A 112,455-nucleotide genomic window follows, 5' to 3' on the forward strand; every position below is an offset into this window, starting at 1 on the left:
CCAACCCGTCAGCACCGCCTCAGCAGCGCCGGTGAAGGGGGTTCTAAGTATAACCAGCACTAGCCGCAAGCAGAAAATCACATCCTGCGCAATTTTTTTGCCATTTTATTATTATTGATTTATTTTCAATAGCTTATGGAACCTTCCGGCTGGGCGATCCCTGCCAACACACCCCAAAGCCGGTGATCCACCACAAAGCCATGACCCGGCCGCGTCCACGCCCACTCTATATATAGTGAGTCCGCCTTCCGCACCTACAAGGCCAGCCCGACTCGGTCACCCAGAATTCGGCCAGTTTTCCCGACTCGACTCGCATTTTAGACTTAGAAAGCCGCTCGGGTCCAAGCCCGGGGCTTGCGCATTGGCCCGGGATAAGATCACCTCGCCGCAAAGAAACGTTCGAACGCATTATGAGATGACACCCAAGCAGGTAGCCCCTTTCCCACGCATCCAAACCATTGGTCTGGACGGTCTGCTGATTTCGTTTGGCGATACGATGTCGGAATCTTCTAATCGTGCCGCCCTAGCGTTCCGCAACGCTGTCGACTCTCTGAATTGGGAAGGTGTGGCCGAGACATCGGCCTCGCTTGCTTCGGCCTATATCCGGTTCGATCCAATTCGATTGCCACACTCTGAAATCGAGGCGCGTCTGGCGCAGATGTTGGAGCGACAGGATTGGTATCAGGCGCCGCTACCGGCCGGGCGTCGTCTGTGGAAGGTGCCGACCGTTTACGGCGGCGAGCTTGCGCCGCAACTGGATGAGGCCGCAGCCGCCGCGGGGCTGTCATCCAACGAAGCCATCAATCGCCTCGGCAATACCCGCGTTCGCGTGCTCACCATCGGCTTTGCGCCCGGTCAGCCCTATCTCGGCCCGCTGGGGCCCGAGTTCAACATTCCGCGCCTCCCGGAATTGACGCCGATGGTCCCCGAGGGGGCTCTGGTGTTGGCGATTTCCCAATTTGTGCTGTTTTCGGGGCCAACCCCCACCGGATGGCGGCATGTAGGCCAGACCGCGTTCCGGTGTTTCCGCCCCGAAGCCGAGCAGAGCTTTGCCCTGCGCCCCGGTGATGAGATGCAATTTCTTCCGGTCAGCCGGGACGAACTGGAGGCCATCCGCGCGACCAATGATGGCACGGGCGGCGCGTCCTGCACGGAGATCTCCGCATGAGCCTGCTAGTGCATCAGATCGGACCTGCCTGCACAGTGCAGGATCAGGGGCGCACAGGATATCTGGATCAGGGTCTGTCGCGGTCTGGCGCGGCGGATCAGTTGGCCCTTCATGAAGGCGCAGCGCTGTTGGGGCAAAGCCCGGATAGCGCCGCATTGGAAATGGCAGGCATGGGCGGCACGTTCGAGGCCACTGAGCCAGTCAACATCGCTCTGTCCGGTGCGCCGATGCAGGCAAACATCGATGGCACGCCGATCCTCTGGAACGCCTCTCATGCCTTGCAGGCCGGGCAGAAGCTGACAATCGGTGCGGTCACACAAGGAACATACGGCTATCTGCATGTCGGAGGCGGGATTGATGCGCCACGGTTTCTGGGGTCGCGCTCGGCCCATTTGACCGCGAAGGTCGGGCGCGCGGTGCAGAAGGGTGACATGCTGCCGGCCGGTCCGCACGCGGGCAACGCTGGAATGAAGCTGCGTCCGGAGGATCGGTTCGCCGGTGGCACCCTGCGCGTAGTTGCCAGCTTTCAAACCGCCTTGTTCGAGCAAGACACACTGAACCGATTTACCCGGACGGTATTTCGGCGCGGGACACGGGCGAACCGGATGGGTATGCAACTGAACAGCGAGGGTGAGGGCTTCGCTGCCCAAGGTCAGCTGAACATATTGTCTGAGGTAATCACCCCCGGTGACATCCAGATGACCGGCACCGGTAACCCCTTTATCCTTCTGCCCGAATGCCAGACCACCGGAGGGTATCCCCGGATTGCCACCGTCCTGCCCTGTGACCTGCCCCAAGCAGCGCAGACCCCCTCGGGTGGGCAGATACAGTTCCAATTCGTGACAATGGAGGAAGCTGTCGCCCTGCACGCAACCTATCTGTCCGACTTGTCACGACTGCGGGCGCGGGTCGAACCTCTGGTCCGGAACCCACATGACATACCAGACCTGTTGTCCTACCAATTGATCGGCGGAATGATCTCTGCCACCGAGTAAGGAGTGTTGCCGATGCCCAGCGTCGATCTGAATGCAGATATGGGGGAAAGCTATGGCCCTTGGAAAATGGGCGATGATGACAGCCTGCTGAAGATCATCACATCGGCCAATATAGCTTGCGGCTTTCACGCGGGCGATCCGGATGTGATGGCAAAGACGATGACACTGGCGGCTGAGAACGGAGTGGGCATCGGTGCGCATCCCGGCTTTCCCGACCTGCAGGGGTTTGGTCGCCGCAACATGAAGGTGCCCCATGACAGCTTGCGCAATCTGGTGCGTTATCAACTGGGTGCGGCGATAGGGATGGCCAAGGCAGTTGGCACCAAAGTCCGACACCTGAAACTGCACGGAGCGCTGGCCAATATGTGCTCGGTCGATATCGACATGGCGCGGGCCTGTTATCTGGGCGCGCTGGACGTGGACCCGGATATCATCATCATGGTTTTGGCCGTCACCAAACAAGAAGAGGCCGTGCGTGAGATTGGCTGCAAATGGGTCGGCGAGATTTTTGCCGACCGCGCCTACAATGATGACGGCACTCTGGTGGATCGCGGCTTGCCCGGCGCGGTCATCCATGACTCAGAGCTTGCCGGGCCGCGTATCCTGAACATGGTCCGCGCAAGCGCCATCATCACCGAATCCGGCAAACAACTTGAAACCTCGATCGATACGATCTGCCTTCATGGCGACGGGCCGACCGCAGTGCAAATCGCCCGGTCGGTGCGCGAAAACCTGATCGCAGGCGGGGTCGAGGTGACACAATTCACCTAATAGCCATGCGAAAGTAAGAACATCGCCATACCTTCTTACTGTTGCCCGCTTGGAATTCTGACCCTAGCATGACCGCAAGTGCATGTTCTGATTGTTGGAAATCCAAGCAAGGCCGCGCCCGACTGCCACCGGGTATGCGCAAGGAGGTTTATCAATGTCTTTCGATTTGATGTCTTACCAACCCCGCGGGGACAAGAAGAACTCGGACTTCTTCAACGAATACCTGCCAATGATCTACGAACGGCGCACCAGCTCGGGCGTAGCCGATCAGGTTGGGCCAATGCGGGCAATTGTCCTGCAGGTAGAAACCACGGCACTGTTCGAAACGCTGATCGAGCTTTATGTGATGACCCCGTATCGCCACACGGCCACCTATATGGGTCAGACCCACAAGTTCTCGATCCTGCATTCGCATCCCGACTACCCTGCCATGATCGTGATGGCCCCGCTGAACCCCAGCTTTGAGGACTTCATCCCACGCATCAACCGGATGTATCCGCTTGCACGTAACACGCCGCAGACCCGCTACGTCGGAGAAATCTATGGTGCGACTGACCTGAAAACCCTCAGCAAAACGCTCGAAGATCAGAACATCCGCATTGAATACAGCGGCGATACAGAAAACCCGTTCTACACGCAGGATGGGTTCTGCTTCACCACCCCGTCCGATTTTACCTGCAACCGGGTCGGCTATTCCACGCTGGACTTCAACGACACCGACAGTTTGCGGCTGGGGGATCGCGTGCTGTTGAGCGATGCAGAACAAGCGCAACTGGATCAGGTCGCTGCGTTTGGGGCGGACAGCAAGATCTCACCTTTGATGCTGGGGATCGATCACCTCGCCACCCGCATTCTGGCCGGTGAGCGTGAGGACGCGATCCTCGAGTTCCTGACTGTGGTGCCCTATTATTTCTGGGGGGCGTACAACATCTTTGACATGAATTCGTCGACCAATGTGAATCGGAATGCCAATGTGGATGATGACAAGAAATCACCCGCCAAGGTTTTCACGGCTAACAACACACCCTCTTTTGTCAATTCCTTCGAGCAACTACCCATGCCAACCGAGGATTTTGTCCGCAATTATGGTCGCCGCCTGCATCACATGGCGGTTGAGATTCAGGATGGTGATCACAACGCGGGTGAAAAGAACGTCGATTTCGTGGTCAACACGCTGAAGGACAAGGGCGTACCGTTCCTGGCGCATGTGGTGGGTGAATGCAAAGATGACCCGAACCTGAAACAGATTTTCTCGAAACACTCGAAGAACACGCTGCTGATCACCGAGTATATCGAGCGCTGCCATCACTATGACGGGTTCTTTACCAAGGACAATGTGGCCGCTTTGACCGCCGCTGCCGGGCAGGATGAGCAATATCAGCACGGCCACGTGTTCGACTAAGGCGTTCTGTAAAAAAGAGGCTGCGAGGATACTCGCAGCCAGACCCATTCAGGAGAGTATATGTCGGATCTTATGACGGCCCGATCATGAAACATGTGACATTCCGGGCCTGAAGCCTGCGGCAGGCCAGATCAGCCTGTTCGCGGGTCATGCCCTGGAACGTTGCCTCGAACCCGCGCGAGTTTTGGTTCACCTTGCGCAAGGTCCCTTCCAGAGTGGTCATTTCCGACAGGGCGGTTTTCAGCAAAACCTTTTCCGCCTCGTATCGGGTAGTATAGCGGCCCACATTGACGCCCCATAAATGCCCGCCAGAGGTGGACAGTCGGGTAACGATTTCCTGTTCAGGCTCGGGCTGCACGGTCAGGTCGGTCGACGCCAGAACCAGACCCTCAGGCCGCGCAGCGGGGCGCGCCGTTCCGTCTGTTGCTGGCTGGACATCCGCCGCGGCGATGGCTGCGGCGATACCGTTCTGAATGCGCGCACCGTTCTTGGCAGCGGTCGCTGCAACGGTGCCAGCCACCTGTACGGCGGCACCTGGCCCCGGACGTAGCACCGGCCGCAGGCTGGTTTTCGGTGCTCCGGTCAGAGCCGCGACAGTCGCGCCCAACCCGACATTCCCGGCATAGGTCGGACGGGCCGGTTTGCGGATCGGTGCCCGCGACGGTGCGCGACGGAAACCCATATCCAGCAGCTCGGCCACTTTGGCATTGCGCGATGCGCCGGATTTGCCGCCGAACACGGTGGCGATGATCCGTTCATCCTTGCGCTTGGCAGAAGCCACAAGGTTGAAGCCCGCAGCCCGGGTGTAGCCGGTTTTGATACCGTCCGCGCCCTTGTAGGCAGCCAGAAGGCGGCGGTTCGTATTCGGAACCGTCTTGATTCCGGCATTGGTCGATTGCCGCGAGAACAGATTGTAATACTGCGGGTAATCATACAGCAGATGACGACCCAGCGTAGTCATGTCCCGTGCGGTGGACAGGTGACCTGATTCTGTCAGACCATGCGCGTTCTTGAACGTGGTGCGGCTCATCCCCATTGCCTTGGCAGTGCGGGTCATACGCCGGGCAAAGGCGGCCTCAGACCCGCTGATGGCGATACCGATGGCGGTGGCCGCGTCGTTGGCCGACTTCACTGCGGCAGCGCGGATCAGATAGCGAAAGGCAATCTTCTGTCCTGTGCGCAAACCCAGTTTCGATGGCGGTTCGGACGCGGCTTTCTTGGTGATACGCACCGGTGTGTCCAGCGTGATTTCCCCGTTCCGCACCGCTTCGAACGCGATGTAGAGCGTCATCATCTTGGTCAGTGACGCCGGATGCAACCTTGTGTCGGCATTTCGTGAATGCAGAACCTCACCGGTACGCGCGTCGATCACCATTGCCGCGTAGGGTGCGGCCACCCCTTGCAACGGCGCAAAGGAGAGCAGCCACAAGAATGCTATAAGGAATAAGCCCATTCGGGCCGGAACTGTCCGCCGAACCTGCACGATCTTTGCCTCTGTCTACCTCGGGCCGCCAGGTTTTCCCGGTCGGCATTTAATTTTTTTATTGCCGTTGAGGCTAGCACAGAGATCCAATGAAATAAACCAAAAGCTCATCAAATCGCTGTTTGGTTATCCTTTGGATGACCTACAACATATGGCCAAACACGTCCCCTGCCCCACCACATCCATGAATGTGACCGAAAAATGCCGCCGCTCTGTGTCGAATTTTCGAAACTGAGACCATTCGGCAACATCAGCCGAGCCGCTGAACAAGGTCGAAGAGCTGGCCCAAGTCCTGCAACTCGCGGTACCTGGGGTTCTCGGCTGGCGTTTCGGCCTGCTCGACCTCCCATACCAGCCCGTGCGGCACATACACGCCCCAGCACCCCGCCTGAATCGGGGCCACCACATCGGATCGCATTGAATTGCCGACCATCATGGCCGAGGCAGGTCCGCCCTCGTACTGTTCGAAAATCTGCTGATAGGTCTGCGGTGTCTTCTCAGAGACGATTTCAACTCCGTCGAACAGCTCTCCTAATCCGGACTGCGCCAGTTTCCGCTCCTGATCGATCAGGTCGCCCTTGGTGATCAGCACCACCTGATGAGTCGCCGCCGCACCCTCGATCGCCTCCCGTGCATGAGGCAGCAGCTCGATCGGATGGGCCAGCATCTCTTGCCCGGCTTCGACCAGTTGGCGGATGACCGAAGCCGGAACCCGGTCATTCGTCACCTCGATCGCGGTTTCGATCATCGACAGGGTAAAGCCTTTGATTCCGTACCCGTAGTGGCGAATGTTGCGCTTTTCGGCCGCCAGCAGACGCTCCAACAGATGATCCTTCTCGGCATGATCTGCCAGCAAATCGGTGAAATGAGCCTGTGTGAGCTGAAAAAAACGCTCGTTGTGCCACAAAGTATCATCCGCATCGAAGCCGATTGTGGTAAGGTTTTGGCCCATGTCGAATACGTCCTGCTGGCTCTTTTCTCTGGCCAGTACGACGTTATATAAGCGCACAGATAAACCGAAGCCTGAATCGGACAGTAGAACGCAATGCTTGAACACCAATGGATCATGTCTGACAAACCGGACGACGACGACCCTGACTCGTCGGTCCTGGTGCAGACGCGCCCAAAGACCAAGCGTCCGCCGCTGTACAAGGTTCTGCTGCTGAACGACGACTACACCCCGATGGAGTTCGTCGTGCATGTGCTGGAACGTTTCTTCAGCATGACCCACGCACAAGCGTTCGAGATCATGCTGACCGTCCACAAAAAAGGCGTCGCGGTCGTGGGTGTGTTCAGCCACGAGATCGCCGAGACCAAAGTAGGTCAGGTCATGGATTTTGCCCGTCGGCATCAACACCCTCTGCAATGCACCATGGAGCGGGAAGAGTAAGCCCGCGCTGCTCTTTCGAAATCGCTCATGTCTCCTCGTCTTAATCTTGCCCTGCAAAGCGGCCTTTCGCTGTCGCAACCGCTGACGGTGCTTGGACCAATCGCAAGCAGCGACCTGTCGGCCTTGCCCAGCGAGACGCAGGTGGTGCAACCGTTCAAGCCATTTCACGATCACTTCGCCAAACAGGGGTTCTCGGTCATTCCCGAAACGGATGAGCCCTGTCAGGACGCCATCGTGATCCTGCCCCGCGCCAAGGCATTGGCCCGCTCGATGGTGCATAAGGCCTGCACCCGCGCCAGCGGAGTTGTTGTCGTGGACGGCGCCAAGACCGATGGCGTGGACAGCCTGTTAAAAGACATCCGCAAACGCGTTGCTGTCGAGGGGCCATTCTCCAAAGCCCATGGCAAGATTTTTTGGTTCCGGTCGGATCGCCAAGCCTTTGCGGATTGGGCAGCGCCCGACCAAAAGACCGCGGACGGATATCAGACCGCGCCGGGGGTGTTCTCGGCGGATGGCATCGATCCGGCTTCGGCCCTGTTGCTGGCGGCGCTGCCCGACAAGCTGGGCGCTCGGGTTGCCGACCTTGGCGCGGGTTGGGGGTTCCTGTCCGCCGGGGTATTGCAGGCTCCGGGTCTTAAAGCTCTGCATCTGGTCGAGGCCGACCACACCGCCCTCACCTGCGCCCGCACCAATGTGGCTGACCCACGCGCGCAGTTTCACTGGGCCGATGCGGTGACCTGGCTTGCCCCCGAACCCATCGACACAGTGGTGATGAACCCGCCGTTCCACACCGGCCGCAGCGCCGAACCGGAGCTGGGGCAAGGCTTCATCCGGTCGGCCGCCAAGAACCTGACTCGCACCGGTGCGCTTTGGATGGTTGCAAACCGTCACCTGCCCTATGAGACCACTCTGACCGACGCTTTTGCCCGTGTCGAAGAAGTGACCGGCGACAATCGGTTCAAGGTCTTTCATGCCTCTCGCCCTCGGCGGTGATCCCGGCTAACCTGCGCCGCAACTCAGGAGTTTACGCATGTCCTTTTCCATAGCTGGCAAAACCACAATCGTGACCGGCGGGGCCAACGGCGTCGGGCTGGCCATCGGGCGTCACTTTGCGGATGCAGGCGCCAATGTGATGTTTGCCGACATGGACGAGAAACGGCTGACCGAAGAACTTGGCGAACAGGCCGACGACAGCAATATCCGTTTCTTTGCCGGGGACCTGCGGGAAAAGCTGACCATCGCCAACCTGCTGTCCGCCACAATCGACGCGTTCGATCAGGTGGACATCCTGATCAACGGCGCGCGGCAGGTGATTCCCTCCGATCCGCTGGATACCGAAGATGACTCAATGCGTACCTTGCTGAACCAGAACCTGATGCCTGCCCTGCGGCTGAGCCAGTTGGTCGCCAAACGGATGATCAAGCAAGCCGATGACGACGACGAAAACCCGGCCGGGTCGATCATCAACCTGTCCTCAATTGCCGCCCGGCGCACGCACCCTGATCTGATGGCCTATTCCGTGTCGACCGCCGCGCTGGACCAGATGACCCGCTCACTCGCAGTGGCTCTGGCCCCGAACCGTATCCGGGTTAACTCGATCGCTCTGGGCTCGGTCATGAGTGCCTCGCTGCAATCCACCCTGAAAGAAAACCGCGATTTTCGCGACGACATCGAGAAACACACCCCTTTGGCCCGGATCGCCGCGCCTACCGAGTTGACCGAGACGGCGCAATATCTGGCCTCGGACGCCGCCGGGTTCATCACCGGGCAGATCCTGACCATTGACGGCGGCCGCACCTTGCTGGATCCCGTCGCAGCCCCGGCCCATTGATCCCCATGTTCGACACTGAAAAATCAACCGCCTCTGCCTGGTTCCGCGAACTGCGCGACCAGATCGTCACCGCATTCGAAGCCCTGGAAGACAGCCACGACACCGGGCCATTCTCGGATGCAAAACCCGGCCGGTTCGAGGTCAAGGAAACCAAGCGCCAATCCGAGGACGGCTCGGACGCGGGTGGTGGGTTGATGTCTGTGATGCGCGGTGGCCGCGTTTTCGAAAAGGTCGGCGTCAACATCTCGACCGTCTACGGCACGCTGGGTGAGCGGGCACAGCAGGCCATGGCTGCCCGCAAGGGCATTCCCGGCATGGTTGATGACCCGCGTTTCTGGGCCTCGGGCATATCGCTGGTCGCACACATGCAGAACCCGCATGCTCCGGCCGTGCATATGAACACCCGTATGTTCTGGACGCCACACGCATGGTGGTTCGGAGGCGGATCAGACCTGAACCCCTGTATCGAATATGATGAAGACACCGCCCATTTCCACGCCACACAAAAGGCACATCTGGACCCGCACGGGCCGGGGCACTATCCCCGCCTCAAGGAATGGGCTGACGAATACTTCTATATCCCACACCGGAAACGCGCCCGAGGCGTTGGCGGCATCTTCATGGATGACTACTGCACCGGTGACTGGGCGGCGGATTTCGCGCTGACACAGGATATTGGCCGGGCCTTTTTGCCTGCCTTCGTGCCTCTGGTCGAAAAGCGCCGCGTGCAGGGGTTTGACGATGACGACAAGAACACCCAACTGGTGCATCGCGGTCTCTATGCCGAATACAATCTGGTTTACGACCGGGGCACCAAGTTCGGGCTGGAAACCGGCCACGACCCGGACGCAGTACTGATGAGCCTGCCCCCCTTGGCCAAGTGGGTCTGATTTCACTCAGAAGTCAAAATCCATGATGTTGTCAAAGCAATGGCTCTGTGCACCGGATGCCGACATATTCTCACCCACGCGGCTGACCGTGATCGAATAGCTTTTCGAGGTGTCGCCGCCTTCGGGCGGTGTCAGCGAAAACTGCACTGTACGCGTCTGCTTGTCATAGGCTTTGGCGACGTAAATGCGCTGGGTCGTCGGCAGCCCGAGGGTGCGGATGGCGAAATCTCCGATGCCGCACCAGTAGGCGATTGCCGCTGACGAGCCATGGGTGGCCACCTGGTAATTGCCATTGTCCAGCTGCGTGACCGTCGCACGATACCCGGGCCTGACTGCAAAACCAATTCCGACGGCTTGCGCCACCGTTGGCAGCAAAAGCAGGGCAACTGCGCCTGAAATTCTTAAAAACCGCATAGCAACAAATCCTTGGCCTGAAACATATTCGAACGTTACCATATATCATAGGAGGCACGGCTTTTGAGTAAAGTCCAAGCTCAGCGGGTGCTCAGCCGACCGCCAACATCCTGCGGCGCCAGGGCAACCGTCTTTATAACCGCATAGCAGGGCTTGCCGGCTTCCAGCCCCAGCGCCTCGACCGAGCGGCGGGTAACGCGGGCCAACACCGGGCCTGCCGGGGTTTGGACCGAAACGATAGCTCCCGGCCCTTCACCCGCGCGGATCGTATCGACCGTTCCAGCCAGCATGTTCAGGGCAGAGAGCCCCTCGGGGCGTTTGCTGGACAGGATCACCTCCTGAGCCGGAATGCGGATGCGCAGCTCTTCCCCCACCTGATGCGGAATGCGCGGCAGGAACAGGCGCGCGTCACCGGCATCCAGTTCGGTCAGCCCGTCGGCGTGATGATCCCGAACCCGCACTTTCAGCACCGCCCCCACGGCCCGCACCCCGGCCGGGGCGATCGACGGGTCGGCCATAACCTCGGAGGCCGGACCATGCCGAACCGCTTTGCCATCCTGCAAGGCAACCACTGAGGTCGCCAGCCGCGCGACCTCGGCCGCAGAATGTGTGACATAGAGAATCGGCACCGAGACCTCATCCCGCAGCCGTTCAAAATAGGGCAGGATCTCAGCCTTGCGTTCGTCGTCCAACGCAGCCAGAGGTTCATCGGCCAGGATCAGCCGCGGGCTGGCCAGCAAGGCTCGCCCAATCGCCACGCGCTGCTTTTCCCCGCCCGACAGGCCTGCAGGGCGGCGGTCCAGCAAATGTCCGATGCCCAGCATCTCGATCACTTTGTCCGGGTCCTCGCGGCGCGCTCGTTTCGGCGCAAACCAGCGGCCATAGGACAGATTCTGCCGCACCGTCAGATGTGGGAACAGACGGCCTTCCTGAAAGATATAGCCCAACCGCCTGCGATGCGGCGGCAGCCAGAGGTTCTGCTCGGTATCGAACAGCTCCCACCCGTCCACAGCGACCCGCCCGGCCTTGGGGCGCAGCAAACCGGCCACGGCGTTGACCACTGTGGTCTTGCCCGACCCGGAGCGCCCAAACAAAACGGTCACGCCCGAGGGCGCATCAAAGCTGAGATCCAGCGTGAGATCGGGCAGATCGTGCTGCAAGCGGACAGACAGGCTCATGACCCGGACACTCTGGCCGCGGCGCGGCGACCGACATATTCCGACAGCAGTAACGCCCCCATGGCGATGATGATCGACACCACGACCAGCCGCGTCGCTGCGCCCTCGCCCCCAGGTACCTGCAAAAAGGCATAGACTGCCGACGGCAGGGTTTGGGTCTGGCCGGGGATGTTGGAAACAAAGGTGATCGTGGCCCCGAACTCTCCCATCGCTTTGGCAAAGGCAAGAATGGCACCAGCGACCACGCCGGGCAGAATCATCGGCAGTGTGACGGTGGCAAATACAAAGGGCCGCGATGCACCCAGTGTCGCCCCAGCCTGCTCCAACTTGGGGTCCACCGCCTCGATCGACAGGCGAATGGCGCGCACCATCAGCGGAAATGCCATGATCCCTGCAGCCAGCGCCGCGCCGGTCCAGCGAAAGGCCACGACGATGCCGAACTCAGCCAGCAGCTTACCCAGCGGGCCCTGGATACCAAAGGTCAACAACAGCAGATACCCGGTTACCACCGGCGGCAGGATCAACGGCAAGTGCACCAGCCCGTTCAGCAATTGGCGGCCGGGAAACCGCCAGCGGGCCAATGCGTAGGCCACGAAAATGCCAAACGGCAAGGTCACCAGCGTCGCCCAGAAGGACACGCGTAACGAAAGTCTGAGCGCCTCAAGCTCTGCCGGCCCCAACCACCCCATGAGTCAGCGATCCGGCAGGGCAAAGCCCTGTGCTATAAAAACTTCCTCGGCGGCATCCGATTGCAGGTGATCCAAAAACGCCCGAGCTGCGGTTGTGCCAGACGCGGTCACCGCTGCCGGATAGATGATCGGCGGGTGTAGTTCGGGCGGGAACGATGCTACAACCTGAACCCGGTCTTCGACTTGCGCATCCGATTGGTAGACAATCCCCAGCGGCGCGGCTCCGGCCGCAACCAGCGCAAGCGCCGCGCGAACGTTGTCGGTCTGTGCGATCCGGGTCTGTACATCCTCCCACAACCCCAGGTTCTGCAGCGCCGCCTTGCCGTAAATTCCCGCTGGCACCGCATCGACCAGCGCCATCGCCAGATGCCCGTTCCCAAGCCTCGCAGGCAGATCGACATCCGGCTGCATCCGGCCGATCTGATCCTGATCTGCACCGCCGATCAGAACCAACCCATTACCCAGCAAATCCACCCGCGAGTCCGCGTCGATCAATTCCTGGTTCTGCAGAACATTCATCCAATCCACATTCGCAGAAATGAACAGCTGCGCAGGTGCGCCCAGTTGAATCTGCCGCGCCAATACGGACGAGGCTGCATAGGACACCGTGACCTCATGCCCGGTTTGCTGTTCGAAAACCGGCGCGATCTCGTCCAGTGCATTTTTTAGGCTTGCGGCGGCAAAAACTAAAACCTCCGCCGCTCCGGCCCGTATCGGGGCCAGTGTCAATGTGCCCAACACCAAGGCTGCGATTGCACATCGGCGGGCAAGGGAAAGGATCATGTGCTCTCCCGTCTGGAAGGTTGCAGTCCCTTCGGGGATATCTGAGGGCGCATATGACACGCAAGCGCCTTTCCCCGGACCGAGGGCGTGGGCTGCACAAAAAGAACGAAGTTAATCAGCATCAACGAAATCAAACTGTCCGGGCGTTACACCAAAGAAAAAATGTCTGACCCTCTTGCGCCTGCGCGCTGGCTTGGCTACATGCACCGTCACGGGTGATTAGCTCAGTTGGTAGAGCGCTTCGTTTACACCGAAGATGTCGGGAGTTCGAGTCTCTCATCACCCACCATCCTTTCCCCACAATGTATCAAGGTCTTACGCGACTAGCACCTTTTGCTGGGCCGCGCACGAAACTGTGTCCGCTGCACTTAAACGGAAAAGATGTCTCCAACACAGGAGATATGGACCATGGCACCAATCGTAAAAAAACCTAGGGGCAAGTGGCAGGCGACGGTTCAAAAGGACGGGCAATCCCGATCCAAGTCTTTTATTAAGCGTGCTGATGCGGCGAAGTGGGCACGAGAGACGGAGTTGAGCGCGGACAGAAGATTGATAACCCCACCCCCCGGTGTGAGCGCATCCGAGATGCCCCTTGGAGAAGTGCTGCGTAAGTACTCCAAGTTAGCCAGCAGAAAGGTCAGCAAGCTGCGATCCGTTGACTTTGTCCACTATCGTGACCAGCGCATTAAATCCATGAAGGCGGCGACTGTGGTGAGGGAACCGGGTTGGTTGCAGCACGCTCTTGATGTCGCCTGTGAGAATTGGGGGCAAAACGTGCCTCAAGGAAACCCGGTCAAGCTTGTCCGACGACCCAAGATCGACAACCGCCGCGAGAGGCGATTGCAGGAAGGAGAATGGCAGGCTTTGTTGGGTGCCGTGAACCAATCTCGGTCCCCGTTGACAAAGCCACTGTTGACACCGGCCTTGGCGACCGGGATGCGCCGAGGGGAATTGCTGTCGATACAATGGAAGCATGTAGACCTTGAGCGTCGAACAGTGTTCCTGCCCCAAACAAAAAATGGTCGCGCCCGTACTGTTCCACTCAGCCCAAATTCAGTTGCCGTATTGATGGACCTGCCACGCGGTGACGAGCGGTGTTTACCCCTGTCTGGCAACTCTGTGCGATTAGCCTTTGAACGCCTCAGGCAACGGGCAGGCGTGGTTGATCTTACATTTCATGACATTCGACACGAGGCGGTGTCCCGCTTTGTGGAAAGTGGGTTATCGCTTGCGCAAGTACAGATGATCAGCGGACATCGCGATTTGCGGATGTTGATGCGTTACACCCACCTGCAGACTGATCACATCGTGGCGAAGCTGGCAGCCATAGAATTTGCTTAAATCGACTTGATACAGCGCAGGGTGGTCGAACTCTCCCGAGTGCGCCATCAGGGATCACCCTCACCCTTTCCAGCGACAACAAGTGTCCCTTGTGCATTTTGGTTGTCCAGTCGCTTGCCGTTCATTTCTCAAGCATTGGGTAATGACGTTAGTCCTTCGTCTAACGAACACACGGGCGCTAAACCGATCCGGGCAAGTGCTGTTGGGTCGGGCTAAACCGTCTAACTCGGTCGGCTGTTCAAAAGACACACTAACGCGGCACATAGAGACCCAGTTCTCGGACGGCATGACTGGGATCGGTATGGCCAATGGGAAGTGAACCAAATTACCCCTCTCTCGGCCGCACTGTGTTTGGAGCACCTCATCGAACTTTGCTACTACAGCAACCTGCAACCTCTTTGGAAGCGAGACAACCTAGCAAAGTGCGGGGCGTGAGCCTCGCCCGTAAGGGTTGGCATCTATCTTCATTGGGCTAGCTCCCGAAAGTTTAACGCGAGTAGAACCCATCACGAAGTTCTTGTCTCAGGCGCAGACGCTCGGGGTATTCTTTCAGGAATTGTTCGGGTGGTTTACTTTCCCAAACTTGCGCATAAACCCGCATCTTGTTGCTGCTATAAATCTTTGCCAGGTCCTCGTTTGAATAGCCCCGCGCCCAAAGGTCATCGGTAATCGCCGCAAGGATTTTGGCAAGTTCGCCGTTACCGGTGGCTCCTTTGTTGAACGCGTCGATCATGTAGCCGCCATCGTCGTACATGCTCGCGTTTTCAGTTGCGAACTGCACGACAAGCTCGGTCGAGAACATATCGTCCGTCGCGATGCCGACATGGTCGATCCCGACAAGTTGGACATAGTAGTCGATCATATCAGCGGCCTGCTTGGGTGAGATATCCTCAGGCCAAACGCCGTCCATCATCCATTCGGTGAAGGTCGGAGAAATGTAGCCGCCCGATTTGGCCGCGCGCAGCGCCTCATCGTCGGGAATGGCCCGATAACAACCGCGTGTCGTGGCATTGGGTTCGTTCGCATAAAGCCCAGCTGGGACAGAGTGCGTATAGACATAGGGCACGCCGGGATAGGTCTCATCCATATAATCCATGGCGTCGTTGGCCGTTTTTGAACCCGTGTGGCTTAGGTCGAGCAAGATACCGAACCGCACCATTTCATCGATGACCGACTTCCCCCAAGGCGTCAGACCAATGTCGCGACCGTTGTAGGCCGCCAACTGCCCAGAACCAGTGCGGAAAATATCATTGTAAGCCAGGATCATACTTTTGATCCCCATATCCTTGAGCAACGCCATCTTCTTTAGATCGCCGTTCAGGATTGTCGCGGTTTGGCTGTTCCAGATGACGGCTGTTTTGCCTTGGATATGGGCCGCTTCGATGTCGCGGGTTTCATTCACGATGAGATAGTTTTCTGGCTGCTGGGCCATGGCAGCCCGGAAATGGTAGTGCTGGTCAAGCAAGGTTTCGAAAGACATATCCGCAGCAGCCAGCGTCATCTCGTGTCCCGTAATACCGTTGTCCCGAGCACGCGCGAAGTAGGTATGAAGCTGGTCGTAGTCGGTCCAACCAGTGCCGTAGGGGCTGGCCAACATGCCGAGGACGATGGTGTCTTGCACGAATTGCTTCGCCTCTTCTGACGCATCCCAAGTCTTGCTTTCCTCGCTGGCGTGTAGTGCGCCACCAAAAGTGATCGCAATGGCGCCTACGGCTAAAAGGGTCTTCATGACGGAACCTCGCTAACTGTTTTGATCTTAGCTGCCACTTTCGATCCACCTCAGAAAACGATCCGGGTTCTTAGGCCAAACAGCGTAATGCTATCCTGAGCGGGATTCAGCAGCGGGTCAGAAATGAACTGCAGTGATGGCGTGATCTGCAGTCCGGGTGAGATTGAAAAACGGTAGAATGCTTCGAGCGTGAACTGATCGCCGTCTATGCCTCTTGCCTCGGCCCAGTTCAGGCCCAGCCCGGCCAAATCGGTATTGCGACCATAGTAGCCGAGACCGGCAGAAACGGAACGGTCATAGAGTGCTGCCGTCCCCTTTGAAGCCCCAGCTCGGAAGAATGGCATCCACCTATTGCCGACAAACCATGCGGCTGAAAACGCAGCGCCATAATCTTCTGGACGGCTACCATCGTCAGCCGCATCCGCATGCCAGAGGGTCAGATGGATATTGTCGAAGTAGATGCGATCAAAGCCGGAGGTGTAACCAAGTTCGAGTGATTTGAAGAGATTGCCGTCGCTAAACACATCAAAGTTTGGATCGGACGGGTCGGCGTTTGCGTCTGAGACACTCGCCACAGCGTAGAAGTTTTCGCTCAGCTTTACCCCACCGGCAATACCTAGGCCCGGGTTGGGCGCGTTAAGTGTGGGGTTGGTATTGAAAGACAGGTTTTGGAATCCACTGTAGGGGCTTACCAACCCATAGATATCCACAAAGTCCGTTACATCAATCTGGCCGACTTGCAGCGTCCACGACCCGTTCTCGGCCCTTTGGGTCCAGAACAGGTTGGTCAATAGCAAACCATTATCGTTGAAGGCTGTCCCCGTGATCGAAAGGGCTCCACCATCCAGACCAAGAAACTGCGGGGCAACATCGGTATAGCTGTGCCGATCTTCAATCTTGAATGTCAGGGAACCACGTTCCGTTGCCTGCCAATTCCCATAGAAACGCGCGATTCCGCTGGCCGCTTCACCGGTTCCCAGATCAGCATTCGTGGTTTGGCCTAGCGCCAGGTAGTCAATATTGAACCGAAACCCACCCTCAGCCAGCCGGTCTTTCCACTGAAACCAACCCGGTGCGACATTGCGTGGAAAATCGGAACGATATTGTGGGTCGGTCAGCCCATCTCCGGGCTCTAGATCAGCTTCGACCGAAGAGGGCCCGGACAGACCTTGAGCCGACGCTGCGCCAGCGAAGGCAATGCTCAATGCGGCAACCAGAAGTCTTATCATTCAGACGCCTTTGCCCCGCCGGTCTTGCGATTGCCTGCCGCCCGGATGCGATCAGCGGCACGCTGCTTCCATTCCAGCCTGTCTGCTTCAGTTTCCAGAGTTTCGACACGTTCCGTCTCCAACTGGAATGTCGCATTCATTGGCATGAGGCCGTCCACAACCATCATATTCTGAACAGAAGGATCAATCGTCAGCGTGCCTGTCAGACGAACGGGTTCATGGAAATAGCTGGGCGACCAATCGTCGTTCAACCGCACACGGATCATTTGGTTGGGAGGAGGCGGAGGCATGTGACTGCACATCCCGCGTTCTGGCACCAAATACGCCACTGGCCGACCGTCCGGATCACTCGGAGCAGGAATGGCAAAGCCCGCGAGTGTGATTGTTTGACCGTCGAATTGCGGATTTCCGTTTGTTCCTGCTTTTTTTCGCCGTTCCTTCACAGCCTCTCGCTGATCGAGTAGCCAGTCGACATCAATACCATCTGCCGCCAAGGCGTCCTCGGTCTCGGTCAGAAGCTCTTGCCATTTTTGCCTTTCATCTGAGCTGCCAGCGTCCTGCTGCAACCTGCCGCGCAAGCGAACGACAAAGAGGACATCGTCAAACTGCTCGGGGCTGAGATCGCGATAGGGGTCTTCAAATACTTGCACGGATGGGTCAGGGAGATCAGCCCAGTCAAGCATAGCTCCCGGCGATGCCATGGCGGAATGACTGCACCAGACCAACCCAGCAAATACTGCAGAGCAAAACCAATGGAACATGAATACCCTCCAGCCGAGTTTTGGGGTCAGTTCAGTGTATTTTTATATATGATACCGTCTTTCATGATAACATTGATCGTTTCGATTGGCTTCCATTCCGGATCAGCGTCGAACCAAGCCGTATTGCCACCGATCACCGTGACATCTTCCAGTGGGTTACCATCTACAAGGATGATATCCGCATAAGCACCTTCCTCGATTACGCCAAGTTTGCCATCCTTGTACGGATTTCTGGGGCCAGACAACGCAAGCATTTCACCCGCTATCGATGTCATCTGTTTCAATACTTCAAAATTGCTGTCAAACGTTTGAGTGCGCCACCAAATTTCGTAACGGCGGGCACGCTCGGCATCTTCGAATTTACCTACGTAATCCGATGCAAAGACGACTTTCACACCGTTTTTGAGAAGGTTCCTTCCAAAGTCTGCATACTCCTTCCCAAGCGCACTGACTTCAGGAATCTTGTCTGGTGGCATCAATGGATTTTTGGCAAGGTCCGGAGAAATCCCCCACATTTGTGGAACTACAAAAGCGCCAGCTTCTGCGATCCGTTTCATGGTGGCCTCTGAGATAAAAAAACCATGCTCAAAAGTTTTGACGCCACAATCAAGAAGCCGGTTTACCGAGCGGTCGTTGAACGTGTGGGCGGCAATATAAGTACCCCAGTCAGCAGTGGCCTCAACTGCAGCACAGATTTCATCCTCTGAGTATTGCGTCGTATCAATAGGATCAAAACGCGACGATCCGCCGCCGCCGCCCATGATCTTGATTTGGCTGGCCCCATTGCGAAGGTTGAGGCGAACTGCCTTCAATACCTCAGGCACTCCATCTGCGACTGTGCCAATACCCATGCGTTCAAAGTTTGACAGATCGCCCGCGTCATTCGGGCTGTAGCCAGGATCAGCTCGATCGCGAAAATCTCCATGGCCAGAAGTCTGTGAAATAAATGCGCCGGAGGGATAAAGCCTTGGCCCAGAAACCGTTCCATTGTCGATAGCCCGCGCCAAACCGAAAGCTGGACCGCCCATATCCCTTACTGACGTGAACCCGTCTTGCAGAAAGCGATCCATGACTATCACCGAGTTGTAGGCGATGTCGTACGGTGTCATGTTATGTTCAACTGGGCCAAAGTCGTTATTGATCATAACGTGTGCGTGCCCATCAATCAGACCCGGCATCAATGTGCGCCCTCCGCCGTCAATTACAGCGGCGTCAGGGGCATTAATTGCATCGGTTGAGACGGCCTTAATCAGGTTGCCCTCGACCAATACGCTGGCATTCTCGATGCGCTGTTCATTCACGCCATCGAAGATATACACGTTAGTAAACAGCGTTTGGGGTTCTTCTTGATCCTGAGCCTGCGCGGACGCTGAAAAAGAAAGACCTGCAGCGACGATAACCGTCGAGCAAAGGGACATTCGTAGACCGGACATAAGTACTCCCTTCATATTCATGTTTTGCCAACTGTAGTCCGGAAAATCTTGGCTCGGTTGCCACTTTTGAATTAGGATGTTCGAATGTGAATGTAAAAATGGCCACTGAGTTAAACTAATCCAAACAAGAGTGACGAGCTTGCCTTTCAACTCCACCTCTGAAGAGCATAGCGAGGGCTTTATTCGCCTCTCCTTGGCTGCTCCGTTTCTGCAATACCTCACCGAACGTAAGATCAATCCGCAACCAGCATTGGATCAGATCGGCTTGAAAGCCGAACTGTTGTCTGACCCATCCGTGTTCGTTCACTCAGAGTTGGTCTACGGTTTGGTGAATGCCTTCGCAGAGGTGTCAGGGGATCGATACCTTGGACTGAATGTAGGGGAGACGTTTGACCTACAGGGATGGCCGCCGTTCGCTCAAGCCTTGCAATCTACAAAAACGCTATTCGAGTTTTTCACCCGCTTTGTTGGGCTTGTACCGCAGGAGTCCAATTCTGTGCGGCACAGCCTTGTCATTGAAGCAGACAAAGCGACTTATCGTGTCGAGAGGCAACAGGAACCAACTGTCCCACCCATTCAGGTGACCGGTTTTGGTGCCGCAATCTATGTACGCTTATTGCAGACCGTCGTCGGAGATGCTTGGGAGGCATCCCGTGTGCGTTGGGAAAGCCGATATATTACTGGTCTGCCTGTCGACTACCAAGGGATCGAAGTCGGCCTTGGGACTGATCCCGGAATGCAAATTAGTTTTCCTGTGGAATGGTTGTTTTTGCACCATGTCTCTGAGGGCTCTGCCAAGCCCACAACCTCACCGCGACAAGATGAAGAAGTAACCGTGGTGGCTGCTCTGCGATCTGTCTTACGCGACAAACTTGACGAAACCGATTTGGGACCAGAGGTGGTGGCTGGATTGCTGGGAATACAGCCGGAACGGTTTCTGAAAGCGCTTCAGCAACAAGGCACAACGCTACCCCGCGAAATCAAACGGCTGCGTGTCGATGTCGCCAAGGAGCACCTCAAAGAAGACCAGATGACAATTGCGGAGATTGGTCTGATGCTCGGTTATTCTGACAAGTCCCATTTCACTCGCTTTTTCCGAGGCCAGACCGGAATGACACCGACCAAGTTCCGCCTTAGTGCGTAATTGCTTTGCGAAAACTTGGACTGGTAATCTATTGCTTGAACAGTGAGGGCCAACAAGAATTTGCAACACATTTTTTGGAGCCCCTATCCAAGGATCGCATTGGGACAATTGCCCCCATAGCCCCTGTAGTGGTGCATGCAGCGCTGCGCCTCCGCTGCACCAACTCGTTGTTTTAGTTCGATCGGTAACAAACCTGTTCTCAGCGAGTCGTCATACGCTATTGAACCCACCAGAAAACTGTGTAGCCTTCAAGCCATTGACAACAATAGACATATCTCTAAGACAGCACTGGTTGCGGCAGTGGAAAACAGCTCCTTGTTGCACGTGCGAATTAGGATAGAGCGCTTCGTTACACCGAAGATGTCGGGAGCTCGAGCCTCTCAACACCCACCATTCCCTGTACAAATCGCGCAAATATCACGGACCCAGCATAATTTAGTCCTGATCTTTGCAACCGATTGCAAGTTTTAGCCTTTGGCGCGTAGTATTTCACCATGAATTCGCTTGTCAGCCTCCCCCAGATCCGCGGGCGCCAGTCATGAGTGTCACCCTTAAAGATGTCGCCGCACTGGCCGGCGTGTCCCGCTCGGCCGTTTCGCGCACCTTTACAGAGGGTGCATCGGTGTCTCCCAAGACCCGCAGCAAGGTTGAAAAAGCCGCCAAGGAACTGGGCTACAGTCCCAACGCGCTGGCCTCGTCGCTGACCACAGGACGGACCAAGCTGATCGGGTTGATCTCCAACAACTTCCACAACCCGATCTTCCTTGAGGTGTTCGACCAATTCACCCGTGCCCTGCAGGAACGTGGACTGCGGCCGCTGATCGTAAATCTGACAGACGAGACCGAGCCGGCCAATTCGGTGCAGATGCTGCGGCAATACTCCGTGGATGCCGCCATCGTCGCCTCGTCGACCCTACCGCCCAGTTTTGCCAAGGCGTTTCATGACGCGGGCGTGCCGGTGGTGCATACCTTCGGTCGATCAGCGACCTCGCCCGAGGTTCACGTCGTGGGAATCGACAACGTTGAATGCGGTCGCATGGCGGCGCGGGAACTTCTGGCGCGCGGCTATCGGCGCGTAGGGTATCTGGGAGGGCCGCAGGATGCGACATCGGCTATGGACCGGTATCGCGGCTTCATGGAAGAGGTGCAAAAACGCCCCGACCTTGAGGTGTCGCATTCCTTCGCAGGCGCCTATTCCTTTGACGCTGGTCGCGCCGAGATGCTGCGCCTGCTGGCTGGCACCCCGGCCGAAGGCTATTTCTGCGGTGACGACATCCTGTCCATCGGCGCCCTGTCGGCCCTGCGGGATCACGGGCTGAAACCTGGCGCGGATATCGGCATCATCGGCTTGAACGATATGGAAATGTCACGGTGGGAGAACGTAGACCTCACTACAATTCACCAGCCGATCAAGCAAATCATCACCTCGTCCGTTGATCTGGTCGAGGAAATGCTGAAGGACCCCAAACGCTATCCCGAAGCGCGGATTTTTCCCTGCCGGGTGATTGAGCGGGGCACGCTGCGGCCCCGCCTCTGATTATCGAAACATCGGCGGGCGCGCATCTTTCCAGACACCGTCCTCTTTGCCCGATGCCACAGCCGCGTGCACTGCAGCAATCGAGCGAACCCCGTCGGATGCACCGGGCAGACCGTCTCGGGTCTCGCCCCGGATCGCATCGGCCAGGTCGCAATAGATATTGGCGACGGCCAGCGGAAACCCTTCGGGATGCGCGATCGCCACGCGGGACAGGCGCTGCACTTCATCATGCAGGCCCCCCTCACCCTTTTCGATGATCTGGGTGCGCCCGCCAACAGGGGTATAGATCAATTGGTTGGGTTGTTCCGAAGCCCAACGCAGACCGCCGGTTTCACCGAACACCTGAATGTCGAACCCGTGTTGCCGCCCGATGGCCACGGATGAGGTCCACAGGCGGCCAACCGTTCCACCCTCCATCCGGAAATTGATCATGGCGTCGTCTTCCAGTTCGCGGCTGGATATGGTCGAGGCCATGTCTGCGGACAGGGTCTTCACCTCATCATCGCAGATGAAGCTGGCCATGTGCAGCGCGTGGATGCCGCAATCGGCGAACTGGCCGGACACACCTGCCATCGCCGGGTCGTACCGCCAGCGGACACGCGGGTTGTCGGCATCAGTGGCGTCACCATGGTGGCCGTGACTGAAATTGGTGACGACCAGACGCACCTTGCCAATGTCGCCTGTGCGCACCATCGCGCGGGCCTGGCGCACCATCGGATAGGCGGAATAGCAATAGTTCACCGCACAGATCTTGCCCGAGGCCTCAGCCACGCGCACAATCTCTTCGCCCTCTTTCACGGTCATGGTCATCGGTTTTTCACACAGAACGTTGAACCCTGCCTCAAGGAACGCTTTAGCGATCTCGAAATGGGTGGAGTTTGGCGTGGCAATCGTCACCAGATCAACCCGGTCGGCGCGACCCTTTTCGCCGGCCAACATCTCTTGCCAGCCTCCATAGGCGCGGTCCGCGGCGACACCCAGCCGTTGTGCATATTCCCGACCCACGTCGGGGCGGTGATCCAACGCTCCGGCCGCGAATTCAAACATGCCGTCGGCCTGTGCGCCCAGACGGTGTGCCGGTCCGATCTGGCTACCTTCGCCACCACCGATCATGCCCCATTTCAGCTTTGCCATGGTATTTGTCTCTCTTAAGTGTTTTGCCGTTCGCGATCAGTAATCGCGGATGTTTTGCCATTGTCGTTGCCGAGATGACACAAGCGCCGCAGCGACGACACGGTTGACCTCATGCCCGTCGTGGAAGGTTGGCCAGATGGGCTGTCCGGTATGGATCGCCTGCAGGAAATCTTTGGCTTCGATGATGATCTGGTCCTGATAGCCGGTGCCGTGTCCCGGACCTTGGCAAAAGGGTTCGTAATCCGGATGCGCCGGACCGGTCAGGATCTTGGTGAAGCCACGCTGCGCCTCGGGGCCTTTGCGGCGATAGAACCACAGGGCGTTCTGGTCCTCCTGATCAAAACGCAGCGCGCCCTTGGTGCCCGAAATCTCATAGGCGTAGCCCATCTTGCGGCCCGTCGCGACGCGGCTGACATAGATATTGCCCATCGCGCCATTTTCGAACCGGCACATGATCTGCGCGTGATCATCATTGTCTACCATGCCGCCGGGGCGGGAGTGGTGAACGGTCTCGACCTCGGCCATAACCTCGGCAATCGGCCCCATCAGCGCCAGCGCGCCATTGATCATGTGCGGCGCCAGGTCGCCCATTGTGCCGTTTGCCATACCGGTTGTGCGCCAGGTGGCCGGGGCCTCGGGGTCGGCATAAAAATCTTCAGTATGTTCGCCGCGGAACCAAGTGATGTCGCCCAGCTCACCCTCGGCAATCAGTTTTCGCGCGTATTGCGTGGCGGGGGTGCGGGCATAGTTGAAGCCGACCATGTTGGTGACACCGGCAGCCTCGGCGGCCGCTACCATGGCTGCTCCATCCTGCATCGACGCGCCAAGCGGCTTTTCGCACAGCACCGGCTTGCCCAAGGCAAAGGACGCTTCGGCGATCTGGCGGTGGGTGTTCTGGGGTGAGGCGATCACTACAGCCTCGACCGCCGGGTCATTGACCAGCACCCGCCAGTCCTCGGTCGCGCGGCGGAATCCGTACGCCGCCCGATACCGTTCAGCGCTTTCGGGGCTTGAGGCGCAGATCATCTCAAGACGCGGGCGAAGTGCTGTGTTGAACACCGCACCCACAGCCGACATGGCGACGGAATGGGCCTTGCCCATATAGCCACCGCCAACAATTCCAATTCCGATTTCAGGCATCTGTCACGGCTCCGAACATATCATTTGCAACCGGTTGCAAAATGAGTATCGTGTGAATCGATTCAACGCAAGGTCCAAACTTTGCTGACCCCAGATTGCCGGAGGAATACGACGTGAGCGCTTTGATAGACGGTATCAAAGGAAACCGGTTCGCCGTGTTCGGGCGCGCGGGCATGGACATGTTTGCCGATCCCATTGGCGTCAAAAGCGAAGATGCCGACACGTTCCACGCTGATCTGGGCGGATCGTCGGCCAATATCTGCGCGGGTCTGGTCAAGCTGGGCAGCCAGGCGTCACTGATCACCTCGGTTTCTGATGACGCAATTGGCCGGTTCTGCCTGAATCGGCTGCACCATTATGGCGTCGACACGTCGAATATCCGCGTCGTGGGCGGCGAATACCGTATGTCGCTGGCCGTGTATGAAAGCCGGATCGAGGATTTCCAGAATGTGATCTACCGCAACGGGGCTGTCGATTTCCAGGTCACCGAAGAGGACATGGACACGGTCGACTATTCCACCTTTTCCGCAGTGATCTCAGCAGGCACCGTCTTTGCAGCCGAGCCGTCGCGCAGCGCGACCTTTCGCGCCTTCGACAACGCCCGCGCAGCCGGATTGCCCGTTATCTTCGACATCGACTATCGCCCCTATAGCTGGCCCTCGACCGAAGTGGCCGCCGACGTCCTGTCGCGCGCCGGAGAGGCCAGTGACCTGATCGTCGGCAATGATGAAGAGTTTGGCTTTATGGCCGGTGGCATGGAAAACGGGTTCGCCAAGGCCAAACAACTGGCCGAAAAACCCGGCCGGATCGTCATCTACAAAATGGGCCAACAGGGTGCGGTGACCTTGGTGGACAGTCAGGAAATCCAAACCGGCATCTACCCTGTTACCGCCGTCAAACCCAACGGTGCGGGCGACAGTTTCATGGCAGGTCTGCTCGCGTCGATCGCGACAGGGCATTCGCTGAAGGACGCGGTCATGCGCGGCTCGGCCTGTGCCTCGATCGTGGTGTCGAAACCCGGTTGCGCCCGGGCCATGCCGACGACGCAGCAACTGGACGCATTCCTCGCCGATCACCCCGGCCCGACCACATAGGAGACACCCATGCATATCGCGCCCTATGACAATCAGAACAAACCCATCGTCGACGCCGATGACCCGACGGTGCCGCTGAACTATTTCAATATCGTCAAACTGAAAAAGGGCGAGGCATTTGAATATCAGGTGCCGGGGTATGAAACCTGCATCGCCCCTGCCACCGGCAGTGTGGATGTAGATGTCGAGGGCGTGCAGTTTCCCAAGCTCGGCAATCGGGGCCAAGACGTGTGGGATGGTGAGCCCGAGGGCGTCTATGTCCCCGTCGGCGCCAAGGCCCAGATGGTTTGCGTCTCGGATGAGGCCGAAGTTTTCATTGCAGGCGCCAAATACGACAAAGTGCTGGATCCCTTCGACGTGCGCCAGCATGACCTTGTGCAATACGGCAGCGACGACACCAAAACCCACCGCAAGATCAAGCACATCCTTGGCCAGAAGCAGCACGACAAGGTCGGTCGCCTGCTGGTCAGTGAGCTTTTCACCGTTGGTCAGGGCGGTTGGTCCGGCTTCCCAAGCCACAAGCACGACACCAATCGCCTGCCGGATGAGAGCCGCCACGACGAGACCTATAACTTCCGCTTCAAGCCCAACTGGGGTTCGGGTCTGCAGATGTTGCAGCGTGAGGACAACGAGCCGGGCGATGCCTATCATATCGTCGATGGCTCAACGATCTGTATCGACAAGGGTTATCATCCCTGCTGCGTATTGCCGGGGTACGAGATGTACTATTTCACCATCCTCGGCGGTCTTAGCCAACGTTCGCTGGTGCAGTATTTCCAACCAACGCATGCCTATCAGATCGAAACGATCCCGGGCATCAAAGACATGATCGCGAAGTTTAAATGACCCTTGTTACCCTGAAAGACGTCCTGACCCCCGCCTATGAACAAGGATACGCCATCGGCGGGCTGGTAACGCTGGGCTGGGAGGATATGCGCGCCTATGTGGCCGCGGCCGAGGCCGAAAACGCGCCCGTGATCCTACAGGCTGGTCCCAGTTGCCGCGAACACACGCCGCTACCCGTTCTGGGCAAGATGTTTCGCCATCTGGCCGAGAATGCCACGGTCCCCGTCGTCGCTCATCTGGACCATGGCTACACATTTGAAGAGTGCAAGATTGCCCTCGACAGCGGATTCACGTCGTTGATGTTCGACGGCTCGCGCAAGCCGCTGCGGCAGAACATCGACGAGACCGCTGCAATTGCCGAGATGGCCCACGCGGCCGGGATTTCCTGCGAGGGCGAGATCGGTTTTGTCGGCTACACCGGTGGCGAAGGGTCAAACGGCACTGACCCGGCCGAGGCCGCGCAGTTCGCGCGTGAGAGTGGCGTGGATGCGATGGCCATCTCGGTTGGAAATGTCCATCTTCAACAGCACAAGGAGGGCGGTCTGGACGAAAACCGTATTCGTCAGATCGACGCCGCAACCGATGTGCCTTTGGTGATCCACGGCGGTTCAGGCGTTCCGGTCGAGCAGCGGGCGCGACTGGCCCGGGAAACCTCGATCTGCAAGTTCAACATCGGAACCGAGTTGCGCATGGCCTTCGGTGCAGCGCTGCGCGAGGCGGTGAACCGCGATCCAGAGCGGTTCGATCGTGTGACGATCCTGAAAGAGACCCACGGCCCTGTCGAAGCCGCTGCCCGCGCCGTGATCCGTGCATTTGGCGCGCCACCGCAAAGATAGGCGCTCAGTCCCGAATTCAGACGGTAAAAGCAGCTCGGAATGCCTCCAGAGCCGCTTCCGGGTCACCGGACGCAAAGGCTTCCATACCTACCGGTCCGCGATACTCGAGTTCGTACAGTGCCTTAGCGACCATCGGATAGTTGATCTCACCTGACCCGGGCTCGCACCGGCCCGGATTGTCCGCAACCTGAATTTCTCCGATCCAGGGCAGGCACTTGTCACACCATCGGATCAAATCCCCCTCACCGATCTGCGTATGGTAAAGGTCCAAGTTGATACGCAGTTGCGGCCGATCAATCGCCGTTACCAGAGCCAACACGTCTGCGGTGGACCCGAACGGGCAGCCAGGGTGGTCCATATGGTTCAGGTTTTCAAGCGTAAACACCGCACTTTCCTGTTCGGCCAGATCGCAGATGCGGTTCAGCGTGTCCCGCGCTTTCAGCCACATCTGCCCTGTTACAACATCATGCTTCCAAATCGGAATTCCACCGTCGCCCAACCCTGTGCCGTGAAGGTTCAAGCGATCCACACCCAGCCTTTTGCCGATCTGGAGCGTTTCTCTGGCCGAGGTCAGCAGCATGTCGGCTCCCTCATCATCGGCCAACCTCCCTTCAAGATAGCCATTCATGATCGTGAAATTTGCACCGATAGCTTCCAGTTTTCCGAGATCCAGTTCAGGCCAGTTCCACAGCCCGACACCAAAGCCCATCTCGGTCAACCGCGCGACACGCCAATCCATCGGCTTGTCGAGCCACAGCATTTCGGCACAGGCCGCAAGTTGAAAGGGTGCGGACATGCCGGACCTCCTGACTTCAAGTATTTACGGGCCTCAGATCGAGCCACCCTCGACCATGAAATTCCCCGCGCTGCACATGGCGGCATCGTCCGAGGCCAGGAACACCACCATCCGTGCCACGTAGACAGGGTCAATCGGATCGGGCAGGCACTGGCGGTCGACCTGCTTGGTCAGCGCCTCGGGCGTGACCCAGAGGTCTTTCTGGCGCTCGGTCATGATCCAGCCGGGCACCACAGTGTTCACACGGATGCGGTGGTCCCCCAACTCGCGCGCCATGGTCCTGGTCAGGCCATGCACTGCGGATTTGGCAGTGGCATAGGCCGGGAAGCCCGCACCGGCCTCCCACCACGAGTTTGAGCCGAGGTTGACGATGGAGCCACCGCCCCGTTCGATCATCGCAGGGGCGACCGACTGGATGGCAAAAAACATGTGGCGGATATTGGTCGCCATACGCTCGTCCCAGTATTCCGGCGTCACCTCGCGCCAGTCATGCCGGTCGTCATGCGCAGCGTTGTTGACCAAGACATGAGCCGCACCAAGTTCGTCCGTCAGTTCAGCCAATGCGATACGCAGGGCCTCGACATCGCGCAAGTCGCATTGGGCGAAGACATGCTCGCCGTCTACCTGCGCCAACAGCGCGTGCCCCGCGTCCGCGTCAATATCCAGAAACCCGACTTTGGCCCCTTGGGCCGAGAAGGCTCGGACTGTTTCTGCACCAATGCCCCCTGCCCCGCCGGTGATGAAAACGGTCTTGTCGTTCAGACTGGGATAGGTGGCAAAGTCCCGGGTCATCCGTCACGCTCCATGATCCATTCGACCTCGGGGGCCGCAACAAAGCGCCATTTCCGCAACGGTCCGGCCATAACGTTCAGATAGTACATGTCAAACCCGTAGGGCGCACCGCAAGGGTGATGACCTCGCGGAACGGTCACAACATCGCCATCGGACACGGCCATCGTCTCGTCCAACTGGCCATCATCGGTATAAACCCGCTGGATACCAAACCCGTTGGCCGGGTTGAGGCGGTGGTAATAGGTCTCCTCGAGATAGGTGATCCGGGGGTAGTCATCCTCGTCATGACGGTGGCTGGGGTAGGACGACCAATGACCGTTCGGCGTGAAGACCTCGGTCACCAGAAGGCTGTCGGCAAAGTCCTCGGCCTCCATCGCGATGTTGTTGATATAGCGCGTGTTCACACCTTTGCCGCGCTCGGTCAGGGTGATGCCGTCGGGGCCGATCCGCCGGGCCTGATGCCCGCCTTTCCCGGGGGCTGAACAGACGGCGACGACACAATCGGTTTCGGCGACGGCCGTCCACTCGGTTCCGTTCGGTAGGTACAGGCAATGCGGCGGTGACTTTTCGAACACGCTCATCCGGTCGCCCAGAACGCCCCAATCCTGCCCGGCCCCGGTGATTTGCGCCTTGCCTTCGACCATGACCAGAATGACCTCGCGGTCGCCCGTGGCCTCGGAAGCTCTATCACCTGCACGCAGGTGATAGAGCCCGAAGCCGACATATCGCCACCCTGCGCTTGCCGGAGTGATGTCGTGAACCTTGCCGCGGGTTCCGAACGGCTTTTTCAGAAGGTCTGCCATGGTGTCGTCTCCTTGATGGGTGGTGAATGGCGCACCCGTATTTTATTTCAGGCAGCTTGCCTTGCTTGCAGGGCTGAAAGCGCGTCGGCCAATTGCGCCTCTGCCCAACCTTCAGTCACCGCGCGGCGCAGAATATCCGCCTGGCTTTCCGGCGCGTTTCCCCCGATCGGAGGGTCCGTGTCCAGATTGGTCGGGAAAGGATAGCCTTCCGCCGTTGCCGCAATCGCCGCATCCAGTTCCGACACACTCAGATCGCCGCGCTGTTTCAGTGCAATCAGGTGGGGGCACACAGCCTGTGACATGGCGCGGCGATCCACCGCTTCCATCGCACGCCCGAAGGCAGACGAGATTTGCAGCAGGTTCGCCATACGGTCGATATCGGCGCTTCTGTTTTCGCCAGCAGCATGGAATAGGGCGGGATTGAAGAACACCGCATCCCCTTTTGCCAGAGGCAGTTGGATGAAATTGTCTTCGAAATGGTCCCGATGGGCGGAGTCATGAAACGCCAGATAGCCCGACGGATAAAGCTGCGAGAACGGCAGCAGCTTGGTCGGGCCACTTTCCACCGACATGTCACAATGGGCAACAGCCCCCTGCAGGGTCAGCGCAGCGGTCAGGTGATGGGCATGGGCGGGATACCGCGCGGCGCTATCGGCGCTTTGGAAACCTAGATGGTAGTCCCTGTGCGCCTGCTGCGCTTTACCACCGGGGCGCACTTGATTGATCTGTGCGGTAACCTGATAGTTGGGCCCCAGCCACGCTTCGCAGGCAGCTGCAATCGCGGAGTTTCCGAAATACAACGCAAACCCTTCAGGATCGCGCAAACACTGCTTTTGCAGCGCATTCCAAACCCGGTCATTGGCACCTGAGGCGGCGAAGTGATCACCCTCTCCCGCCCCACTTCGGCGTTCTTCATCGATAATCTGCTGAAACACCCCGGAGGCTCGGTCGATCACAGAGGTGTCCGGATAGGCCCCTTTCAGGGCAATCACTCCGGCTGATTTACTCAATACCCAGCCCCATTCCGCCAGCAAAGCCTGACGTTCGTCGGCCTGCTCCAGCACCGGGCGCAGGGTTTGCATGTCATAGATCGGAACGTTCTTTTCAACCGATGCGGCGTGGGGCACCGCATCGGCTGAAAGGTTCTGAGAGGTCAACACCTTGAATTCATCCAGATCGCAGGATTCCCGGTCGAAATAGCCGACATATCCGAGGTCTTGATGCACCATGATAATCTCCTTTTTCATGGTTCTTGGTGTTGCGCCATTGCGCGGTGAATTACGCCGTGATTTCCAATCCCGCCTGTCCGCAGACATCAACGATGTGGTCATATCCCATCTTGGAATACTCATAGGGCGGCGCCTTTGCAGGGTCCTGTTCAGCCTCGACCACGATCCAGCCGTCGTAATCCATCGCCTTGAGCGCATTCGCGACCGCCTGGAAATCAATGCAGCCATCGCTGGGCACGGTGAAGGCACCGGCGATCACCGCATCAAGGAAGCTGCGATTGTTCTCACGCGTATCCTGCACGATGGACGGGCGGATATCCTTGAAATGCACGTGATGCACCCGGTCACCCCAGCGGTTGAGGGTTGCCATGACGTCACCGCCGCTGAACAGCAGGTGGCCGGTGTCGAAACACAGCCGCACCTCGGGGCCCGAGCCCTCCATCAACCAGTTCACGTCATCCTCGCTCTCGATGATCGTACCCATGTGATGGTGATAGGCCATCGGCATGCCCTGATCGGCCATCCATTTTGCCAGTTCGGTGAGTTTTCCGGCGTAGTCCAGAACCTCATCCCTGGACAGCTTGGGGCGGTCATTGACCGGGGTTCCGATCTGGCCCTGCACGGTGTTGGAACACTCAGCATAAACAATACAGGGGCTATTCAGGGCCACGAACTGTTCGACCTGTTCACGCACAGCTTCGCGTTCGGTTGCGCAGTTGTTGACCAGCGTGTTGCCCGAGCACCACCCCCCGCATAGCGCGATATCATTGCCGTCAAGATAGGCCCGAAGGCCGTCGGTGTCGCTGGGCATCCGCTGGCCGCGTTCCACACCGGTATAGCCGATCTCGCGCGCCTCTTTCAGCGCCTGCTCCATGGTATAGGCCGCCGTCAGATCCGGTAGGTCATCATTCTGCCACGCGATCGGAGAGATCCCGATTTTCACGCTCATTTCGTGTTTCTTTCCTTGATTGCGACTTCGTAGGCCGCGCGTTTTTCATTCACTGCGGGGCGGGTGCTGACCTCAGGAACGGCCACCTCCCACCATGTGCCGCCATATTCGGTCGAGGGGTACGGATCGGTGTCGATGACCACCACATAGGGCCCTTTGACAGCGCCCCGCTTGGCCAGCGCATCCTCAAGCTCAGCAATCGAGCTGACCTTGACCGAAGTAGCCCCCATCGCAGCCGCATGTGCGGCAAAGTCGATAGCCGATGGCGTTTCATGCACCGCATGATCCAGCAGATTGTTAAACTCGGCCCCACCGGTACCCATCTGCAGCCGGTTGATGCAACCAAACCCGCGATTGTCGGTGATCACGACGGTGAAGGAAATTCCCATCATCGCGGCCGAGGCCATTTCCGAGTTTGCCATCATGTAAGTGCCGTCGCCGGTAAAGCAGATCACGTCACGTTCAGGCTGGGCCATCTTGATGCCCATTGCCCCGGCGATTTCGTAGCCCATGCAGCTGAACCCGTATTCCATGTGATACGACCCGGGGCGCGGTGCTTTCCACAGCTTGTGCAACTCACCAGGCATGGTACCCGCCGCGCACATTACGACAGTATCGTTGTGCGAGGCGCGCTGAACCGCACCCACCACCTGCATATCGGTCGGCAGCGCGTTGCCGTCACCCGGCATATCGGTCAGCTTGTCGACCTTGCCGAACCAGTCAGCCTTCAACGTGTCGGCCACCGGGTCGGCACGATATCCCTGCAAAGCCGCGCCCAGCTCTTGCAACCCAACGCGCGCGTCGGATTGCAGCGGCATGGCGCCGTGTTTCTCGGTATCATAGGCAGCAGTGTTCAGGCAGATCATCTCACGTTCGGGGTTCGAAAACAGGCCCCACGAACCGGTGGTGAAATCCTGCAACCGTGTGCCCACGGCAAGCACCATATCGGCGGCAGAGCAGACGTCATTGGCAGGTTCACCACCGGTGACACCGATGGGTCCCAGATTCAGCGGGTGATCCCAGGCCAGGGCTGATTTACCGGCCTGCGTTTCGGCAACAGGGATATTGTGCGTCTCAGCAAAGCTTTGCAAAGCATCAGTTGCGCCCGAGTAATGTACACCGCCTCCGGCGACGATAACCGGACGCTTGGCCGCTTTGATCGCCGCGACGGCGCGGGTCAGTTCTCCCTCATCCGGGCGAATGCGGCGCTGATACCAGACGCGCGGCTCAAAGAAGCTTTCGGGGTAATCATAGGCCTCGGCCTGCACGTCCTGACAAAAGGCCAACGTCACCGGTCCGCAATCAGACGGGTCGTTCATCGTACGAAATGCACGCGGCAAAGCGGTCAACAAGTGTTCGGGTCGAGAGATGCGGTCGAAGTAGCGACTGACCGGCTTGAAACAATCATTTGCACTGATCGTACCGTCGCCAAAGCTCTCTATCTGCTGCAGCACTGGATCAGGACCGCGGGTTGCAAACACATCGCCCGGCAAAATCAGAATCGGCAGGCGGTTTACATGTGCCAAGGCCGCTGCAGTCACCATGTTCGTAGCCCCCGGCCCGATCGAGGACGTGACGGCCATGGCCCGCGTGCGGCGCATCTGCTTGGCATAGGCAATCGCGCAATGCGCCATGGTTTGTTCGTTATGACCGCGATAGGTTGGCAGGCTGTCTTTGACAGTATGCAACGCCTCGCCCAGTCCTGCCACGTTGCCATGGCCAAAAATGGCCCAGACCCCAGCGATGAACGGCTCTCCGGCCTCGTTCATCTGCGCACCCAGATAGCGCACCAAAGCTTGCGCTGCGGTCAGTCGGACTGTCTTGCCCATTGTGATCCCTTTCAACACAAGGCCATTTAGGCCAATTCCGCAATTTCGATAGATTTCGGGCCTCCGGCCCCAGAGGGGGAACGGTGTTAAACCGTTCCGCCCAGAGACCCTTCCAGCTGGGCCATTTCCTGCCCCCCTGCCATCAGGTCCTGCAATTCTTCGGGTGTGATTTCACCCCTTTTGGCCGTGCCCAGAGTTTTGCCCCGGTTCAGCACGGTAAAGCGATCACCCACCGCCAGTGCATGGCGCACGTTATGACTGATAAAGACCACGCCAATACCCTGATTGCGCACCCGGTCAATTGTGGCCAAAACGTTCGAGGTTTGACGCACGCCCAAGGCAGAGGTCGGTTCATCCAGGATCAGGATTTTCGCACCAAAGTAGACGGCTCTGGCAATGGCAACAGTCTGACGTTCACCGCCCGACAATGTGCCAACTGCCTGATCCGGTCCGCGCAAGTTGATGCCCATCTTGCGCATCTCTTCCATGCAAATGTCATTGGCAGTGTCCACATCAAAGCGTTTCAGCAGACCCTTCCCCTTGGTGGGTTCGCGACCCATGAAGAAGTTGCGCGTCACGCTCATCAGCGGGATCATAGCAAGATCCTGGAACACGGTCGCGATGCCCGCCTCCATCGCATCCCGGGGCGTATCGAAATGCAGTGGCTTGCCTTCAAAGTAAATCTCACCCTTGGTTGGTTTATGCACCCCGGACATGGTCTTGATAAAGGTAGATTTGCCCGCACCATTGTCGCCCAGAAGACAATGGCATTCGCCCGGTTTAACATCAAAACTGACACCCGCCAATGCGATGATATTGCCAAAGTGCTTTTCGATATCCTTCATCTGTACGATTGGCGCCAAATCATTGGTGGCATCGCCATGATGGAACTTGGTATCTTCAGTCATATCAGCGCTCCCCGGTTACGCGTTTGCGGATTGCGTTGTTGAACAGAACAGCGATCAGCAGCATGCCCCCCAGGAAGACCTGAAACCAATCCTGATCGAAATCTGTGTAAGTCAGGCCGATGACCACCATGCCAAATATGATCGAGCCGAAGAACGCGCCAATGGCCGAACCATAGCCACCTGTCAGCAGGCAGCCGCCGATCACCGCGGCAATGATCGCCTCGAACTCTTTCTGGAAGCCCCGGCGCGCGTCAGTCGATCCCGCATCCATCACTGTTATGATCGCTACCAGCGCGGCGCAGCATGCCGTCAGCATGAACAGCGAGACCTTGACGCGGTTCACCGGCACACCCGAATTTGACGCGGCCGTCTTGTCGCCGCCAGATGCGAAGATCCAGTTCCCCGCCGGAGTGCGTAGCAGCACGTAGGTCGCGGCCAACGCCATTACGATGAACCAAAGAATCTCAACCGGAATACCCGGAACTTTCGGCGCACCGCTTTTGAACGTGTCGACGATCCCATTAGCAGCCAGCCAGCTAAACAGGCTGCTAAACGCCTCGCCCGAGAAGAACGGCGCGAGCCAGTCATTCTCAACAGCATCCCGCACGCCGCGCAGCTGGGTCGACCCACCGGTTGCCATTTTCAAACCAACCAGAGACAGGCCCCTTAGGATAAACAAAAAAGCCAGTGTCACGATAAACGAAGGCAGGCCGGAACGGATCACGATATTACCGTTTACGGCGCCGACCATGGCCGCGAATACGAAGGTCATTGGGATTGCAACAATCAGCGGCAATTGCCAGGTTACCACGCAGACGCCGAAGAACAGACCGGAAAAGGCGACCATCGAACCGATCGACAGGTCAAATTCTCCACCGATCATCAGAAGTGCCGCACCGATGGCGAGAATACCCAGCTGCGCCGCAGGTGTCATGAAGTTCATCACCCCGGCCAGGGTGAACATCGAGCTGTCCGCGGTGATCGCGAAGAAGATGAAGACCAGAATGACACCGGCCATGGCGCCAAGCTCGGGGCGTTTCATTAACTTGGTCAGAAACGGTTCGCTTTTGACCCTTTCGTCGGCTGCAACGGGCGCTGACTGACTCATGCTCTTCTCCCATTTCGATGGAAACGGCGCAGTGGGCGCCGTTTCGTTTATCAATGCCCAAGGCGTTTAGCGAATGCCCTGCGACGACAGTTCAATCACCTGACCGGCCTTGTCCGCAGTCACCAGGTTCGGACCGGAAGGAACGTCGCCACCCGGCATCAGACCGTATTTGGCGTTCAGCCCCATGAAGTTCACCGCCAGGTAACCTTGCAGGTATTGCTGCTGGTCGATAGCAAAAGCCGCATCGCCATCAACGACTGATTGAAGGAAATTGGCCGACAGGTCGAAGGAAGCGACATTCACGTCCCGGCCCGAGGCCTTGACGGCCGCAACAGAAGGCTCACCCGCCGAGCTGGCGCCCAGAGCCATAACGGTGTCGACACTTTCATCTGCCGCCAGTGCAGCAGCCACTTTCGATTCGATCTCGGACGGATCGTTCGAGGTCGGCAGAACGGTGACGTTGCCACCAAACCCCTCGGCAAAACCTTCGCAGCGCAGGTCCAGCGACACGTTGCCCACTTCGTGGTTCACACAGATCGCGTTGCTGCCGCCCATGGACGCCAGTGCTTCGCCTGCGGCCTTGCCGGCATCGTACTCATCCTGACCGACATGCAGCAGGGCACCAAGATCCTTAGCAACTTCAGCGCCCGAGTTGATCGAGATCACCGGGATACCCGCGGCAACCGCACGTTCGATTGACGGGCCAAGCGCGTCCGCATCTGGGATCGATACGATAAGCCCGTCAGGCTCCTGGTTTACGGCAGCGTCGATCAGTTGCGACATGGCCACCATGTCGAAGGTCTCGGGTGCGCGGTATTCCACGTTGACGCCGACATCCTTGCCTGCCTGCTCAACGCCGTTTTTCACGACGTTCCAGAACGCGTCATTTGCCTGACCGTGCGACACAACTACGATTTCCTGCGCAAATGCAGGCGTGGCCAAGGCCAAAGCACCGGCAGCCAATGCGCCTTTTACGAACTTATTCATTTGGTCTCCTCCCATAAGAACAGTCTGTCTTTTGCCGGGGCTTCAGCCCCAATCATTCGGATCCACCGAATCTCCTCCGCTCCGATAACTGGCGGAGCTTGCCCCAGTTTCTAGATATCGGGTCATTTTGCAACCGGTTTCAAAACGTCGGCCAGTGTGACCGCCTGCCCAGACTTTGCGGAACGGCTCGCGGCCTCGGCCATTGCCAGGGCGGCAACGCCATCCTCCAGCGTCACCGGCATCGCCGAATCGGTCAGCACGGCCTGAACGAACGCGTCCCATTCCGCGCGATAGGCGGGCATGTAGCGTTCCAGAAAAAAATAGGTCGGCTTAGCTCCCGTGACGCCATCGGCCGTCGATTTGACCACAGCATTTTCCAGAATGTTATGGGCTTGCAGCATCCCACCCGAACCCAGCATCTCTATCCGCTGATCATAGCCGTAGACCGCCCGCCGCGAATTCTTGATCACCACGATCTTGCCATCGGCATAAGTCATTGTGACCACGGCAGTATCCACATCCCCTGCACGCCCGATCTCGGGGTCGACGATCGAGGAACCAACAGCGGTAATCCGTTCGGGCAACTGGCCCATCAGGTAATTCGCCATATCGAAATCATGAATCATCATGTCCCGGAACAGACCGCCGGAAACCTTGACATAGCTGATCGGCGGCGGGGCCGGATCGAAAGAAGTGATCGACAGCATCTCGGTCGTGCCGATTTCGCCATTGTCTGCGGCCGACTTCAGGGTCGTGAAGCTGGGGTCAAACCGGCGGTTGAACCCGACCATTACCGGCTGGCCGGTTTCCGCCGCAACCGCCTGACACGCCAGCGCCCGTTCAAGGCTAAGGTCAACGGGTTTTTCGCACAGAACCGCCTTACCGGCCTGTGTGGCGGCTTCGATCAGGTCAGAATGGGTGTCTGTCGGCGTCGCGATCAGCACTGCATCAATTGATTGGTCTGCGATGATATCCTGAGATTCGCGTGCCGTTGCCCCCTGTTCCGCAGCAAGGCTTTCAGCCGCATCGGAAATCGCGTCGGAAACCGCGCAAAGCTGACTTTGAGGATGCGCGGCAATGGCCTGCGCGTGTACCCGACCAATGCGCCCGGCGCCAAGCAGTCCGATTCTCAGCATGCGGCTCTCCCGATTCTCTTACTTGGCGTTACAATGTTTCCTTTTGCAACCGGTTGCAATATTTTTTTCGACGCAAAGAGTCCGCAACGCAAAATCACGTGGGTTCTGCGGTGATGAGGCTTGCAGCGAATAAGATGACTGGCGATCCCGGAAGGACTCGAACCCTCAACCTGCTGATTAGAAGTCAGCTGCTCTATCCAGTTGAGCTACGGGACCGCTGCGCCCTTCTTGCTGTTTTTACGGGCGGGGTTCAAGACCCAAGCGCATGAAGGCGCTGTTTGGGTCGGCCTCGTACCCGAAGATCGGACCGCAATAGGAATATCCCAACGCCTCATAGAGTTTGCGGGCCGCGTCATAATCCGCCAGATGCGCAGCACCCGTTTCTAGAACCAAGGCCGAAACACCTTCGGATCGGGCCAAATCCGCAAGATGCTCCATCATCGCACGGGCTAGTCCGCGCCCACGGGCTTGTGGCAGGATATGCACCGATTTCACCTCGGCCGTACCATCCGGCAAAGCCTTGAGCGCGCCACACCCCACCGGCTGAGCATCATCGTATAGCGCCCAGAACCGTACCCCCGGCCCGGCCAGAGCCTGGGCATCCATGGTGTGATTACTTTCCACGGGCCCAGCGGTTTCGCTATGAGCAAAATGCGCCTCTACTACCGGGCGCAACGCGTCCGAGGTCGGGTCAGCCTCACGGACGTAGATCAACTCAGTGGGTCCAGGGACCACGCCGGTCGGTGGCAAAGTTTTCGCCGTAGCCACGGGCGCGTAGATTGGGTCTACGCTTGTGAGGCTCGCTGACCTGCGCATCAATCCCGTTGTCCTTGGCGTAATCCAATGCCTCTTCCTTGGTATCGAATTTCAGGCGTACTTGGGTCTGCGTGTCGTTCGACGAGGTCCAACCCATCAGCGGATCAACCTCTCGTGAGGACGCGGGCGCATATTCCAGAACCCACTTGCGGGTCTTGGCCATCCCCGAGGTCATCGCGTTTCGCGAAGGCTGGTAAATCCGTGCGCGCATGTCGCCTCTCCGTACTCACTTGGCTGGGCATGTTTATGCGTCAGACACGCGGCGCGGACAAGTCCGCAATTGTCGCAATGTAAGGCTTTGGAAATGCCCCCTTGAACAAGAACAAAAACAGATCAAAATCAGGCGCGAAAGGAATCCCCCTTATGGCCTATGCTCATTCCGACAAGACCCAGCTGACTGCCGAAGATGTCCGCGCCCGCCTGAAGCTGGAAGGCGGCAAGGAATTTGTCATGCATACCGAGTTTGCGCCAGCCGGCGACCAGCCGACAGCGATCAAGGAACTGACCGGGGGTGTGCTGGACGGTGAACGCGATCAGGTTCTGCTGGGTGCGACCGGGACGGGCAAGACCTTCACCATGGCCAAGGTGATCGAGGAAACCCAGCGCCCCGCCATCATTCTTGCGCCGAACAAGACGCTGGCGGCGCAGTTGTACGGAGAGTTCAAAGGGTTCTTCCCCGAAAACTCGGTCGAATACTTCGTGTCCTATTACGATTACTACCAGCCCGAGGCATACGTCGCGCGGTCTGACACCTATATCGAGAAAGAATCCCAGATCAACGAACAGATCGACCGGATGCGCCACTCGGCCACGCGGGCTCTGTTGGAGCGCGATGATGTGATCATCGTGGCCTCGGTGTCGTGCATCTACGGTATCGGCTCGGTCGAAACCTATGGGGCGATGACGCAGGACCTGAAAGTCGGCAAGGAATATGACCAACGGCAAGTGATGGCTGATCTGGTGTCTCAGCAATACCGCCGCAACGATCAGGCGTTTCAGCGCGGATCGTTCCGGGTGCGCGGCGACAGCCTTGAAATCTGGCCCGCCCACCTTGAGGACCGCGCCTGGAAGTTCTCATTCTTCGGCGAGGAACTGGAAACCATCACAGAGTTTGACCCCCTGACCGGCGAACGCGCCGCGAATATGGAACAGGTCCGCGTCTACGCCAATTCCCACTACGTGACGCCGAAACCAACAATGCAGCAGGCGATCATCGGCATCAAAAAGGAACTGCGCATCCGGCTTGACCAACTGGTCGGCGAAGGCAAACTGCTGGAAGCGCAGCGTCTGGAACAGCGCACCAATTTCGATCTGGAAATGCTTGAGGCCACGGGCGTCTGCAACGGGATCGAGAACTACTCGCGCTATCTGACCGGCCGCGCGCCGGGTGAGCCGCCCCCGACCCTGTTCGAATTCATCCCCGACAACGCCATCGTGTTTGCCGACGAATCCCACGTCAGCGTCCCGCAGATCGGCGGCATGTACCGGGGCGACTATCGCCGCAAATTCACGCTGGCCGAACACGGGTTCCGCCTGCCGTCCTGCATGGACAACCGACCTTTGAAGTTCGAGGAATGGGACGCCATGCGCCCGCAATCCGTCTTCGTCTCGGCCACCCCAGCCAAGTGGGAGATCGAACAGACCGGCGGCGTCTTCACAGAACAGGTGATCCGCCCCACCGGCCTACTGGATCCCGAGGTTGAAATCCGCCCCGTGTCGATGCAGGTGGACGACCTGCTGGACGAGGTGCGCAAGGTCGCCGCCGACGGCTACCGCACGCTGGTCACCACGCTGACCAAACGCATGGCCGAGGACCTGACCGAATACCTGCACGAACAGGGCATCAAGGTCCGCTACATGCATTCCGACATCGACACGCTGGAACGTATCGAGATTCTGCGCGACCTGCGCTTGGGGGCATTTGACGTGCTGATCGGCATCAACCTGCTGCGCGAAGGCCTCGACATTCCCGAATGCGGGCTGGTCGCCATTCTGGACGCGGACAAAGAGGGCTTTTTGCGCTCTGAAACTTCTCTGGTGCAAACCATCGGCCGCGCCGCGCGCAACGCCGACGGGCGGGTGATCATGTATGCCGACAAGGTCACCGGCTCCATGGAGCGCGCGCTGAACGAAACCAACCGCCGCCGCGCCAAACAGATGGCCTATAACGAGGAACACGGTATCACGCCTGCGACGGTGAAAAAGAATGTCGAGGACGTTCTGGCCGGTCTCTACGAAGGGGACGTGGACATGAACCGCGTCACCGCCACCATCGACAAACCGATGCACGGCGCCAACCTCGAGGCCCATTTGGACGGCCTGCGCGACCAGATGCGCAAAGCCGCCGAGAACCTGGAATTCGAAGAGGCCGCCAACATCCGGGATGAGATCAAACGTCTGGAAGCGGTCGATCTGGCCATCGCCGACGACCCCATGGCGCGCCAATGGGCCGTCGAGAAAGCCTCGGAAGACGCGGTGAAATCGCGTGGGCGGTCAACGGCTGGCAGGCCGGGGCAGCGGGGCGGGAATGTGAAGCGGCGGAAGCGGTAAGGCACCGCTTCGCATTCTTAATCTATCTTTTCAATAGCTGATAAACCACTCATTGAGATCGCTTTTGACTTTGCTGAATTTCAGGTCACGACCAAGAAAATAGACCTTCGAACACCACTCCTCGCCCTTGGTCAATACCGAAGCACGGCACAGTTCGTTACCTTTGACCGCCCAAGTGCCGCTATCCTCCCAAGAGCCATCGTTTGCTGCAGAGTTCTGTTTTCCGTTCTTTTTGAACGTCCAGGTCCACCCGGGATTTTTGAGTGTACGCCCTGAGACGACTTTTTTGATCGAGGCTCCATCCATTTGCTTTGCCCCCAGAGCTTTTAGTTGTGACACCTTAGTTGCGCTCTGAAACGCCTCAGCGTTGTCCGCACGCGCTTCGAAGCCAACTGGCGCCAAAACAATGACAAATGCAGCGATTTTCACTAATTTCATCGTTAACCTCCCAGCCAAAATCAATGTGAACAACCGGATTCTGATAGCACAATTTCCCCTGTTCTTCAAAAAATCGACCTACCACGCACGAGGTCCAAAGCGCCATTCACTGGGTTCTCAGATCTTCGTGCCGGGAAAAGAGGGCGGGAAATTCCCCGCCCGGTAACTCACCCTTTGTCCCAATGTGCAATCACGTCGTACCCAAGCGGTTTCGGCGGACCTTCCATGAATTCAGCGAAATTGCCCCATAGCTCGGCCACTTTGGGTGCGTTTGCGTTCGAGGTCTCTTCACTTTCCACCACCGAGATCACATAGCCAGAACCGTCCTCGTTCATAACGTTGGTAAAGCAGTGCATACCCGGCATGCCCATAATTTCAGATTTCAATTCATTCATTTTCGCCGTCGCCGCTTCGCGCGTACCGGGTTTCATTTTAAATTGGGTAATACGTGCAAACATCATATTCCTCCGTCATTTGGCAAAACTGCCATGGGTCGCAGCCGGAACGGCCCCGCCGCGCGCACCCTAGCACGACGGCGTCGAATCTCGCATTGTTGCGCGGGTTTTAAAGACATTTTCAACTGTACGCCTCACCGTAACCGGGCAACTGACACTTCAAGGTTGCAGCCCAGCGCAGGCTGCTTCACGTTTGAGATCACACATTGTGATTCCAAACGGTGCCCATGACCAACTCCAAGAACCTGCCCAGCACGCATGAGGTCCAAAGCGCCATTCACCGGGTGCGCGGCACCCGTGTGGTGCTGGCCGAGGATCTGGCTCAGTTCTACGGAAAATCCGTCAGCGCCTTCAATCAGGCCGTGTCGCGCAACAAGGACCTGTTCGAGGGATACCGCTTTCAGCTGACCGATGCCGAGGTCGCCGATTTGCAATCACAGAATGTGATCTCAAAACCCAAAGGCCGCGGTGGGCGGCGGGTCAATCCTTGGGTCTATACGGATTACGGCGTGGCCATCGCTTCGGCCCTGTTCAAGGACCCGCGCGCCATCAAGATCACGCGGATGATCACCGAGGCTTTTGTCGACGGGGCAAATGCCCTGGTCGAGACCCCGCGCAGCGTGCCGGAAATCCTGCCGCCCGAAGACGCCCCTGCCCCGCTGCTGCCCAATGGCGAGCAGTTGCGTGATCTGGCCGAAAACATCCTCGATTCCGGCCAGCAAAGTCTGGTCGACTACATCGCCAACCCCACCACCAAACGGCAACAGGCCGTAGCGATGATTATGAAAACCCTGGCCGAAACAGCCGGGGAAGAGGTGCGCACCCAACAGGAACGCCTGCGTCTGAGCATCGCCGAGCGGTTGGCAACCGGTGACTACACCGATGATGACGACCGCAAACGACTGCTGGAATTGCTGCACGCGATGAAGGGTTAAACCCCCAGCTCGGCCCGCATCTTCTTGGTCAGCTTGGCCACGACCAGATCATAGGACGTCACGATATGCTCACACAGTGAGGCATCGCTCATGCCGCGTTCTTCATAGACCTGCAGCCATTTCATCCCGCGCGATGCCAGATAAGGCGCTGGGCGGATACCGGGTTCGTCACCCAGCACCTCAAAGGCCAGATCGGTGGCCTTGAAGGTGAAGGCGTCTTTGCCGTCGTTCCAACCGCAGATCGCAAAAACCTTGCCACCCACTTTCCACACATCCGCATTGCCCCACTGCACCACATGGCTGGTGGCTTTGAGGCTGGCGCAGAAGGCGTTGAATTCATTACGGGTCATGGCCCAACTTTGGCGACAGATCAAAATTATGCAAGCGCCGACGCAGCAATCAGCCGATCACGGCCGCACAAACTTGGCGGTTCCGACCGTTCGTGATGGGCGTGTGCCAGCCTGTCGCGGAACCGTGCCGGAAACCGGGGTCGGCGCGATGGTTTCGCAGGCAACTCCATCGCCATCGGGATCGTTGCGTGGATGATACCCTGGCCCTCCGGCCAAAAACGGTCCCGGCACAACCGATTCAACTGCATCACACCCCGCCAGGGCAATCAGATGAATCAGGGCCTCTTCGCGTTGATAGCCGGATGTGCGCAGATAAACCGCCACAACAATACTCAGGGTCGTCAAGGGCAGCATGAGTACCATGATCAGTATCCGAACCGGAGACAAAGCGCGTTTGCGCAAGGCGTCTGCACGTTTCTGGCGCCTCGATACCTTGGGAATTATCGTGTCTGTTTCTAGCTTGGGCTTGTTGACTGGCATATCCTTCCCCTAACCCGGCTTTGTGGCGAAACCGAGGCCCGGGGACAACCGGCAACAAGGCCTCGCGCCGGACAAATGAAGCAGCTAAGTTTGGCCCGTTGCAGACATTCCGGGACACAAAAGCCATGGCCGAAGCCACCCCCATTCGTCCGGCCGATGACACGGCCCGCAGTTTGGCCCGCGAGTTAGTTGACGGCGCGACCTTTGGGGCCCTTGCCACCTTGCAACCGGGCAAAGCGGCGCCCTCGGTTTCGCGTATCGCGCTGGCAACGGATAAGGGCGGTGGGCTGGTGACCCTGATCTCGACGCTGGCGGATCACACGCGCGCCCTGCACGCCAATCCGGCCTGCGCGTTGCTGATCGGAGAGCCGGGAGAGACCGGTGATCCCCTGACTCATCCGCGCTTGACCCTGCACGCCGAGGCCCGGTTCGTTGCGCGTGATAGTTCAGAGAACGGTCAACTGCGCACAAGGTATCTGACCCTGCGGCCCAAAGCGAAGCTCTATGTCGATTTCACCGATTTCGGCTTTGTGCGGTTCAACATTTCAGAGGCCGTGTTGAATGGCGGCTTTGGCAAGGCCTGGCGCCTTGCCCCGGCCGACCTTGTACCCGATCAGCGCACCACGTGAACCGCGCAGGCGGCGTGGCGGACCACATGGTTCGCGGTTGAACCCAGAAGAAGATCCTGCATACCCGGCCGATGCGAAGCCATGATGATCAGGTCTGGCTTGTGAGCATCCGCCCAATCCAGAATGGTGCGCCCGGAATGCCCTTCAATGACCACACCGGTTGCGTTAGGTAGTTTCTCCGCAAGTTCATCCAACTCAGTCTGAATCGCCTTGCGGGCTTCGTTCAGGTATTCGGGCGGCATATAGGAGATCGCATAGTTTGGGATGTGCTCGACCACATGCAACAAAGTCACCTGAGCGTCCGGCGTCGACAGAATCTCGGCCAGTTTCAGGGGGCCGGAGATATCCCGTTCGGCATCAAAAGAAATGGGAACAAGAATGTTATGATACATGACGCGCACCTCCGTTTTCCTGCACCCACCTTGGGCGAGGCCGAGTGTTAAGGCTTTGATCCAAGTCAGGAACTGCCAAAAGTTTCAGCCACGTCATACATCACCGGTTCAAAGCTTTTGCATAGCTCGTTGATCCTGCGGTTACGGTCGCGCATTTCAGGGGTGCGTAGCATGGCCAGAAAATCCTCGCGGCGTTCCCATTGTGAATAATTGGCAATCCGCGTCTGGGCATCGTTCACATGCAGTCCGGCCGAGATAAATCCCGGCTGTTTCGAGATGAACTCGGCATAGGCGTCGGTCAGCGCCTCTAACAGATCGTGGCAGGTGCCGGGCGTCATTTCAAAGGTGGTGATAACTGTCTGAACGCTCGCGCTCTTGGAAATCTTCGGCATCTGGATTCTCCTTATTGTTTCACAAGCTTAACACAGGAATTGCAAAGGTCTCGTGTTTCCTTTGCAGCCGAAGTCTCTTTGCCGGTTCTCAAAAAATGACCGAATTACTAACCATCCGTTAACCATGCTGGCGGATTCTGCGCGCATGTGCCGGATCGCCCTTCTTTTGTCTCTGCTGCTTGCCGCCGCTCCGGCATGGTCCGGGGCGTGGCTGCAGGAGAAGGGAGCGGCATTTACCGCAGCTTCGGTAACCGCCTTCAAAGACCCCGGCGGCGCTTATGATTACAAAACAGGGCTATACGCAGAGTTTGGATACAGGCCGCACCTGACAATCGGGCTGGATTTCGAGGAAAACCGCGATCTCTATGGCCACGCGCTTATGTTTGCCCGGCTTCCGGTCGCCGATTTCGATAAATGGGGACGTTTTGCAGTCGAGTTCGGGGCAGGCGCTCATCACCGGCACCGGGACGCCTGGGCCATGTACAAGCTCACAATCTCTTATGGCAAAGGGTTCCAGACCGGATGGGGGGACGGCTGGGTGGCCGTCGATACCGCTTTGGAATTGCGCACGCATGACGCCCTGTATCGCAAACTGGATATCACCGCAGGTCTGTCCGGGGATCGTCTGTTGAACCCGCTGATACAGATCGAAACAGCCTATACCTCCGACCATTCGCTGTATTGGAGAGCACGGCCCTCGGTCATGATCCGAACAAGGAATAGTTCGACAACGTGGGTGCTGGGACTCGAGCGCAATGATACACGCAGCGATACGGGGCTGAAGCTGGCGATCTGGAATGAGTTCTGAGGCAGGCGAACCGGCCGCCCCATGACAGGGCGGCCAGTCAAAGAATCAGCGCTCCATTCGCACGATCGCGGAAACCTCGCCGCTAACCGCTTCGGGCCAGCGCAGGTTGACCGCGTCATTCGTTGCGCCCTGCTCCAACTCGACATACGGGTTGGCAAAGGTCAGCGATCCGAACACGGTTCTCAGGGACCCCAGAACCGTGACCGCATCACAGCTGCGGGCAAGACCACCGAACGGCAGTTGACCCGAAGTCTGGACAGTCCAGGCTTGCGATGCGGAACCTTGTGCGTACCTGACCCGCAGGGGGTTCGAAACTTTCTGGTCCACCCCGTGGAACGTATTGTTCTCGAACGTCACAGCCCGATGCGCATATTTGTTCAGATCGGCATAGGTGGTGTCCACCCGTTCCACCCGGGTGATACTGCCGCTTGTTGAGCGGAACTTGTTCCCGGTCACGACCACACCGTTCAGGAAGTGCCCTGCACCATAAGGCCGAATGACAAGATAGGTGAACCAGGGCGCAACTTCGCTGGAGTAGAAGATATTGTCCGTAATAGCCATCGAACTGAACGAATACCCGGCAGTATAAACCGGGTTTGCGTCCCGTTCGTTGGTCCACTGGACCGAGCAGTTATCGATATAGTTCCCCGAGATGGTCGAGCTGTTATACGTACCGATCATGACAAGACCAGCGCTGCGGACGCCCTGCGGAATGCTATCGCCTTGGAAAAAGTGGTTCCCCAGGATCATGTTGTTGGTGCCGCCCAGAATGGCAAAGTGCCGGAACCGCACCGCCCGGTTGTGACGCAATTTGACGTCATTGGCGGTGGAGTTCAGCGCGATGGATTTACGATCCTGCACGTTGAAGGATTCTTCGGTGGACAGGAACTGGCAATTGTCGATCAGCATGCCCTGACATCCGGTTCCGATAGACGTGATACCCCGATCCTTGGGGCGGCTGATAAAACAGTTCGTCACGGCAAAGGTGCTGCCCGAGGGCGCCAGACGGATCGCACTGCTGCGGCCGTTGCACTGGAACTCGATCTCTTCCATCCCGAACTTGCGCAGCGTGCTGAATCCGCTGAAATCCAGCAGGTACTTGAAAGACTCGAAGGTGAAGGTCTGCGTACCGGCCGCATCATACAGCGGGGCATTCAGCGTGATCTCACCTGCGCCCTCGTTCTTGGAACGGACATAGATTTCACGCCCGACCCCGCTGCCCTGCACCAGAGCGCCGACAGGAATATTGGCCACGTTGGCAACATTTACCAAACGGGTGGGATCGTTCGGGTTGTAGGTCGCAACCGAGGTGAAAGTCTCGGTATCCCAGGCCGAGTTGTTCTGGACGTCGAACTGGCCATTACGGATTACCCGGCGTGTCGAGAACCCGCTTTGCCGGTTCGGCACCGCGGCGGCCATGTCGATGGGTTCGCTGACTGAAATCTTGCGCGCCCCCAGATCAAGCGATTCATGGTCCGAATTATTCAGAAGTGCCTGAAACGCCTTTTTGAAAGCCAGCGTTTCATTGCCAAAAGCGTTGATATAGGTCGGCAGGTCAAAATTCTTGGTCAGCAGCAGCATCTTGTCGTCGGGCATCGTTACCGTGCCTTCAAAATCCATCTCAGACGTCATCGACGTGTTCTGCGCCAACAGATAGGTGCCCTCGGGCACGAAAACCGTGCGCCCATTCGCGGCTTGATCCGCCGCCTCAAAGGCCGCCGAGTCATCCGCCACACCGTCACCGACTGCTCCGAAATCGCGCACATCGACCAGGCTGATCAGGTTCCGCAGGAACACGCTGGTGATATCCGTAATCTCGATATCGTCGACCCGGATGACGGCCCCGTTTGCACCATCGATATCCAGCCCGAAATGCCCGTACAGCGCCTGCACACCCCAAGGCATGTCCACACCGGGGCGCTGTCCGGTGCCGACAATGGCGGTAACCTCATGCACCGTGCCATAGCCTGAAAGCTGCGTGGCCGGGCCCTGCTCGACCACGCCAGTGACCTGTACGTCTCCGGCACTTCCAGCCCAGCCGGCGATGCGCACTTCGGGCAACGGGCCACTGATCGCTTTGACCCGCGCCCTGATCTGCAGATAACAGCCCGGCAGCAGCGGCGTCTGGCCCATATAGCGCAGACGTTGGGTGGCGCTGACCTTCAGGATTTCAAGACAGCCGCCGAAATCCGCATCGGCCGGAACAAACGCACCGGTGCCCGACCCGTCATAGGTCGGCGAGCCCGGCGTCCCATCGCCGCTGGACCACACATTCAGACCGTTTGCGAAAGCAGGCGGCATGAACACGATGCCGTCGGTGATTGCCTTATTCATAGAAATCCCTTTCCCAATCGCGCGAGCGGCGACCCGCCACGCGCATAAACCCAGAGCCCGGGATCGCGCGCCCCGAACGCAAAAGTCTGAGTACCGAATTGGGATTAACCGCCACTCATGCCACCGTGACGGTGGTGTTGCATCAAGTTGCAGGGTCAGAATTGCCCAGCAACTGAACACCGTTGATCTTCCAGCCGTTTTCTAGCGGCACCATCTGATAGTCCAGAATGTGCACTCGGCCCGCGCCGTCGGTGATCATGACCTTCTGCCACAGTGCTCCCGCGACTTCGCGCAACTCCAGAAAGCGCACATCCGCAGGCCGCCAAACCATCGGATAGCCACGTTTGACCATCACCCCGAAATTCTCGGGCGTTTGGAACAGCTGCTGAATAGTGGGGCTGGCGAAGGTGAAAGCAGCGGCGAAATCATCCGCTTTGAAGGCCTGTATCTGCGCCGAGATATTGGCCTCGATCTCGGCGCTTTGGGCAAATGCGCCCGACGCCAAACCGGCGCTCAGGGATACGGCAAGCAATAATCGACGCATGGGGCTACCTCCTGTTGAAAGGGTAGCCCCACGTGGTTTCAGGTCAAATCAGACCAGCTCTCCGGCCAGTGCCTTTTCGATCAGTGCGATGGTTTCGGGCACGCCGTACAACGCAATAAATCCCCCGAAACGCGGGCCTTGAGATGCCCCCAGCAGTACTTCGTACAAAGCCGTGAACCAGCCTCGCATCGGGTCAAACCGCTCACGCCCGACGGAGTAGACCACGGATTGCAACGCTTCGTCTTCTATCGGACCATCATAAGCCTCAAGCGCAGCTTTCAGCGCCTCAAGCGCCTCGCGTTCCTGATCGGTCGGCGCGCGGTGCTGGCGGGTTGGTTTAACGAAATCGTTGAAGTAACGCACGGCAAAACCCGCCGCCTGATCCAGATCGGGGTGCGTTTCGGCCGTGGCTTCGGGCGCGTAGCGGCGGATGAAGCCCCACAACGCCTCTTTGTCCTCGGCCCCGGAAACCGAAGCCAGGTTCAGCAGCATCGCAAATGGTACCATCAGCGTGGACTCGGGAACGTTGCCGCCGTGGATATGCCACACCGGGTTGTTCAATTGAGCCTTCAGGTCCTGTCCCGGATAGGCGCGCAGCTGCTGGTGATATTCGTCATATGCTTTCGGGATCACGTCGAAATGCATCCGCTTGGCCGTCTTGGGCTTCTGGTACATGAAATAGGCCAGGGACTCGGTCGGCGCATAGGTCAGCCATTCGTCAATTGACACACCATTGCCGGAAGACTTCGAGATTTTCTGACCGTTCTCATCCAGAAACAGCTCGTACGAGAAATGCTCCGGCGCGCGACCACCCAGTGCACGGCAGATCGCGTCATAGATTTTCTCGTTGGTCGCATGTTCCTTGCCGTACATCTCGAAATCGACGCCCAGCGCGGCCCAGCGTGCGCCAAAGTCCGGCTTCCACTGCAGTTTCACGTTGCCGCCAGTGACAGGAACGGTCCATTCCTTGCCAGTCTCATCGTCAAAGGTGACGGTGTATGTTTCAGCGCAGACCTTTTTCATCGGCACATACATAACCCGCCCACTTTCGGGGTGCAGCGGCAGGAAGATCGAATAGGTCTGCTGGCGCTCTTCGCGCAGGCTTTTGAGCATGATCGCCATGATCTCGTCGTAGCGCTCAACCGCGCGTTTGAGGATTTCGTCAAACTGCCCGGACTCGTAGAATTGCTTGGCTGAGTAGAACTCATACTCGAAACCAAAAGTATCGAGGAACCGCCGCAGCATCGCGTTGTTATACTCACCGAAGCTGTCGTATTCACCAAACGGATCAGGCACCGAGGTCAGCGGGCGCTGCAGATGCTGCTCTAGTATCTCTGGGTTCGGCACATTGCTGGGCACTTTGCGCATTCCGTCCAGATCGTCCGAGAAACAGATCAGCTTGGTCGGGATGTCCGACAGCGCCTCGAACGCGCGCTTGACCATCGTAGTGCGCGCGACCTCGCCAAAGGTGCCGATATGCGGCAGGCCCGAGGGGCCATAGCCGGTTTCGAACAGCACGTACCCTTTTTCCGGAGCCGCTTTCTGATAGCGTTTGAGCAACCGGCGCGCCTCTTCGAAAGGCCAGGCCTTGGACGACATCGCGGTTTCACGCAGTTCAGACATCAGATTTGCTCCATCGGGAAAAACAGCGCCGGTCGCCCGTTGCAACCGACCGGCCCCTCCTATTGTGCCGGTGCAGCATGAGTCAATAAACTGAAGGGTTTTTCCTGAATGGAAGGTCGTTTTACGCGGTCAACTGGTCCAATTTAGCGGCCCAAATGAAGTCATTCTCGCTAAGACCGCCTATTTCATGAGTGGTCAGTTTGACGTCCACATAGCCCCAGCCAAACGATACATCCGGGTGATGCCCCTGCTGATCGGCCAGCCAAGCGCAAAGATTGGCCAGATAAGTCGCCTTGGCGAACCCTTTGAACTTGTAGTGGCGGCTGAGTTCCTTTGCCTCTGTGTCCAAATTCCAGTCGGACGAAAGTTCCGCCATGTGGGTGTTTGCCTCGTCCCGGGTCAGGGCCGGGACACCTCCGGAACAGGGCACACAGGTTCGGTCCGAAAGGCTGCAGGTTTCTCCTGATGTGGTCATGATCCGTTCACTCCGCTGCGGTTGCTTTTTCCGGGAACTTGTTCGGCAGCAACCCAAGGGACTGCGCCTGCCACACATCCGCCAGCAGATCGCGCTCGGCGGCGGCGAACAGCTCCTCAGGTGAGTTTAACACGAAATAGCCCATCTGGTGCATGTCGATCCGATAGGGCGTACGCAGGATCGTCAGAACATCGAACGGATCACGGTCCGGAATGTCGCTTTCGACGGCGTAAACCAGTTCAGTCGGCGAGGACGCAAGCCCCGACCCCAGCGCCTTGATCTCTCCGTCCTGCCGTCGCAGCCCAAATTCAATCGAGAACCAATAGAGCCGGATCAGCCAGGAATAGTCCTTGTCACTAGCCTGCACCCCGGCTTTGCCGATGGCATGGCTAAAAGCCGCAAAGCGCGGATCGCTCAGCAAAGGGGTATGGCCAAAAATCTCGTGAAAGATGTCAGGCTCTTCGATGTAATCGAAATCCTCGCGCGACCGGATGAAGGATGCGGCGGGAAATACCCGATCAGCTAGCATACCAAAGAAAGTCTTGAAACCGATCAGCGCGGGCACCGGCTGCACCCGCCACCCGGTCATATCCATCAGGCGCTCCGAGATATCGGCGCAGGACGGAACATGGTTTTTCGGCAGATCCAGCCTTTCCAGCCCCGAAAGGTAATCGCGCGCCATGTAGCGCTGCACATTTTTCTCTTGCGCGGCATAGAGATCGGCCCAAACCGCGTCTTCCTCAGCCGTATAGGCGATATGGCCGCGCGTATCAGCCACTTTGGCGACGTATTTGGTCGATTTTGGCATCACTTTCTCCTCCTTGAGGAAAGTATAGCCGCGCGCGTTGATAATTCTGGTTTGTTGCAACGAGGTTTTCCTGGTAATTTGGAGAATATGTATCGCAAAGGCATCAATTGTGAAACAAACGCTTCAACCCGCTGATATTACCATCCTGCAGCAGTTGCAGACCGATGGCCGCCTGTCGATGCAGGAACTCGCCGACCGCACCGGCCTTTCGGCCTCGCAGTGCTGGCGGCGCGTACGCGACCTTGAGGCGTCGGGCGTGGTCTCGGGCTATATCGCTCAGGTGCGGGCCAAATCCGTGGGGCTAAACGCTATCGCCTATGTCCACGTCGCCTTGCGCGACCATCAAGAGGACAGCATTACCGCATTCCTGCGGCTGGTCGAGACCGAACCACAGATCGTCGAATGCGCCTCGATCACGGGCGATCACGACTTCATCCTGAAGGTCTATGCCAAAACGCCCGAAGATCTTGAGCATTTCATCATGCAACGGCTACTGAAATCCGGGCTAGTGCGCGACACGCGCAGCAATTTCGTTTTGCGCCAGACCAAAACGCGGGGGCCACTGCCCATTCTGTGACTATTGAGGTAAAACCCGTTGAACCTGCCCACCAGCCCTCCTATCGTGCGGGCGCAGAATGCCCAATCAGGACGACACCATGACCGAACAAGTACCTCACCCAATGTCCCCTCAGGATTGCCTTGTTGCGATCATGGTCGCGGTCTCTGCGTCGGATGAAACCATCCGCACGGCCGAACTGGTCAAAATCGAAGGCGCGGTAAATATGTTACCGGTGTTTGCCGAATACGATATCGACCGCACGCGCAGGGTATCGCAAACCGTGTTCGATCTGTTCGAGCAAGAGGACGGACTGGACGCACTGTTCGGCCTGATCCGTGATAACCTGCCCGAGCGGTTGCACGAAACGGCCTATGCGCTGGCCTGTGACGTGGCCGCGGCGGACGGGTCGCTTGCAGAGACCGAGCTGCGCCTGCTGGAAGAAATCAGGTACGAATTGAATATCGACCGCCTGCATGCCGCCGCGATCGAGCGCGGCGCGCGGGCGCGCCACACCACCTGATCTCAGCTGCCCGCTAGCATTCCCCAGCGCTCGATCAGCGCGCGCTGTAGTTTGCGCGACCTGTTGTTCCAGCTGCGCGCTCCGTCGGGGCGTTCGCGCAGCGCGCGGGGGATGGTGGCGCGGTGATCAACATCAGCAGTAAAGACGGCAAAGGCCAGTTCCGAGCCGTCCGGAGCGGTGATAAACCCACCCAGCCCTGACACGTAATTCAGCGTTCCGGTCTTGGCATCCACCCTGATCGGATGATCCTTGACCGGGCGCCCCTGACTGTCGGCCAGAGTGAATTTTTTCAACAACGGTCGCAGCGCCCCGTCCTTATGAGCTTGAACCAGAACTTTCACAAAATCTGTCGGCGCGACGCGTGAGGTATCGCCAAGCCCCGAATGATCCACCATTGCGATGCCGCGCGCACCGTATGCCTCAAAGGCCCAGCGGTTCATTTCCGCTGCGGAATCAGCCAGGCTTTGGATATCCGCACCACGCGCTTTCGAGGCCGCCATCCCTACCATTTCAGCCGTGATATTGGTCGAGTATTTCAGCATTCCTCGCAGGACACTCTCCAGAGGGTCGCTCTGATGCACCACCAGAACAGAGCCCTGCGGTACCTCGCGTGTGATCTGCACGCGACCCAAAACAATTCCGTTCACCCGCGCCAGCGTGCGAAACACGTCGCCCGCATAAAGCGCCGGTTTACGCACCGGCAACCAGCGCGCACCACCATTGCCCAGCGCACCTTTAGCCACCGTCCAACGATCCTGCCGGGCGCTTGGCTGATAGGTGTAGATCGGCAAGCTGCGCTTTTCGACCCGCATTGACGCCATATCCACGGACGGCCTGTAACGCGCCGTGCGGGCATCCATGGTCACATCATATCCGCTGCCGCCGCGCTTCCATTCAAAATGCACGCGGTTGAAATTCAAAGAGATGCCGCTGATAGCCGGGCTGTATCCCAGATGGTCCGGCTGCCCGGGGTCAATGCTGAAGACATAAGGCTGCGCCCCGTCATAAACCTTGAATGCGCCCTGCACCTCGGTAATTCCGGCCTCACGCAGATTGGCCGCCAATGCGGCCAGATCGTCGGTATCCAGAAGGGGGTCTCCGCCGCCTACAAGGATCAGGTCGCCCTTCAGCACGCCATTCTCGATCGGTCCATCGGCCATCAAGGTGGTTTCAAACCGGTATTCGGCCCCCAGAACATCCAGCGCATAAAGCGCCGTCAGCGCCTTCGCGACGCTGGCAGGAGGCAGGCCCTGATCGCCGCCAAATGCCTCAAGCTGAGCACCGGTCTCCACATCGGCGACGGCAAAGGCTACCTCGCCTTTCAGCTTTGCGGATTTAATGAGCCGCTCTGCTCCAGTGGGTAAACTCCCCCGAATTTGAGGCCGCAAAGATTGCGCAGGGGCATCAGCCAGAGCCGAGCCTGAAACAACCGAGGCCCCCAGACCGGCAAGAAACAAACGACGCGAAAGACGATCAACCATGGGTCAATTAAAATCCCAGAGATCACAGGCAAACAACCACTGAATGCGATTATGTGCCCATCTTAGCTATTCAGGCAACACTCCACCTTCCCACTCACCGCGCGTGCGCAGCTCGGTCGAGCTCACATCGACCATCGGCACATTGACGAAACACCACGCCGGCGCCTGTGCGCGGCCCAACAGATGCCGCGCCTGTCCGTCGATGCGATAGCGCGCATACAGCCGGGCGGCAGGCGACATCCGGGCCGAAATCCGATCCCCCGGCCGCGCAACCACACCAACCGGCACGCTATCCATGATTCGGCGCCAGTCTTTCCAGCGATGAAACTGCGCCAGATTATCCGCACCCATCAGCCAGACGAACCGCACCTGAGGGTAAAGCCGCTGCAATGCTGCCAGCGTATCAGCCGTTGCGCGCGTTCCGGTCAGCGCCTCGATATCCGTTACCTCGGCACGCGGATGTTGCATGACAGCCTGCGCCGCACTGACCCGCCGTTGCAACGGCGCGGGGCCGCGCTCTTTCAACGGGTTGCCCGGCGACACCAGCCACCAGACCCGATCCAGCCCAAATGCCTTCATCGCCTCAAGCGTCACATGCACATGCCCCTGGTGCGGAGGATCAAAAGACCCGCCGAACAGACCGATGACCTGCCCCGGTCGTGCGTATGGAATGGTGCTGCGCAACATCCTTTGCTGATGTTCAGAACTCAGTCGGCTTGTCAATCAACAGGTTGTATAGGATCACCCAGCCGGACCCGTTCGGGCTGCACAACTTCGGCACACCAACCTCCATGCCCGCGCATGGCAGAATAACCCCCTGTGCCCAGCGCCTCCTCCATCCGGCTGCACGGCGCACAGATGACAGTAAAGCGCAAAATCGCCTCCCCCACCTGCACCTCCCGCCCCTTGAGTGCCGCAAGGTTGATACCCGACACCACCAGATTGCGCCGAAGGATTTCAGGCGCAACCGCCCCCTGCCCCAGATAAGAGCCAATCGCGGCCAGATGCTCCTGCTGGATCAGAGTCACCGCCCGCTTGCCTGCAGGTGCTCGGTCGCCGTCCAGCCCACCGGCTAATATCTTGGTCACTTCTGGAACTCGCATCCCGAGACGCCGTTCTGGCCTTAACCCGATCCAATCAATTTGGCCGGACTTAGCCCAACCAGAAATCAGCTGTTTCAACGCCATTCAAGCACCGAGCTTTTCGACTACAAAGTAAATGAAGCAACAAGAAAACGTCACATCCGCCAGCATCCGCCAGCATCCGCCAGCATCCGCCAGCATCCGCCTGAATGCCTTCCACCAGTATTTTCGAAAGGCAACATCTTGAGGGGTACTTTTGTCATACGAGGCGGGTACAGGAATGCGAATATGATCCGCCGGTGAAACGGGTTCTTGATAAATCCGTGACCGCGCACCAACTACCTCAGACCAGAACTTGGCCACGCGGAACATGGCAAAAAAAGCTAGAGCGACCACAATACAATCTGCAAACAATGCCACGAATTCCTCCGTTACCTGCAATGTCTTTGTCCCTTCAATGGTCTCTACCGATACTCTTTTTTCAACCCGTTGGGAAACACTCCGGGCAATGGCTGTTTTGCGAAGCCATATCCATTGCCCCCACCCCATCCATCCGCTATCACACCGCCCAACTCAATCTCCCCGACCCAAAGGACGCGACATGGCCGCCTATCAATATGTCTACCACATGCAGGGTGTCTCCAAGACCTATCCCGGTGGCAAGAAGTGCTTTGAAAACATCCACCTGAGCTTTCTGCCCGGCGTGAAAATTGGTGTCGTCGGCGTCAACGGCGCGGGTAAGTCAACGCTGATGAAGATCATGGCGGGCCTCGACAAGGACTTCACCGGCGAAGCCTGGGCGGCCGAAGGCGCCAAGGTCGGCTATCTGCCGCAGGAACCGAAACTGGACGAGGCCCTCACCGTCCGCGAAAACGTGATGCTGGGCGTGGCCGGGAAAAAGGCGATCCTTGATCGCTATAACGAACTGGCCATGAACTACTCGGACGAAACCGCCGATGAGATGGCAAAACTTCAGGACGAGATCGACAGCCAGAACCTCTGGGATCTGGACAGCCAGATCGACGTGTCGATGGAGGCCCTGCGCTGCCCGCCGGACGACGCCAACATCGCCAACCTCTCGGGCGGTGAAAAGCGTCGCGTCGCGCTCTGCAAACTGCTGCTGGAAGCGCCCGACATGCTGCTGCTCGACGAACCGACCAACCACCTTGATGCCGAAACGATTGCCTGGCTGCAACAGCACCTGATCGACTACAAGGGCACCATCCTGATCGTCACCCACGACCGCTATTTTCTGGACAGCATCACCGGCTGGATCCTCGAACTCGATCGTGGCCGGGGCCTGCCTTACGAGGGCAACTATTCCGCGTGGCTGGAACAAAAAGCCAAGCGGCTGGAGCAGGAAGCCCGCGAGGACAAGTCCAAGCAAAAGACCCTGCAGCGCGAACTGGACTGGATGCGTCAGGGTCAGAAGGCCCGACAGGCCAAATCCAAGGCCCGGATCAACGCCTATAACGAACTGGCCGAGCAGTCTGAACGCGAAAAGCTGACCCGCGCCCAGATTGTCATCCCTAACGGCCAGCGCCTTGGCGGCAAGGTGATCGAGGTCGAGGGCCTGTCCAAACACATGGGCGACAAGCAACTGATCGAAGGGCTGGATTTCGCCCTGCCCCCCGGCGGAATTGTCGGTGTTATCGGCCCCAACGGTGCGGGTAAATCGACCCTATTCAAGATGCTCACCGGTCAGGAACAGCCCGACAGCGGCACCATCACGCTGGGCGACACGGTCGAGCTGTCCTATGTCGACCAGTCCCGCGACGACCTGAAAGACAACGACACCGTGTGGGAGGCGATCACTGGTGGTGCCGAGATCATCCAACTGGGTGACGCGCAGGTCAATTCCCGCGCCTATTGCTCGTCCTTCAACTTCAAGGGCGGCGACCAGCAGAAAAAGGTCTCACTGCTTTCAGGCGGTGAGCGCAACCGTGTTCACATGGCCCGCCTGCTGAAAGAGGGCGGCAACGTCCTGCTGCTCGACGAACCGACCAATGACCTCGACGTCGAAACCCTGCGCGCGCTGGAAGACGCGCTGGTCGATTTCGCCGGCTGCGCCGTGGTCATCTCGCACGACCGCTTCTTCCTCGACCGGATCTGCACGCATATTTTGGCGTTCGAGGGCGACGCCCATGTGGAATGGTTCGAGGGTAACTTCGAAGACTATGAAGAAGACAAGAAACGCCGACTGGGCCCTGATGCTCTGGAACCTAAGCGTTTGAAGCACAAAAAGTTTGCACGATGATCGACCTTTTTGAAAAGCGCATCGGCAAGTGGAAACGTAGTGTTCGCAAACGAGTTGCTATTCGGCGGTTGGAACGCATTCCGCAAAACGCACCTCAAAACTGTGTCATTGTGGCAAGCAATGGCCGGTCCGGCAGCACGTTGACTTTTCTGGCCCTTGCTGAAGCGTTGAAGGAGATCGATCCGAAATCGGCGAAACGGGTGGATTTTGTCGCCCGGCTGAGTGACACGGAGTATTTCACTCCCTGCGTGTACAAGACACACGACTTTCCTCAGCCGCTCTCAACATGGCCCGAAAATACCCGGGTCGTTTTTTGTTTCGGACCGACCAAGGATTCCGCGTTTTCCGTCTATTCCGCAATGGAAAGATTTGGCGCGGACTGGATAGATCAGCACTTTTATCATCTGCACGCCACCGGCACCTTTGATGAGCTGTTCGAACGCGATGTGCTGCAGCAAGCACGGCAGATCAGGGAGTGGGTAACATTTGAAGATGTTCCCGTTCTGTGCGTTCGCTATGACGCGCTTTGGGAACATCAGGATACGATTTCGCGGTTTACCGGGTTGAAGTTCGCCCCGCCCAAGCGGCGTGAGCGGACCCCGAAAGACATCCCGGATGAGTTCAAAGCCGACGCCGATCGGTTGTATGACCCTATTGATGATGTGATCGACGAGTTACCAGAGTGTTTTATTGCCTCGGCCCGATACAGCGGTGTCGTAGATAAACTGCCCGTCGCTGACTGAGTGTAGCTGATCGGTGGCCCCTTTTGATCGGCACCCGTTGGGGATTTTTCAAAACGCGCGTGACCGACGCATTCGTATGCGTCGGTGATGTGCCCACGACGCCAGACCGCGCACAAGGCGAGAATTCCACCCTAATTCGGATATCATAATCCGCTTTTCAGCGATCACATCGCAGCATCCAAAGCATCAAGCAGGACATACCAGCTTGGCATTCGGGTAAAAGTGATTCAGGTTGATTCTGTGGGCCACAACCACAACAGGCAAGTAAGATAAGGATCAAATTTGTGAGAGTGCTGTTCTCAAAAGGGCTTGTATTCATATCCAAGCCACGCTGTGGCTCCACATCAGTCCGCAGACATCTGTGGCCATACCTTTCAAAAGAAAACGGCGATTTTGCCGTCGACTACGCTCACGAATCTGAGCACTTCCACCCGCACGATACCGCGCCCTATGTCAAAGCGAAGCTGGCAGAATTGTACCCGGGTCACCCCAAGCTCACCTATTTCATGACCATCCGGAACCCTGTTGATATGCTCTGGTCATATTACCGGTATTTCAAACCCGATGCCGAGTGCCGCTATAACTTTGAACCTGAATGGGATGAAACGACGAAGATGGAGTTCGAAGACTGGGTCCAGCATGGCAAAATAGGTATGAAGGATGGATTGAAAGAACTGGCCCCCGGTTGGATTTCGACGCAGAATCTTTCTCCGCTCAGCCTTGAAGCCTTCGCCATCGACCAGGCGGGCGTCAACCATATCGATCGCCTGTTTCGGCTCGAAAACGTAAATGAGTTGAACGGCTGGCTTGCCTACAAGCTACGGAAACGCTGGTATTCGGTTTTTTCGCGGCGCAAAACCTCGGTTCCGCATATCAACCAGGCGGGTGGCCATTCTGAGGGTGGTGATAAGCCCTTCACCCTGTCCGACAAAAGCCTGAATGCTATCCGGTTGATGTTTCCTACCGAAAGCGAAATGTACAAAATTTAGGTCGGCTTTTCCTGTTCTTTGGGCGGCCTATCAACATTTCTTCGGGCGACCACCAGCAGGCCAGATTGGCCATCCACATCGGATTTCCGGTTTTTTTTGTTTCTTGTAGAACAAGACTCCTCCCTTGCCCCGCGCCGTTGCCGATGCCATATCTAGATCGCTAACGTTTTTCTATTTCGACCTACTGTCTCCTTCTACGGCGCTCAGTCTATCGATACAGACAACGACGCCGGGCTGCCGCAACTCCGTGGGCAGCACTAAACAGGAGACAACGGATATGCCCGCAGGCACCGTAAAATGGTTCAACACCACCAAAGGCTACGGCTTTATCGCACCCGATGATGGCGGCAAAGACATCTTCGTTCACATCTCGGCCGTGGAACGCTCGGGCCTGACCGGCCTGGCCGACAACCAGAAGGTCACATACGAACTGCGCGCCGGTCGTGACGGCCGCGAAAGCGCGGACAATATCGTGCTTGCGTAAGATATTGGAAGGGCAGAGTGTTCTCTGCCCTTTTTCTTTTTTCGGTGTCTGTTTGCGCTCGTGTTGCTACCTGATTGTGTGTCCCTACGACGACATCACAATAGGGTTACTTCTCTCCAGCGATTGACCAGATCGGTTATCCTTCCGAAATTAAGGTCAAGATTTGTCTGTTGTTTTAAAGAGAGCTGCCATGATCACCCGCCGTACCTTTCTGACCGCGACCGCAGCCGCCAGCCTGGTGCCTGGCGTTGCGGCGGCAAAGAATAAAGCTGTCGAATACGATCCCACGCCGCAATTTGTGCGCATAAAGAAGCAGTTTCAGCCGGGTCAGTTGCTGGTCGCGCCCCGTTCGTTCTACCTGTATTTCGTGACCGAGCCGCGCAAGGCGGTCCGCTATGGATGCGGGGTAGGCAAAGCCGGTCTGGAGTTCACTGGCACCGCCACCATCGACGTCAAGAAAGAGTGGCCAACCTGGCGCCCGACCGACGAGATGATCGAACGCGAACCCATTACTTATGCCCGATTCAAAGACAATGACTATGTCCAGCCCGGGGGCGGCGATAATCCGTTGGGCGCGCGGGCGCTGTACCTGTTCCAGAATGGCGTCGACACCTATTTCCGCATTCACGGCACAACGCAGCCGCAGACCATCGGCCATGCGGTTTCAAACGGCTGTATCCGAATGATGAACGAACACGTTGTCGATCTCTATGAGCGTGTGCCGATCGGGACCGTCGTAACCGTCGTTTGATCACTGCTGGGCCGCGGCGACAAGTTCCAGCACATAAGGGCCGAGGTTATCAACGATCAAGGCGACCCCTTCGGCGTTCGGGTGAATGCCGTCCGGCTGCATATAGAGACGGGCGGCGTCAGGATTGCCCTCGGCGGCCAATCCGGTGAAAAAGCTTGGGGCGTAGCCGATTTCATACTGTTCGGCCAGATCAGGGTAGATGGCATCAAACGCCTCTTTGTAATCGGCCCCATAATTTCCCGGCGCCTGCATCCCGATCAAAAGCACATCGACATCTGCGACATCCGCCGCTTTGACAATCTTCTCAAGGTTGGTGCGCGACACCGCCGGGTCGATTCCCCGCAGCAGATCGTTTCCACCAAGCGCCACGATCATCCCGTCCAAATCCGGGGTCAGCGTCCAGTCCATCCGCGCCGCGCCACCAGCCGTGGTGTCTCCGGAAACGCCGGCGTTGATCACGCGCACATCCGCGCCCTGCGCCTTAAGCCAGCGATCCAACTGAGGCACAAAACCGTCCTGTTCGGGCAACCCATAGCCTTGCGTCAGCGAATCCCCTAAAGCAGCAATCACCACCTGCTCGGCTGTGGCCGCAAAGCCGCAAAACATAAACAGCATCGACATCAAAGCCTTGCGCAACATCTGAACCGCTCCATATCCCAAATGACCGCGCCCATCGGGAATGACCCATGACGACACCCGTTCTTTCGCTCCAAAATGCCGCTTTGTCGCTGGATGGCAATGCCGGCCGGGTGAAAATCCTGCATGACATCTCTCTGACCGTCGCCCAGGGTGAGACGTTGGGGCTAGTCGGGCCGTCTGGGTCCGGCAAATCCTCGCTGCTGATGCTGATGGGAGGGTTGGAACAGGCGACCGGAGGCGAAATCGCCGCTCTGGGCCGCGACTTGACCGGAATGGATGAGGACGCCCTTGCCCGGTTCAGGCGCGATACCATGGGGGTGGTGTTTCAGAACTTTCACCTGATCCCGACCATGACGGCGCTTGAGAATGTGGCCACGCCACTGGAACTGGCCGGGCATAAAGACGCGTTTGCCCGTGCTGAGGCCGAACTGGAAGCGGTCGGCCTTTCACATCGGCGCGATCACTATCCGGCGCAGTTGTCGGGGGGTGAACAGCAACGGGTGGCGCTGGCGCGTGCCTCCGCGCCACGCCCTCAGATCCTGCTGGCGGACGAGCCGACCGGAAATCTGGACGATACCACCGGTGCGGCCATCGTCGACCTGTTGTTCGGCTTGCGTGACAAGCATGGTGCCACGCTGGTTCTGGTCACCCATAGCCACAGCCTGGCGCGCAAATGCGACCGGGTAATCCGGTTGCGGGACGGAACCATCGCGGAAAACACCCAGCAAGAGGCCGCGGAATGAGCTTGCGCCTTGCCGCTCGACTGGCGCACCGGGAACTACGCGGTGGCGTGCGCGGTTTTCGCGTATTTCTCGCGTGTCTGGCCCTTGGGGTAGCCGCCATAGCCGCCATCGGGTCGGTGCGGTCCGCGATCCAGACCGGACTGACGCAGGAAGGCGCAGCGTTGCTGGGCGGGGACGCGCAATTGGAATTCACCTACCGCTTTGCCAGCGACGATGAACGTGCGTGGATGCGACAAGCCGCGACGGATGTGTCCGAAGTGGTCGACTTCCGCTCGATGGCAGTTGTACGGCAGGGCGACCGGACTCAACGCGCCCTAACACAGGTGAAAGCCGTGGACGCGACCTATCCGTTGCTGGGAACACCAAGGCTGGAGCCCGAACAACCGCTCACGGCTGCATTGAACGGCCAGCAGGACCTGCCCGGAGCGGTCATGGATCCGGTGCTGATGGACCGGCTGGGCCTGTCCATCGGAGACCGTTTTGCGCTTGGCACGCAGGATTTCTTGCTGACGGCAGCATTGATCCATGAACCGGACGGCGCCGCGGACGGCTTTGGGCTGGGGCCGCGCACTCTGGTCCGGACCCGGGATCTTCAGGCATCCGGCCTGCTGGCGCCGGGGACGTTGTTTGCCACCAAATACCGGCTGAAGCTGCCGCCGGAGACCAACCTCGAAACCCTGTCCGCCTCGGCCAGAAGTAGTTTCGACGGCACCGGAATGCGCTGGACCGATGCCCGCAACGGCGCGCCGGGAATTGCCGAGTTTGTCACGCGGCTCAGTGCCTTTCTGGTTCTGGTCGGCCTGTCCGGTCTGGCTGTTGGCGGCATCGGTGTTTCAGCTGCCGTCCGCGCCTATCTGGCACAAAAGACCGAAACTATTGCCACGCTGCGAACGATAGGCGCGGATCGCGTGACGATCTTTCAGACATACATGATTCAGATTGGAGTTTTGTCAGGTATCGGCATCGCGTTGGGGATTGCTATCGGTGGAGCTTTACCTCTGTTGCTGGCCCCTCTGATCGAGGCCCGCCTGCCTGTCCCTGCCGTTTTCACGCTCTACCTTCGACCTCTGGCCGAGGCTGCGCTGTACGGGGTGCTGACTGCGCTCCTGTTCACCCTCTGGCCCCTCGCCCGAACCGAGGAAGTCCGCGCTGCGACCCTGTTCCGTGACGCGTTGTCATCGGCGCGCGCTCTTCCGCGCACAGCCTTCGTGGTGGCAACCGCCACCGGATTGGCACTGCTGATCGCGTCTGCCGCGTGGTTCAGCGGTTCGATGCGCCTGACCCTCTGGACAAGTGCAGGGTTGATCGGTGCGCTGGTGCTGCTGTCCTTGTCTGCCCTTGCGATTCGCAAACTGGCTCGGATCAGCACCAAGGTGGCCCGTGGTCGCCCCGCCATGCGGTGGGCCTTGTCGGCGATCTCAGACCCCCGAGAGGGGGCTGCATCAGTCGTCCTCTCGCTGGGGCTGGGTCTTTCGGTGCTTGCCGCTGTTGGTCAGATCGACGGGACCCTTCGAAATGCCATCTCGGGCAATCTGCCTGACGTGGCCCCGTCTTATTTCTTTGTCGACATTCAAAAAGACCAGATGCCCGGCTTTACCGAACGGCTGGACTCTGACCCCGCTGTTAGCCGCATCGAAAGCGCTCCGATGCTGCGCGGCATCATCACGCAGATTAACGGGCGGCCAGCGCGCGACATCGCAGGCGATCACTGGGTTCTGGACGGAGATCGGGGCGTGACCTATTCCACCAACCCACCCAAAAACGCCCGCGTCACCGCAGGGGCATGGTGGCCCAAGGATTACTCCGGCACTCCGCAAATCAGTTTTGCCGCGGAGGAGGCTGAGGAAATGGGCCTGTCCCTTGGCGACGAATTGACCGTGAATATCCTGGGCCGCGACATCACCGCTGAAATCACTTCCCTGCGCGAGGTCGATTTCTCGACCGCTGGCATAGGTTTCATCATGTCGATGAACCCCTCGGCTCTTGCCGGGGCGCCGCACAGCTTCATCGCCACTGTCTATGCCGAAGAAAAGGCCGAAGCCGGCATCCTGCGCGATCTGGCGGACCAGTTTCCCAACATCACCGCGATTCGGGTACGCGACGCGATTGACCGCGTCTCGGGCCTGCTGGCCGGATTGGCAGCGGCAACGTCCTACGGGGCGGGGATATCTTTGCTGACCGGCTTTCTTGTTCTGATCGGCGCCGCCGCCGCAGGAGAAACCGCGCGTCGTTACGAATCCGCGATCCTGAAAACACTGGGCGCGGATCGGCGGCACATACTGATCAGCTTTGCTCTACGCTCGGTCCTGCTGGGTGCAGCGGCCGGGGGCGTTGCCCTGCTGACCGGCATTCTGGGGGGGTGGGCGGTTGCCACCTACATCTTCGACATCGGTTTCTCGGTCATCTGGACCTCAGCGCTGAGCATCGTTCTGGCCGGCATTCTGGTGACCCTTGGCGCGGGACTAGCATTTGCCCTGCGCCCTCTGGCCGCACGTCCGGCCCGCATCCTGCGGGCCAGCGACTGATCTCAACGCACGCAGGCGACCGGTTGCAGGATTTGCAGCAACTGGTCGTTGTCGCACACAAGCGCGTCCAGTGTGATTTCGTCCAGCGAAGCATAGAACACCTCGGCCGCATCCTGCAGCGCCAGTCGCAATCGGCAGGCATCCGTCAGGGGACAGGTGTTGTCGGCATCGGCAAAGCACTCAGCGATTGGCAAATTGCCTTCGACATGGCGAAACACCGAGCCGATCCGAATCTGATCGGCGGAACGCGCCAAAGACATGCCACCGTTGCGACCACGTTGAGTACTGAGGTAGTTCAACTGGCTCAATTGGTTGATCACCTGTGCCAGGTGGTTTTCCGATATGTTGCACACATCGGCGATCTCGGCCTTTGTCACCAGCCGATCCTGATGCGCCGCGCAATACATCAACAGGCGCACCGCAATGTTTGTCCTTTTGGTAATCCTCATCGAGACCTCCCAAATTTCAAGATGCGACCTTATTGCATGTCCGGCAAAAAAGCGGTTTGACATACATCAATCGCTCAAGAAGGACCTGACGGCGCATGGCAGACCCTTATTTCTTCGGCTATGGCAGCCTCGTGAACCTAGCGACGCACGATTTCCCCGACCCACATCCTGCGCGGCTGAAGGGGTGGCGACGCGCTTGGCGACACACCGACCTACGCCCGGTAGCCTTCCTGACCGCAATCCCGGACCCGGAGTCCGAGATCGAAGGGATGATCGCCCATGTCCCGAAAAACGACTGGGTGGCGCTGGACGAGCGGGAATGGGCCTATGACCGGGTTCCCGCGACCCAAGCTGTCACACATCCTTTGACCCACGAGGTCGAAATCGCCGTTTACGCGGTGTCGCAGGGCCGCCACACCGAGCCCAGCAATTGTCATCCACTGCTGCTCAGCTATATCGACGTGGTTGTGCAAGGGTATCTGCGCACTTTTGGTGAGGACGGTGCGGACCGGTTTTTTGCCACCACCGATGGGTGGTACGCGCCGATTCTGAATGACCCGGCGGAACCTCGATACCCGCGTCACCAGCATTTGAAACCGGTTGAGACCGAATTTGTCGATGATCGGCTGCGCCGCATTTCTGCGTCGATTGTCCATACTGCATAGAAAAAGGCGGGACCGCATGTCGGCCCCGCCTTTCAGATATCAGTGCTTTCGCGCTTAGCCGCGTGCTCGGATCACCTGCAGCAACGGCAGCAGGTTCGCCATTTCCGGCCCGCGCTCCATACCCGTCAGCGCCTTGCGCAGTGGCATGAACAGGCCTTTGCCCTTGCGACCCGTGGCCTCTTTCACGGCTTTGGTCCAAGTGCCCCACGTCTCTCCATCGAATGGACCTTCGGGCAGCAGAGCCACAGCCTCACTAATGAACTCACGATCTTCGTCGGCGATCAAAGGCTCTGCCCCGTCACGGCACAGCTCCCACCAACCTTTGAGGTCACCCAGAGTGGTGATGTTCTCGCGCGCCATCGCCCAGAACGGCTCGGCCAGTTCTGCCGGAACGCCCGCGTCAGCGACCGCATCGGCCACGTCCGCCAGTGGCAGCGATTGCAGATGCTTGGCGGTCAGCGGGAACAAGTCCCGCACGTCGAACTTGGTTGGCGCCGCGCCAAAGCGGTTCACATCAAAGCCTTCGATCAGTTCCGCCATGTCCGAGCGCAACTCGACCGGATCGGACGAGCCCAGACGCGCCATCAGGCTCAGCAGCGCCATAGGCTGCACACCCTGTTGACGCAGATCGCGCAAGGCCAGCGTGCCAAGACGTTTCGACAGCGCCTCACCCTGCGGCCCGGTCAGCAGCGAATGGTGCGCAAATCGTGGGCAAGTGCCGCCCAGCGCTTCGATGATCTGAATTTGCGTCGCCGTGTTGGTCACATGGTCCGAGCCGCGCACGACATCGGTTACGCCCATCTCGGTATCATCCACCACCGACGCGATCGTATACAAAACCTGCCCGTCGCCACGGATAAGCACCGGATCAGACACTGATGCAGCATCAATCGAGATGTCGCCCAGAATACCGTCAGTCCACTCGATCCGCTCGTGATCCAGCTTGAACCGCCAGACGCCATTGCCACGTTCAGCCCGCAGGGCCTCTTTCTCGGCATCCGAAAGATTCAATGCAGAGCGATCATAGACCGGCGGCTTGCCCATGTTCAGTTGCTTCTTGCGCTTCAGGTCCAGCTCGGTAGGCGTCTCGAACGCCTCATAGAACCGACCCATCTTACGCAGCTTGTCGGCGGCATCGGCATAGCGGTCCAGGCGGTCCGACTGACGCTCGACCCGGTCCCAGTGCAGGCCCAGCCACTCCATATCCTGCTTGATGGCATCGACATATTCTTCTTTCGACCGCTCAGGATCGGTGTCGTCGATACGCAGGATAAACGTGCCGCCCGCCTTGCGAGCGATCAGATAGTTCATCAGGGCGGTACGCAGGTTGCCCACATGGATGTAACCGGTGGGCGACGGGGCAAAACGGGTGGTGGTCATGGAGTTCTCCTGTTGGCGCGGCTCATGTCACAGGATAGGCCAATTGTCCAGCAAGGGCGTTCAGGTCGGCTCCACTTGCCAGTGCTGCTCCAAGTCCTCAAGCCCGGCACGGATCAGCTCGGCCAGAACATCCAGATCGATGTCCTCCAGCTTGTTCACGTATAGACAAGACTTACCCAGCTTATGCTTACCCAGACGTGACAGAATATCCCCGAAATCCGCATAACCGGGCATGATATAAATCGACAGCGCGGATTTACGTGGGGAAAAGCCGGTGGCAAGGAAATCGCCCTCGCGCCCGGATTTATAGCGATAGTGATAGCGCCCATAGCCCACAATCGAGGGCCCCCACATGACGGGCTCGAACCCCGTCGTCTTTCGGAAAAGCCCGTCCAGAACCTTCCCGCTTTCGGCCCTGCCGGAAGGCTGCACCCTGGATAGAAAGCTCTCGACACTCTGGTCGGTTGGAACGGTCTTATTATCAGATCGCGGCATAAACAAAATTTAACACGCATTGTTCATCCACGCAGCCCATATCTCTGGGGTATAAACTGGCAAGAGACTCGCACTGACCTAACTCACCTAAAGGTGTTCTGACAGGGAGAACCAAAATGACCATTAAACTCACACGCCGCGCCGCTTTGGGTTCTGCGGCCGCTTTGCCATTTGCCACAGCCGCGGCCCCGCTTTTGGCCGCCGCGAGCGAGACCAAGGCCAATTCATCCATCGCCAAGTCCTTCACACTGGGCGATTTCACCGTCACCACGCTGCTGGATGGAAGCCTGCCGCGTGATGGCGCCCAAGAGATTTTCGGCGGCGGTGCTTCAGATGAGGAATTCGCCAAGGTTTCGGCCGAAAATTTCATCTCCCCGGATGTAGCGCAATTCTTCTTCACGCCGACGCTGGTCAATACCGGGTCCGAGCTGGTGCTGTTCGATACCGGTTTGGGCCAGGGTGGCATTCAGGCTGCACTGGCGGATGCGGGTGTCACTCCGGATCAGATCGACGTTGTTGTCATTACCCACATGCACCCCGACCATATCGGTGGCATGACCACAGGTGATGCGCCGACCTTCCCCAATGCGCGTTATGTCACCGCGTCGCCCGAGTATGATTTCTGGGCCGCACAAGAGGCCGGAAACCGCGTCGGTGATCTGGTGGCCGCCAAGGTGACACCGCTGGCCGAGAAAATGACCTTTATCGAAGACGGCGGCGAAGTTGCGTCGGGTATCACCGCCGTCGCCGCCTATGGGCACACACCCGGTCACACGGTCTATCATCTGGAAAACAACGGTCAGCGGCTGGTGCTGACCGCCGATCTGGCGAACCACTATGTCTGGTCATTTGCCCATCCGGAATGGGAAGTGCGCTTTGACATGGACAAGGCTGCCGCTACCGCCTCGCGACGCAATGTGCTGGGAATGCTGGCCGCCGACAAGGTGCCAATGATCGGCTATCACATGCCCTTCCCTGCAGCCGGGTTCGTCGAAAGACGAGGTGACGGGTTCCGCTTTGTGCCGGTCAGCTATCAGATGATGGGCTAGGCCCTCAGTACCCGGGATCCGGTCGCACCTTTGAGCCATCTGAAAAGCGGGAGAGGCGGAAGGCGGCCGGATCGACGCACGGCGTGGTTTCGGCGACCAGATCGGCCATCAGGCGGCCTGCTGCCGGGCCGATGCCAAACCCATGGCCCGAAAACCCGGTTGCGATGAACATTCCCGGCATCTGATCAACCCCCGAGATCACCGGCACCGCGTCCGGCGTGACATCAATCAGACCCGCCCAGCTTTGTACAAGCTCGGCCTGTTCCAGCACTGGGAAACCTCTGCGCGCCGCTGCCCAAGCCTGACGCAGCGTCTTGGGCGAAGGTTCGGGATCCAGCACGCGACAATGTTCGAACGGGGTGACATCCGTGGGTAGCCAGGTCTGGTTCTGGCTTGCTTCGATGCTCCAGCGCTTTGACAGTCGAAACCGCAGCGATCTCCACTCCTGAGCGAATGCGGGCAGGAACTGCCGCGCCAGCCGAAAACTGTCAGGTACAATGTCCACCGTGTTTTCATGACCCGAGGCGATGGAATAGCCCCCGTCCGCCCGTTTACGCATGGCAAAATCGTCGGACCAAAACGCCGCTTCCGGTCCCTCAGCTGGAGAGGTCCGCAGGACCGTATTCAAAACCTTCAATTGCGGCAGTTCGATCCCCGCATTTCCGGCAAACAGACGCGACCAGGCACCACCGGCCAGAACCACGAAGTCACAGGCCACACGGCCACGCTCGGTGAATACTCCGGTGATGCGACCATTCCCGGCATCGACGCTGCGGACGGCACAATTGGTCATCAGAACAGCGCCGCTCTCCCGCGCTGCCTCGGCAATTGCAGGCGCAACCTGTTGCGGTTCGGCCCGGCCGTCCTGCGGCATGTAAAGGGCGCAATCATACGAGGTCTGATTGCCCGGCAGCAGGGCATTCAACTCGGCCCCCGAAACCAGCCGCGCGCCGGTTTGCAGCCCGTCCACGTGACGCAGCCACTGTTCCAGATTGCCGCCGTCGCGTTTGCCCGAAGCACCAAACAGAATACCCGCGCGGGTATAGCCGGTTTCCCGCCCGATGCGCTGATCCAGCCCTTGCCATAGATGCAGCGATTCGATCATCAACGGAATCTCCCGCGGGTCACGCATCCCCAGACGGACCCACCCCCAATTGCGAGAGCTTTGCTCGCCCGCAATCTGCCCTTTTTCGCACAACAGTACCGAGGCGCCGCGTTCAGCCAATTCCAGCGCGGTCGATGCTCCGATAATGCCGCCGCCAATGACAACGACATCCACGGTTTTGGGCAGATGCAGATCGGGTTCAACGGGGGTTGGTTTGGGGCCGGGCATCAACCGCTCTTACTTCATGGCTCAGGTCGCAATGAAGGCGTGATGCAGGCACTCAGGCAACATGTCTTCTGTCGAGGGACCGATGTTTTTTGGCAGCTGTGGCGAACACGCCAACAGGTGCGAGAAAGATCGCGCCGCCCTGTTTCAAATCGCCTGGAGTTTACGCCGCGCCGCTTAGTTCGGCCAATTTCTGACGCAAGGTTGCCGCAAGGCCAGAATCGCGGGGCTCCACCTCTTTGTCTATTTCCGCCTGTTCGGCCAGAACCGGGAAGATCGCCGGTGGTTTAGCCGCTCCCACTACGGGCTCGGGGTCTTCGCTTTCTTCTTCCCGAAGGAGATTAGCAATCGCCGAGTCCAGCTTGGCCTCGTCCAGAACCCGTGCTTCGGATTCCATTGACTTATACCTTAACGGCGGGTGAAGCGGCTTGTCATATCCCTTAAACATAATAGCACCAAATCGTTAACTCAGACATCCAACACGCGTGCGCCACAGTTACAAACATCGAATTGAGGTCACGCCGCCCCATGTGGGGCATCAATTAAGCTAAAATGTGGCAAAAAAATGTCTCAGTTTCAAGCAGTCAGTTCCCTGAGAGCTTTAAAAATCAAATTGTTATCCACTGTTCGGAAACAATACCAAGACAATCGAGCGTAATGGGTCTGGTATCGAAACGTCGTTTTAACCCAGCTTCACGATTCCCCGTTCGGCTCAGCCCCGATCCCGCCAGCGGTTCACAATCGGGTAGCGGCGATCCAACCAGAATGCCCGGCTGGTCAGGCGCGTTCCGGGGGCGGACTGAAAGCGCTTGTATTCGCTGATATAGATCAGGTGCTCAACCCGCCGCGCGTCGACCTCGTTGAAACCGACGGCCACGCAATCAGCGATCGAGCCCTCCTTATCGACCAGAATATCCAGAATCGCATCCAGAACCGGGTAATCGGGCAGGCTGTCGCTATCCTTCTGATCTTCGCGCAGTTCGGCACTGGGGGGTTTGTCAATGACCGAGGGGCGGATCACCTCGCCGGCCGGGCCCATCATCCAGTCGCGGTGATTGGCGTTGCGCCAGCGGCAGGTCTCGAACACACGCGTTTTGTACAGGTCCTTGATCGGGTTATAGCCGCCGTTCATGTCGCCGTAGATCGTGGCATAACCCACCGCGACCTCGGATTTGTTGCCGGTGGTCAGCAACATCTCGCCAAACTTGTTCGAGATCGCCATCAGCAGCAAACCGCGCAGGCGGGATTGGATGTTTTCTTCCGTCAGATCTTCATCATGACCGGCAAATAGCGGGGCCAGAGTGTCCGTCACTGCCGCCCGACTGTCCGAGATCGGCACGTAGTCGTAGTGCACGCCCAGTGCTTTGGCCACGGCTTCGGCGTCGTCCAATGAAGCCTGGCTCGTATATTCCGAAGGCAGCATCACGCAGCGCACATTCTCAGCCCCGATAGCATCCACGGCAATCGTCGCGACCAGAGCGGAATCGACCCCGCCCGACAGACCCAGCAGAACCTTTTTGAACCCGGTCTTGCCCATGTAGTCGCGCAGGGACTGCACCATGGCACGATAGTCCTGCTCCCATTCATCGGGCTGCAGCACGATCTCGGCCGGCACGATGCGCCAGCCATCATCGCCGCGCTCCAGGTCGATATGAGTCACGGTCTCGTCGAAAACCGGCATCCGGAACGCCAGTTCTCCACCCGGGTTCAGGCCGAAAGTCGCCCCGTCAAAAACCTGATCGTCCTGCCCGCCCACCATGTTGAGGTAGATCACCGGTAGACCGGTCTCGATCACGCGGGCCACCATATGATTCAGGCGTACGTCGTACTTGTTACGGAAATAGGGCGATCCGTTGGGAATCAGCAAAAACTCGGCCCCGGTTTCCTCAAGCGTTTCGGCCACATCAGGGTGCCAGCTGTCTTCGCAGATCGGGCTACCGATGCGTGTGTTTCCGACCGCGTAAGGCCCGCCCAGCGGGCCAGAGTCGTACAGGCGCACCTCATCGAACACCGTTTCATTGGGCAGATGATGTTTCAGCACCTTGCTGCCGATCCGACCGCCCTTGAGGATCAGATAGGCATTAAACAGGCTGCCATCTTCAACCCATGGTCCGCCAATCGCCACCGCCGGACCGTCGGCGCATTGTGCGGCCAATTCTTCGACAGCCACCATCGCCGCCCGGTGAAAGACGGGCTTCATCACCAGATCCTGCGTATTATAGCCGGTGATGAACATCTCGGGGAAAGCCACCAGATCGGCCCCGGCATCGCGCGCCTGCTCCCACGCGGCTAACGCCTTGGCGGCATTGCCTTCGATATCCCCCACGATCGGGTTGAGTTGCGCCAGAGTGATGCGGAAACGGTCGGCCATGCTGCCCTCTTGCCCTCGTCGGTCTTACTGCCATTTAGCAGATCATTGCGCGAGTGAAAGGCAAATGCGGCAAAACCCGTTGCTCTGCCCCCGCGCGTGCCGTAGTTTTGCGCAAAAGATGAAAACCGGACAGGCAGGACCGATCATGAACGCTTTCCGCATTTCTATTGCCGCATCCGCGATAGCCCTGATCGCTGCGGGTGTCGCCGCACAGAACGGTCAGGTGATCACCACGGATGATGAGGTCGGGGGCGTCTACGAGGGCACCTTTGAGAACGGCCTGCGTCACGGCACCGGCACCTACCGCCTGCCCAACGGGTTCGAATACAGTGGCGAATGGGCTGAGGGCGAGATTAAGGGCACGGGCACTGCCCGCTATGTCAACGGCTCGGTCTATGAGGGGATGTTCTCCAAGGGCCAACCCGAAGGGCTTGGCAAGATCACCTATGCCGATGGTGGCAGTTACGAGGGCGAATGGGCAAACGGTGCGATCAATGGCACCGGCATAGCCATCTATGCCAATGGCGTGCGCTATGAGGGCGGGTTCCAGAACGCCCGGCATCACGGCAAAGGCGTACTGAGTGACCCGGGCGGCTACAGTTACGATGGCGATTGGGTGGATGGTGTCAAACAGGGCAAGGGCAAGGTGACCTATGCCAATGGCGGTATCTACGAAGGAGACATCCGCGACGGTCAGCGCCACGGCCAGGGCAGCCTGACTCTGCCCGACGGGATGACCTATGACGGCGATTGGGCCGAGGATCGGATCACCGGCACCGGGCGCATGTCCTTTGTCAACGGGGACGTCTACGAGGGCGAGTTGATCGAAGGTCGACGGCAAGGCAAGGGCAAGATGACCTATGCTAAAGGCGATGTTTACGAAGGCGACTATTCCAACGACCTGCGGCATGGTCAGGGAACCTATACCGGCACGGATGGGTTCCTCTATACCGGTGAGTGGACCGACGGCCTGCTTGAGGGGGTGGGCGAACTGACCTACCCGGACGGGTCGGTCCATGTCGGGGATTTCAAGGCAGATCTGGCCGAGGGCAAGGGCCTTATCACCTACCCGGACGGATCGACCTACGAGGGGGATTGGATCGCCGGGGTGATCGAAGGCGAAGGTGTTTCGACCTATCCTAACGGTACCGTCTACAGGGGCCAGTTTCGGAACGCCAAGAACCATGGCAAGGGCATTCTGACCATGGCCGACGGCTCCAGTTATGAGGGAGACTGGGTGGACGGTTTGCGGCAAGGCAAAGGCATGTCCACCTACCCGGATGGCACGGTCTATTCCGGCGAGTTTCTGACCGGTAAACGCCACGGACAGGGCGAAATCATCATGGCAAACGGGTTCACCTATTCGGGTCAATGGACCGAAGGCAAGATTACCGGAGAGGGGATCGCAACCTATCCCAACGGTGATGTCTACGAGGGCAATTTCGTGGACGCGAAACGCCATGGCGCCGGCACCGTACGCTATGCCAACGGCGAAACGGAAACCGGCGTTTGGGACAACGGCGCACTGGAAACGGCGAACGATACTGCTCCCGAAGCGGCTCCCGAGACGGCTCCGTCGGACCCGGACGGCACTGACGGCTGAAGCAATACCGCTACCACGGCACCGGTTTTCCCGCCCAGTCGAAGAACCCGCCGGAATCGGCCGGGGTCAATTGCGCCATCACGTCCAATAGATTCGACGCGGCCTCGTCCGGGGCAACAGCAGGATGTCGGCCGAGGTACTTCCGGGTGACGTCCGTTTTGACAGTACCGGGATGCAGCGCGACACAGATCGCCTGTTTGTGGGTGCGGGCCAGTTCGATGGCTGCCGTGTGAACAATCTGATTCACCGCCGCCTTTGCCGCCCGATAGCTGATCCAACCACCCAGCCGGTTATCCCCGATCGATCCCACACGCGCCGAAAGCACGGCAAAAACCGCGCGGCGGTCGCGGGGCAACAGGCGTGCCGCATGGCTGAGGACCAAGGCCGGACCCACGGCATTCAGTGCAAACTGATCCATCATTGCCTGCCCAGATACAGCGCGGACGGTCTTTTCCGGTGCCTTGCCGTTGATCTCCAATGCCCCGGACGCAACAAGGATCAGGTCGAACGCTCCGGGGATCGCGCCCAGCATGCGATGCACGCCATCAGGGTTCGTCAAATCAAACCCGTCGGCTGAGCGTGACAAGCCCTTCACAGCCATCCCCTGCCCGCTCAGGCGTTGACAGACTGCCTGTCCGATGCCTCCTGATGCGCCAATGATCAGTGCTTTTTCCATGGCGAACTACCTAGCCGCCTGCCTGCGCGGATCAACGTGGCGCGGAAAAGAAACCGCTCAACTGCAGTTACGTCGCAAATTGGTCTTTTCATTCCGGGACGGCTCTGTATAACCTCAACCCCATGATCAACCGCGCAGATATCCTTGTTGCCGACACCGCCATTCGCGGTGCGTCTCTGCGTGGCCTACTGATCCTAATCCGCCTCTGAGCGTGCCATCCGGCGCGCCCGCTCAGAGGAGGACGCCCGCGCGCCATAGGCTTTAGGACAGACAAGAAAGAGATTCCCATGACTAACGTGACCGACCAAGACCGCGTCTTGATCTTCGATACCACTTTGCGCGACGGCGAGCAGAGCCCCGGCGCCACCATGACCCACGCCGAAAAGCTCGAGATTGCCGAGTTGCTGGACGAAATGGGTGTCGACATCATCGAAGCCGGTTTCCCCATCGCCTCGGAAGGTGACTTCAAAGCGGTTTCGGAAATCGCTCAGCGGTCGAAAAACAGCCGTATCTGCGGCCTGGCCCGCGCCAATTTCGCCGATATCGACCGCTGCTGGGAGGCCGTGAAGCACGCCGGGACGAACCGGATTCACACCTTCATCGGCACTTCTCCGCTGCACCGCGCGATTCCGAACCTGACCCAGGACGAGATGGCCGAGAAAATCCACGAAACCGTCAGCCACGCGCGCAATTTGTGCGAAAACGTGCAATGGTCGCCGATGGACGCCACCCGAACGGAATGGGATTACCTGTGCCGCGTGATCGAAATTGCGATCAAAGCCGGTGCGACCACGATCAACATTCCTGACACGGTGGGTTATACCGCTCCGGTGGAAAGCGCCGATCTGATCAAGCGCCTGATCGAGACGGTGCCCGGTGCGGATGAGGTGGTTTTTGCCACCCACTGCCACAACGACCTTGGCATGGCGACCGCAAACTCTCTGGCGGCGGTCGCAGGTGGTGCACGTCAGATCGAGTGCACCATCAACGGTCTGGGCGAACGTGCAGGCAACACGGCGTTGGAAGAAGTCGTGATGGCGCTGCGCACCCGCAACGACATCATGCCTTGGAACACCGGCATCGACACTACCAAGATCATGCATATTTCGCGCAGGGTGGCGACGGTCTCGGGCTTCAACGTGCAGTTCAACAAGGCCATCGTCGGCAAGAACGCCTTTGCGCATGAAAGCGGCATCCACCAGGATGGCATGCTGAAGAACCGCGAGAACTTCGAAATCATGCGCCCCGAGGATATCGGCCTTTCGGGCACGTCTTTGCCGTTGGGCAAACACTCGGGCCGCGCGGCGTTGCGCGACAAGCTGGAAACGTTGGGCTATGAGGTCGGGGACAACCAGCTCAAGGATATCTTCGTTCGGTTCAAGGATCTGGCCGACCGTAAGAAAGAGGTATTCGACGACGACCTCATCGCCTTGATGTCGCTGGACGATGACGAAAGCAACGACCACCTGCAACTGGTTTCGATGAAGGTCACCTGCGGTACCGGCGGTCAGGCGGAATCGACTGTCGAACTGGAGGTTGACGGCAAAGATGTCATCGCAACCGAACACGGCGACGGTCCGGTGGATGCGACGTTCAAGGCGATCCGTGCGATCTACCCGAATTCCGCCCGGCTGCAGCTTTATCAGGTGCACGCCGTGACCGAAGGAACGGATGCGCAGGCCACGGTTTCGGTTCGCCTGGAAGAAGATGGCATGATCGCCACCGGACAATCCGCCAACACTGACACGGTTGTTGCGTCGGCCAAGGCTTACATCCACGCATTGAACCGCCTGAACGTGCGTCGCGAAAAAACCGGTCCCGGCGCCGACGCGCGCGAGATCAGCTACAAAGATCTGACCTAAATCGACGGGCAGCGGCTCCCGCACCCGCGGCGCTGCCGGGCCCAACTCGGTTGACTGCATCTCTGATGCGGGCAAGCGAGTTGGGAGCTTTCCGCCTTTTTTGAAGTTTACGCCCTGAGTCCTTTGAACAGCTTTGTCAGGCGGGTCGTCTCATCCTCAAGGCCGTATGGCGCGTTGACGAAAAACATACCCGACCCCACCATACGATGCCCCTCTCTCACAGGATCGAACCTGACTTCGTGGCAGAGGGTTTTCGGCAAGTTCTGAGATTTCAGGGCGGAAATCATCGCACCATGGCGATTATCCGTCAGGATCGGATACCACAGAGCGATTACGCCCACGTTCCACTTGCGATGCAGTTTACCGATGATTCCCGGCAGGCGGTCGTATTCCGATTTCACTTCATAGCTCGGATCGATCAGCATCATTCCGCGCCGCGGCGTCGGGGGCAACAGAGACTGCGCCAACTCGTACCCGTCCTGACGGTACACCTTGGCCCCATAAGGCGACATCACCATGGTCAGAGCGGAATGCTCCTGCGGGTGCAGCTCGGCAAAGTGCAGATTGTCCTGTTCTCTTAGCAAACTGGCGGCGATCAGAGGTGATCCGGGATAGGCTTCCGTTCCGTGCCTCTGTTGAACCATACGGATCGCTCGCTCCAACGGATGGTCCGCGTCAAACCACTTGGCCTGCTGGGCGCGCCGGATACCTGCATCGGCCTCACCCGTACGCACCGACTCGGCCGCGTCCAGCTTGTATAAACCCCGACCGGAATGGGTTTCGAGATAGGTCAGCGGCTTGTCTTTGCGGGTCAGGTAATCCAGCACAGATGCCAACAAAGCGTGCTTTTGAACATCAGCCAGATTCCCGGCGTGGTAAATGTGTTGATAAGAGAGCATGTTGCCTTCTAAAGTCCCTCTCAATAAGGCGGAAAGGTGCTGATTGTCGCGGAATCAGCCCTTTTACCGGGCGTGCTGGCACCCTATAAGTCATCCGTCCCGGAACCGTCGAGTCGCGGGCAGTAGAAAAACCGACATACAGGATCAGGGGAAACATGGGGATCTTTGGCAATCTGGGCGGCCTGTTCACAGCGGACATGGCCATCGACCTTGGGACGGCAAACACCCTGGTGTATGTCAAGGGGCGTGGCGTGATCCTTTCTGAGCCGTCCGTGGTGGCCTATCACGTAAAGGACGGCGTAAAAAAAGTGCTTGCCGTTGGCGAAGACGCCAAGCTGATGCTGGGCCGGACACCCGGTTCGATCGAGGCGATCCGCCCGATGCGCGAAGGTGTGATTGCCGACTTCGACACCGCCGAGGAAATGATCAAGCACTTTATCCGCAAGGTGCATAAGCGCTCGACCTTCTCCAAGCCGAAAATCATTGTCTGCGTCCCCCACGGCGCAACTCCGGTTGAGAAACGCGCGATCCGTCAGTCGGTTCTTTCTGCAGGCGCGCGTCGCGCAGGCCTGATCGCCGAACCCATCGCGGCTGCGATTGGTGCGGGTATGCCAATCACCGATCCGACCGGTAACATGGTCGTTGATATCGGCGGTGGGACCACCGAGGTTGCGGTTCTGTCGCTTGGCGATATCGTTTATGCCCGTTCGGTTCGGGTTGGTGGAGACCGCATGGACGAAGCCATCATTTCGTACCTGCGTCGTCAGCAGAACCTGCTGGTCGGTGAATCCACCGCTGAACGCATCAAGACGACCATCGGTACCGCCCGCATGCCCGATGACGGCCGCGGCCAATCGATGCATATCCGGGGCCGCGACCTGTTGAACGGCGTGCCGAAGGAGATCGAAATCAGCCAGGCCCAGGTGGCCGAGGCGCTCTCGGAGCCGGTCCAACAGATTTGCGAGGCGGTGATGACCGCTCTTGAAACCACACCACCTGATCTGGCAGCGGACATCGTGGACCGGGGTGTGATGCTCACCGGCGGCGGTGCGCTGCTGGGCGATCTGGATCTGGCGCTGCGCGAACAGACCGGTCTGGCCGTGTCGATTGCCGATGAAAGCCTGAATTGTGTGGCTTTGGGCACGGGCAAGGCTTTGGAATACGAAAAACAACTGCGCCACGCGATTGACTACGAAAGCTAAGGCGCGCACCCTTTGCAGATAGGGTAAACTCGGCACGAGCAGCACGGGAAGGAGTCCTGTGGCAAAAGACCGATCACAGCGCGACGAATACACCACCCCCTTGCGCCGCTTGCTACTGGGGATCGTGGTGCTGTGCCTGCTGGGGATCTTTCTGGTCTGGCGTATCGACAGCCCGCGGGTGGAGCGGTTCCGCGCCCAAGTCGTCGACCGGGTCGTGCCGTCAATGGAATGGGCCGTGGTACCGGTCACTGCCGTGGTCAATCTGGCCCGCGATTTCCAAAGCTATCAACGCCTGAGCGAACAGAACCAGGAATTGCGCAGCGAGCTGCGCCTGATGCGGGCCTGGAAAGAGGCCGCGCTGCAGCTTGAGCAGGAAAACGCCCGGCTGCTGGACCTGAACAACGTTCGGCTCGATCCACGCCTGACCTATATCACCGGGGTTGTGATGGCCGACAGCGGCTCTCCGTTCCGGCAGTCGGTTTTGCTAAATGTCGGCGAACGGGACGGCATCACCGATGGCTGGGCCACGATGGACGGGATCGGCGTGGTCGGTCGCATTTCCGGCGTGGGCCCGGACACGGCGCGGGTGATCCTGATGACCGATGCCTCCAGCGCGATCCCTGCGACCATTCAACCTTCGGGCCAAACCGCCCTGATCACGGGCGACAACACTCCGGCCCCCGCCGTCGAGTTTCTTGAAAACCGCGAACTGGTCCGGCCTGGCGACCGTGTCGTGACCTCGGGCGATGGCGGCGTGTTTCCGGCCGGGTTGCTGATCGGACAGATCACAGCCGATCCAGGGGGCCGCCTGCGGGTGCGTTTGTCGGCGGATTTCGAACGGCTCGAATTCCTGCGGGTGCTGCGATATCAATCGGCCCCCACCATTCGGGACCCGGGCAGCATCGTTGGCCCCACACAGCCTGAGGCAGCGCTGCCGCCGGTGGAGGTTGGTGATGGATAGCCAGACTTCACAACTTTGGTCTAAGCGGGGCCTGTACCTGTTTCTGGCCGCGCTGATCCTGTTTCTGCACCTGTTGCCTCTGGATACAAAACCGGATCGCTGGCCCTTTCCGGACTTGCTGATTGCCCTGACCTTTGCATGGGTGATGCGGCGGCCTGAGTTCGTGCCGACCTTACTGGTAGCGATCGTCATGCTGATGGCGGATCTGTTGCTGCAACGCCCGCCCGGCCTGCTGGCGGCGCTGGTGGTCTTGGGGGCTGCTTACCTACGCTCGGCGGCGTTCGGTTTACGGGATTCGGGCTTTGTCGGCGAATGGTCCACCGTCGCCGTGGCAATCACAGCTGTTTTTATGTTGAACCGTGTCATTCTTGCTATTCTGTCTGTGCAACAGGCAGCATTGGGGCCCGTGGTGATCCAAGTCGTCCTGACAATTGCGGTTTATCCTCTAATCGTTCTGCTCAGCCAGAACGGACTCGGTGTGCGGCGCAAATCCACGGCTGAAACCGGCGCATTGGGAGCGCGCGCATGAAGCAACGCAAACCCAAAGCCCAAGGCCTTGCCTATAAACGCCTGCCGCGCCGGGCGCTGGTTTTGGGTGGATTGCAAGCCGCCTTTATCGGCGGGCTGGCCGCCCGGATGCGGTTCATGCAGGTGGATCAGGCTGACGAATACCGCCTGCTGGCCGAGGAAAACCGGATCAATATCCGCCTGATCCCACCGACTCGAGGCCGAATCTATGACCGGAACGGAGAGATCATCAGCCAGAACTCGCCCTCCTACCGGATCGTCATGGTGCGCGAGGATGCAGGCGATGTGGACGAGGTGATCGCCAAACTGTCCCAGTTGATCCCCCTGACCGAGGATGAGATCGACCGGGCCAAGGCCGAAATGCGCCGTTCTGCCCCGTTCCTGCCGGTGACGCTGGCTGATCAGGTCACGTGGGAGGACATCTCGAAGGTCGCCGTTAATGCGCCCGCTTTGCCCGGTGTGATCCCTGAAGTGGGGCAGACCCGGCAATATCCGCGTTACGAAGACTTTGCCCATGTGGTCGGCTATGTCGGCCCGGTCAGCGATTACGACCTCAGTCAGATCGAAGACCCCGAGCCCGTCCTGCGCATCCCCCGGTTCCAGATCGGCAAGGTCGGGCTGGAAGCCAAACAGGAAATCGCCTTGCGCGGCAAGGCCGGAGCAAAACGGGTCGAGGTCAATGCCACCGGCCGCGTGATGCGCGAGCTGGACCGGCAGGAAGGTGAGACTGGGGCTGATCTGCAACTTTCGGTCGATGCCGATCTGCAGCAATATGCACAGGCGCGTCTGGCCGGGGAAAGCGCAGCCGCCGTGGTGATTGATTGCGAAACCGGCGATATCCGCGCCATCAGCTCGGCCCCCAGTTTCGACCCGAACCTGTTCGTGCGTGGCATCTCGGTCGCGGATTACCGGGCGCTGACACAGGACAATTACCGCCCGCTGGCCAACAAGACAGTGCAGGGCACCTACCCGCCAGGCTCGACCTTCAAGATGATCACCGCCATGGCCGCACTTGAGGCCGGGGTGATCGGGCCATCGAATACCGTCTACTGTCCCGGCCACCTGAAAGTGGGCAGCCGCCGCTTCCACTGCTGGAAACGCGGCGGGCATGGTACGGTTGATCTAGAAACCTCGCTAAAGCGCAGCTGTGACGTTTACTATTATGACGTGGCCCTGCGCACTGGCATCGACAAGATCTCCGACATGGCCCGCATTTTCGGACTCGGCGTCAAGCACGACATTCCGATGTCAGCCGTGGCGGCCGGGCTGGCCCCGAACCAGGCCTGGAAACAACGCGTGCACGGGGAAGAGTGGCTGGTTGGCGACACAGCGAATGCCTCGATTGGCCAAGGTTTCATGCTGGCTTCACCGCTGCAACTGGCGATCATGACGGCGCGGATTGCAACAGGCCGGGCGGTATCGCCACGGCTGGTACGCTCTGTGAACGGGATCGAACAGCCCTCGGGCGCGGGGGAACCGCTGGCGGTGAACCGTAACAATCTGGAACAAGTACGTCATGCGATGTTCACGGTCTCGAACAACCGGCGCGGCACGGCTTATCGCAGCCGTATCATCGCGGATGAGTTCCGCATGGCAGGCAAAACCGGCACCAGCCAGGTGCGCAACATCACCAAGGCCGAACGCGCCGCCGGTGTGATCCGTAACGAAGATCTGCCATGGGAACGCCGCGACCACGCGCTGTTCGTCAGCTTTGCGCCTTATGACAACCCGAAATACGCCGTGGCCGTTGTGGTGGAACATGGCGGTGGCGGCTCCAAGGCCGCGGCCCCGGTTGCACGGGACATCATGTTGCAGGCGCTTTACAACGGCACACCCCCGCTTGAAGCCTACCCGGCCGGCGACCGCGACCGCATCAAGGAACAGCAGAAACGGCTTGAGGGCGATCGCCGCCCCAAAGCGCGCCCGTCCGAAAAGGACCGCGCATGAGCTATCTTGAGTATGCCGTCAAATCCACGCCCTCGGGGTTCCGCAAGTTTCTTTATATGAACTGGCCGCTGACCCTGTTGCTGATCAGCGTGGCCAGCGCCGGGTTTCTGATGTTGTATTCGGTGGCGGGTGGATCGTGGGCGCCATGGGCCGAGCCGCAGATGGAACGGTTCGGGCTGGGTCTGGCTGTTATGTTCATTATCGCGCTGGTGCCCATCTGGTTCTGGCGCAACATGTCGGTGCTCGCCTATATCGTATCGATTCTTCTGCTGATCTATGTGGAATTGTTCGGCACGGTCGGTATGGGTGCTCAGCGCTGGATCGACCTGAAATTCATGCGGCTGCAACCCTCGGAACTGATGAAAGTGACGCTGGTGATGCTGCTGGCAGCCTATTACGACTGGTTGCCCTCGCACAAGACTTCGCGGCCTGTCTGGGTGATCGTCCCGGTCCTGCTGATCCTGATCCCAACCTTTCTGGTGCTGCGCCAGCCTGATCTTGGCACATCGATCCTGCTGCTGGCGGCGGGTGGTGGGCTGATGTTTCTGGCCGGTGTTCACTGGACCTATTTCGCCGCCGTCATCGCAGCCGTGGTGGGCCTGATCGCAACGGTGTTCAACAGCCGCGGAACCGACTGGCAATTGCTCAAGGACTACCAGTTCCGCCGGATCGACACCTTCCTCGATCCTTCGACCGATCCGTTGGGCGCGGGGTATCATATCACCCAATCCAAGATCGCGCTGGGGTCCGGTGGCTGGAACGGGCGTGGATTCATGCAAGGCACCCAATCTCGCCTGAACTTCCTGCCCGAGAAACACACCGACTTCATTTTCACCACTCTGGCCGAGGAGTTCGGTTTTGTCGGCGGCATCACCTTGCTGACCCTCTATGGCATGATCCTGGTCTTCTGTCTGGTCACCGCGCTTTCAACCAAGGACCGGTTCTCGTCTCTGGTGACGCTGGGCATCGCGCTGAACTTCTTCCTGTTCTTTGCCGTCAACATGTCGATGGTGATGGGCCTTGCCCCAGTTGTGGGTGTGCCGCTGCCGATGGTCAGCTATGGCGGCTCAGCCATGCTGGTTCTGATGGCCGCCTTCGGCATCGTTCAAAGCGCCCATATCCACCGCCCCCGCTGATCTGAAAGGCCCGCTATGCCCGTGAACATCCTGTTTTCCGCGCGCCCTGCCCTGTGGCCTGTCTACGAGCCACTGCTGACCAAGTACCTGACACAGGCTGGGCTGGACTTTCGCCTTGCCACCGAATTCGAACCGGATCAGGTGGACTATATCGTCTATGCCCCGAACGGAGGCCTGCTGGATTTCACCCCCTACACGCGATTGAAGGCCGTGCTCAGCCTCTGGGCCGGGGTCGAGAAGATCGCGGGCAATGGGACCCTGACCGTCCCGCTGGCGCGGATGGTGGATCACGGCCTGACGCAAGGAATGACAGAATGGGTCGTCGGCCACGTGCTGCGATATCACCTTGGAATGGATCAGCACATTACCGTTCAGGATGGTGCCTGGGCACCTGACGCACCGCCTTTGGCCACCGAACGCCGGGTTTGCATTCTGGGGCTTGGCGCGTTGGGCGAGGCTGCGGCTCGCGCTCTGTCCGCGTTGGACTTTGACGTCATCGGCTGGAGCCGCTCAGCCAAAGAGATTGACGGTGTCACATGCCTGCATGGCGCAGATGGGCTGCACGCGGCCCTGTCGCAGGCCGAGATCGTGGTACTGCTTTTGCCGGACACGCCTGCCACTGCAAACATGCTGAACGCCGAAACCCTGGCTCTGCTTCCTAAAGGCGCGCGCATCATCAACCCGGGCCGGGGGCCGTTGATCGACGATGACGCCCTGTTGCAGGCGCTGAATTCGGGCCAGGTCGATCACGCCACGCTGGATGTGTTCCGGGTCGAGCCTTTGCCTGTGGATCATCCCTATTGGGCGCATCCGAATGTGACGGTGACCCCGCACATCGCTTCAGAAACGCGGCCGGTGACAGCGGCGCAAGTGATTTGTGAGAACATCCGGCGGGGTGAGGAAGGCAAGCCTTTCCTGCACCTCGTCGATCGTGACTTGGGGTACTAAGCGGCGATCAGCCCCCGGCCCTTCAACAAGGCCTCGACCCCCGGCAACCGGCCACGGAAGGCGAGGTATAGCTCCTCGGCCTCACGTGAGCCGCCAGTGGACAGGATGTGCTCCTCCAGCGCCTTAGCTCGTTCTGGATCGAATGCGCCGCTTGCCTCTTCGAACGCCGCAAACGCGTCGGCATCCATCACCTCGGACCACATGTAGCTGTAGTAGCCCGAGCTATATCCGTCGCCCGCAAATACATGCGCAAAGTGCGGCGTCGCATGGCGCATTCCGATGGCCTGCGGCATACCGATCCCGGCCAGCACCTCCGCCTGTTTCGCCATTGGATCGGCCGGAGCCGCACCGTCATGGAACGCCAGATCGACCAGCGCCGAGGCGACGTATTCCACCGTTTGGAACCCCTGATCGAAATTGGCGGCCTTCAGCACTTTCTCCAGCATCTCCTGCGGCATTGCCTCTCCGGTCTCGGCATGAGTTGCGAACTCGGCCAGAACCTCAGGGACCTCCAGCCAGTGTTCGTAAAGTTGACTGGGCAGTTCCACGAAATCCCGCGCAACCGACGTGCCCGAGATGCTTTCATAGGTCACATTTGACAGCATCTGGTGCAGTGCGTGGCCAAATTCATGGAACAACGTGCGCGCATCGTCATAAGACAACAGCGCCGGATCGCCCTTGGCGAAGTTGCAGACATTGATCACGACAGGCGCCTGCACCTTCGGGAACTTTGCCTGCGACCGCATCGCGCTACACCACGCACCCGAGCGTTTCGATCCCCGCGCGAAGTAATCGCCGATGAACACGGCTATATGCTGCCCATTGCGCGTAACCTCCCACGCGCGACAATCCGGGTGATAGAGCGGTACATCCAGCGGTGCGAACTCCAGCCCGAACAGGCGATTGGCGCAAGCAAAGGACGCCTCGATCATACGGTCCAGCTGCAGGTAGGGCTTCAGCGCCGCCTCATCCAGATCATGTTCAGCCTTGCGGCGTTTCTCGGCGTAGTAGCGCCAGTCCCAAGCCTCCAGCGGACCATTGACGCCATCCGCCTGCATCATCTGCGTCAGGGTTTTCGCATCCGCGTCAGCGCGGGTCTTGGCGGGTTCCCACACCTGCATTAACAAGTCACGAACCTTGTCGGGCGTGCGGGCCATTTCGGTTTCCAGCTTGTAGGCCGCGAAACTCTCATAGCCCAGTAGCTTGGCACGTTCTTCGCGCAGATGCAGGATTTCTGCGGCACTCTCGCGGTTGTCGGTCTCACCTCCATTTGCCCCCCGTGTGGTCCAGGCGCGATAGGCCTTTTCCCGCAGGTCTCGGCGAGGCGAGAATTGCAGGAAGGGCACAATCAGAGAACGGGACAAGGTCATAACCGGACCAACAGCCCCCTTTTCCTGCCCGGCCGCACGGGCCGCATCCACGACAAAATCCGGCAGGCCCTCCAGATCGTCCTCGGACAGATCCATGTACCAATCACGTTCATCGGCCAGCAGGTTTTGCGTAAACGAGGTCCCCAATGAGGCCAACCGCGCCTTGATCTCTTGCATCCGCGCGTCTTCGTCGCCCTCAAGCGCCGCACCTGCCCGCACGAATCCCCGATGGGTCAGCATCAACACGCGCTGTTGTTCGTCGGTCAGACCCAACTCGTCATTGCGCGACCACAGATCGGCCACGCGCTGAAACAGCGCCTTGTTCGACGAAATCCCCGAGAAATGCGCGGCCAGCTTGGGAGAGAACGCGCGCTGCAACTCCTCGCGCGCCGGGTTGCTGTCCGCCCCGGCGACGGTGAAGAACACCGACAGAACCTTGTCCATTTCGTCACCCGCAGCTTCAAGAGCCTCGATCGTGTTGGCAAAGGTGGGGGTGTCCGGGTTATCCGCAATCGCGTCGATCTGAGCGTTATGGGCCCGCATCGCCTGATCCAGAGCGGGAGCGAAATCGTCATCCGCAATATCGGCAAAGGGTGCGATTTCAAACTGCGTGGTCCAGTCGGACAGGATCGGATTGGTCATGCGTGTCTCCTTTGACCACAGAGTTAGGAACGGCAGGCCGGATGATCCAGAGCGGGATTACGCCCCCGATCCACAAATCGGACAATCGGCACGACGGGACAGAGTAATCTTGCGGCTTTCGCCATAAAGCGCGTCATATATCAGCATCTCGCCACGCAGGGCCTGCCCGGCCCCGGTGATCACCTTGATCGCCTCAACCGCCATCATCGAACCCACAACGCCGGGCAGCGGGCCAATCACGCCGGCTTCAGCGCAAGAGGGCGCCAGACCTGGGGCCGGAGCCTCGGGGAAAATACACTGATAGCAGGGCGCGCCATTGGCGGGGTCAAAGACACTCAGCTGCCCTTCCCATTGCGACAAAGCGCCTGAAATAAGGGGTTTGCCCAATGCTGTCGCCGTGCGATTGGCCAGATAGCGTGTGTCGAAATTATCGGTGCCGTCGAGGATCAGATCGAAGTCGGCAAAAAGGTCATGGGCGATCTCTTCGTTCAGGCGGCGGTGATAGGGCAGAACCGTGGCATTGGGGTTCTGCGCCTCCATCGCCTGCTGCGCAGAAAAGACTTTGGGCATCCCGATATCGGCGTCTCGGTGAATCACCTGCCGTTGCAGGTTGGCGTTTTCGACCTCATCATCGTCGATCACGCCGATGGTACCCACTCCGGCAGCGGCGAGATATTGCAACGCAGGCGCGCCCAGGCCCCCGGCGCCGATGACCAGCACACGGGCCTTCTTCATCTTTTTCTGACCGGGTCCACCCAGTTCTCGCAGGACGATGTGGCGGGCGTAACGTTCCAGTTCGGTCTCAGAGAATTGGTCGGATGGCATCGTGGGCTCCTTGGTGGCGGCAGGTGCTGCGCGGTTTCTCAGCGCTTTCAGCACCCTTCCGTAAACCAGAACCAGAATGGCCGTGCCACCCAAGATCAGCCACAGCGCCGCAGAGCCGCCAGTCGCCTCACGCAACGGATGGCCATCTGGCAGAACCAGCTGGGCCGTAATCACGCCCAGCAGCAGAACCCCGACCGAGGTCATACGAGCCGCCCTGGACACTCCGGCCAGGTAGCCGATCCCCCAGAGACCCGCAGCCAGGATCAGGACCAGCAACATCAGCCGCGCCCGGTCGAGCCGAAGCCACCTGCGCCGCGCACCGTGTCGCTGAGTGCCGCCACCGGCTCGAACACTGCCTGCACTACGGGGGCGACGACCAGTTGGGCAATGCGTTCGCCATGGGTGACTTCGAACGTCTCTTGCCCGGCGTTCAAGACGATCACGCCCAGCGGGCCGCGATAGTCACTGTCGATCGTACCCGGAGTGTTTGGCAGGGTGATGCCATGTTTCAGGGCCAGACCCGAGCGGGGTCGAACCTGAACCTCAAACCCCTGCGGAATCTCGATACGCAGGCCCGTTGGCACCAGCGCGCGTTGCCCCGGTTCAAGCATGATCGAGGCCCGGTCCGGCAAATTCGCCCGCACGTCGGCACCAGCCGCCCCGGTGGATTCATACGACGGCAGGGGGACCGACGGATCAGATCCTTCCTCTCGGATCACACGAATTGCAACCATCACTGCTCCTTTGATTTAGCTGGTCAGCACATCGGCGATCTTACGCGCCAGACGCTTGGCCACCGCATCCTTGCCCATGCGCGGCCATTCTTCGGCACCGTCGTCCGAGATCAGGATAACGGCATTTTCCGATCCGCCCATGATCCCCGTTGCCGGGCTGACATCATTGGCCACGATCCAGTCACAACCCTTGCGTGCCCGTTTGGCGGTGGCGTGTTCGATCACGTTATCCGTCTCAGCCGCGAACCCAACGATCAGGGCCGGGCGGCCGGTGTCCATATGCGAGACACGTTTCAGGATGTCAGGGTTTTCGGCAAACTCCAGCACAGGCAGCCCGTCGCGGCTTTTCTTCAATTTCTTGTCCGAGGCACTGGAAACGCGCCAATCGGCAACCGCTGCTGCAAACACGCCCGCGTCCACGGGCAGTGCGGCATCCACCGCGTCAGACATTTGCTGGGCGGTCTCCACCGGCACGACCCGCACCCCGTCGGGCGGCGGCACATCTGCGGGACCAGTCACAAACACCACCTCGGCCCCCAGCGCGGCCAGCGCCCGGGCCACCGCTGCGCCCTGCGCCCCCGAGGAACGATTAGCGATGTAACGCACCGGGTCGATGGGTTCCTGCGTCGGGCCCGAGGTTACAAGCACACGCTTGCCGTTCAGCGGACCATCGCCCAACTCCAACTCAATCGCAGCAACAATCTCCAGCGGTTCCGACATACGGCCGGGACCGTATTCGCCGCAGGCCATATCGCCCTCATTCGGACCAACAAAACGAACACCATCCGCCTGCAATTGTTTCAGGTTGCGCTGCGTAGCAGGGTGATCCCACATCCGCACATTCATAGCTGGTGCACACAGAACCGGCGTATCGGTCGCCATCAGCAGGGTCGAGGCCAGATCATTTGCGAGCCCTCCGGCCATCTTCCCCATCAAATCAGCAGTCGCCGGGGCCACAACGATCAGATCAGCCGAACGGGACAATTGAATGTGTCCCATCTCGGCCTCATCCGTCAGGTCAAACAGATCGCGGTAAACCTTTTCTCCGGCCAGAGCCGAAACCGACAGCGGCGTCACGAATTCCTCTGCCGCGCGGGTTAACACGGGCGTCACGGTCGCGCCGCGTTCCCGCAAACGGCGGATCAGGTCCAGCGACTTATACGCCGCGATCCCGCCGCCGATGGTCAGCAGAATGCGTTTCGATGCCAGCATGTTGAGCCCTTCCCGTCCCGGTCGGCCCCGACATTAGGCAAGCGGGCCGGACAGTTCCAGCGGTTAATTCTGAGTTTCAAACGCCAGGCACGGGTCTTCGCGCTCAACACTTGGGCTGTCGATCACCGCGTCGAATTCCCCGTTCACTAACCCGTCCTCCGATTGGCCCAGCACAAACACTTTCAACCCCGGGCGCATACGTGTCAGAAAAGTCGGAATGCCCCGGTCCTTGCGAGCGTGGCCATTACCCGTGATCACCGCGACCGGTCCGCCGGTTTCATCCGTCGCGCGCAGGATGGCACGAGTCAGCACCGCATCGCGCAGCCGTTGAATGGCGACCAACTGCGGCAAGGCACTTTCCGGGATCGCATTGCAATGAGCGGCCAATTGATCGGCCTCACGTGCCGCCTGTTCCTCGGCTGGCAACGGAACGGTCAGGCCATAACGCGCCGCATCCGCGCCCAGGGCGGTGGCCGCGCCCCGCTCCATCGCGGCACGGGCGGCGGCGCGCGGAACCATGGCGCCATATACTGGCGCATCCGAGGCCTGAAAGACCGGGTAATACATGCTGAGTGGCGGCCAGCCGGTTTCAATCCACTTTAGAATACGCGCAAGCTCCTCAGGGTCGGATACAGCCTTGTCCGCAAGACGCTGCGCGCCTTCCTCGGTCACCATCTCCCATACAACGGCTGATGGTTTTATGGCCTTCAATGCCTCGGCCTGAATAACATGGTGCTGAGGGTTGTCGTGAATCTCACCCAGAATGATCACATCCGCCGCAGTCATTGCGGCCAGAACATCATCCGATATCAGATTTTCTGCATGGCCAGGTCGGGCCATAACCACAAGTGCACAAAGCAGAATCGCAAGTTGTCTCATGCGATGAAGTGTTGCACCTCACGCGATTGAGCTTCAAGGTTCTTGCGCATTTTCACGAAGGCCGCGGCCTCAAGCTGACGCACACGTTCCTTGGACAGGCCAAGCTCCTGCCCCAAACTTTCCAGCGTGCGGGCCGGTTCACGCAGCTTGCGTTCGCGCACGATAAAGCGTTCGCGATCGTTCAGAGCCTGCATGGCCGTCACCAGCCATTCGCGCAGCTGTTCGGTGTCATGGTTATTCTCGACCGTCTCGGCGGCCTGAACACGGTCATCTTCCAGCGCGTCGATCCACTCGCGCCCGTCCTCATCAGCCGACTGCACTGCGTTCAGCGAAAAATCGGACCCGGACAACCGGCCCTCCATCATCTCAACGTCGCGCAGGGGGACGCCGATCTCGGCAGCTATCATCTGGTGCAATTGGTGGCGATCCAAATCCATCCCCTCGGTCGCAGCTTCGCGTTCAAGACGCGCCTGAACCCGGCGCATGTTGAAGAACAAGGATTTCTGGGACGAAGTAGATCCGGTTCGCACCATCGACCAATTGCGCATCACGTAATCCTGAATGCTGGCCTTGATCCACCAAACCGCATAGGTCGAAAAACGCACCCCGCGGTCAGGGTCGAACTTGTCGGCGGCTTTCATCAGGCCCAATCCGGCTTCCTGGATCAGATCGTTCATCGGCGCACCATAGCGTTTGAACTTGGCCGCCATGGAAATCGCCAACCGCATATAGGCCGTGATCAACCGGTGCAGTGCCTGTTCGTCGCGATCATCACGCCACGCATAGGCCAGTTTCAGTTCGGTCTCCGCGTCCAGCAGTTCGGCCTTCATCGCTTGCCGGGACATCGAAAAATCGTTCGCATTGTCCAGTGCCATGGAAATCTCCCCTTTTCACAGGCGCGGGCCGGGCTTGCCTTGCCGACCTAGGGTCGATACGCAGAACAAAACCGGGTGGATCACATGAAAGGTAATTATAGTGTATCCGGATTTAACCTTTGTGTTGGGCGGAGCGGCCTCAGGAAAGTCGGCGTTTGCCGAGCAACTTGTTGTTTCATCAGGAAAAAGTCGGATATATCTCGCAACATCACAAGTGTTTGATGACGAGATGCGCGATAAGATCCGACGCCATATCGCCCAACGGGGCGCAGGTTGGGCGACTTTGGAAGCGCCATACGATCTGGGGCCCGTTCTGGCCGAGCTGACCCCGGACAATGTCTGTTTGATCGACTGTGCCACGATGTGGCTGACCAACCATCTGCTGGCCGAAAATGATTTGGATCGGGTACAAACGGATCTGTTGCAGGCGCTGAAATCCTGCCGCGCTGCAGTTGTCATCGTCTCGAACGAGGTCGGCCATGGCATCGTCCCCGACAACGCCCTGTCCCGCCGGTTCCGCGAAACCCAGGGACGACTGAACATTGCGCTGGCGGCACAGGCCGATCTCGTCGTGCAGGTCACCGCAGGGCTTCCTCTGGTGCTGAAAGGGCAATTGCCGTGACTCGGCTGCATCTTGTCCGCCACGGGCCGACTCATGCGAAAACCATGGTTGGCTGGTCCGACCTGCCTGCGGACCTCAGCGATCAGGCGGCAATCGCGCGGCTGCATGATCACCTCCCGGTCGAGGCTCTGGTGATCTCGTCTGACCTGTCCCGCGCTGCGGATACCGCCTCGGCCATTCAGGGCGCCCGCCAGCGCCTACCGCATCACCGTGACCTACGCGAGATTCATTTCGGCACGTGGGAACTGCGCGGTTTCAAGGAAATCGAGGCCGAAGACCCCGACCTTGCCTTTGCCTACTGGGACAACCCCGGCGACGTGCGTCCGCCCAAAGGCGAAAGCTGGAATGAGGTTCGGACCCGTGTAGATGCCATAATCGATCGGCTGATCAGCGACCACGCCGGGCGCGATCTGATCATCGTGGCCCATTTCGGTGTGATCCTGACGCAAGTGCAGCGCGCGCTTGGGGTTGATGCGCAAGAGACGTTCAGCCACCGGATCGACAACCTCTCGGTCACTGAAATCACCCATTTTGGCGACCGCTGGTCGGTTGGGCGGATCAATCACCTCCCGTGATCACACCCCGCACAAATCACTGATTTACGGAACGGTCCAGCCGCGCCATCGTAGCGGCATGACCTATGATTTGTTTATCGGAGACCGTCTGTTTTCCAGCTGGTCCATGCGCGGCTGGCTGATGCTGGAAAAGTTCGGCCTGCCCTATCGAAGCCACATGATCGGCCTCTATTCCGGAACCATGGCCGAAGATATGAAACCCCTTGCGCCAGCCCGCCTTGTACCCGCCCTGCGCCTGCCTGACGGAACGGTCGTTGGTGAAAGCCTCGCGATGGCCGAGGCATTGGCCGAACGACATCCCGAGGCCGGGTTGTGGCCCGCGGACCCCGCAGCCCGTGCAACCGCACGGTGGCTCTGCGCCGAGATGGTGGCCGGGTTCAGTGCTTTGCGCGCGGAATGCGCGATGCAGTTGAAGCACTGCTGGCAGGGGTTTGCCCCGTCACCTGAGGCATTGAATGATCTGGAACGGATCGAAACCTTGTGGGCTCACGCCCGCACAGTGTCCGGTGCCGGGTCTGGGCCTTTGTTCGGCGACTATTCTCTGGCCGACGTCTTCTATACTCCGGTGGCTGCGCGGATCATCGGGTATGGCCTGCCGGTCTCCGAGGCGAGCAGAGACTATTGCTTGGGCCTGTTGTCTGACCCCGCAACAAGGCAATGGCGTGCTATGGGACTGACGGTAAGCTATGAGCCGTTCCCATACGACCTGAATCTGTCGACGCAGGCCTGGCCTGTCGGAGCGAGCACTGACGCGAAGGCTGTGGATAACGGACCATCTCTCAACGAGTTTTGCCCCTATTCCGGCAAAGCGGTCACGCATTTTTTGGAGTTGAACGGGCAGCGTTGGGGTTTCTGCAACCGGTTCTGCCGCGACAAAACTGTCGCAGATCCGGGGGCCTGGCCAAAATTTACCGCAATGACGGATGCCGTTAACGATTCTTAAACCGCGATCATGGCAGCAACGACCTGTTAACCAAAAAGGTCGTTCATGGTCGCCCGTTCCCATACTGTCGCTTTCCAAGGGGTCGATGCCCGCCCGGTCGAGGTGCAATGCGCCGTCTCGCCGGGCCTGCCCGCATTTTCCATCGTCGGCCTGCCCGACAAGGCTGTCTCTGAAGCCCGCGACCGCGTCCGCAGTGCGCTCGGTTCAATGGCCATCGCACTGCCATCGAAACGGATCACCATCAATCTCTCACCCGCCGACCTGCCGAAAGAGGGCAGTCACTTCGACCTGCCCATTGCGGTGGCCTTGCTGTCCGCGCTGGAGATCATACCGTCCGATGCCGCCGAAGGGGCGGTTTCTCTGGGTGAGTTATCTCTGGACGGCTCGCTGGTGCCTGTCGTAGGCGCCCTGCCCGCCGCCATGACCGCCGCCGCCGAGGATCGCACGTTGCTGTGCCCACGCGCGTCCAGCGCTGAGGCCGCGTGGGTAGATGCCACGCAAGTGATCGGTGCCGGTTCATTGGGAGATGTGGTGCGCCATTTCTCGGGCCAGTCACCTTTGCCAGCCGCCCAACCCGGTGAAGTAAACCTTGCACCTAACGCCCGCGATCTGCGCGATGTGAAAGGACAGGAACGGGCCAAACGCGCGTTGGAGATCGCTGCCGCCGGGCGCCACCACCTGATCATGATCGGAACGCCTGGGTCGGGTAAATCCATGCTGGCCGCGCGTTTGCCCGGTATCCTGCCACCGCTGACCCCGACCGAAGCATTGGAAACCTCAATGATCCAATCCCTGTGCGGGTTGTTGGACGAAGGCGGCATCAGTCGTACCCGACCGTTTCGCGAGCCCCACCATACGGCGTCGATGGCCGCTATCGTTGGGGGTGGCAAGGGCGCAAAACCGGGTGAGATTTCGCTGGCCCATAACGGCGTGTTGTTCATGGATGAATTCCCCGAATTCCCGCGCACCGTCCTTGAAACCCTTCGACAACCGATTGAAACAGGCGAGGTCATGGTCGCCCGCGCCAATGCTCATGTGAAATATCCTTGCCGGTTCATGTTGGTAGCTGCTGCTAACCCGTGCAAATGCGGATACCTGACGGACCCGGCCCGCGCCTGTTCGCGCGCGCCTGTGTGTGGCGAGGATTACCTGGGGCGGATTTCCGGCCCGTTGATGGACCGGTTTGATCTGCGGATCGAGGTGCCTCCGGTGGGGTTCACCGATCTCGACTTGCCACCAACTGGCGACAGCTCGTCCATCGTTGCCGCGCGGGTCGATGCCGCGCGTGCTATTCAGGCGGAGCGGTTCAGCGAGACACCGGGAACCCGCCAGAACGCGGATGTAGAGGGTAACGTGCTGGAAGAAATCGCCGCCCCTGATGCCGAAGGCAAAGAATTATTGCTGAAAGCGGCCGAACGGTTCGGCCTGTCGGCCCGCGCATTTCACCGCATCCTGCGCGTGTCGCGCACGATTGCCGATCTGGATGGCGCACCGGATGTCCGGCGCGCCCATGTCGCCGAGGCGCTGAGCTTTCGCATCAGCGCCAAGGTCGCGTCTTAAAGCTTGGCCTCGATCGCCTGCCAGATCTTTTCGGCGATGTTCACGCCGTCAAACCGCTCGAGCTCCTGAATGCCGGTTGGTGAGGTTACGTTGATCTCGGTCAGGTAGTCGCCGATCACGTCAATCCCGACAAAGACCTGCCCTTTTTCCTTCAGCAGAGGGCCAATCGCGGCGCAAATCTCAAGATCCCGTTCAGACAGGCCGATCTTTTCCGGCCTGCCGCCAACATGCATGTTCGAGCGTGTTTCACCCTTGGCTGGCACACGGTTGATCGCGCCGACAGGCTCTCCATCAACCAGGATCACCCGTTTGTCGCCATTGCTGACATCAGGCAGAAATTTCTGAACAATCAGCGGCTCGCGCGAGAACCCGGTGAACAACTCGTGCAGCGAGGTCAGATTGCGGTCATTCGCATCCAGCCGGAACACGCCCGCACCGCCATTGCCATAAAGCGGCTTGAGGATGACATCGCCATGCTTTTCCTTGAACGCCTTGATGGTCTGAAGGTCGCGCGCAATCGTGGTCGGCGGTGTCAGGTCGGGGAAATCCAGAACCAGCAGTTTCTCGGGGTAGTTGCGCACCCAGAACGGGTCGTTGATCACCAGCGCCTGCCCTTTCAGACGATCCAGCAGGTGGGTCGACGTGATGTAGTGCATGTCGAACGGCGGGTCCTGACGCAGCCAGATCACGTCGAAATCTGCCAGATCAACCTCACGTTCCAGGCCGAGCTCAGCCGGGTAACCTGCCACGCGCTGAACGGTCATATCATGACCGCGCGCGGTGATCCGCCCTTGCTGATAAGCCAGCTGGTCGGGCCCGTAAAAAAACAGCGTGTGCCCGCGCGCCTGTGCCTCTTCGGCCAGACGGAATGAGCTGTCTGCATTGATATCCACGGCCCCGATCGGGTCCATCTGAAAGGCGATTTTCATGGCGTGTCCCTCAGTTTCACGCCCGATACATGGCCCAGCGGCGCCATGGGTTCAATGGGGGTCAGGCCTGACCAAAGGCGTTTTCGATGATTTGAACAGCGCCCGAGGCGTCCACAAGCGCAGCGTCGAAACGGGCATTGGTCATTTGCCCGCCCGGTTCAGTTTCCAGAAACTGAGCGGCAGAGGCGTAAATCCGGTCCATCTGACGGCGGTTGATCCGGGCTGCGGCCATCTCGAAACTGGTGCTTTTCTTGACTTCGATGAAAACGACGCCTTCTGCGTTGCGGGCGATCAGGTCGATCTCACCCCCAGCGCCACGCCAACGACGATACGCGATTGAAAACCCGCGCCGCTCATAGTCGGATGCAACCTGCTGCTCCGCCGCCTGTCCGGCGTGATAGGAAACCGAACTTCGAACGGATCGCGCGGTCATGTCATCCCTTTCCCAGTTTCAGGGCCTTCTGATAAATCGGACGCCGCGGCAGCTTGTACATTTCCGACACCAAATCCGCTGCGTCCCGAACCGAATGGGTCTCCAGAGCCCGTTTCAGAGCCTCTTCTACGTCGGATTCGTTAACAGTTTCCGAATGTCCACGATCCACCAGCAGGACGATCTCACCTTTGACCGTCTGCCCTTGCAGGTCTGCCGCAAGTTCGCCCAGAGCCCCCCGTCGAACCTCTTCGAACTTCTTGGTCAGTTCGCGACACAACGCGGCAGAGCGGTTTTCCCCCAACACCTCGGCCAGATCTGAAAGGCAGGCCGCGACGCGTTTCGGCGATTCGTAGAACACCAGCGTTCCGGGCACGTCGCGCAGCGCCTCGATACGCGATCGGCGGGCACCAGAGGCGTTGGGCAGAAACCCGGCAAAAAAGAACGCATCCGTCGGCAAACCTGCCAAAGTCAGAGCCATCAAAGCTGCCGACGGCCCTGGCGCACAGGTAACCATATGACCGGCCTCGGCCGCCTGCCGTCCCAAATCATATCCAGGGTCGGCGATCAGCGGCATTCCGGCCTCGGACGCGTATGCGACTGATTTTCCTTCGCTCAGCGCGTCCAAGATTTTTCTGCGAGCGCCCGCGCCGCTGTGGTCGTGATAGGCCAGAATGCGTCGTCCATCCAATGGAACGCCGTGAATTTCCATCAACCGCCGCAGGCTGCGGGTATCCTCAGCCGCTATCATATCGGCTGAAGCCAGCACATCCAGCGCTCTGAGCGTGATATCGCGTGCCGTACCGATTGGAGTGGCAACAAAATACAGGCCAGCGCCCAATCTGACTTTTTGGAAATTCAAAGCTGGACCCTCACAGCGTGACGTTTATTATCGCGGCGTAATAGATAGGTGGTACCCCAAGCCGCCGGGACAGGGAGTTTTCATTCAGATGTTTACCGTTTGCAAGCCCGTTCGCAAGCTGGCGCGCACCGCCGCCGTTCTGGCAACCGCCGCCTTTCTGGCTGCCTGTGACGTCAGCACCATTGGCGGCGGGCCATCGATCAACACATCCGAACCTGTCCCTGTCGCGCTGCTGGTGCCCGCCGGATCGGGGCAATCGGGCGATGCAGCACTGGCGCGCAGCCTTGAAAACGCAGCTCGTCTGGCGATGGCCGACCTGCAGAACGTCAAAATTGATTTGCGGGTCTATGACACCCGCGGCAGCTCGAACACAGCCGCCGAAGTTGCACAGCGCGCAGTCGCTGACGGGGCCAAGATCATTCTGGGGCCGGTCTATGCGCAAGCGGCGAATTCCGCTGGCCTGGCGGTGCTGAACAATAACGTCAATGTGCTGTCCTTCTCAAACAACACAAGCATAGCGGGCGGCAACGTGTTCGTCCTTGGTCCAACCTTTGACAACACGGCCAATCGGCTGGTCAGCTTTGCCGGGTCGCAGGGCAAGAACAATATGGTCATCGTCCACAGCAACGATGCTGCAGGCCAGTTGGGCCAAAGCGCCATTGCCAATGCTCTCGGCAGCAGCCGCGTGAACAATGCCGGTTCGGTTGGCTACGACCGGTCGCAGCAGGGTGTCATCAACGCGGTGCCAAATGTCAAAGCCACAGTGGACGCGTCGGGCGCTGATTCCCTATTTCTGACCGCAACAACAGCTGGCGCTCTGCCGCTTTTCACTCAATTGCTGCCCGAAGCGGGTGTTTCCCCGGCAAATACACAGTTTATCGGCCTGACACGCTGGGATATCCCGCCGCAGACACTGGACCTGCCCGGCGTACAAGGCGGTTGGTTCGCATTGCCTGACCCGTCCAAGGCGCAGGCGTTTCGCCAGCGGTACAACAACACTTATGGCGAAGCCCCGCACCCGATCAGCGGCCTGGCCTATGACGGCATCGCGGCCATCGCTGCGCTGGTCAGCCAGGGTAAATCCAACGCACTGACCGCGTCGGCATTGACACAGAACGCCGGTTTCCAGGGCGTTGGCGGCATCTTCCGCCTGCGCCCGAACGGTACGAATGAACGCGGTCTGGCTGTCGCCACGATCCAGAATAAACAGGTAGTAGTGATTGACCCTGCCCCACAAAGCTTCACAGGCGCCGGTTTCTGATCGACCGGGCCTGACGCTGCCCACCAAGGGTGAGCTGATTTGCCCCGCTGATGAAATATTCGACAGCGCCGCCGTCATTGCGCAGCTGTCGGAAGCCTTCGAAAAGACCTCGGGCAATGCCGCCCGCAGGAGTGAGACCGTGCGCATTCTGCGTGACGCCCAGAAAGCCGGGCGCCAGGCCATTGCTGATGCCTTTGCCAAACGCCCCTTTGATGCGCGGCGGCTGACCCATTCCTATACCTATCTGACCGACGGCCTCGTCTGCACCGCCATGAAGGTTGCAAGCGAGGACCTGCATCCGCTGGCCACGCCGACGCAGGGGGAAAAGATAGCCGTGATGGCGGTCGGCGGTTACGGGCGCGGAGAGATGGCACCGTCCTCCGATGTCGACCTGCTGTTTCTGACTCCCTACAAGATCACCGCCTGGGCCGAGAGCGTGATTGAATCCATGCTCTATATCCTTTGGGATCTGCGACTAAAGGTCGGGCATTCCTCGCGCACTATCAAAGACTGCCTGCGATTGGGCGCGGAGGATTTCACCATCCGTACTGCCATGCTGGAACAGCGTTATCTGGCCGGGGAAAAAGAACTTGGGGTTGAGCTGGAAACCCGTCTGAAATCCGACCTGTTCAAGGGCAGCGAGCGACAATTCATCGAAGCCAAGCTGCAGGAACGCGACGAGCGCCACCTGAAACAGGGCCAGCGTTACGTGGTTGAGCCCAATGTCAAAGAGGGCAAGGGTGGGCTGCGCGATCTGCAATCCCTCTATTGGATCGCGAAATACATTTATGGCGTTCAGGATGTGGCCGAACTGGTGCCCTTGGGCCTGTTCACACCGGATGAGTTTGAGACTTTCGTAAAGGCCGAGGATTTCCTCTGGGCGGTGCGCTCTCACTTGCATCTGGTCACCGGTCGCGCAACGGAACAGTTGACCTTTGACATGCAGGTCGAAGTTGCCGCCCGCATGGGATACGAGGATCGTGCCGGTCGCCGCGGCGTCGAAGTCTTCATGCAGCGTTATTTCCGCGAAGCCACGCGGGTGGGTGAGCTGACGCGCATCTTCCTGACCAAGCTGGAAGCGACCCATGTGAAGAGCGCGCCGCTGCTGGAGCGTATCTTTCGCCGCCGTCCCCGTGTGAAAACGGGCTATTCCGTCGTGCATGGTCGTCTGGACGTAGCTGATCCCGAGACGTTTCTGGCTGACAAGCTGAATCTGCTGCGCCTGTTCGAAGAGGGGCTGCGGACAGGCATGTTGATCCACCCGGATGCGATGCGTTTGGTCAGCGCCAACCTGAACCTGATCGACGAAGAGATGCGCGAAAACAAGGAAGCGCGCCGTATCTTCCTTGATCTGATGCTAAAACACGGCAACCCCGAACGCGCCTTGCGGCGGATGAACGAACTGGGCGTCCTGTCGGCCTTCCTGCCTGAGTTTGAGCACATCGTGGCGATGATGCAGTTCAATATGTATCACAGCTATACGGTCGATGAACACACCATCCAGTGCATCGTCAACCTGAACCAAATCGAACGCGGAGAGTTGGTGGAATCGCTGCCTCTGGCTTCTTCGATCCTGAAGGGCGGGGTCAATCGCAAGGTTCTGTACGTCGCTTTGCTACTGCATGATATCGCCAAAGGACGGCCCGAGGATCACTCGATCCTTGGCGCGCAGATCGCCCGCAAGGTGGCGCCCCGGCTGGGTCTGAACAAGGCGGATTCGGAAACCGTGGAATGGCTGGTGCGGTATCACTTGCTGATGTCGGACATGGCGCAGAAACGCGACATCTCAGACCCGCGCACCGTGCGCGATTTCGCCAAGGCGGTGAAGACGGTCAAGCGGCTGGACCTGCTGACGGTTCTGACGGTCTGCGATATTCGCGGCGTCGGACCAAATACATGGAACAACTGGAAGGCCACCCTGCTGCGCGCCCTGCACGCCGAAACCAAGCGCGCACTGGAAACCGGGATGGAGGACCTCAACCGCGCCAATCGCGGCACCGAGGCCAAAAAGGCCCTGCGCACTGAATTGGCCGAATGGTCCAAAGCGGACCTCAAGGTTGAGACCGGGCGGCATTATCCGCCCTATTGGCAGGGTCTGAACCTGTCGGCTCATGTGGAGTTCGCCGAGATGCTGCGGACATTGGAACACAGCGGCGACCCCGGTGAGATGGAAATTCGTCTACATCCCGACGAAGACCGCGACGCCACTCGTGCCTGTTTCGCGATGGGTGACCATCCTGGAATTTTTGCTCGGATCGCCGGGGCTCTGGCGCTGGTTGGGGCGAATGTTGTGGATGCGCGCAGCTATACTACCAAGGACGGATACGTAACCGATGCGTTCTGGATTCAGGATGCCGAGGGCCATCCGTTCGAAGCCAGCCGCCTGCCGCGCCTGACCCAGATGATCCACAAGACGCTGAAAGGCGAGGTTGTCGCTCGCGATGCGCTGAAATCGCGCGACAAGATCAAGAAACGCGAGCGCGCCTTCAACGTGCCGACGCATATCACCTTCGACAATGACGGGTCCGAGATTTACACCATCATCGAGGTCGACACCCGCGACCGTCCCGGCCTGCTTTATGACCTGACGCGCACGCTGGCTGACGCCAATGTCTATATCGCCAACGCGGTGATCGCGACCTATGGCGAGCAGGTAGTGGACACGTTCTACGTCAAGGACATGTTCGGGCTGAAATACCATTCGGAAAGCAAGCAACGCACGCTTGAGGGCAAGCTGCGCAAAGCCATAACCGCAGGCGCCGAGCGCGCGGCCTCATGAAGCAGATCCGGCTGTTTTCTGGCCTGTTTACGGTCGGTTTCTGGACGCTGGCCAGCCGGGTTCTTGGGTTCCTGCGGGAAATCCTGCTGACCGCTTTTATCGGGCCGGGTCCGGTGATGGATGCCTTTGTCGCCGCCTTCCGCCTGCCCAACATGTTCCGCCGTTTCTTTGCCGAGGGCGCGTTCAACGCGGCCTTTGTGCCGATGTTTTCAAAACGGCTGGAGGGGGATGAAAACGCCGAAGGATTTGCGCAGGACGCATTCAACCTGCTGGCCGTGTCCGTTCTGGCTCTGGTTGGGCTGGCAATGGTGTTCATGCCCGCGCTGGTCTGGATCACCGCCGAAGGGTTCCACGGGGATGAACGGTTCGACTTGGCGGTGGACTACGGGTATGTGGTTTTCCCCTACATCCTGTTCATGTCGCTGGCAGCGCTGTTTTCCGGTGTTCTGAATGCCACCGGACGCTTTGCCGCCGCCGCCGCCGCGCCAGTTCTGCTGAACATCTTTGCCTGTACAGCCCTTATCGCTGCAGCGGCAATGGGCGGCGAGGTGATTCGATGGCTGATCACTGTCATTCCGCTGGCCGGCATCGCGCAACTGGCGCTGGTCTGGATCGCCACCGAACGGGCAGGCATTCGCATTCGCCCGGGCCTGCCGAAACTCAGCCCCGAAATGCGCCGCATGGTCCGCATCGCCGTTCCCGCGGCGCTCGCAATGGGTGTAACGCAGGTCAATCTGGTGGTGGGGCAGCTTGTGGCTTCGAAAACGGAAAAGGCGGTCAGCTGGTTGTTTGCGGCGGACCGGCTGTATCAATTGCCACTGGGCGTTGTTGGCATTGCCGTCGGCATCGTCCTGTTGCCAGATCTGTCGCGGCGCCTCCGGGCCGGAGACAAGGACGGCGCACGCAACGCCTATTCTCGCGCCGGAGAGTTCACCCTGCTGCTGACCATCCCTTCAACCGTGGCCTTTGTTGTTCTGCCCAACCCGATCGTGTCGGTCCTGTTCGAGCGCGGCCAGTTCAGCGCCGAGGACACCGCCGCCACAGCGCTGGCGGTGGCAATTTATGGCATCGGCCTGCCTGCCTTTATGCTGCAAAAGCTGCTGCAACCGCTGTTTTTCGCGCGTGAGGATACGCGGTCCCCGTTCCGCTATGCCGTGGTTGCGATGATCGTGAATGCGGCACTGGCTTTTGGCCTTTATCCGCTGGTCGGTTGGGTCGCACCCGCGATTGCGGCCTCGGTTGCGGGTTGGGCCATGGTCGGTCTGCTGATCCTCGGCGCACGACGCATGGGCGAAGAAGCGCGGTTCGATGACCGGTTCAAACACCGGGCATGGCGCATCGTGGCAGCGTCATTGGGGATGGGCGTTGTGCTTTACGCCGCCATCCACCTGTTCGGCTGGGCGTTCGACCTACCCGGTTGGCGGTATCTGGCGCTGATCATCCTGATCAAAGTTGCAGCCGCTTCCTATTTCTTCCTCGGCCACCTGTTCGGCGCATTTGAAGTATCCGAGTTCAAAAAGACCCTGCGCCGGTCGTGATCAGTCGCGGCGAATGCGCCGTACGATCCGCGCCCAACCGCCCGGAGCCAGAAAGAAGGACAGGCCAAAACCTGTAGCAAACCCGCCCAGATCAGCGACCCAATCCGAGGTGCCACCGAAGAGCAGACCAAACACCAGTTGGATACCCATCAAAGCCGCAATCAGGCCAAAGGCGCGGTGTTGGTTTTCTCCGACCAGCGACAGCTTGCGCCACAGCAACCATGTAAACGCGCCGATCAGGCCGTAGACCGGGGGGAATCCTCCGACCAGAGGATAGTTAGGGTCAAGCAGCAGCGCATAGGCCAGTGCTCCGCCGACGCCGGACAACACAAATACCACCAGCATCTGAAACCCACCAAAGACCTCGGCCACCATCTTGCCCATTGCCAGCAGAAAGACACAGACAAAGACAGCCTGCGTGAAGCTGCCCGACACGAACGGGTAGGTCACGAAACGAATAACATGCTCGAACGGCCAGCGCCCGTTCTCGACCATCCAGTCGAAGATATCGGGTGAAAACGAATAGTTCTGCAGCGCATCCAGTCGCCAACCCACCGCTGACGGCCCGCCGATCAGGCCACGAGAACCCAGGGTAAACGCCAGTTCCACCCCCATGATGAACAAAACCAACGCCACCACCACAGGCGGCAGGGGGTTCACGGCGGGTGTATAATTCTCACTGCTCATTGGGCTGGCCTTTCGCGGCTGTTGACGTCCCTTGGCCTCATGGGTAAGCGACGGGGGCTTATTTTTCCAGACGGGAGTTCCCTTCGATGACCGAAACCAAGTTCACGCCGCGCGTGTTTTCCGGCATCCAGCCATCGGGAAACCTGCATCTTGGCAACTATCTGGGTGCGCTCAAGCGGTTTGTGGACATGCAGCAGCCGGATATGGAAACCATCTATTGCATGGTCGATCTGCACGCGATCACCGTATGGCAGGACCCCAAGGAACTGGCGCATTCGACACGTGAACTATGCGCAGGCTTTATCGCCGCCGGTCTCGACCCTGAGAAATCGATCCTGTTCAATCAGAGCCAGGTGCCCGAACACGCTCAACTGGCGTGGATTTTCAATTGCGTCGCCCGCATGGGTTGGATGCAGCGGATGACCCAGTGGAAGGACAAGGCAGGCAAGAACCAGCAGAACGCCTCGCTGGGCCTGTTCGCTTACCCTTCACTGATGGCCGCCGACATTCTGACCTATCATGCGACACATGTGCCTGTGGGCGACGACCAGAAACAGCACCTTGAGCTGACCCGCGACATCGCGATCAAGTTCAACCATGATTATGGTGTCGATTTCTTCCCGATCACCGAACCTGTGATCGAAGGGGCCGCGACACGCGTCATGAGCCTGCGGGACGGGTCCAAGAAGATGTCGAAGTCCGATCCGTCGGATATGAGCCGCATCAACATGACCGATGACGCTGATGCGATCGCCAAAAAGATTCGCAAGGCCAAGACTGACCCTGAGGCCCTGCCCTCGGAACTCGACGGCCTGTCGGAACGTCCTGAGGCGCGCAATCTGGTGAACATCTTCGCCGCGCTCAGCGACCAGACCGCCGAGCAGGTTCTGGCCGAAGTAGGCGGCAAACAGTTCGGTGAGTTCAAGCCGATGCTGGCCGATCTGGCGGTCTCGAAACTGGCGCCGATCTCGACCGAAATGGCCCGTCTGATGGGCGAAGAGACCGAGATCGACCAGATTCTGGCCAAAGGCGCAGAAAAGGCGCGGGCAATTGCGGCACCGATCCTGCAGCGAACCTACGAAATCGTCGGCATGGTTGGTGCAAAACAGGGCTGATTGCTCTGGACCTTGCCTCAACGCCTTCCTAGGTTTGCCGCAAAGCTTGGGAGGGCTTCATGGCAGTCGGCAAGAATATCCGCACTTATTTCGAAGGTCAGTGGCATGACGGGAACGCGCCAATCATGCGGGCCGCAGATCATGGCTCATGGCTTGGATCGACGGTCTTTGACGGCGCGCGCTATTTCGAAGGCATGGCCCCGGATCTTGAGGCACATTGCGACCGCGTGAACCGATCCGCCGAGGCGCTGATGCTGACGCCCTCAGTGACGACCGAAAAGATGGTCGAGATCGTCCGTGAGGGGCTGGAAGCCTTCGGCCCTGAGTCGGCCGTCTACATCCGCCCTATGTATTGGGGCATCGACGGTGATGCGACCGCCATCGTTCCGCAGAAAAACAGCATCGGCTTTGCAATCTGTCTGGAAGAGATTCCAATGGCCCCCGAAACTGCCGCGGCCACGCTGGGGTACACGCGGTTCCGCCGTCCGGTGCTGGAATCCTCGGTCGTGAACGCCAAGGCCGGGTGCCTTTACCCAAACAACGCGCGGATGCTGCTAGAAGCACGCTCCAAAGGGTTCTCGAACGCGCTGGTCGCAGACGCTCTGGGCCACGTGGCCGAAACCGCAACCGCCAATATCTTCATGGTTCGGGATGGTGAGGTCTTCACCCCCACCCCCAACGGTACCTTTCTGGCAGGGATCACCCGCGCCCGCCATATCGCAAACCTGCGCGCGGACGGCGTAATCGTGCACGAAGCCATTCTCAGCTTTGACGATTTTCACAAGGCGGATGAGGTTTTCATGACCGGAAACATGAGCAAGATCACTCCGGTCACTGCGATCGAAGACACGCAATATCAGGTCGGCCCCGTCGCCCGCCGAGCGCGCGAGCTTTATTGGGATTGGGCGGCAAGCACGCGATAGGCTCTGGTTGCCAGCACGCATCTGGTCGGGCATGATCGCCCGAAATGAATGAGGACACTCCATGCGCAAATTCCTGGTCGTTCTAGATGACAGCCGCGAATGCCTGAACGCAATGCGCTTTGCGGCCATGCGTGCGGCCCATACCGGCGGCGGCGTGACGATCCTTTCGGTCATCCCGCCGGATGAATTCAATCACTGGATCGGCGTGGCCGAAGTCATGCGCGAAGAAGCGCGCGAGCGTATTCATGCTCATTACGAGGTGTTCGCTAAGTGGATGCGCGACAAGCAGGGCGTTGATCCGGAACTGGCCATCCGCGAAGGCGATCCCGTTCCGCAAATCATCGAACACGTTCAGTCCGACCCCGAGATCGGGGTGCTTGTTCTGGGCGCGGGTGTCGAAAAGAAAGGCCCCGGCCCGCTGGTGACGCAGCTAACGAAGAATTCCGGAAGTCTGCCGATCCCGATCACCATCGTTCCCGGCGATCTGAGCAAGGAAAAACTGGAAGAAATCACCTGAGGCCCGCTCATGCCGCGCAACATCCAGTTTTGGTTCGAATTCGCCTCGACCTATTCCTATCTCAGCGCAGTGAGGATCGAGGATCTGGCGGCCCAGCACGGAGTGGCGGTCGAATGGCAGCCCTTCCTGCTGGGTCCTATTTTCGCCGCGCAGGGCTGGGACAATTCGCCGTTCAACATTTACCCGGCGAAAGGACGCTATATGTGGCGCGACTTGGAGCGGTTGTCGGCCCGGCGCGGCATACGGTTCTCACGGCCTGATCCGTTTCCGCAAAACGGCCTGAAGGCCGCGCGGCTTGTGTTGTCGATCGACGCCCAACCCCAAAGGGCCGCGTTTGTCCGTGCCGTTTATGCTGCGGAATTTGTCGATGGTCTGAACATCTCGGACGACGATGTGCTGGTTGATTGCCTGTCGCAGGCCAGCCTGCCTGCCGAAACGCTGACCCGCTGTCAGGATCCGGACATCAAGGCTGCCCTGATGGAACAGACGAAAACGGCCCAGACCAAGGGAATTTTCGGAGCCCCCAGCTTTCTAGTGGGGGATGAGCTGTTCTGGGGCGATGACAGGCTGGATGAGGCCATGCAACTGGCCGCCGGGATTTAGAACGGTTCCAAATCTTGACTTCCCCGGCGCGGGCCCGCATATCAGTCACAACTGAAACGGAGCCGCGACATGTTCATCCAGACCGAATCCACGCCGAACCCTGCAACGTTGAAATTCCTGCCCGGCCAGATCGTTCTGGAGGCCGGAACCGCAGATTTTCCCTCGGCGGAAGCCGGGGAGAGATCGCCCCTGGCCAAGCGCATTTTCGCGGTCAGCGGTGTGACCGGCGTGTTCCTGGGCAATGACTTCGTGACTGTGACCAAATCTGACGACGTTCAGTGGGATCACATCAAACCCGCCATTCTGGGCGCCGTGATGGAGCATTTCCAATCCGGTCAGCCGGTACTGGGCTCGGACGCACAGGCCGCTTCGGGCCACGCCGAACACACCGGTGAAGACGCGGAAATCGTCAATCAGATCAAAGACCTGCTGGACAGTCGCGTGCGCCCGGCGGTGGCTCAGGATGGTGGAGACATCACCTTCCACGGGTTCGACCGGGGCGTGGTCTACCTGCACATGCAGGGTGCTTGCGCAGGCTGCCCTTCCTCGACCCTGACATTGAAAATGGGGATCGAGAACCTGTTGCGCCACTATATCCCAGAGGTGACCGAGGTGCGCCCCGTTGCCGTCTGATCCGCTGATTCTGGCGTTTGATACATCGGCCGCGCATTGCGCGGCCGCTTTGTTGCGGGGTGACAGCATCCTCGTGTCCCGCACCGAATCCATGTCACGCGGTCAGGCCGAGCGGTTGATGCCCCTGCTGGAGGAGGTTCTGGCCGAAGCGGGCTGTACATGGCGCGACCTGACTGCCATCGGCGTTGGGATCGGGCCGGGGAATTTCACCGGCATCCGTATCTCGGTCTCTGCGGCACGGGGGTTGGCGTTGGGGCTTGGCATCCCGGCCGTGGGCGTTTCGGGCTTCGATGCACTCACTGAGGTCGGAGATGGACTGCCCGCAATCCGCGCCCCGCGCGAACAGGTCTATGTCGCGCTACTGGGACAAGACCCGGCGCTGATGGCGCAGGAACAGGCAGAATCACTCGGGCCCCTGATCCTGAATGATGACGCGGACGCGCAAGTACAGGCCATCGCCCGGCTGGCGGCTCAAAACTGGCAGAACGTCACCACGCCCCCGGCCCCGCTCTATGTACGGCCGGCGGATGCGGCCCCGTCGAAAGACACGCCACCGGTTTTGCTGGACGGATGACTCCGCAGGAGCTGGCTTATACCCACGCCGCGGCCTTTACCCAGTCGCGCCCCTGGACGGATCGGGAATTCGCCGATCTGTTGGAAAACCGGTTCACCCATGTTGTTGGCAATCCTGAATCTTTCGCCCTGTTCCAGGTCATCGCGGATGAGGCAGAATTGCTGACGATTGCCACCCACCCCAACCATCAACGGCAGGGTCTGGCATTGAAGTCCATGCAGGAGTGGCACGCGAAGGCCCGAAATCTGGGCGCAACCCGCGCCTTTCTGGACGTTGCGGCAGACAACCATCCCGCCATCGCCTTGTACAAGCGATGCGGATACACGCCCTGTGGGCGACGCAAGGGTTACTATCTGCGCGAAAAAACTGAAAAAATCGATGCCGTCATCATGGAATGCAACCTCGTTTGAAGTCCAAGCCTGTATTTTTTCGACCATCTGGTCAAAAATCAGTTGACCCGGCCTGTTGCAAACGCCCTTAATTCCCGCCATCACAACAGTTATGCTCGCTCGCAGTGGGTAATCGGAGCTATCTTGGCCCCAACCGACAATAACAAACGGGAGTATGAAATGACCCTGATGAAATCCTTGATGGGCGCTGCCGCCGCCGTCGCGCTGACTGCTGGTGCAGCGTTGGCCGAACCGGCCCTGATCTTTGACCTGGGCGGCAAGTTCGACAAGTCGTTCAACGAGGCTGCACATAACGGCGCGTCACGTTGGGCCGAGGAAACCGGCGGCACATACCGTGAGATCGAACTGCAATCCGAAGCCCAGCGCGAACAGGCCCTGCGCCGCTTTGCCGAGGCCGGCCTGAGCCCGATCATCACCATGGGTTTCGCAATGGCCGATCCGCTCAGCACTGTTGTCGGCGATTACCCCGACACGAAATTCGTCGTGGTCGATGTGAACTGGCTGGACGCTCCGAACCTGCGTCAGGTTGGCTTTGCCGAGCATGAAGGCTCTTACCTGGTTGGCATGATGGCCGCCATGGCATCGGAATCCGGCACCATCGGTTTCATCGGCGGTATGGATGTCCCACTGATCCGCCATTTCGGCTGCGGTTACGCCCAAGGCGCCAAAGCCGTGAACCCCGATATCAACGTGGTTGCAAACATGACCGGCACTACTCCGGCCGCGTGGAATGACCCGGTGAAAGGGTCCGAGTTGACCAAAGCGCAAATCAGCCAAGGTGCTGACGTAGTCTATGCTGCCGCTGGCGGCACGGGCGTTGGTGTTCTGCAAACCGCAGCCGACGAAGGCATCCTGTCGATCGGCGTGGACAGCAACCAGAACCACCTGCACCCGGGCAAGGTCCTGACATCTATGCTGAAACGCGTGGACGTCGCCGTCTATGACGCGATGAACGCAGGAAACGACCTTGAAACCGGCGTGTTTGCCATGGGTCTGGCCGAAGAAGGTGTTGGCGTTGCGATAGACGAAAACAACGCCGCACTGGTTTCGGATGAGATGAAAGCTGCCGTTGAAAAAGCCCGTCAGGACATCATCGACGGTAACGTGAGTGTTGTCAGCTATTACGAGAACGATAGCTGCCCGGCACTGCAGTTCTGATATCGGGCGGGGCGGGGGTGACCTCCGCCTCGCATCCACTCTGCTGCGCGGCCCGCGCGGCCCTTCGGCAATCTGAGGACACGACATGACAGTCCCCGCCATTGAGCTCAAAGGGATTTCCAAAGCCTTTGGGCCGGTTCAGGCCAACAAGGACATTTCCATCAGCGTCGCCCCCGGCACGATCCACGGGATCATCGGTGAAAACGGTGCGGGCAAATCTACGCTGATGAGCATTCTCTATGGCTTTTACAAAGCCGACAAAGGTGAGATCTGGATCAACGGTTCTAAGACCGACATCCCTGACAGCCAAGCCGCGATTGCGGCAGGTATCGGGATGGTGTTCCAGCATTTCAAACTGGTCGAGAATTTCACTGTTCTGGAAAACATCGTTCTGGGCGCTGAGGATGGCGGGCTGCTGGCACCGTCTCTGACCAAAGCCCGCAAAGAGTTGAAAGAACTGGAAGAAGAATACGAGCTGTTCGTTGATCCCGACAAACGCATTGACGAAATTGGCGTGGGCATGCAACAGCGCGTCGAGATCCTGAAGGCGCTGTACCGCAAGGCCGAGATTCTGATCCTGGACGAGCCTACCGGCGTTCTGACCCCGGCCGAGGCGGATCAGCTGTTCCGCATCCTTGACCGGCTGCGGGCCGAGGGGAAAACGATCATCGTAATCACCCACAAGCTGCGCGAAATCATGGAGAACACCGACACCGTTTCTGTCATGCGTCGCGGACAGATGACGGCGACGGTCAAAACCGCTGAAACCAGCCCCGAAGAGCTGGCCGAGTTGATGGTGGGTCGCAAGGTTCTGCTACAGGTCGACAAGGTGCCTGCGAAACCCGGAAAGCCTATCCTTGAGGTCGAAAACCTACGCGTCTTCGACTCGGCCGGTGTTGAGCGGGTTAAGGGAATCGATCTGACCGTCCGCGCGGGCGAAATCGTCGGCATCGCGGGCGTTGCGGGAAATGGCCAGTCGGAGTTGCTTGAGGTTCTGGGCGGGATGCGCCCCGGTCAGGGCTCGATCAAACTGAACGGCGCACCACTGGCGCTTAGTGGACATGGATCTGACGGACAGGCGCGCAGGGCGCAGCACATCGCCCACGTGCCCGAGGACCGCCAACGCGAGGGTCTGATCATGGATTTCCACGCGTGGGAAAACGTGGCTTTTGGCTATCACCGCGACCCGGCCTACAAACGCGGCATCTTCATGGATAATGCCGCCCTGCGCGCCGATACCGAGGCCAAGATCGAGAAATTCGACGTGCGCCCGCCCAATGGCTGGCTAACCGCCAAAAGTTTCTCGGGCGGAAACCAGCAGAAAATCGTCGTCGCGCGCGAGATTGAGCGGAACCCCGACCTGTTGCTGGTCGGCCAACCCACCCGTGGCGTGGATATCGGCGCGATCGAGTTCATTCACAAACAGATCGTCGCCCTGCGCGATCAGGGCAAGGCGATCCTGCTGGTCTCGGTCGAGCTTGAGGAGATCTTCTCGCTGTCCGACCGGATCGCGGTGATGTTTGACGGACATATCATGGGCGAGCGTCTGCCCCATGAGACGGATGAAAAAGAACTGGGCCTGCTTATGGCCGGTGTTGCGGGAGAGGCGGCGTAACATGGATAAAATGCCCAAATGGGCCGATGTCGTCCTGATCCCTCTGATCAGTCTGATACTGGCCACAATCCTTTCAGCGCTGGTTATCCTCGCCATCGGTGAAAACCCGGTCGAGGCGGTAAACCTGATGGTTACCGGCGCGCTGGGGTCGACCTATGGCTGGGGCTATACGCTCTATTACGCGACCAACTTTATGTTCACAGGGCTGGCGGTGGCCGTGGCTTTCCACGCTCGGCTGTTCAATATCGGCGGCGAAGGTCAGGCGATGCTGGGCGGGCTTGGTGTTGCCATGGCCTGCTTGTACATCCCATGGCCGCATTGGAGCATTGCCTTGCTGGGCGCCGGGCTTGCTGCGGCCCTGTTCGGCGCCGCTTGGGCCGCGATCCCGGCCTATCTGCAAGCCAAGCGCGGCAGTCATATCGTGATCACCACGATCATGTTTAACTTCATCGCCGCCGCCTTCCTGAATTACATGCTGGTCAACGTGATGCGCCCGCAGGGCTCACAGGACCCCGCGACGGCACGCTTTCCCGAAGCGGTGCATTTGCCGACTTTCCAGTCGATGTTCTCGACCGCTGAAAACATTGTCTTCCGCGGTGCGCCTGCGAATATCTCGTTCTTTGTGGCGGTTCTGGCCTGTGTCGTTGTCTGGGCGCTGATCTGGCGCACGCGACTGGGCTATGAAATCCGCGCTTACGGCCATTCCGAAACCGGTGCCGTCTATGCAGGCATTTCACCCGTTCGCATCACCATTATAGCGATGCTGATCTCGGGCGCGCTGGCCGGTTTGATGGCAATCAACAACGTGATGGGCGAGGCGGAACGACTGGTTCTGAACTCTACCGAAGGCGCGGGTTTTATCGGCATCGCCGTGGCGCTGATGGGGCGGTCACATCCCTTTGGTGTGTTCCTGGCCGCGCTTCTGTTCGGGTTCTTGTACCAAGGTGGCGCCGAGCTGGCCTTGTGGACGTCGATCCCGCGTGAGCTGATAGTGGTCATTCAGGCGCTGGTGATCCTGTTCACCGGAGCGTTGGACAACATGGTCAGGATGCCGCTTGAAAAGCTGTTCCTGAGCCTGCGGAAGGGGGCAGAGTGATGGAGTTCTTCGTTACACTCATCCAGGTTCTCGATTCAACGATCCGCCTGGCCACGCCGCTGCTGCTTGCCTGTCTGGCCGGGTTGTATTCTGAACGTGCGGGCATTTTCGACATCGGCCTTGAAGGCAAGATGCTGATGTCGGCCTTTTTCTCGGCGGCGGTTGCCGCTGTGACCGGGTCGGTCTGGCTGGGCCTGCTGGCGGGCATCACATCCTCACTGGTTCTGTCCGGATTGCATGGGTTGGCCTCAATCACCTTCAGGGGCAATCAGTTGATTTCGGGTGTAGCGATCAACTTTCTGGCATCTGGCCTTACCGTGTTGATCGCACAAAGCTGGTTCAAGCAGGGCGGGCGTACGCCTTCTCTCTTCGGCGGAGCTCGATTCGAATCCGCAGAGTTCCCTTATGCTATCGGCCCCGAAGATGCTGAACTGACTGGGCAACCGGTCTCTGAACTAATGTCTGACGCTAATTCAGTTCACATGGTGTACTCCGAGCTACTATCCGGTCATTCGATACTGGTCTATGTGGCGTTTCTGATGGTGCCGCTGACGTGGTGGATTCTGTACCGGACCCGGTTCGGGCTGCGTCTGCGCGCGGTGGGTGAAAACCCGGCGGCCGTGGATACCGCTGGTGTGTCGGTCGTTGGCCTGCGCTTTGCCGCTGTCGCCATCTGCGGCGTGTTGTGCGGGATCGCTGGGGCCTATCTTGCAACGGCCCTGCAGGCCGGGTTTGTCAAAGAAATGACAGCCGGGCGTGGATTCATCGCGCTGGCGGCGCTGATCTTTGCGAAATGGCGACCATGGCACGCGATGGGGGCCTGTCTTTTGTTCGGTCTGCTGCAGGCAATTGCGCTGCGGTTCCAGAACATCGATCTGGGTGGCGTGGTCATTCCGGTGCAGGTCATGGACGCTCTGCCCTATATCCTGACCGTAGTCATTCTGGCCGGGTTCGTCGGCAAGGCCGTTCCACCGCGTGCCGGGGGCGAGCCCTATGTGAAAGAGCGCTGACAGGTCCAGTTACGGACACC

General features: G+C 59.1%; 113 protein-coding genes and 2 tRNA genes. 56 read left to right on the plus strand and 59 right to left on the minus strand.

The features are described from left to right. Positions 1–415: 415 nt before the first annotated feature. The 4 genes from AC2FEE_RS04465 (at position 416) to AC2FEE_RS04480 (ending at position 4,336) form a co-directional block, all read left to right on the plus strand. The gene (locus AC2FEE_RS04465; protein WP_496863337.1) at positions 416–1,168 is read left to right on the plus strand and encodes a 5-oxoprolinase subunit B family protein; all 753 of its coding nucleotides are present in this window, start codon (positions 416–418) and stop codon (positions 1,166–1,168) included. Next, positions 1,165–2,163, plus strand: coding sequence for a 5-oxoprolinase subunit C family protein (locus AC2FEE_RS04470; RefSeq protein WP_496863339.1), 999 nt, complete (start codon positions 1,165–1,167; stop codon positions 2,161–2,163). The genes AC2FEE_RS04465 and AC2FEE_RS04470 overlap by 4 nt, the downstream gene beginning before the upstream one ends. A 12-nt stretch (positions 2,164–2,175) precedes the next feature. Beyond that, a complete protein-coding gene (locus AC2FEE_RS04475) occupies positions 2,176–2,934 on the plus strand; it encodes a LamB/YcsF family protein (RefSeq protein WP_496863340.1) in 759 nt (252 codons plus the stop codon). Positions 2,935–3,088: 154 nt separating this feature from the next. Beyond that, entirely contained in the window at positions 3,089–4,336 is a 1,248-nt protein-coding gene (locus AC2FEE_RS04480; RefSeq protein ID WP_496863341.1) for a hypothetical protein, read from the plus strand. A 70-nt stretch (positions 4,337–4,406) separates the two neighbouring features. Here the strand turns inward: AC2FEE_RS04480 and AC2FEE_RS04485 are convergent, their stop codons facing one another. Next, a complete protein-coding gene (locus tag AC2FEE_RS04485; protein ID WP_496863342.1) occupies positions 4,407–5,789 on the minus strand; it encodes a D-alanyl-D-alanine carboxypeptidase family protein in 1,383 nt (460 codons plus the stop codon). A 280-nt stretch (positions 5,790–6,069) separates the two neighbouring features. After that, a complete protein-coding gene (locus tag AC2FEE_RS04490) occupies positions 6,070–6,771 on the minus strand; it encodes an HAD family hydrolase (protein WP_496863343.1) in 702 nt (233 codons plus the stop codon). Positions 6,772–6,864: 93 nt separating this feature from the next. On the opposite strand from AC2FEE_RS04490, the gene clpS reads away from it, so the two are divergent. Genes clpS through hemF form a run of 4 tightly spaced genes read left to right on the plus strand, consistent with a single transcriptional unit; the run spans position 6,865 to position 9,930 of the window. Next, the gene (clpS, locus tag AC2FEE_RS04495) at positions 6,865–7,209 is read left to right on the plus strand and encodes an ATP-dependent Clp protease adapter ClpS (protein ID WP_480596463.1); all 345 of its coding nucleotides are present in this window, start codon (positions 6,865–6,867) and stop codon (positions 7,207–7,209) included. A gap of 27 nt (positions 7,210–7,236) precedes the next feature. Further along, positions 7,237–8,202 carry a class I SAM-dependent methyltransferase gene (locus AC2FEE_RS04500; protein ID WP_496863344.1) on the plus strand — a complete coding sequence of 322 codons (966 nt, stop codon included), beginning with the start codon at positions 7,237–7,239 and terminating at the stop codon, positions 8,200–8,202. A 37-nt stretch (positions 8,203–8,239) separates the two neighbouring features. Next, entirely contained in the window at positions 8,240–9,040 is an 801-nt protein-coding gene (locus AC2FEE_RS04505; RefSeq protein WP_496863345.1) for an SDR family NAD(P)-dependent oxidoreductase, read from the plus strand. Between the two features lie 5 nt (positions 9,041–9,045). Beyond that, positions 9,046–9,930, plus strand: coding sequence for an oxygen-dependent coproporphyrinogen oxidase (gene hemF, locus AC2FEE_RS04510; protein WP_496863347.1), 885 nt, complete (start codon positions 9,046–9,048; stop codon positions 9,928–9,930). Between the two features lie 6 nt (positions 9,931–9,936). Here the strand turns inward: hemF and AC2FEE_RS04515 are convergent, their stop codons facing one another. The 4 genes from AC2FEE_RS04515 to modA all read right to left on the minus strand — a co-directional run bounded on the left by AC2FEE_RS04515 (position 9,937) and on the right by modA (position 12,994). Then, positions 9,937–10,344, minus strand: coding sequence for a hypothetical protein (locus AC2FEE_RS04515; protein ID WP_496863348.1), 408 nt, complete (start codon positions 10,342–10,344; stop codon positions 9,937–9,939). Between the two features lie 80 nt (positions 10,345–10,424). Beyond that, positions 10,425–11,522: a molybdenum ABC transporter ATP-binding protein gene (gene modC, locus AC2FEE_RS04520; RefSeq protein ID WP_496863349.1), complete on the minus strand. Its 1,098-nt coding sequence runs from the start codon at positions 11,520–11,522 to the stop codon at positions 10,425–10,427. Continuing rightward, a complete protein-coding gene (gene modB / locus AC2FEE_RS04525) occupies positions 11,519–12,211 on the minus strand; it encodes a molybdate ABC transporter permease subunit (RefSeq protein WP_496863351.1) in 693 nt (230 codons plus the stop codon). The genes modC and modB overlap by 4 nt, the downstream gene beginning before the upstream one ends. A 3-nt stretch (positions 12,212–12,214) precedes the next feature. Then, on the minus strand, positions 12,215–12,994 hold the full coding sequence (modA, locus tag AC2FEE_RS04530) for a molybdate ABC transporter substrate-binding protein (protein ID WP_496863353.1): 780 nt from the start codon (positions 12,992–12,994) through the stop codon (positions 12,215–12,217). A gap of 213 nt (positions 12,995–13,207) precedes the next feature. Between modA and AC2FEE_RS04535 the strand changes: the two genes are divergently transcribed. Together AC2FEE_RS04535 and AC2FEE_RS04540 are read left to right on the plus strand one after the other, a co-directional pair. After that, positions 13,208–13,283, plus strand: a tRNA-Val gene (locus tag AC2FEE_RS04535). A 119-nt stretch (positions 13,284–13,402) separates the two neighbouring features. After that, the gene (locus AC2FEE_RS04540) at positions 13,403–14,335 is read left to right on the plus strand and encodes a site-specific integrase (RefSeq protein WP_496863355.1); all 933 of its coding nucleotides are present in this window, start codon (positions 13,403–13,405) and stop codon (positions 14,333–14,335) included. Positions 14,336–14,822: 487 nt separating this feature from the next. Here AC2FEE_RS04540 and AC2FEE_RS04545 read toward each other — a convergent pair whose 3' ends face one another. The 4 genes from AC2FEE_RS04545 to AC2FEE_RS04560 form a co-directional block, all read right to left on the minus strand. Next, positions 14,823–16,064, minus strand: coding sequence for a dipeptidase (locus AC2FEE_RS04545; protein ID WP_496863357.1), 1,242 nt, complete (start codon positions 16,062–16,064; stop codon positions 14,823–14,825). A gap of 50 nt (positions 16,065–16,114) precedes the next feature. Further along, positions 16,115–17,293 (minus strand): carbohydrate porin, encoded by a 1,179-nt coding sequence (locus AC2FEE_RS04550; RefSeq protein WP_496863359.1) that lies wholly within the window; start codon positions 17,291–17,293, stop codon positions 16,115–16,117. Beyond that, on the minus strand, positions 17,290–17,994 hold the full coding sequence (locus AC2FEE_RS04555) for a DUF3299 domain-containing protein (RefSeq protein ID WP_496863361.1): 705 nt from the start codon (positions 17,992–17,994) through the stop codon (positions 17,290–17,292). The genes AC2FEE_RS04550 and AC2FEE_RS04555 overlap by 4 nt, the downstream gene beginning before the upstream one ends. A gap of 86 nt (positions 17,995–18,080) precedes the next feature. After that, positions 18,081–19,637 (minus strand): metal-dependent hydrolase family protein, encoded by a 1,557-nt coding sequence (locus AC2FEE_RS04560; protein ID WP_496863363.1) that lies wholly within the window; start codon positions 19,635–19,637, stop codon positions 18,081–18,083. On the opposite strand from AC2FEE_RS04560, the gene AC2FEE_RS04565 reads away from it, so the two are divergent. Further along, entirely contained in the window at positions 19,627–20,631 is a 1,005-nt protein-coding gene (locus AC2FEE_RS04565; protein ID WP_496863364.1) for an AraC family transcriptional regulator, read from the plus strand. The genes AC2FEE_RS04560 and AC2FEE_RS04565 overlap by 11 nt on opposite strands. A gap of 538 nt (positions 20,632–21,169) precedes the next feature. Beyond that, complete coding sequence (locus AC2FEE_RS04570; RefSeq protein ID WP_496863365.1) at positions 21,170–22,168, plus strand: LacI family DNA-binding transcriptional regulator; 999 nt, start codon at positions 21,170–21,172, stop codon at positions 22,166–22,168. Here the strand turns inward: AC2FEE_RS04570 and AC2FEE_RS04575 are convergent, their stop codons facing one another. Then, complete coding sequence (locus AC2FEE_RS04575) at positions 22,169–23,302, minus strand: Gfo/Idh/MocA family protein (RefSeq protein WP_496863367.1); 1,134 nt, start codon at positions 23,300–23,302, stop codon at positions 22,169–22,171. It abuts the gene before it with no gap. Between the two features lie 36 nt (positions 23,303–23,338). Further along, positions 23,339–24,442 (minus strand): Gfo/Idh/MocA family protein, encoded by a 1,104-nt coding sequence (locus tag AC2FEE_RS04580; RefSeq protein WP_496863368.1) that lies wholly within the window; start codon positions 24,440–24,442, stop codon positions 23,339–23,341. 113 nt (positions 24,443–24,555) lie between these two features. On the opposite strand from AC2FEE_RS04580, the gene iolC reads away from it, so the two are divergent. Genes iolC through AC2FEE_RS04595 form a run of 3 tightly spaced genes read left to right on the plus strand, consistent with a single transcriptional unit; the run spans position 24,556 to position 27,218 of the window. Continuing rightward, entirely contained in the window at positions 24,556–25,536 is a 981-nt protein-coding gene (iolC, locus tag AC2FEE_RS04585; protein ID WP_496863370.1) for a 5-dehydro-2-deoxygluconokinase, read from the plus strand. Between the two features lie 9 nt (positions 25,537–25,545). Next, a complete protein-coding gene (locus AC2FEE_RS04590; protein WP_496863371.1) occupies positions 25,546–26,382 on the plus strand; it encodes a 5-deoxy-glucuronate isomerase in 837 nt (278 codons plus the stop codon). Then, on the plus strand, positions 26,379–27,218 hold the full coding sequence (locus tag AC2FEE_RS04595; protein WP_496863372.1) for a class II fructose-bisphosphate aldolase: 840 nt from the start codon (positions 26,379–26,381) through the stop codon (positions 27,216–27,218). The genes AC2FEE_RS04590 and AC2FEE_RS04595 overlap by 4 nt, the downstream gene beginning before the upstream one ends. Positions 27,219–27,234: 16 nt before the next feature. Here AC2FEE_RS04595 and AC2FEE_RS04600 read toward each other — a convergent pair whose 3' ends face one another. The 13 genes from AC2FEE_RS04600 to AC2FEE_RS04660 all read right to left on the minus strand — a co-directional run bounded on the left by AC2FEE_RS04600 (position 27,235) and on the right by AC2FEE_RS04660 (position 38,782). Continuing rightward, positions 27,235–28,014 (minus strand): TIM barrel protein, encoded by a 780-nt coding sequence (locus AC2FEE_RS04600; protein ID WP_496863374.1) that lies wholly within the window; start codon positions 28,012–28,014, stop codon positions 27,235–27,237. A 33-nt stretch (positions 28,015–28,047) separates the two neighbouring features. Beyond that, positions 28,048–28,806, minus strand: coding sequence for an SDR family NAD(P)-dependent oxidoreductase (locus AC2FEE_RS04605; RefSeq protein WP_496863375.1), 759 nt, complete (start codon positions 28,804–28,806; stop codon positions 28,048–28,050). Then, positions 28,803–29,609 carry a 5-deoxy-glucuronate isomerase gene (gene iolB / locus AC2FEE_RS04610; protein WP_496863376.1) on the minus strand — a complete coding sequence of 269 codons (807 nt, stop codon included), beginning with the start codon at positions 29,607–29,609 and terminating at the stop codon, positions 28,803–28,805. Before iolB ends, AC2FEE_RS04605 begins: the two co-directional genes overlap by 4 nt. Positions 29,610–29,656: 47 nt before the next feature. Continuing rightward, the gene (locus AC2FEE_RS04615) at positions 29,657–30,838 is read right to left on the minus strand and encodes a phytanoyl-CoA dioxygenase family protein (RefSeq protein ID WP_496863378.1); all 1,182 of its coding nucleotides are present in this window, start codon (positions 30,836–30,838) and stop codon (positions 29,657–29,659) included. 49 nt (positions 30,839–30,887) lie between these two features. After that, a complete protein-coding gene (iolE, locus tag AC2FEE_RS04620) occupies positions 30,888–31,787 on the minus strand; it encodes a myo-inosose-2 dehydratase (RefSeq protein ID WP_496863380.1) in 900 nt (299 codons plus the stop codon). Beyond that, the gene (gene iolD / locus AC2FEE_RS04625) at positions 31,784–33,616 is read right to left on the minus strand and encodes a 3D-(3,5/4)-trihydroxycyclohexane-1,2-dione acylhydrolase (decyclizing) (protein ID WP_496863382.1); all 1,833 of its coding nucleotides are present in this window, start codon (positions 33,614–33,616) and stop codon (positions 31,784–31,786) included. Before iolD ends, iolE begins: the two co-directional genes overlap by 4 nt. Before the next feature lie 86 nt (positions 33,617–33,702). Continuing rightward, entirely contained in the window at positions 33,703–34,524 is an 822-nt protein-coding gene (locus tag AC2FEE_RS04630; protein ID WP_496863384.1) for an ATP-binding cassette domain-containing protein, read from the minus strand. 1 nt (position 34,525) lies between these two features. Then, the gene (locus tag AC2FEE_RS04635; RefSeq protein ID WP_496863385.1) at positions 34,526–35,632 is read right to left on the minus strand and encodes an ABC transporter permease; all 1,107 of its coding nucleotides are present in this window, start codon (positions 35,630–35,632) and stop codon (positions 34,526–34,528) included. Between the two features lie 66 nt (positions 35,633–35,698). After that, positions 35,699–36,619, minus strand: a complete 921-nt coding sequence (locus AC2FEE_RS04640; protein ID WP_496863386.1) for a sugar ABC transporter substrate-binding protein — start codon at positions 36,617–36,619, stop codon at positions 35,699–35,701. A gap of 122 nt (positions 36,620–36,741) precedes the next feature. Continuing rightward, complete coding sequence (gene iolG, locus AC2FEE_RS04645; protein ID WP_496863387.1) at positions 36,742–37,755, minus strand: inositol 2-dehydrogenase; 1,014 nt, start codon at positions 37,753–37,755, stop codon at positions 36,742–36,744. 139 nt (positions 37,756–37,894) lie between these two features. Further along, positions 37,895–37,971: transfer RNA gene (locus AC2FEE_RS04650), tRNA-Arg, on the minus strand. Positions 37,972–37,992: 21 nt separating this feature from the next. After that, positions 37,993–38,469 (minus strand): GNAT family N-acetyltransferase, encoded by a 477-nt coding sequence (locus AC2FEE_RS04655; RefSeq protein ID WP_496863389.1) that lies wholly within the window; start codon positions 38,467–38,469, stop codon positions 37,993–37,995. A 1-nt stretch (position 38,470) separates the two neighbouring features. Beyond that, positions 38,471–38,782, minus strand: coding sequence for an ETC complex I subunit (locus AC2FEE_RS04660; RefSeq protein WP_496863390.1), 312 nt, complete (start codon positions 38,780–38,782; stop codon positions 38,471–38,473). Positions 38,783–38,934: 152 nt separating this feature from the next. On the opposite strand from AC2FEE_RS04660, the gene uvrB reads away from it, so the two are divergent. Beyond that, a complete protein-coding gene (gene uvrB / locus AC2FEE_RS04665) occupies positions 38,935–41,121 on the plus strand; it encodes an excinuclease ABC subunit UvrB (RefSeq protein WP_496863391.1) in 2,187 nt (728 codons plus the stop codon). A 30-nt stretch (positions 41,122–41,151) separates the two neighbouring features. Here uvrB and AC2FEE_RS04670 read toward each other — a convergent pair whose 3' ends face one another. Both AC2FEE_RS04670 and AC2FEE_RS04675 read right to left on the minus strand, forming a co-directional pair. Continuing rightward, positions 41,152–41,559 carry a hypothetical protein gene (locus AC2FEE_RS04670; RefSeq protein ID WP_496863393.1) on the minus strand — a complete coding sequence of 136 codons (408 nt, stop codon included), beginning with the start codon at positions 41,557–41,559 and terminating at the stop codon, positions 41,152–41,154. 167 nt (positions 41,560–41,726) lie between these two features. Beyond that, entirely contained in the window at positions 41,727–41,990 is a 264-nt protein-coding gene (locus tag AC2FEE_RS04675) for a hypothetical protein (RefSeq protein ID WP_496863395.1), read from the minus strand. Positions 41,991–42,241: 251 nt separating this feature from the next. Here AC2FEE_RS04675 and AC2FEE_RS04680 point away from each other — a divergent pair, with 251 nt between their 5' ends. Then, on the plus strand, positions 42,242–42,949 hold the full coding sequence (locus tag AC2FEE_RS04680) for an ORF6N domain-containing protein (RefSeq protein WP_496863397.1): 708 nt from the start codon (positions 42,242–42,244) through the stop codon (positions 42,947–42,949). Here the strand turns inward: AC2FEE_RS04680 and AC2FEE_RS04685 are convergent. Both AC2FEE_RS04685 and AC2FEE_RS04690 read right to left on the minus strand, forming a co-directional pair. Further along, complete coding sequence (locus tag AC2FEE_RS04685; RefSeq protein WP_496863398.1) at positions 42,946–43,299, minus strand: MmcQ/YjbR family DNA-binding protein; 354 nt, start codon at positions 43,297–43,299, stop codon at positions 42,946–42,948. The genes AC2FEE_RS04680 and AC2FEE_RS04685 overlap by 4 nt on opposite strands. A 57-nt stretch (positions 43,300–43,356) precedes the next feature. Next, entirely contained in the window at positions 43,357–43,779 is a 423-nt protein-coding gene (locus AC2FEE_RS04690; protein ID WP_496863400.1) for an excalibur calcium-binding domain-containing protein, read from the minus strand. A 125-nt stretch (positions 43,780–43,904) separates the two neighbouring features. Between AC2FEE_RS04690 and AC2FEE_RS04695 the strand changes: the two genes are divergently transcribed. Then, a complete protein-coding gene (locus AC2FEE_RS04695) occupies positions 43,905–44,408 on the plus strand; it encodes a HugZ family pyridoxamine 5'-phosphate oxidase (RefSeq protein ID WP_496863402.1) in 504 nt (167 codons plus the stop codon). On the opposite strand, the gene AC2FEE_RS04700 is transcribed toward AC2FEE_RS04695, so the two are convergent. Further along, entirely contained in the window at positions 44,393–44,800 is a 408-nt protein-coding gene (locus tag AC2FEE_RS04700) for a universal stress protein (RefSeq protein ID WP_496863403.1), read from the minus strand. The two genes, AC2FEE_RS04695 and AC2FEE_RS04700, sit on opposite strands and share 16 nt — an antisense overlap. A 65-nt stretch (positions 44,801–44,865) precedes the next feature. Further along, a complete protein-coding gene (locus tag AC2FEE_RS04705; protein WP_496863404.1) occupies positions 44,866–45,192 on the minus strand; it encodes an antibiotic biosynthesis monooxygenase family protein in 327 nt (108 codons plus the stop codon). Between the two features lie 124 nt (positions 45,193–45,316). On the opposite strand from AC2FEE_RS04705, the gene AC2FEE_RS04710 reads away from it, so the two are divergent. Next, on the plus strand, positions 45,317–46,000 hold the full coding sequence (locus AC2FEE_RS04710) for a hypothetical protein (protein ID WP_496863405.1): 684 nt from the start codon (positions 45,317–45,319) through the stop codon (positions 45,998–46,000). Between the two features lie 45 nt (positions 46,001–46,045). Here the strand turns inward: AC2FEE_RS04710 and AC2FEE_RS04715 are convergent, their stop codons facing one another. The 5 genes from AC2FEE_RS04715 to phhA form a co-directional block, all read right to left on the minus strand. Continuing rightward, positions 46,046–48,334 (minus strand): glycosyl hydrolase family 28-related protein, encoded by a 2,289-nt coding sequence (locus AC2FEE_RS04715; protein WP_496863406.1) that lies wholly within the window; start codon positions 48,332–48,334, stop codon positions 46,046–46,048. 142 nt (positions 48,335–48,476) lie between these two features. Beyond that, complete coding sequence (locus AC2FEE_RS04720; RefSeq protein WP_496863407.1) at positions 48,477–48,878, minus strand: DUF4864 domain-containing protein; 402 nt, start codon at positions 48,876–48,878, stop codon at positions 48,477–48,479. Between the two features lie 48 nt (positions 48,879–48,926). Continuing rightward, positions 48,927–50,501, minus strand: coding sequence for a lysine--tRNA ligase (locus tag AC2FEE_RS04725; protein ID WP_496863408.1), 1,575 nt, complete (start codon positions 50,499–50,501; stop codon positions 48,927–48,929). A 121-nt stretch (positions 50,502–50,622) separates the two neighbouring features. Beyond that, positions 50,623–50,976 (minus strand): 4a-hydroxytetrahydrobiopterin dehydratase, encoded by a 354-nt coding sequence (locus AC2FEE_RS04730; protein ID WP_480641849.1) that lies wholly within the window; start codon positions 50,974–50,976, stop codon positions 50,623–50,625. A gap of 7 nt (positions 50,977–50,983) precedes the next feature. Beyond that, entirely contained in the window at positions 50,984–51,784 is an 801-nt protein-coding gene (gene phhA / locus AC2FEE_RS04735) for a phenylalanine 4-monooxygenase (RefSeq protein ID WP_496863410.1), read from the minus strand. Positions 51,785–51,893: 109 nt separating this feature from the next. On the opposite strand from phhA, the gene AC2FEE_RS04740 reads away from it, so the two are divergent. Both AC2FEE_RS04740 and AC2FEE_RS04745 read left to right on the plus strand, forming a co-directional pair. Further along, positions 51,894–52,361: an Lrp/AsnC family transcriptional regulator gene (locus AC2FEE_RS04740; protein ID WP_496863411.1), complete on the plus strand. Its 468-nt coding sequence runs from the start codon at positions 51,894–51,896 to the stop codon at positions 52,359–52,361. A gap of 79 nt (positions 52,362–52,440) precedes the next feature. After that, complete coding sequence (locus AC2FEE_RS04745) at positions 52,441–52,863, plus strand: tellurite resistance TerB family protein (protein ID WP_170327101.1); 423 nt, start codon at positions 52,441–52,443, stop codon at positions 52,861–52,863. A 2-nt stretch (positions 52,864–52,865) separates the two neighbouring features. Here the strand turns inward: AC2FEE_RS04745 and dacB are convergent, their stop codons facing one another. The 4 genes from dacB to AC2FEE_RS04765 all read right to left on the minus strand — a co-directional run bounded on the left by dacB (position 52,866) and on the right by AC2FEE_RS04765 (position 55,846). After that, the gene (dacB, locus tag AC2FEE_RS04750) at positions 52,866–54,344 is read right to left on the minus strand and encodes a D-alanyl-D-alanine carboxypeptidase/D-alanyl-D-alanine endopeptidase (protein ID WP_496863413.1); all 1,479 of its coding nucleotides are present in this window, start codon (positions 54,342–54,344) and stop codon (positions 52,866–52,868) included. Between the two features lie 66 nt (positions 54,345–54,410). Next, positions 54,411–55,031 (minus strand): nicotinate-nucleotide adenylyltransferase, encoded by a 621-nt coding sequence (locus AC2FEE_RS04755; RefSeq protein WP_496863414.1) that lies wholly within the window; start codon positions 55,029–55,031, stop codon positions 54,411–54,413. 32 nt (positions 55,032–55,063) lie between these two features. Further along, on the minus strand, positions 55,064–55,432 hold the full coding sequence (locus tag AC2FEE_RS04760; RefSeq protein ID WP_496863415.1) for an MOSC domain-containing protein: 369 nt from the start codon (positions 55,430–55,432) through the stop codon (positions 55,064–55,066). Between the two features lie 99 nt (positions 55,433–55,531). Next, positions 55,532–55,846 (minus strand): hypothetical protein, encoded by a 315-nt coding sequence (locus tag AC2FEE_RS04765; RefSeq protein WP_496863416.1) that lies wholly within the window; start codon positions 55,844–55,846, stop codon positions 55,532–55,534. A 181-nt stretch (positions 55,847–56,027) separates the two neighbouring features. Between AC2FEE_RS04765 and ettA the strand changes: the two genes are divergently transcribed. The 5 genes from ettA to AC2FEE_RS04790 all read left to right on the plus strand — a co-directional run bounded on the left by ettA (position 56,028) and on the right by AC2FEE_RS04790 (position 60,650). Next, on the plus strand, positions 56,028–57,683 hold the full coding sequence (ettA, locus tag AC2FEE_RS04770; protein ID WP_496863418.1) for an energy-dependent translational throttle protein EttA: 1,656 nt from the start codon (positions 56,028–56,030) through the stop codon (positions 57,681–57,683). Next, complete coding sequence (locus tag AC2FEE_RS04775) at positions 57,680–58,426, plus strand: hypothetical protein (protein ID WP_496863420.1); 747 nt, start codon at positions 57,680–57,682, stop codon at positions 58,424–58,426. The genes ettA and AC2FEE_RS04775 overlap by 4 nt, the downstream gene beginning before the upstream one ends. A 284-nt stretch (positions 58,427–58,710) precedes the next feature. Further along, complete coding sequence (locus tag AC2FEE_RS04780; RefSeq protein ID WP_496863421.1) at positions 58,711–59,415, plus strand: sulfotransferase family protein; 705 nt, start codon at positions 58,711–58,713, stop codon at positions 59,413–59,415. A gap of 277 nt (positions 59,416–59,692) precedes the next feature. Further along, entirely contained in the window at positions 59,693–59,899 is a 207-nt protein-coding gene (locus AC2FEE_RS04785) for a cold-shock protein (protein ID WP_496863423.1), read from the plus strand. 190 nt (positions 59,900–60,089) lie between these two features. Continuing rightward, positions 60,090–60,650 carry a L,D-transpeptidase gene (locus tag AC2FEE_RS04790; RefSeq protein ID WP_496863424.1) on the plus strand — a complete coding sequence of 187 codons (561 nt, stop codon included), beginning with the start codon at positions 60,090–60,092 and terminating at the stop codon, positions 60,648–60,650. Here the strand turns inward: AC2FEE_RS04790 and AC2FEE_RS04795 are convergent, their stop codons facing one another. After that, positions 60,651–61,289 carry an arylesterase gene (locus AC2FEE_RS04795; RefSeq protein ID WP_496863426.1) on the minus strand — a complete coding sequence of 213 codons (639 nt, stop codon included), beginning with the start codon at positions 61,287–61,289 and terminating at the stop codon, positions 60,651–60,653. Between the two features lie 47 nt (positions 61,290–61,336). Between AC2FEE_RS04795 and AC2FEE_RS04800 the strand changes: the two genes are divergently transcribed. Then, positions 61,337–62,032: an ABC transporter ATP-binding protein gene (locus AC2FEE_RS04800; RefSeq protein WP_496863427.1), complete on the plus strand. Its 696-nt coding sequence runs from the start codon at positions 61,337–61,339 to the stop codon at positions 62,030–62,032. Continuing rightward, on the plus strand, positions 62,029–64,557 hold the full coding sequence (locus AC2FEE_RS04805; RefSeq protein ID WP_496863428.1) for an ABC transporter permease: 2,529 nt from the start codon (positions 62,029–62,031) through the stop codon (positions 64,555–64,557). The genes AC2FEE_RS04800 and AC2FEE_RS04805 overlap by 4 nt, the downstream gene beginning before the upstream one ends. A 2-nt stretch (positions 64,558–64,559) precedes the next feature. Here the strand turns inward: AC2FEE_RS04805 and AC2FEE_RS04810 are convergent, their stop codons facing one another. Next, a complete protein-coding gene (locus tag AC2FEE_RS04810) occupies positions 64,560–65,006 on the minus strand; it encodes an RrF2 family transcriptional regulator (RefSeq protein WP_496863429.1) in 447 nt (148 codons plus the stop codon). Between the two features lie 95 nt (positions 65,007–65,101). Here AC2FEE_RS04810 and AC2FEE_RS04815 point away from each other — a divergent pair, with 95 nt between their 5' ends. Then, the gene (locus tag AC2FEE_RS04815) at positions 65,102–65,671 is read left to right on the plus strand and encodes a gamma-glutamylcyclotransferase family protein (RefSeq protein WP_496863431.1); all 570 of its coding nucleotides are present in this window, start codon (positions 65,102–65,104) and stop codon (positions 65,669–65,671) included. Between the two features lie 54 nt (positions 65,672–65,725). On the opposite strand, the gene gltX is transcribed toward AC2FEE_RS04815, so the two are convergent. Beyond that, the gene (gene gltX / locus AC2FEE_RS04820) at positions 65,726–67,051 is read right to left on the minus strand and encodes a glutamate--tRNA ligase (protein WP_496863432.1); all 1,326 of its coding nucleotides are present in this window, start codon (positions 67,049–67,051) and stop codon (positions 65,726–65,728) included. A gap of 60 nt (positions 67,052–67,111) precedes the next feature. Then, the gene (locus AC2FEE_RS04825) at positions 67,112–67,546 is read right to left on the minus strand and encodes a DUF1801 domain-containing protein (RefSeq protein ID WP_496863434.1); all 435 of its coding nucleotides are present in this window, start codon (positions 67,544–67,546) and stop codon (positions 67,112–67,114) included. A 116-nt stretch (positions 67,547–67,662) separates the two neighbouring features. Here AC2FEE_RS04825 and AC2FEE_RS04830 point away from each other — a divergent pair, with 116 nt between their 5' ends. Continuing rightward, positions 67,663–68,595 carry an MBL fold metallo-hydrolase gene (locus AC2FEE_RS04830; RefSeq protein ID WP_496863435.1) on the plus strand — a complete coding sequence of 311 codons (933 nt, stop codon included), beginning with the start codon at positions 67,663–67,665 and terminating at the stop codon, positions 68,593–68,595. 4 nt (positions 68,596–68,599) lie between these two features. Here AC2FEE_RS04830 and AC2FEE_RS04835 read toward each other — a convergent pair whose 3' ends face one another. From AC2FEE_RS04835 to AC2FEE_RS04845, 3 genes are all read right to left on the minus strand, one after another. Beyond that, positions 68,600–69,928 (minus strand): NAD(P)/FAD-dependent oxidoreductase, encoded by a 1,329-nt coding sequence (locus AC2FEE_RS04835; RefSeq protein ID WP_496863437.1) that lies wholly within the window; start codon positions 69,926–69,928, stop codon positions 68,600–68,602. A gap of 160 nt (positions 69,929–70,088) precedes the next feature. Further along, positions 70,089–70,322, minus strand: a complete 234-nt coding sequence (locus tag AC2FEE_RS04840) for a hypothetical protein (RefSeq protein WP_496863439.1) — start codon at positions 70,320–70,322, stop codon at positions 70,089–70,091. A gap of 315 nt (positions 70,323–70,637) precedes the next feature. Then, positions 70,638–72,296, minus strand: coding sequence for an NAD+ synthase (locus AC2FEE_RS04845; protein WP_496863440.1), 1,659 nt, complete (start codon positions 72,294–72,296; stop codon positions 70,638–70,640). A gap of 145 nt (positions 72,297–72,441) precedes the next feature. Here AC2FEE_RS04845 and AC2FEE_RS04850 point away from each other — a divergent pair, with 145 nt between their 5' ends. After that, positions 72,442–73,899: an MORN repeat-containing protein gene (locus AC2FEE_RS04850; RefSeq protein WP_496863701.1), complete on the plus strand. Its 1,458-nt coding sequence runs from the start codon at positions 72,442–72,444 to the stop codon at positions 73,897–73,899. Positions 73,900–73,909: 10 nt separating this feature from the next. On the opposite strand, the gene AC2FEE_RS04855 is transcribed toward AC2FEE_RS04850, so the two are convergent. Further along, positions 73,910–74,575, minus strand: a complete 666-nt coding sequence (locus AC2FEE_RS04855) for an SDR family NAD(P)-dependent oxidoreductase (RefSeq protein ID WP_496863441.1) — start codon at positions 74,573–74,575, stop codon at positions 73,910–73,912. Between the two features lie 287 nt (positions 74,576–74,862). Here AC2FEE_RS04855 and AC2FEE_RS04860 point away from each other — a divergent pair, with 287 nt between their 5' ends. Then, entirely contained in the window at positions 74,863–76,437 is a 1,575-nt protein-coding gene (locus AC2FEE_RS04860; protein ID WP_496863442.1) for a 2-isopropylmalate synthase, read from the plus strand. A gap of 107 nt (positions 76,438–76,544) precedes the next feature. Here the strand turns inward: AC2FEE_RS04860 and AC2FEE_RS04865 are convergent, their stop codons facing one another. Further along, positions 76,545–77,336 (minus strand): 23S rRNA (adenine(2030)-N(6))-methyltransferase RlmJ, encoded by a 792-nt coding sequence (locus AC2FEE_RS04865; protein WP_496863443.1) that lies wholly within the window; start codon positions 77,334–77,336, stop codon positions 76,545–76,547. Positions 77,337–77,491: 155 nt separating this feature from the next. Here AC2FEE_RS04865 and AC2FEE_RS04870 point away from each other — a divergent pair, with 155 nt between their 5' ends. From AC2FEE_RS04870 to AC2FEE_RS04895, 6 genes are read left to right on the plus strand one after another with little or no spacing between them, the layout of a single operon-like run. After that, positions 77,492–78,538 (plus strand): rod shape-determining protein, encoded by a 1,047-nt coding sequence (locus tag AC2FEE_RS04870; protein WP_039523195.1) that lies wholly within the window; start codon positions 77,492–77,494, stop codon positions 78,536–78,538. A 58-nt stretch (positions 78,539–78,596) separates the two neighbouring features. Further along, on the plus strand, positions 78,597–79,499 hold the full coding sequence (gene mreC, locus AC2FEE_RS04875) for a rod shape-determining protein MreC (protein ID WP_496863444.1): 903 nt from the start codon (positions 78,597–78,599) through the stop codon (positions 79,497–79,499). Continuing rightward, the gene (locus tag AC2FEE_RS04880) at positions 79,492–80,028 is read left to right on the plus strand and encodes a rod shape-determining protein MreD (RefSeq protein ID WP_496863445.1); all 537 of its coding nucleotides are present in this window, start codon (positions 79,492–79,494) and stop codon (positions 80,026–80,028) included. Before mreC ends, AC2FEE_RS04880 begins: the two co-directional genes overlap by 8 nt. Next, on the plus strand, positions 80,025–81,974 hold the full coding sequence (gene mrdA / locus AC2FEE_RS04885) for a penicillin-binding protein 2 (protein ID WP_496863446.1): 1,950 nt from the start codon (positions 80,025–80,027) through the stop codon (positions 81,972–81,974). The genes AC2FEE_RS04880 and mrdA overlap by 4 nt, the downstream gene beginning before the upstream one ends. After that, a complete protein-coding gene (rodA, locus tag AC2FEE_RS04890) occupies positions 81,971–83,110 on the plus strand; it encodes a rod shape-determining protein RodA (RefSeq protein WP_496863448.1) in 1,140 nt (379 codons plus the stop codon). Before mrdA ends, rodA begins: the two co-directional genes overlap by 4 nt. Before the next feature lie 15 nt (positions 83,111–83,125). Continuing rightward, on the plus strand, positions 83,126–84,058 hold the full coding sequence (locus AC2FEE_RS04895) for a 2-hydroxyacid dehydrogenase (RefSeq protein ID WP_496863450.1): 933 nt from the start codon (positions 83,126–83,128) through the stop codon (positions 84,056–84,058). On the opposite strand, the gene AC2FEE_RS04900 is transcribed toward AC2FEE_RS04895, so the two are convergent. The 6 genes from AC2FEE_RS04900 to AC2FEE_RS04925 form a co-directional block, all read right to left on the minus strand. Then, positions 84,055–86,070 (minus strand): M3 family metallopeptidase, encoded by a 2,016-nt coding sequence (locus AC2FEE_RS04900; protein WP_496863452.1) that lies wholly within the window; start codon positions 86,068–86,070, stop codon positions 84,055–84,057. The genes AC2FEE_RS04895 and AC2FEE_RS04900 overlap by 4 nt on opposite strands. 57 nt (positions 86,071–86,127) lie before the next feature. Further along, positions 86,128–87,174: a HesA/MoeB/ThiF family protein gene (locus AC2FEE_RS04905; RefSeq protein WP_496863454.1), complete on the minus strand. Its 1,047-nt coding sequence runs from the start codon at positions 87,172–87,174 to the stop codon at positions 86,128–86,130. Beyond that, a complete protein-coding gene (gene dut / locus AC2FEE_RS04910; RefSeq protein WP_496863455.1) occupies positions 87,174–87,629 on the minus strand; it encodes a dUTP diphosphatase in 456 nt (151 codons plus the stop codon). The genes AC2FEE_RS04905 and dut overlap by 1 nt, the downstream gene beginning before the upstream one ends. A gap of 15 nt (positions 87,630–87,644) precedes the next feature. Next, positions 87,645–88,841: a bifunctional phosphopantothenoylcysteine decarboxylase/phosphopantothenate--cysteine ligase CoaBC gene (gene coaBC / locus AC2FEE_RS04915; RefSeq protein WP_496863457.1), complete on the minus strand. Its 1,197-nt coding sequence runs from the start codon at positions 88,839–88,841 to the stop codon at positions 87,645–87,647. Positions 88,842–88,904: 63 nt separating this feature from the next. Then, positions 88,905–89,720: a ChaN family lipoprotein gene (locus AC2FEE_RS04920; RefSeq protein WP_496863459.1), complete on the minus strand. Its 816-nt coding sequence runs from the start codon at positions 89,718–89,720 to the stop codon at positions 88,905–88,907. Continuing rightward, entirely contained in the window at positions 89,717–90,595 is an 879-nt protein-coding gene (locus AC2FEE_RS04925; protein ID WP_496863461.1) for an RNA polymerase factor sigma-32, read from the minus strand. The genes AC2FEE_RS04920 and AC2FEE_RS04925 overlap by 4 nt, the downstream gene beginning before the upstream one ends. Positions 90,596–90,695: 100 nt before the next feature. On the opposite strand from AC2FEE_RS04925, the gene cobU reads away from it, so the two are divergent. From cobU to AC2FEE_RS04945, 4 genes are read left to right on the plus strand one after another with little or no spacing between them, the layout of a single operon-like run. Beyond that, positions 90,696–91,217, plus strand: coding sequence for a bifunctional adenosylcobinamide kinase/adenosylcobinamide-phosphate guanylyltransferase (gene cobU, locus AC2FEE_RS04930; protein ID WP_496863462.1), 522 nt, complete (start codon positions 90,696–90,698; stop codon positions 91,215–91,217). Beyond that, entirely contained in the window at positions 91,214–91,792 is a 579-nt protein-coding gene (locus AC2FEE_RS04935; protein WP_496863463.1) for a histidine phosphatase family protein, read from the plus strand. The genes cobU and AC2FEE_RS04935 overlap by 4 nt, the downstream gene beginning before the upstream one ends. A 58-nt stretch (positions 91,793–91,850) precedes the next feature. Further along, a complete protein-coding gene (locus AC2FEE_RS04940) occupies positions 91,851–92,735 on the plus strand; it encodes a glutathione S-transferase (RefSeq protein WP_496863464.1) in 885 nt (294 codons plus the stop codon). A 45-nt stretch (positions 92,736–92,780) separates the two neighbouring features. Continuing rightward, positions 92,781–94,295, plus strand: coding sequence for a YifB family Mg chelatase-like AAA ATPase (locus AC2FEE_RS04945; protein ID WP_496863465.1), 1,515 nt, complete (start codon positions 92,781–92,783; stop codon positions 94,293–94,295). Here AC2FEE_RS04945 and gshB read toward each other — a convergent pair. The 3 genes from gshB to rsmI form a co-directional block, all read right to left on the minus strand. Further along, positions 94,292–95,224 carry a glutathione synthase gene (gshB, locus tag AC2FEE_RS04950; protein WP_496863467.1) on the minus strand — a complete coding sequence of 311 codons (933 nt, stop codon included), beginning with the start codon at positions 95,222–95,224 and terminating at the stop codon, positions 94,292–94,294. The two genes, AC2FEE_RS04945 and gshB, sit on opposite strands and share 4 nt — an antisense overlap. Before the next feature lie 61 nt (positions 95,225–95,285). Further along, entirely contained in the window at positions 95,286–95,657 is a 372-nt protein-coding gene (locus AC2FEE_RS04955; RefSeq protein WP_496863468.1) for a YraN family protein, read from the minus strand. Between the two features lies 1 nt (position 95,658). Further along, entirely contained in the window at positions 95,659–96,516 is an 858-nt protein-coding gene (rsmI, locus tag AC2FEE_RS04960; protein WP_496863470.1) for a 16S rRNA (cytidine(1402)-2'-O)-methyltransferase, read from the minus strand. 88 nt (positions 96,517–96,604) lie between these two features. On the opposite strand from rsmI, the gene AC2FEE_RS04965 reads away from it, so the two are divergent. The 3 genes from AC2FEE_RS04965 to murJ are packed head-to-tail and all read left to right on the plus strand — an operon-like array spanning position 96,605 to position 102,094. Continuing rightward, positions 96,605–97,777 carry a penicillin-binding protein activator gene (locus tag AC2FEE_RS04965; protein WP_496863472.1) on the plus strand — a complete coding sequence of 391 codons (1,173 nt, stop codon included), beginning with the start codon at positions 96,605–96,607 and terminating at the stop codon, positions 97,775–97,777. Beyond that, entirely contained in the window at positions 97,737–100,556 is a 2,820-nt protein-coding gene (locus AC2FEE_RS04970; protein ID WP_496863474.1) for a [protein-PII] uridylyltransferase, read from the plus strand. Before AC2FEE_RS04965 ends, AC2FEE_RS04970 begins: the two co-directional genes overlap by 41 nt. Then, positions 100,553–102,094 (plus strand): murein biosynthesis integral membrane protein MurJ, encoded by a 1,542-nt coding sequence (murJ, locus tag AC2FEE_RS04975; RefSeq protein ID WP_496863476.1) that lies wholly within the window; start codon positions 100,553–100,555, stop codon positions 102,092–102,094. Before AC2FEE_RS04970 ends, murJ begins: the two co-directional genes overlap by 4 nt. On the opposite strand, the gene AC2FEE_RS04980 is transcribed toward murJ, so the two are convergent. Beyond that, positions 102,095–102,781 carry a rhomboid family intramembrane serine protease gene (locus AC2FEE_RS04980; RefSeq protein WP_496863477.1) on the minus strand — a complete coding sequence of 229 codons (687 nt, stop codon included), beginning with the start codon at positions 102,779–102,781 and terminating at the stop codon, positions 102,095–102,097. Positions 102,782–102,867: 86 nt separating this feature from the next. Here AC2FEE_RS04980 and trpS point away from each other — a divergent pair, with 86 nt between their 5' ends. The 11 genes from trpS (at position 102,868) to AC2FEE_RS05035 (ending at position 112,435) form a co-directional block, all read left to right on the plus strand. After that, positions 102,868–103,896, plus strand: a complete 1,029-nt coding sequence (gene trpS / locus AC2FEE_RS04985) for a tryptophan--tRNA ligase (protein ID WP_496863479.1) — start codon at positions 102,868–102,870, stop codon at positions 103,894–103,896. A 59-nt stretch (positions 103,897–103,955) separates the two neighbouring features. Next, positions 103,956–104,819: a branched-chain amino acid aminotransferase gene (locus AC2FEE_RS04990; RefSeq protein ID WP_496863480.1), complete on the plus strand. Its 864-nt coding sequence runs from the start codon at positions 103,956–103,958 to the stop codon at positions 104,817–104,819. A gap of 61 nt (positions 104,820–104,880) precedes the next feature. After that, positions 104,881–105,336 (plus strand): universal stress protein, encoded by a 456-nt coding sequence (locus AC2FEE_RS04995; protein WP_209195306.1) that lies wholly within the window; start codon positions 104,881–104,883, stop codon positions 105,334–105,336. A gap of 9 nt (positions 105,337–105,345) precedes the next feature. Then, on the plus strand, positions 105,346–105,939 hold the full coding sequence (locus AC2FEE_RS05000; RefSeq protein WP_496863481.1) for a 2-hydroxychromene-2-carboxylate isomerase: 594 nt from the start codon (positions 105,346–105,348) through the stop codon (positions 105,937–105,939). A gap of 69 nt (positions 105,940–106,008) precedes the next feature. Then, entirely contained in the window at positions 106,009–106,572 is a 564-nt protein-coding gene (locus AC2FEE_RS05005) for a NifU family protein (RefSeq protein WP_170402630.1), read from the plus strand. Then, complete coding sequence (tsaB, locus tag AC2FEE_RS05010; RefSeq protein ID WP_496863482.1) at positions 106,562–107,146, plus strand: tRNA (adenosine(37)-N6)-threonylcarbamoyltransferase complex dimerization subunit type 1 TsaB; 585 nt, start codon at positions 106,562–106,564, stop codon at positions 107,144–107,146. Before AC2FEE_RS05005 ends, tsaB begins: the two co-directional genes overlap by 11 nt. After that, a complete protein-coding gene (locus tag AC2FEE_RS05015) occupies positions 107,143–107,556 on the plus strand; it encodes a GNAT family N-acetyltransferase (RefSeq protein ID WP_496863483.1) in 414 nt (137 codons plus the stop codon). The genes tsaB and AC2FEE_RS05015 overlap by 4 nt, the downstream gene beginning before the upstream one ends. A gap of 159 nt (positions 107,557–107,715) precedes the next feature. Then, the gene (locus AC2FEE_RS05020; RefSeq protein ID WP_496863484.1) at positions 107,716–108,714 is read left to right on the plus strand and encodes a BMP family lipoprotein; all 999 of its coding nucleotides are present in this window, start codon (positions 107,716–107,718) and stop codon (positions 108,712–108,714) included. Between the two features lie 85 nt (positions 108,715–108,799). After that, positions 108,800–110,329, plus strand: a complete 1,530-nt coding sequence (locus AC2FEE_RS05025) for an ABC transporter ATP-binding protein (protein ID WP_496863485.1) — start codon at positions 108,800–108,802, stop codon at positions 110,327–110,329. Position 110,330: 1 nt separating this feature from the next. Further along, positions 110,331–111,425, plus strand: coding sequence for an ABC transporter permease (locus AC2FEE_RS05030; protein WP_496863486.1), 1,095 nt, complete (start codon positions 110,331–110,333; stop codon positions 111,423–111,425). Next, positions 111,425–112,435 (plus strand): ABC transporter permease, encoded by a 1,011-nt coding sequence (locus AC2FEE_RS05035; protein WP_496863487.1) that lies wholly within the window; start codon positions 111,425–111,427, stop codon positions 112,433–112,435. Before AC2FEE_RS05030 ends, AC2FEE_RS05035 begins: the two co-directional genes overlap by 1 nt. Positions 112,436–112,455 lie beyond the last annotated feature (20 nt).

It is taken from the genome of Ruegeria sp. YTSC199 (genome assembly GCF_059609725.1).

What these genes read in the sequence shown, in the direction of transcription:
- AC2FEE_RS04465 (WP_496863337.1), top strand. Translation starts at nt 416, where the DNA reads ATGACACCCAAGCAGGTAGCCCCTTTCCCACGCATCCAAACCATTGGT.
- AC2FEE_RS04470 (WP_496863339.1), top strand. Translation starts at nt 1,165, where the DNA reads ATGAGCCTGCTAGTGCATCAGATCGGACCTGCCTGCACAGTGCAGGAT.
- AC2FEE_RS04475 (WP_496863340.1), top strand. Translation starts at nt 2,176, where the DNA reads ATGCCCAGCGTCGATCTGAATGCAGATATGGGGGAAAGCTATGGCCCT.
- AC2FEE_RS04480 (WP_496863341.1), top strand. Translation starts at nt 3,089, where the DNA reads ATGTCTTTCGATTTGATGTCTTACCAACCCCGCGGGGACAAGAAGAAC.
- AC2FEE_RS04485 (WP_496863342.1), bottom strand. Translation starts at nt 5,789, where the DNA reads ATGGGCTTATTCCTTATAGCATTCTTGTGGCTGCTCTCCTTTGCGCCG.
- AC2FEE_RS04490 (WP_496863343.1), bottom strand. Translation starts at nt 6,771, where the DNA reads ATGGGCCAAAACCTTACCACAATCGGCTTCGATGCGGATGATACTTTG.
- clpS (WP_480596463.1), top strand. Translation starts at nt 6,865, where the DNA reads ATGCTTGAACACCAATGGATCATGTCTGACAAACCGGACGACGACGAC.
- AC2FEE_RS04500 (WP_496863344.1), top strand. Translation starts at nt 7,237, where the DNA reads ATGTCTCCTCGTCTTAATCTTGCCCTGCAAAGCGGCCTTTCGCTGTCG.
- AC2FEE_RS04505 (WP_496863345.1), top strand. Translation starts at nt 8,240, where the DNA reads ATGTCCTTTTCCATAGCTGGCAAAACCACAATCGTGACCGGCGGGGCC.
- hemF (WP_496863347.1), top strand. Translation starts at nt 9,046, where the DNA reads ATGTTCGACACTGAAAAATCAACCGCCTCTGCCTGGTTCCGCGAACTG.
- AC2FEE_RS04515 (WP_496863348.1), bottom strand. Translation starts at nt 10,344, where the DNA reads ATGCGGTTTTTAAGAATTTCAGGCGCAGTTGCCCTGCTTTTGCTGCCA.
- modC (WP_496863349.1), bottom strand. Translation starts at nt 11,522, where the DNA reads ATGAGCCTGTCTGTCCGCTTGCAGCACGATCTGCCCGATCTCACGCTG.
- modB (WP_496863351.1), bottom strand. Translation starts at nt 12,211, where the DNA reads ATGGGGTGGTTGGGGCCGGCAGAGCTTGAGGCGCTCAGACTTTCGTTA.
- modA (WP_496863353.1), bottom strand. Translation starts at nt 12,994, where the DNA reads ATGATCCTTTCCCTTGCCCGCCGATGTGCAATCGCAGCCTTGGTGTTG.
- AC2FEE_RS04540 (WP_496863355.1), top strand. Translation starts at nt 13,403, where the DNA reads ATGGCACCAATCGTAAAAAAACCTAGGGGCAAGTGGCAGGCGACGGTT.
- AC2FEE_RS04545 (WP_496863357.1), bottom strand. Translation starts at nt 16,064, where the DNA reads ATGAAGACCCTTTTAGCCGTAGGCGCCATTGCGATCACTTTTGGTGGC.
- AC2FEE_RS04550 (WP_496863359.1), bottom strand. Translation starts at nt 17,293, where the DNA reads ATGATAAGACTTCTGGTTGCCGCATTGAGCATTGCCTTCGCTGGCGCA.
- AC2FEE_RS04555 (WP_496863361.1), bottom strand. Translation starts at nt 17,994, where the DNA reads ATGGCATCGCCGGGAGCTATGCTTGACTGGGCTGATCTCCCTGACCCA.
- AC2FEE_RS04570 (WP_496863365.1), top strand. Translation starts at nt 21,170, where the DNA reads ATGAGTGTCACCCTTAAAGATGTCGCCGCACTGGCCGGCGTGTCCCGC.
- AC2FEE_RS04575 (WP_496863367.1), bottom strand. Translation starts at nt 23,302, where the DNA reads ATGGCAAAGCTGAAATGGGGCATGATCGGTGGTGGCGAAGGTAGCCAG.
- AC2FEE_RS04580 (WP_496863368.1), bottom strand. Translation starts at nt 24,442, where the DNA reads ATGCCTGAAATCGGAATTGGAATTGTTGGCGGTGGCTATATGGGCAAG.
- AC2FEE_RS04590 (WP_496863371.1), top strand. Translation starts at nt 25,546, where the DNA reads ATGCATATCGCGCCCTATGACAATCAGAACAAACCCATCGTCGACGCC.
- AC2FEE_RS04595 (WP_496863372.1), top strand. Translation starts at nt 26,379, where the DNA reads ATGACCCTTGTTACCCTGAAAGACGTCCTGACCCCCGCCTATGAACAA.
- AC2FEE_RS04600 (WP_496863374.1), bottom strand. Translation starts at nt 28,014, where the DNA reads ATGTCCGCACCCTTTCAACTTGCGGCCTGTGCCGAAATGCTGTGGCTC.
- AC2FEE_RS04605 (WP_496863375.1), bottom strand. Translation starts at nt 28,806, where the DNA reads ATGACCCGGGACTTTGCCACCTATCCCAGTCTGAACGACAAGACCGTT.
- iolB (WP_496863376.1), bottom strand. Translation starts at nt 29,609, where the DNA reads ATGGCAGACCTTCTGAAAAAGCCGTTCGGAACCCGCGGCAAGGTTCAC.
- AC2FEE_RS04615 (WP_496863378.1), bottom strand. Translation starts at nt 30,838, where the DNA reads ATGGTGCATCAAGACCTCGGATATGTCGGCTATTTCGACCGGGAATCC.
- iolE (WP_496863380.1), bottom strand. Translation starts at nt 31,787, where the DNA reads ATGAGCGTGAAAATCGGGATCTCTCCGATCGCGTGGCAGAATGATGAC.
- iolD (WP_496863382.1), bottom strand. Translation starts at nt 33,616, where the DNA reads ATGGGCAAGACAGTCCGACTGACCGCAGCGCAAGCTTTGGTGCGCTAT.
- AC2FEE_RS04630 (WP_496863384.1), bottom strand. Translation starts at nt 34,524, where the DNA reads ATGACTGAAGATACCAAGTTCCATCATGGCGATGCCACCAATGATTTG.
- AC2FEE_RS04635 (WP_496863385.1), bottom strand. Translation starts at nt 35,632, where the DNA reads ATGAGTCAGTCAGCGCCCGTTGCAGCCGACGAAAGGGTCAAAAGCGAA.
- AC2FEE_RS04640 (WP_496863386.1), bottom strand. Translation starts at nt 36,619, where the DNA reads ATGAATAAGTTCGTAAAAGGCGCATTGGCTGCCGGTGCTTTGGCCTTG.
- iolG (WP_496863387.1), bottom strand. Translation starts at nt 37,755, where the DNA reads ATGCTGAGAATCGGACTGCTTGGCGCCGGGCGCATTGGTCGGGTACAC.
- AC2FEE_RS04660 (WP_496863390.1), bottom strand. Translation starts at nt 38,782, where the DNA reads ATGCGCGCACGGATTTACCAGCCTTCGCGAAACGCGATGACCTCGGGG.
- uvrB (WP_496863391.1), top strand. Translation starts at nt 38,935, where the DNA reads ATGGCCTATGCTCATTCCGACAAGACCCAGCTGACTGCCGAAGATGTC.
- AC2FEE_RS04670 (WP_496863393.1), bottom strand. Translation starts at nt 41,559, where the DNA reads ATGAAATTAGTGAAAATCGCTGCATTTGTCATTGTTTTGGCGCCAGTT.
- AC2FEE_RS04675 (WP_496863395.1), bottom strand. Translation starts at nt 41,990, where the DNA reads ATGAAACCCGGTACGCGCGAAGCGGCGACGGCGAAAATGAATGAATTG.
- AC2FEE_RS04680 (WP_496863397.1), top strand. Translation starts at nt 42,242, where the DNA reads ATGACCAACTCCAAGAACCTGCCCAGCACGCATGAGGTCCAAAGCGCC.
- AC2FEE_RS04685 (WP_496863398.1), bottom strand. Translation starts at nt 43,299, where the DNA reads ATGACCCGTAATGAATTCAACGCCTTCTGCGCCAGCCTCAAAGCCACC.
- AC2FEE_RS04690 (WP_496863400.1), bottom strand. Translation starts at nt 43,779, where the DNA reads ATGCCAGTCAACAAGCCCAAGCTAGAAACAGACACGATAATTCCCAAG.
- AC2FEE_RS04695 (WP_496863402.1), top strand. Translation starts at nt 43,905, where the DNA reads ATGGCCGAAGCCACCCCCATTCGTCCGGCCGATGACACGGCCCGCAGT.
- AC2FEE_RS04700 (WP_496863403.1), bottom strand. Translation starts at nt 44,800, where the DNA reads ATGTATCATAACATTCTTGTTCCCATTTCTTTTGATGCCGAACGGGAT.
- AC2FEE_RS04705 (WP_496863404.1), bottom strand. Translation starts at nt 45,192, where the DNA reads ATGCCGAAGATTTCCAAGAGCGCGAGCGTTCAGACAGTTATCACCACC.
- AC2FEE_RS04710 (WP_496863405.1), top strand. Translation starts at nt 45,317, where the DNA reads ATGCTGGCGGATTCTGCGCGCATGTGCCGGATCGCCCTTCTTTTGTCT.
- AC2FEE_RS04715 (WP_496863406.1), bottom strand. Translation starts at nt 48,334, where the DNA reads ATGAATAAGGCAATCACCGACGGCATCGTGTTCATGCCGCCTGCTTTC.
- AC2FEE_RS04720 (WP_496863407.1), bottom strand. Translation starts at nt 48,878, where the DNA reads ATGCGTCGATTATTGCTTGCCGTATCCCTGAGCGCCGGTTTGGCGTCG.
- AC2FEE_RS04725 (WP_496863408.1), bottom strand. Translation starts at nt 50,501, where the DNA reads ATGTCTGAACTGCGTGAAACCGCGATGTCGTCCAAGGCCTGGCCTTTC.
- AC2FEE_RS04730 (WP_480641849.1), bottom strand. Translation starts at nt 50,976, where the DNA reads ATGACCACATCAGGAGAAACCTGCAGCCTTTCGGACCGAACCTGTGTG.
- phhA (WP_496863410.1), bottom strand. Translation starts at nt 51,784, where the DNA reads ATGCCAAAATCGACCAAATACGTCGCCAAAGTGGCTGATACGCGCGGC.
- AC2FEE_RS04745 (WP_170327101.1), top strand. Translation starts at nt 52,441, where the DNA reads ATGACCGAACAAGTACCTCACCCAATGTCCCCTCAGGATTGCCTTGTT.
- dacB (WP_496863413.1), bottom strand. Translation starts at nt 54,344, where the DNA reads ATGGTTGATCGTCTTTCGCGTCGTTTGTTTCTTGCCGGTCTGGGGGCC.
- AC2FEE_RS04755 (WP_496863414.1), bottom strand. Translation starts at nt 55,031, where the DNA reads ATGTTGCGCAGCACCATTCCATACGCACGACCGGGGCAGGTCATCGGT.
- ettA (WP_496863418.1), top strand. Translation starts at nt 56,028, where the DNA reads ATGGCCGCCTATCAATATGTCTACCACATGCAGGGTGTCTCCAAGACC.
- AC2FEE_RS04775 (WP_496863420.1), top strand. Translation starts at nt 57,680, where the DNA reads ATGATCGACCTTTTTGAAAAGCGCATCGGCAAGTGGAAACGTAGTGTT.
- AC2FEE_RS04785 (WP_496863423.1), top strand. Translation starts at nt 59,693, where the DNA reads ATGCCCGCAGGCACCGTAAAATGGTTCAACACCACCAAAGGCTACGGC.
- AC2FEE_RS04790 (WP_496863424.1), top strand. Translation starts at nt 60,090, where the DNA reads ATGATCACCCGCCGTACCTTTCTGACCGCGACCGCAGCCGCCAGCCTG.
- AC2FEE_RS04795 (WP_496863426.1), bottom strand. Translation starts at nt 61,289, where the DNA reads ATGTTGCGCAAGGCTTTGATGTCGATGCTGTTTATGTTTTGCGGCTTT.
- AC2FEE_RS04800 (WP_496863427.1), top strand. Translation starts at nt 61,337, where the DNA reads ATGACGACACCCGTTCTTTCGCTCCAAAATGCCGCTTTGTCGCTGGAT.
- AC2FEE_RS04805 (WP_496863428.1), top strand. Translation starts at nt 62,029, where the DNA reads ATGAGCTTGCGCCTTGCCGCTCGACTGGCGCACCGGGAACTACGCGGT.
- AC2FEE_RS04810 (WP_496863429.1), bottom strand. Translation starts at nt 65,006, where the DNA reads ATGAGGATTACCAAAAGGACAAACATTGCGGTGCGCCTGTTGATGTAT.
- AC2FEE_RS04815 (WP_496863431.1), top strand. Translation starts at nt 65,102, where the DNA reads ATGGCAGACCCTTATTTCTTCGGCTATGGCAGCCTCGTGAACCTAGCG.
- gltX (WP_496863432.1), bottom strand. Translation starts at nt 67,051, where the DNA reads ATGACCACCACCCGTTTTGCCCCGTCGCCCACCGGTTACATCCATGTG.
- AC2FEE_RS04825 (WP_496863434.1), bottom strand. Translation starts at nt 67,546, where the DNA reads ATGCCGCGATCTGATAATAAGACCGTTCCAACCGACCAGAGTGTCGAG.
- AC2FEE_RS04830 (WP_496863435.1), top strand. Translation starts at nt 67,663, where the DNA reads ATGACCATTAAACTCACACGCCGCGCCGCTTTGGGTTCTGCGGCCGCT.
- AC2FEE_RS04835 (WP_496863437.1), bottom strand. Translation starts at nt 69,928, where the DNA reads ATGCCCGGCCCCAAACCAACCCCCGTTGAACCCGATCTGCATCTGCCC.
- AC2FEE_RS04840 (WP_496863439.1), bottom strand. Translation starts at nt 70,322, where the DNA reads ATGGAATCCGAAGCACGGGTTCTGGACGAGGCCAAGCTGGACTCGGCG.
- AC2FEE_RS04845 (WP_496863440.1), bottom strand. Translation starts at nt 72,296, where the DNA reads ATGGCCGACCGTTTCCGCATCACTCTGGCGCAACTCAACCCGATCGTG.
- AC2FEE_RS04850 (WP_496863701.1), top strand. Translation starts at nt 72,442, where the DNA reads ATGAACGCTTTCCGCATTTCTATTGCCGCATCCGCGATAGCCCTGATC.
- AC2FEE_RS04855 (WP_496863441.1), bottom strand. Translation starts at nt 74,575, where the DNA reads ATGGAAAAAGCACTGATCATTGGCGCATCAGGAGGCATCGGACAGGCA.
- AC2FEE_RS04860 (WP_496863442.1), top strand. Translation starts at nt 74,863, where the DNA reads ATGACTAACGTGACCGACCAAGACCGCGTCTTGATCTTCGATACCACT.
- AC2FEE_RS04865 (WP_496863443.1), bottom strand. Translation starts at nt 77,336, where the DNA reads ATGCTCTCTTATCAACACATTTACCACGCCGGGAATCTGGCTGATGTT.
- AC2FEE_RS04870 (WP_039523195.1), top strand. Translation starts at nt 77,492, where the DNA reads ATGGGGATCTTTGGCAATCTGGGCGGCCTGTTCACAGCGGACATGGCC.
- AC2FEE_RS04880 (WP_496863445.1), top strand. Translation starts at nt 79,492, where the DNA reads ATGGATAGCCAGACTTCACAACTTTGGTCTAAGCGGGGCCTGTACCTG.
- mrdA (WP_496863446.1), top strand. Translation starts at nt 80,025, where the DNA reads ATGAAGCAACGCAAACCCAAAGCCCAAGGCCTTGCCTATAAACGCCTG.
- rodA (WP_496863448.1), top strand. Translation starts at nt 81,971, where the DNA reads ATGAGCTATCTTGAGTATGCCGTCAAATCCACGCCCTCGGGGTTCCGC.
- AC2FEE_RS04895 (WP_496863450.1), top strand. Translation starts at nt 83,126, where the DNA reads ATGCCCGTGAACATCCTGTTTTCCGCGCGCCCTGCCCTGTGGCCTGTC.
- AC2FEE_RS04900 (WP_496863452.1), bottom strand. Translation starts at nt 86,070, where the DNA reads ATGACCAATCCGATCCTGTCCGACTGGACCACGCAGTTTGAAATCGCA.
- AC2FEE_RS04905 (WP_496863454.1), bottom strand. Translation starts at nt 87,174, where the DNA reads ATGTTGCTGGTCCTGATCCTGGCTGCGGGTCTCTGGGGGATCGGCTAC.
- dut (WP_496863455.1), bottom strand. Translation starts at nt 87,629, where the DNA reads ATGGTTGCAATTCGTGTGATCCGAGAGGAAGGATCTGATCCGTCGGTC.
- coaBC (WP_496863457.1), bottom strand. Translation starts at nt 88,841, where the DNA reads ATGCTGGCATCGAAACGCATTCTGCTGACCATCGGCGGCGGGATCGCG.
- AC2FEE_RS04920 (WP_496863459.1), bottom strand. Translation starts at nt 89,720, where the DNA reads ATGAGACAACTTGCGATTCTGCTTTGTGCACTTGTGGTTATGGCCCGA.
- AC2FEE_RS04925 (WP_496863461.1), bottom strand. Translation starts at nt 90,595, where the DNA reads ATGGCACTGGACAATGCGAACGATTTTTCGATGTCCCGGCAAGCGATG.
- AC2FEE_RS04940 (WP_496863464.1), top strand. Translation starts at nt 91,851, where the DNA reads ATGACCTATGATTTGTTTATCGGAGACCGTCTGTTTTCCAGCTGGTCC.
- AC2FEE_RS04945 (WP_496863465.1), top strand. Translation starts at nt 92,781, where the DNA reads ATGGTCGCCCGTTCCCATACTGTCGCTTTCCAAGGGGTCGATGCCCGC.
- gshB (WP_496863467.1), bottom strand. Translation starts at nt 95,224, where the DNA reads ATGAAAATCGCCTTTCAGATGGACCCGATCGGGGCCGTGGATATCAAT.
- AC2FEE_RS04955 (WP_496863468.1), bottom strand. Translation starts at nt 95,657, where the DNA reads ATGACCGCGCGATCCGTTCGAAGTTCGGTTTCCTATCACGCCGGACAG.
- AC2FEE_RS04965 (WP_496863472.1), top strand. Translation starts at nt 96,605, where the DNA reads ATGTTTACCGTTTGCAAGCCCGTTCGCAAGCTGGCGCGCACCGCCGCC.
- murJ (WP_496863476.1), top strand. Translation starts at nt 100,553, where the DNA reads ATGAAGCAGATCCGGCTGTTTTCTGGCCTGTTTACGGTCGGTTTCTGG.
- AC2FEE_RS04980 (WP_496863477.1), bottom strand. Translation starts at nt 102,781, where the DNA reads ATGAGCAGTGAGAATTATACACCCGCCGTGAACCCCCTGCCGCCTGTG.
- trpS (WP_496863479.1), top strand. Translation starts at nt 102,868, where the DNA reads ATGACCGAAACCAAGTTCACGCCGCGCGTGTTTTCCGGCATCCAGCCA.
- AC2FEE_RS04990 (WP_496863480.1), top strand. Translation starts at nt 103,956, where the DNA reads ATGGCAGTCGGCAAGAATATCCGCACTTATTTCGAAGGTCAGTGGCAT.
- AC2FEE_RS04995 (WP_209195306.1), top strand. Translation starts at nt 104,881, where the DNA reads ATGCGCAAATTCCTGGTCGTTCTAGATGACAGCCGCGAATGCCTGAAC.
- AC2FEE_RS05000 (WP_496863481.1), top strand. Translation starts at nt 105,346, where the DNA reads ATGCCGCGCAACATCCAGTTTTGGTTCGAATTCGCCTCGACCTATTCC.
- AC2FEE_RS05005 (WP_170402630.1), top strand. Translation starts at nt 106,009, where the DNA reads ATGTTCATCCAGACCGAATCCACGCCGAACCCTGCAACGTTGAAATTC.
- AC2FEE_RS05015 (WP_496863483.1), top strand. Translation starts at nt 107,143, where the DNA reads ATGACTCCGCAGGAGCTGGCTTATACCCACGCCGCGGCCTTTACCCAG.
- AC2FEE_RS05020 (WP_496863484.1), top strand. Translation starts at nt 107,716, where the DNA reads ATGACCCTGATGAAATCCTTGATGGGCGCTGCCGCCGCCGTCGCGCTG.
- AC2FEE_RS05025 (WP_496863485.1), top strand. Translation starts at nt 108,800, where the DNA reads ATGACAGTCCCCGCCATTGAGCTCAAAGGGATTTCCAAAGCCTTTGGG.
- AC2FEE_RS05030 (WP_496863486.1), top strand. Translation starts at nt 110,331, where the DNA reads ATGGATAAAATGCCCAAATGGGCCGATGTCGTCCTGATCCCTCTGATC.
- AC2FEE_RS05035 (WP_496863487.1), top strand. Translation starts at nt 111,425, where the DNA reads ATGGAGTTCTTCGTTACACTCATCCAGGTTCTCGATTCAACGATCCGC.